Annotated in this window: 107 protein-coding genes and 1 pseudogene (1 of these 108 cut by a window edge); 53 read left to right on the plus strand and 55 right to left on the minus strand. The window is 67.1% G+C overall.

Translation table 11 applies throughout. The features are described 5' to 3' along the window. On the plus strand, positions 1-161 hold the 3' portion of the coding sequence (locus H6G16_RS07445; protein ID WP_190389633.1) for an HAD family phosphatase. Its footprint begins 496 nt before the window's first position; only the last 161 of its 657 coding nucleotides appear in the window; the start codon falls outside the window, past its left edge; the stop codon is at positions 159-161. Between the two features lie 53 nt (positions 162-214). Here H6G16_RS07445 and sds read toward each other — a convergent pair whose 3' ends face one another. From sds to H6G16_RS07470, 5 genes are all read right to left on the minus strand, one after another. Then, complete coding sequence (sds, locus tag H6G16_RS07450; protein WP_190389634.1) at positions 215-1,186, minus strand: solanesyl diphosphate synthase; 972 nt, start codon at positions 1,184-1,186, stop codon at positions 215-217. A 32-nt stretch (positions 1,187-1,218) separates the two neighbouring features. Further along, complete coding sequence (murI, locus tag H6G16_RS07455) at positions 1,219-2,034, minus strand: glutamate racemase (RefSeq protein ID WP_190389635.1); 816 nt, start codon at positions 2,032-2,034, stop codon at positions 1,219-1,221. Next, the gene (locus tag H6G16_RS07460; protein WP_190389636.1) at positions 2,031-3,134 is read right to left on the minus strand and encodes an N-acetylmuramoyl-L-alanine amidase; all 1,104 of its coding nucleotides are present in this window, start codon (positions 3,132-3,134) and stop codon (positions 2,031-2,033) included. Before H6G16_RS07460 ends, murI begins: the two co-directional genes overlap by 4 nt. 8 nt (positions 3,135-3,142) lie before the next feature. Further along, positions 3,143-3,961 (minus strand): carbon-nitrogen hydrolase family protein, encoded by an 819-nt coding sequence (locus H6G16_RS07465; protein ID WP_190389637.1) that lies wholly within the window; start codon positions 3,959-3,961, stop codon positions 3,143-3,145. 71 nt (positions 3,962-4,032) lie between these two features. Next, positions 4,033-4,788 (minus strand): 2-phosphosulfolactate phosphatase family protein, encoded by a 756-nt coding sequence (locus H6G16_RS07470; RefSeq protein WP_190389638.1) that lies wholly within the window; start codon positions 4,786-4,788, stop codon positions 4,033-4,035. A 53-nt stretch (positions 4,789-4,841) separates the two neighbouring features. Between H6G16_RS07470 and H6G16_RS07475 the strand changes: the two genes are divergently transcribed. Genes H6G16_RS07475 through H6G16_RS07495 form a run of 5 tightly spaced genes read left to right on the plus strand, consistent with a single transcriptional unit; the run spans position 4,842 to position 9,886 of the window. Further along, positions 4,842-6,407, plus strand: coding sequence for a UbiD family decarboxylase (locus H6G16_RS07475; RefSeq protein WP_190389639.1), 1,566 nt, complete (start codon positions 4,842-4,844; stop codon positions 6,405-6,407). After that, a complete protein-coding gene (locus H6G16_RS07480; RefSeq protein WP_190389640.1) occupies positions 6,407-6,850 on the plus strand; it encodes an Rrf2 family transcriptional regulator in 444 nt (147 codons plus the stop codon). The genes H6G16_RS07475 and H6G16_RS07480 overlap by 1 nt, the downstream gene beginning before the upstream one ends. A 45-nt stretch (positions 6,851-6,895) precedes the next feature. Further along, positions 6,896-8,227 (plus strand): 3-phosphoshikimate 1-carboxyvinyltransferase, encoded by a 1,332-nt coding sequence (gene aroA / locus H6G16_RS07485; RefSeq protein WP_190389641.1) that lies wholly within the window; start codon positions 6,896-6,898, stop codon positions 8,225-8,227. A 28-nt stretch (positions 8,228-8,255) separates the two neighbouring features. Beyond that, on the plus strand, positions 8,256-9,614 hold the full coding sequence (gene glmU / locus H6G16_RS07490) for a bifunctional UDP-N-acetylglucosamine diphosphorylase/glucosamine-1-phosphate N-acetyltransferase GlmU (protein WP_190389642.1): 1,359 nt from the start codon (positions 8,256-8,258) through the stop codon (positions 9,612-9,614). A 26-nt stretch (positions 9,615-9,640) separates the two neighbouring features. Further along, positions 9,641-9,886, plus strand: a complete 246-nt coding sequence (locus tag H6G16_RS07495) for a chlorophyll a/b-binding protein (RefSeq protein WP_190389643.1) — start codon at positions 9,641-9,643, stop codon at positions 9,884-9,886. Positions 9,887-9,987: 101 nt separating this feature from the next. Here the strand turns inward: H6G16_RS07495 and murF are convergent, their stop codons facing one another. From murF to menD, 6 genes are read right to left on the minus strand one after another with little or no spacing between them, the layout of a single operon-like run. Further along, positions 9,988-11,415: a UDP-N-acetylmuramoyl-tripeptide--D-alanyl-D-alanine ligase gene (gene murF, locus H6G16_RS07500; protein ID WP_190389644.1), complete on the minus strand. Its 1,428-nt coding sequence runs from the start codon at positions 11,413-11,415 to the stop codon at positions 9,988-9,990. A 28-nt stretch (positions 11,416-11,443) separates the two neighbouring features. Continuing rightward, positions 11,444-12,214 carry a hypothetical protein gene (locus H6G16_RS07505; RefSeq protein WP_190389645.1) on the minus strand — a complete coding sequence of 257 codons (771 nt, stop codon included), beginning with the start codon at positions 12,212-12,214 and terminating at the stop codon, positions 11,444-11,446. A 10-nt stretch (positions 12,215-12,224) separates the two neighbouring features. Continuing rightward, positions 12,225-13,697, minus strand: coding sequence for a glycogen synthase GlgA (gene glgA / locus H6G16_RS07510; protein ID WP_190389646.1), 1,473 nt, complete (start codon positions 13,695-13,697; stop codon positions 12,225-12,227). 39 nt (positions 13,698-13,736) lie between these two features. Next, positions 13,737-14,291 (minus strand): L,D-transpeptidase, encoded by a 555-nt coding sequence (locus tag H6G16_RS07515; RefSeq protein WP_190389647.1) that lies wholly within the window; start codon positions 14,289-14,291, stop codon positions 13,737-13,739. A gap of 51 nt (positions 14,292-14,342) precedes the next feature. Continuing rightward, the gene (menB, locus tag H6G16_RS07520) at positions 14,343-15,218 is read right to left on the minus strand and encodes a 1,4-dihydroxy-2-naphthoyl-CoA synthase (RefSeq protein ID WP_190389648.1); all 876 of its coding nucleotides are present in this window, start codon (positions 15,216-15,218) and stop codon (positions 14,343-14,345) included. Further along, a complete protein-coding gene (gene menD / locus H6G16_RS07525) occupies positions 15,215-16,948 on the minus strand; it encodes a 2-succinyl-5-enolpyruvyl-6-hydroxy-3-cyclohexene-1-carboxylic-acid synthase (RefSeq protein ID WP_277874987.1) in 1,734 nt (577 codons plus the stop codon). The genes menB and menD overlap by 4 nt, the downstream gene beginning before the upstream one ends. A 156-nt stretch (positions 16,949-17,104) precedes the next feature. On the opposite strand from menD, the gene lepB reads away from it, so the two are divergent. Further along, positions 17,105-17,677 carry a signal peptidase I gene (gene lepB / locus H6G16_RS07530; protein ID WP_242036289.1) on the plus strand — a complete coding sequence of 191 codons (573 nt, stop codon included), beginning with the start codon at positions 17,105-17,107 and terminating at the stop codon, positions 17,675-17,677. 30 nt (positions 17,678-17,707) lie between these two features. Next, positions 17,708-18,067 carry a DUF760 domain-containing protein gene (locus H6G16_RS07535; RefSeq protein ID WP_190389650.1) on the plus strand — a complete coding sequence of 120 codons (360 nt, stop codon included), beginning with the start codon at positions 17,708-17,710 and terminating at the stop codon, positions 18,065-18,067. 24 nt (positions 18,068-18,091) lie between these two features. Here the strand turns inward: H6G16_RS07535 and H6G16_RS07540 are convergent, their stop codons facing one another. The 3 genes from H6G16_RS07540 to H6G16_RS07550 are packed head-to-tail and all read right to left on the minus strand — an operon-like array spanning position 18,092 to position 21,548. Further along, positions 18,092-19,264 carry a DUF4336 domain-containing protein gene (locus tag H6G16_RS07540; protein WP_190389651.1) on the minus strand — a complete coding sequence of 391 codons (1,173 nt, stop codon included), beginning with the start codon at positions 19,262-19,264 and terminating at the stop codon, positions 18,092-18,094. Between the two features lies 1 nt (position 19,265). After that, positions 19,266-20,066 (minus strand): zinc transporter ZupT, encoded by an 801-nt coding sequence (gene zupT / locus H6G16_RS07545; protein WP_199289252.1) that lies wholly within the window; start codon positions 20,064-20,066, stop codon positions 19,266-19,268. A gap of 27 nt (positions 20,067-20,093) precedes the next feature. After that, entirely contained in the window at positions 20,094-21,548 is a 1,455-nt protein-coding gene (locus H6G16_RS07550; RefSeq protein WP_242036246.1) for a YcjF family protein, read from the minus strand. 132 nt (positions 21,549-21,680) lie between these two features. On the opposite strand from H6G16_RS07550, the gene H6G16_RS07555 reads away from it, so the two are divergent. The 5 genes from H6G16_RS07555 to H6G16_RS07575 all read left to right on the plus strand — a co-directional run bounded on the left by H6G16_RS07555 (position 21,681) and on the right by H6G16_RS07575 (position 25,572). Then, entirely contained in the window at positions 21,681-22,595 is a 915-nt protein-coding gene (locus H6G16_RS07555; protein WP_242036290.1) for a cation diffusion facilitator family transporter, read from the plus strand. Further along, a complete protein-coding gene (locus H6G16_RS07560; RefSeq protein WP_190389653.1) occupies positions 22,588-23,100 on the plus strand; it encodes a hypothetical protein in 513 nt (170 codons plus the stop codon). The genes H6G16_RS07555 and H6G16_RS07560 overlap by 8 nt, the downstream gene beginning before the upstream one ends. Before the next feature lie 17 nt (positions 23,101-23,117). Next, positions 23,118-23,627: a hypothetical protein gene (locus tag H6G16_RS07565; protein WP_242036291.1), complete on the plus strand. Its 510-nt coding sequence runs from the start codon at positions 23,118-23,120 to the stop codon at positions 23,625-23,627. A gap of 5 nt (positions 23,628-23,632) precedes the next feature. Next, on the plus strand, positions 23,633-24,673 hold the full coding sequence (gene trpS, locus H6G16_RS07570) for a tryptophan--tRNA ligase (RefSeq protein ID WP_190389654.1): 1,041 nt from the start codon (positions 23,633-23,635) through the stop codon (positions 24,671-24,673). Positions 24,674-25,035: 362 nt separating this feature from the next. Next, positions 25,036-25,572 (plus strand): glycoside hydrolase family 104 protein, encoded by a 537-nt coding sequence (locus H6G16_RS07575; protein WP_347238834.1) that lies wholly within the window; start codon positions 25,036-25,038, stop codon positions 25,570-25,572. A gap of 18 nt (positions 25,573-25,590) precedes the next feature. Here the strand turns inward: H6G16_RS07575 and H6G16_RS07580 are convergent, their stop codons facing one another. The 3 genes from H6G16_RS07580 to H6G16_RS07590 are packed head-to-tail and all read right to left on the minus strand — an operon-like array spanning position 25,591 to position 26,797. After that, complete coding sequence (locus H6G16_RS07580) at positions 25,591-25,917, minus strand: DUF2752 domain-containing protein (protein WP_347238827.1); 327 nt, start codon at positions 25,915-25,917, stop codon at positions 25,591-25,593. A 53-nt stretch (positions 25,918-25,970) separates the two neighbouring features. Next, on the minus strand, positions 25,971-26,417 hold the full coding sequence (locus tag H6G16_RS07585) for a TM2 domain-containing protein (RefSeq protein ID WP_190389655.1): 447 nt from the start codon (positions 26,415-26,417) through the stop codon (positions 25,971-25,973). Positions 26,418-26,419: 2 nt separating this feature from the next. Further along, positions 26,420-26,797 (minus strand): DUF2605 family protein, encoded by a 378-nt coding sequence (locus H6G16_RS07590; protein ID WP_190389656.1) that lies wholly within the window; start codon positions 26,795-26,797, stop codon positions 26,420-26,422. Between the two features lie 149 nt (positions 26,798-26,946). Here H6G16_RS07590 and thrS point away from each other — a divergent pair, with 149 nt between their 5' ends. From thrS to H6G16_RS07625, 7 genes are all read left to right on the plus strand, one after another. Beyond that, positions 26,947-28,662, plus strand: coding sequence for a threonine--tRNA ligase (gene thrS / locus H6G16_RS07595; RefSeq protein ID WP_242036292.1), 1,716 nt, complete (start codon positions 26,947-26,949; stop codon positions 28,660-28,662). 13 nt (positions 28,663-28,675) lie between these two features. Then, positions 28,676-29,668 (plus strand): glucokinase, encoded by a 993-nt coding sequence (gene glk, locus H6G16_RS07600; RefSeq protein ID WP_190389657.1) that lies wholly within the window; start codon positions 28,676-28,678, stop codon positions 29,666-29,668. 27 nt (positions 29,669-29,695) lie between these two features. Beyond that, complete coding sequence (gene thrB, locus H6G16_RS07605; protein WP_190389658.1) at positions 29,696-30,667, plus strand: homoserine kinase; 972 nt, start codon at positions 29,696-29,698, stop codon at positions 30,665-30,667. Positions 30,668-30,783: 116 nt separating this feature from the next. Further along, complete coding sequence (locus H6G16_RS07610) at positions 30,784-32,376, plus strand: NAD(P)H-quinone oxidoreductase subunit 4 (RefSeq protein WP_190389659.1); 1,593 nt, start codon at positions 30,784-30,786, stop codon at positions 32,374-32,376. Between the two features lie 28 nt (positions 32,377-32,404). Then, positions 32,405-34,519 carry a M3 family metallopeptidase gene (locus H6G16_RS07615; protein WP_190389660.1) on the plus strand — a complete coding sequence of 705 codons (2,115 nt, stop codon included), beginning with the start codon at positions 32,405-32,407 and terminating at the stop codon, positions 34,517-34,519. Continuing rightward, positions 34,519-35,607, plus strand: a complete 1,089-nt coding sequence (locus H6G16_RS07620; protein WP_190389661.1) for an aminoglycoside phosphotransferase family protein — start codon at positions 34,519-34,521, stop codon at positions 35,605-35,607. The genes H6G16_RS07615 and H6G16_RS07620 overlap by 1 nt, the downstream gene beginning before the upstream one ends. After that, positions 35,604-36,206 carry a DOMON-like domain-containing protein gene (locus H6G16_RS07625; RefSeq protein ID WP_190389662.1) on the plus strand — a complete coding sequence of 201 codons (603 nt, stop codon included), beginning with the start codon at positions 35,604-35,606 and terminating at the stop codon, positions 36,204-36,206. Before H6G16_RS07620 ends, H6G16_RS07625 begins: the two co-directional genes overlap by 4 nt. A 5-nt stretch (positions 36,207-36,211) precedes the next feature. On the opposite strand, the gene H6G16_RS07630 is transcribed toward H6G16_RS07625, so the two are convergent. The 4 genes from H6G16_RS07630 to H6G16_RS13295 are packed head-to-tail and all read right to left on the minus strand — an operon-like array spanning position 36,212 to position 42,742. Beyond that, the gene (locus H6G16_RS07630; protein ID WP_190389663.1) at positions 36,212-36,577 is read right to left on the minus strand and encodes a dihydroneopterin aldolase; all 366 of its coding nucleotides are present in this window, start codon (positions 36,575-36,577) and stop codon (positions 36,212-36,214) included. Further along, positions 36,574-37,884, minus strand: a complete 1,311-nt coding sequence (locus tag H6G16_RS07635; RefSeq protein WP_242036248.1) for a glutamate-5-semialdehyde dehydrogenase — start codon at positions 37,882-37,884, stop codon at positions 36,574-36,576. Before H6G16_RS07635 ends, H6G16_RS07630 begins: the two co-directional genes overlap by 4 nt. Continuing rightward, positions 37,884-38,780 carry an ROK family protein gene (locus H6G16_RS07640; protein ID WP_190389665.1) on the minus strand — a complete coding sequence of 299 codons (897 nt, stop codon included), beginning with the start codon at positions 38,778-38,780 and terminating at the stop codon, positions 37,884-37,886. Before H6G16_RS07640 ends, H6G16_RS07635 begins: the two co-directional genes overlap by 1 nt. After that, complete coding sequence (locus tag H6G16_RS13295; protein ID WP_190389666.1) at positions 38,780-42,742, minus strand: translocation/assembly module TamB domain-containing protein; 3,963 nt, start codon at positions 42,740-42,742, stop codon at positions 38,780-38,782. Before H6G16_RS13295 ends, H6G16_RS07640 begins: the two co-directional genes overlap by 1 nt. Positions 42,743-43,126: 384 nt before the next feature. Here H6G16_RS13295 and H6G16_RS07650 point away from each other — a divergent pair, with 384 nt between their 5' ends. The 6 genes from H6G16_RS07650 (at position 43,127) to glgB (ending at position 49,142) form a co-directional block, all read left to right on the plus strand. After that, entirely contained in the window at positions 43,127-43,594 is a 468-nt protein-coding gene (locus tag H6G16_RS07650) for a DUF2518 family protein (protein ID WP_190389667.1), read from the plus strand. Positions 43,595-43,596: 2 nt separating this feature from the next. Beyond that, complete coding sequence (locus H6G16_RS07655) at positions 43,597-43,980, plus strand: DUF4332 domain-containing protein (protein ID WP_190389668.1); 384 nt, start codon at positions 43,597-43,599, stop codon at positions 43,978-43,980. A gap of 61 nt (positions 43,981-44,041) precedes the next feature. After that, positions 44,042-44,362: a hypothetical protein gene (locus tag H6G16_RS07660; protein WP_347238828.1), complete on the plus strand. Its 321-nt coding sequence runs from the start codon at positions 44,042-44,044 to the stop codon at positions 44,360-44,362. Next, positions 44,363-45,967, plus strand: coding sequence for a CocE/NonD family hydrolase (locus tag H6G16_RS07665; RefSeq protein ID WP_242036249.1), 1,605 nt, complete (start codon positions 44,363-44,365; stop codon positions 45,965-45,967). It abuts the gene before it with no gap. A 22-nt stretch (positions 45,968-45,989) separates the two neighbouring features. After that, complete coding sequence (locus H6G16_RS07670) at positions 45,990-46,802, plus strand: DUF3887 domain-containing protein (protein ID WP_242036250.1); 813 nt, start codon at positions 45,990-45,992, stop codon at positions 46,800-46,802. A gap of 42 nt (positions 46,803-46,844) precedes the next feature. Then, positions 46,845-49,142 carry a 1,4-alpha-glucan branching protein GlgB gene (gene glgB, locus H6G16_RS07675; RefSeq protein WP_190389669.1) on the plus strand — a complete coding sequence of 766 codons (2,298 nt, stop codon included), beginning with the start codon at positions 46,845-46,847 and terminating at the stop codon, positions 49,140-49,142. 24 nt (positions 49,143-49,166) lie between these two features. Here the strand turns inward: glgB and H6G16_RS07680 are convergent, their stop codons facing one another. Together H6G16_RS07680 and H6G16_RS13105 are read right to left on the minus strand one after the other, a co-directional pair. Next, the gene (locus H6G16_RS07680) at positions 49,167-50,363 is read right to left on the minus strand and encodes a mechanosensitive ion channel domain-containing protein (RefSeq protein WP_190389670.1); all 1,197 of its coding nucleotides are present in this window, start codon (positions 50,361-50,363) and stop codon (positions 49,167-49,169) included. Positions 50,364-50,365: 2 nt separating this feature from the next. Beyond that, complete coding sequence (locus H6G16_RS13105; protein WP_242036251.1) at positions 50,366-50,716, minus strand: hypothetical protein; 351 nt, start codon at positions 50,714-50,716, stop codon at positions 50,366-50,368. Positions 50,717-51,846: 1,130 nt separating this feature from the next. Between H6G16_RS13105 and hemE the strand changes: the two genes are divergently transcribed. The 4 genes from hemE to H6G16_RS07705 all read left to right on the plus strand — a co-directional run bounded on the left by hemE (position 51,847) and on the right by H6G16_RS07705 (position 54,750). Then, positions 51,847-52,905, plus strand: coding sequence for a uroporphyrinogen decarboxylase (gene hemE, locus H6G16_RS07690; RefSeq protein ID WP_190389672.1), 1,059 nt, complete (start codon positions 51,847-51,849; stop codon positions 52,903-52,905). Then, positions 52,902-53,918: an NAD(P)-dependent oxidoreductase gene (locus tag H6G16_RS07695; protein WP_190389673.1), complete on the plus strand. Its 1,017-nt coding sequence runs from the start codon at positions 52,902-52,904 to the stop codon at positions 53,916-53,918. Before hemE ends, H6G16_RS07695 begins: the two co-directional genes overlap by 4 nt. Further along, positions 53,915-54,301 carry a plastocyanin/azurin family copper-binding protein gene (locus tag H6G16_RS07700; protein WP_190389674.1) on the plus strand — a complete coding sequence of 129 codons (387 nt, stop codon included), beginning with the start codon at positions 53,915-53,917 and terminating at the stop codon, positions 54,299-54,301. Before H6G16_RS07695 ends, H6G16_RS07700 begins: the two co-directional genes overlap by 4 nt. Before the next feature lie 107 nt (positions 54,302-54,408). Further along, on the plus strand, positions 54,409-54,750 hold the full coding sequence (locus H6G16_RS07705; protein ID WP_190389675.1) for a c-type cytochrome: 342 nt from the start codon (positions 54,409-54,411) through the stop codon (positions 54,748-54,750). Positions 54,751-54,868: 118 nt separating this feature from the next. Here the strand turns inward: H6G16_RS07705 and H6G16_RS07710 are convergent, their stop codons facing one another. Further along, a complete protein-coding gene (locus H6G16_RS07710; RefSeq protein WP_190389676.1) occupies positions 54,869-55,072 on the minus strand; it encodes a hypothetical protein in 204 nt (67 codons plus the stop codon). Between the two features lie 74 nt (positions 55,073-55,146). Between H6G16_RS07710 and H6G16_RS07715 the strand changes: the two genes are divergently transcribed. After that, positions 55,147-55,443, plus strand: coding sequence for a hypothetical protein (locus H6G16_RS07715; protein WP_190389677.1), 297 nt, complete (start codon positions 55,147-55,149; stop codon positions 55,441-55,443). Here H6G16_RS07715 and H6G16_RS07720 read toward each other — a convergent pair. Then, the gene (locus H6G16_RS07720) at positions 55,425-56,225 is read right to left on the minus strand and encodes a hypothetical protein (protein WP_190389678.1); all 801 of its coding nucleotides are present in this window, start codon (positions 56,223-56,225) and stop codon (positions 55,425-55,427) included. The genes H6G16_RS07715 and H6G16_RS07720 overlap by 19 nt on opposite strands. A gap of 61 nt (positions 56,226-56,286) precedes the next feature. Continuing rightward, complete coding sequence (locus H6G16_RS07725) at positions 56,287-57,399, minus strand: hypothetical protein (RefSeq protein ID WP_190389679.1); 1,113 nt, start codon at positions 57,397-57,399, stop codon at positions 56,287-56,289. Positions 57,400-57,636: 237 nt separating this feature from the next. On the opposite strand from H6G16_RS07725, the gene clpB reads away from it, so the two are divergent. Beyond that, positions 57,637-60,255, plus strand: a complete 2,619-nt coding sequence (clpB, locus tag H6G16_RS07730; RefSeq protein WP_190389680.1) for an ATP-dependent chaperone ClpB — start codon at positions 57,637-57,639, stop codon at positions 60,253-60,255. A 27-nt stretch (positions 60,256-60,282) separates the two neighbouring features. Here the strand turns inward: clpB and H6G16_RS07735 are convergent, their stop codons facing one another. After that, positions 60,283-60,786: a diadenosine tetraphosphate hydrolase gene (locus H6G16_RS07735; protein WP_190389792.1), complete on the minus strand. Its 504-nt coding sequence runs from the start codon at positions 60,784-60,786 to the stop codon at positions 60,283-60,285. A 39-nt stretch (positions 60,787-60,825) separates the two neighbouring features. Further along, on the minus strand, positions 60,826-61,044 hold the full coding sequence (locus tag H6G16_RS07740) for a hypothetical protein (RefSeq protein ID WP_190389681.1): 219 nt from the start codon (positions 61,042-61,044) through the stop codon (positions 60,826-60,828). Positions 61,045-61,648: 604 nt separating this feature from the next. Here H6G16_RS07740 and H6G16_RS07745 point away from each other — a divergent pair. The 3 genes from H6G16_RS07745 to H6G16_RS07755 are packed head-to-tail and all read left to right on the plus strand — an operon-like array spanning position 61,649 to position 63,837. Next, complete coding sequence (locus tag H6G16_RS07745; protein WP_190389793.1) at positions 61,649-61,849, plus strand: hypothetical protein; 201 nt, start codon at positions 61,649-61,651, stop codon at positions 61,847-61,849. An 18-nt stretch (positions 61,850-61,867) separates the two neighbouring features. Further along, a complete protein-coding gene (locus H6G16_RS07750; RefSeq protein WP_277874980.1) occupies positions 61,868-62,296 on the plus strand; it encodes a DUF393 domain-containing protein in 429 nt (142 codons plus the stop codon). Next, positions 62,296-63,837 carry an NAD(P)/FAD-dependent oxidoreductase gene (locus H6G16_RS07755; RefSeq protein WP_190389795.1) on the plus strand — a complete coding sequence of 514 codons (1,542 nt, stop codon included), beginning with the start codon at positions 62,296-62,298 and terminating at the stop codon, positions 63,835-63,837. The genes H6G16_RS07750 and H6G16_RS07755 overlap by 1 nt, the downstream gene beginning before the upstream one ends. A 69-nt stretch (positions 63,838-63,906) precedes the next feature. Here H6G16_RS07755 and H6G16_RS07760 read toward each other — a convergent pair whose 3' ends face one another. The 5 genes from H6G16_RS07760 to H6G16_RS07780 form a co-directional block, all read right to left on the minus strand. Beyond that, positions 63,907-65,673, minus strand: coding sequence for a GGDEF domain-containing phosphodiesterase (locus tag H6G16_RS07760; RefSeq protein ID WP_190389682.1), 1,767 nt, complete (start codon positions 65,671-65,673; stop codon positions 63,907-63,909). Positions 65,674-65,678: 5 nt separating this feature from the next. Then, complete coding sequence (locus tag H6G16_RS07765; protein WP_190389683.1) at positions 65,679-66,905, minus strand: GGDEF domain-containing protein; 1,227 nt, start codon at positions 66,903-66,905, stop codon at positions 65,679-65,681. Positions 66,906-66,994: 89 nt separating this feature from the next. Next, the gene (locus H6G16_RS07770) at positions 66,995-68,509 is read right to left on the minus strand and encodes a DUF3365 domain-containing protein (RefSeq protein ID WP_190389684.1); all 1,515 of its coding nucleotides are present in this window, start codon (positions 68,507-68,509) and stop codon (positions 66,995-66,997) included. Positions 68,510-68,574: 65 nt separating this feature from the next. After that, positions 68,575-69,000, minus strand: a complete 426-nt coding sequence (locus tag H6G16_RS07775; RefSeq protein WP_190389685.1) for a DUF2721 domain-containing protein — start codon at positions 68,998-69,000, stop codon at positions 68,575-68,577. A 41-nt stretch (positions 69,001-69,041) separates the two neighbouring features. Beyond that, the gene (locus tag H6G16_RS07780; protein ID WP_199289253.1) at positions 69,042-69,971 is read right to left on the minus strand and encodes a cation diffusion facilitator family transporter; all 930 of its coding nucleotides are present in this window, start codon (positions 69,969-69,971) and stop codon (positions 69,042-69,044) included. Between the two features lie 105 nt (positions 69,972-70,076). Between H6G16_RS07780 and H6G16_RS07785 the strand changes: the two genes are divergently transcribed. Together H6G16_RS07785 and H6G16_RS07790 are read left to right on the plus strand one after the other, a co-directional pair. Beyond that, positions 70,077-70,730: a peroxiredoxin-like family protein gene (locus H6G16_RS07785; RefSeq protein ID WP_190389686.1), complete on the plus strand. Its 654-nt coding sequence runs from the start codon at positions 70,077-70,079 to the stop codon at positions 70,728-70,730. Next, entirely contained in the window at positions 70,727-71,140 is a 414-nt protein-coding gene (locus H6G16_RS07790; RefSeq protein WP_190389687.1) for a DUF1499 domain-containing protein, read from the plus strand. The genes H6G16_RS07785 and H6G16_RS07790 overlap by 4 nt, the downstream gene beginning before the upstream one ends. A gap of 7 nt (positions 71,141-71,147) precedes the next feature. Here H6G16_RS07790 and H6G16_RS13225 read toward each other — a convergent pair whose 3' ends face one another. The 6 genes from H6G16_RS13225 to H6G16_RS07815 form a co-directional block, all read right to left on the minus strand. Beyond that, on the minus strand, positions 71,148-71,282 hold the full coding sequence (locus H6G16_RS13225) for a hypothetical protein (RefSeq protein ID WP_277874981.1): 135 nt from the start codon (positions 71,280-71,282) through the stop codon (positions 71,148-71,150). Positions 71,283-71,385: 103 nt separating this feature from the next. Further along, positions 71,386-71,859 (minus strand): nucleoside 2-deoxyribosyltransferase, encoded by a 474-nt coding sequence (locus tag H6G16_RS07795; protein ID WP_190389688.1) that lies wholly within the window; start codon positions 71,857-71,859, stop codon positions 71,386-71,388. Beyond that, complete coding sequence (locus H6G16_RS07800) at positions 71,853-72,266, minus strand: phosphoribosyltransferase (protein WP_242036252.1); 414 nt, start codon at positions 72,264-72,266, stop codon at positions 71,853-71,855. Before H6G16_RS07800 ends, H6G16_RS07795 begins: the two co-directional genes overlap by 7 nt. Then, positions 72,266-72,709: a nuclear transport factor 2 family protein gene (locus tag H6G16_RS07805; protein WP_190389689.1), complete on the minus strand. Its 444-nt coding sequence runs from the start codon at positions 72,707-72,709 to the stop codon at positions 72,266-72,268. The genes H6G16_RS07800 and H6G16_RS07805 overlap by 1 nt, the downstream gene beginning before the upstream one ends. 20 nt (positions 72,710-72,729) lie before the next feature. After that, positions 72,730-72,888 (minus strand): DUF2256 domain-containing protein, encoded by a 159-nt coding sequence (locus H6G16_RS07810; RefSeq protein ID WP_190389690.1) that lies wholly within the window; start codon positions 72,886-72,888, stop codon positions 72,730-72,732. 14 nt (positions 72,889-72,902) lie between these two features. After that, complete coding sequence (locus tag H6G16_RS07815; protein WP_190389691.1) at positions 72,903-73,475, minus strand: pyridoxamine 5'-phosphate oxidase family protein; 573 nt, start codon at positions 73,473-73,475, stop codon at positions 72,903-72,905. A 114-nt stretch (positions 73,476-73,589) separates the two neighbouring features. Here H6G16_RS07815 and H6G16_RS07820 point away from each other — a divergent pair, with 114 nt between their 5' ends. After that, positions 73,590-74,057: a DUF3574 domain-containing protein gene (locus tag H6G16_RS07820; protein WP_190389692.1), complete on the plus strand. Its 468-nt coding sequence runs from the start codon at positions 73,590-73,592 to the stop codon at positions 74,055-74,057. A 13-nt stretch (positions 74,058-74,070) separates the two neighbouring features. Here the strand turns inward: H6G16_RS07820 and H6G16_RS07825 are convergent, their stop codons facing one another. Next, positions 74,071-74,358, minus strand: coding sequence for a hypothetical protein (locus H6G16_RS07825; RefSeq protein ID WP_190389693.1), 288 nt, complete (start codon positions 74,356-74,358; stop codon positions 74,071-74,073). Between the two features lie 129 nt (positions 74,359-74,487). Between H6G16_RS07825 and H6G16_RS07830 the strand changes: the two genes are divergently transcribed. Then, positions 74,488-76,074, plus strand: coding sequence for a glycine betaine ABC transporter substrate-binding protein (locus H6G16_RS07830; protein WP_242036253.1), 1,587 nt, complete (start codon positions 74,488-74,490; stop codon positions 76,072-76,074). On the opposite strand, the gene H6G16_RS07835 is transcribed toward H6G16_RS07830, so the two are convergent. Then, positions 76,071-77,543, minus strand: coding sequence for a glycosyl hydrolase family 57 (locus tag H6G16_RS07835; protein WP_190389694.1), 1,473 nt, complete (start codon positions 77,541-77,543; stop codon positions 76,071-76,073). The genes H6G16_RS07830 and H6G16_RS07835 overlap by 4 nt on opposite strands. Positions 77,544-77,649: 106 nt before the next feature. Here H6G16_RS07835 and H6G16_RS07840 point away from each other — a divergent pair, with 106 nt between their 5' ends. From H6G16_RS07840 to H6G16_RS07860, 5 genes are all read left to right on the plus strand, one after another. After that, positions 77,650-77,877 (plus strand): Nif11-like leader peptide family RiPP precursor, encoded by a 228-nt coding sequence (locus tag H6G16_RS07840; RefSeq protein ID WP_190389695.1) that lies wholly within the window; start codon positions 77,650-77,652, stop codon positions 77,875-77,877. Between the two features lie 29 nt (positions 77,878-77,906). Further along, positions 77,907-78,083, plus strand: a complete 177-nt coding sequence (locus H6G16_RS07845; protein ID WP_190389696.1) for a hypothetical protein — start codon at positions 77,907-77,909, stop codon at positions 78,081-78,083. Positions 78,084-78,272: 189 nt separating this feature from the next. After that, entirely contained in the window at positions 78,273-78,455 is a 183-nt protein-coding gene (locus H6G16_RS07850; protein ID WP_190389697.1) for a hypothetical protein, read from the plus strand. A 105-nt stretch (positions 78,456-78,560) separates the two neighbouring features. After that, positions 78,561-79,037 carry a cupin domain-containing protein gene (locus H6G16_RS07855; RefSeq protein WP_190389698.1) on the plus strand — a complete coding sequence of 159 codons (477 nt, stop codon included), beginning with the start codon at positions 78,561-78,563 and terminating at the stop codon, positions 79,035-79,037. A gap of 20 nt (positions 79,038-79,057) precedes the next feature. Then, a complete protein-coding gene (locus H6G16_RS07860; RefSeq protein ID WP_190389699.1) occupies positions 79,058-80,602 on the plus strand; it encodes a deoxyribodipyrimidine photo-lyase in 1,545 nt (514 codons plus the stop codon). A 35-nt stretch (positions 80,603-80,637) separates the two neighbouring features. On the opposite strand, the gene H6G16_RS07865 is transcribed toward H6G16_RS07860, so the two are convergent. The 5 genes from H6G16_RS07865 to H6G16_RS07885 all read right to left on the minus strand — a co-directional run bounded on the left by H6G16_RS07865 (position 80,638) and on the right by H6G16_RS07885 (position 85,222). After that, positions 80,638-82,386, minus strand: coding sequence for a protein adenylyltransferase SelO family protein (locus tag H6G16_RS07865; protein ID WP_190389700.1), 1,749 nt, complete (start codon positions 82,384-82,386; stop codon positions 80,638-80,640). A 51-nt stretch (positions 82,387-82,437) separates the two neighbouring features. Continuing rightward, on the minus strand, positions 82,438-83,304 hold the full coding sequence (locus H6G16_RS07870; RefSeq protein WP_190389701.1) for an ion transporter: 867 nt from the start codon (positions 83,302-83,304) through the stop codon (positions 82,438-82,440). Between the two features lie 107 nt (positions 83,305-83,411). After that, entirely contained in the window at positions 83,412-84,140 is a 729-nt protein-coding gene (locus tag H6G16_RS07875; protein WP_190389702.1) for a hypothetical protein, read from the minus strand. Continuing rightward, positions 84,140-84,859, minus strand: coding sequence for a 16S rRNA (uracil(1498)-N(3))-methyltransferase (locus H6G16_RS07880; RefSeq protein WP_190389703.1), 720 nt, complete (start codon positions 84,857-84,859; stop codon positions 84,140-84,142). Before H6G16_RS07880 ends, H6G16_RS07875 begins: the two co-directional genes overlap by 1 nt. Before the next feature lie 9 nt (positions 84,860-84,868). Next, the gene (locus H6G16_RS07885) at positions 84,869-85,222 is read right to left on the minus strand and encodes a PAS domain-containing protein (protein ID WP_190389704.1); all 354 of its coding nucleotides are present in this window, start codon (positions 85,220-85,222) and stop codon (positions 84,869-84,871) included. Positions 85,223-85,297: 75 nt separating this feature from the next. Between H6G16_RS07885 and H6G16_RS07890 the strand changes: the two genes are divergently transcribed. Then, a complete protein-coding gene (locus H6G16_RS07890) occupies positions 85,298-85,960 on the plus strand; it encodes a PAP/fibrillin family protein (protein WP_190389705.1) in 663 nt (220 codons plus the stop codon). Here the strand turns inward: H6G16_RS07890 and H6G16_RS07895 are convergent. Both H6G16_RS07895 and H6G16_RS07900 read right to left on the minus strand, forming a co-directional pair. Next, positions 85,932-86,675 (minus strand): ZIP family zinc transporter, encoded by a 744-nt coding sequence (locus H6G16_RS07895; RefSeq protein WP_190389706.1) that lies wholly within the window; start codon positions 86,673-86,675, stop codon positions 85,932-85,934. The two genes, H6G16_RS07890 and H6G16_RS07895, sit on opposite strands and share 29 nt — an antisense overlap. A gap of 69 nt (positions 86,676-86,744) precedes the next feature. After that, on the minus strand, positions 86,745-87,260 hold the full coding sequence (locus tag H6G16_RS07900) for a thermonuclease family protein (RefSeq protein ID WP_190389707.1): 516 nt from the start codon (positions 87,258-87,260) through the stop codon (positions 86,745-86,747). A gap of 429 nt (positions 87,261-87,689) precedes the next feature. Between H6G16_RS07900 and H6G16_RS07910 the strand changes: the two genes are divergently transcribed. Continuing rightward, positions 87,690-88,343 carry an alpha/beta fold hydrolase gene (locus H6G16_RS07910; RefSeq protein WP_190389708.1) on the plus strand — a complete coding sequence of 218 codons (654 nt, stop codon included), beginning with the start codon at positions 87,690-87,692 and terminating at the stop codon, positions 88,341-88,343. Here the strand turns inward: H6G16_RS07910 and H6G16_RS07915 are convergent. Then, complete coding sequence (locus tag H6G16_RS07915; protein ID WP_190389709.1) at positions 88,310-88,795, minus strand: hypothetical protein; 486 nt, start codon at positions 88,793-88,795, stop codon at positions 88,310-88,312. The genes H6G16_RS07910 and H6G16_RS07915 overlap by 34 nt on opposite strands. A 56-nt stretch (positions 88,796-88,851) precedes the next feature. Between H6G16_RS07915 and H6G16_RS07920 the strand changes: the two genes are divergently transcribed. Further along, on the plus strand, positions 88,852-89,232 hold the full coding sequence (locus tag H6G16_RS07920) for a VOC family protein (protein ID WP_347238829.1): 381 nt from the start codon (positions 88,852-88,854) through the stop codon (positions 89,230-89,232). Positions 89,233-89,251: 19 nt separating this feature from the next. On the opposite strand, the gene H6G16_RS07925 is transcribed toward H6G16_RS07920, so the two are convergent. Next, a complete protein-coding gene (locus tag H6G16_RS07925; RefSeq protein WP_190389710.1) occupies positions 89,252-89,653 on the minus strand; it encodes an OsmC family protein in 402 nt (133 codons plus the stop codon). Positions 89,654-89,742: 89 nt separating this feature from the next. Here H6G16_RS07925 and H6G16_RS07930 point away from each other — a divergent pair, with 89 nt between their 5' ends. Both H6G16_RS07930 and H6G16_RS07935 read left to right on the plus strand, forming a co-directional pair. After that, positions 89,743-89,919, plus strand: coding sequence for a hypothetical protein (locus H6G16_RS07930; RefSeq protein WP_190389711.1), 177 nt, complete (start codon positions 89,743-89,745; stop codon positions 89,917-89,919). Between the two features lie 51 nt (positions 89,920-89,970). Continuing rightward, positions 89,971-90,627: a L,D-transpeptidase gene (locus H6G16_RS07935; RefSeq protein ID WP_190389712.1), complete on the plus strand. Its 657-nt coding sequence runs from the start codon at positions 89,971-89,973 to the stop codon at positions 90,625-90,627. Here H6G16_RS07935 and H6G16_RS07940 read toward each other — a convergent pair. From H6G16_RS07940 to H6G16_RS07950, 3 genes are read right to left on the minus strand one after another with little or no spacing between them, the layout of a single operon-like run. Beyond that, positions 90,599-90,877: a hypothetical protein gene (locus tag H6G16_RS07940; RefSeq protein ID WP_190389713.1), complete on the minus strand. Its 279-nt coding sequence runs from the start codon at positions 90,875-90,877 to the stop codon at positions 90,599-90,601. The two genes, H6G16_RS07935 and H6G16_RS07940, sit on opposite strands and share 29 nt — an antisense overlap. Positions 90,878-90,898: 21 nt before the next feature. Continuing rightward, positions 90,899-91,105 carry a DUF3721 domain-containing protein gene (locus tag H6G16_RS07945; protein WP_347238830.1) on the minus strand — a complete coding sequence of 69 codons (207 nt, stop codon included), beginning with the start codon at positions 91,103-91,105 and terminating at the stop codon, positions 90,899-90,901. 32 nt (positions 91,106-91,137) lie between these two features. Continuing rightward, on the minus strand, positions 91,138-91,797 hold the full coding sequence (locus tag H6G16_RS07950) for a DUF305 domain-containing protein (protein ID WP_190389715.1): 660 nt from the start codon (positions 91,795-91,797) through the stop codon (positions 91,138-91,140). Between the two features lie 55 nt (positions 91,798-91,852). Between H6G16_RS07950 and H6G16_RS07955 the strand changes: the two genes are divergently transcribed. Next, positions 91,853-92,242, plus strand: coding sequence for a MerR family DNA-binding transcriptional regulator (locus H6G16_RS07955; RefSeq protein WP_347238831.1), 390 nt, complete (start codon positions 91,853-91,855; stop codon positions 92,240-92,242). An 8-nt stretch (positions 92,243-92,250) separates the two neighbouring features. Here H6G16_RS07955 and H6G16_RS07960 read toward each other — a convergent pair whose 3' ends face one another. After that, the gene (locus H6G16_RS07960) at positions 92,251-92,700 is read right to left on the minus strand and encodes a CopD family protein (protein WP_190389716.1); all 450 of its coding nucleotides are present in this window, start codon (positions 92,698-92,700) and stop codon (positions 92,251-92,253) included. Positions 92,701-92,829: 129 nt separating this feature from the next. Between H6G16_RS07960 and H6G16_RS07965 the strand changes: the two genes are divergently transcribed. From H6G16_RS07965 to H6G16_RS07975, 3 genes are all read left to right on the plus strand, one after another. Then, positions 92,830-93,906: a linear amide C-N hydrolase gene (locus H6G16_RS07965; RefSeq protein WP_190389717.1), complete on the plus strand. Its 1,077-nt coding sequence runs from the start codon at positions 92,830-92,832 to the stop codon at positions 93,904-93,906. 82 nt (positions 93,907-93,988) lie between these two features. Further along, positions 93,989-94,291 (plus strand): AP2 domain-containing protein, encoded by a 303-nt coding sequence (locus H6G16_RS07970; protein WP_190389718.1) that lies wholly within the window; start codon positions 93,989-93,991, stop codon positions 94,289-94,291. Between the two features lie 465 nt (positions 94,292-94,756). Beyond that, positions 94,757-95,056 carry a 2Fe-2S iron-sulfur cluster-binding protein gene (locus H6G16_RS07975; RefSeq protein ID WP_190389719.1) on the plus strand — a complete coding sequence of 100 codons (300 nt, stop codon included), beginning with the start codon at positions 94,757-94,759 and terminating at the stop codon, positions 95,054-95,056. Between the two features lie 93 nt (positions 95,057-95,149). Here H6G16_RS07975 and H6G16_RS07980 read toward each other — a convergent pair. Beyond that, positions 95,150-95,362, minus strand: a pseudogene (locus H6G16_RS07980) (photosystem II q(b) protein); the annotation flags it as partial.

A 95,362-nucleotide genomic window follows, 5' to 3' on the forward strand; every position in this document is an offset into this window, starting at 1 on the left:
CGGACTGCTGGGCCTTTGAGGATTCCCAGGCGGGGATCCAGGCCGCGGTGACGGCCGGCTGCCGGGTCTTTGCCCTGGTGCCGGAGGAGGGGACGGGTACTGACTGGAGCGTTCCCGAGGGCGTGACCGTGCTGAGATCCCTGGAGGAGGTAACGCTGTGAGCGAGGCGGCAGACGCAAAAAAGCGGCCGCACATGAGGCCGACGTTCAGCCCCTCAATACAGCCGGCTGAGCACGAAATCGGGTAGGCCCCGCAGGGCCCGGCTGGGCTCGGATGGAGCCAGCCAGTCGAGGGCGGCGGAAGCCTCCTTGGCAAAGCCTTCGGCCAGGGCACGGGAGCGGGGAATGGCCTCACAGCCCCGCACCAGCTCCAACGCCTGCTCCAGGTCTCCCTCCTGGCTGAACTCCCGTTCGATCAGACCGGCCAAGGCCGGGCGCTCCTGGAGGGCGTAAAGGGCCGGGGCCGTGAGATAGCCCGAAGCCAGGTCGCTGGCGGCCGGTTTACCCAGCTGCTGATCGCTGCCGGTGAAATCGAGGATGTCATCCACCACCTGGAAGGCCAGTCCCAACTGGCGCCCAAAGCGGTAGAGGTCATCGAGCTGCTGGGGCGCCAGACCGGTGAGCACGCCGGCGGCCCGGGCGCTGTTGGCGATCAGGGAGGCGGTTTTGCAGTAGCTCTTCTCGAGGTAGGTCTCGAAACTCTGGCCGGTGTCGTAGCGGAACAGGCCCTGCTTCACCTCGCCATCGGCCAGGTCCATGATCACGCGGCTGAGCAGCTTCACCACCTCGAGATCATCGAGGTTGGCCAGGTGCCAACTGGCCTGGGCAAAGAGGAAGTCACCAGCCAGGACGGCCACCCGGTGGTTGAAGCGGCTGTGCACCGTGTCGACACCGCGGCGAGTGGCGGCCTCGTCCACCACGTCGTCATGGACCAGCGACGCCGTATGGATCATCTCGGTGATCTCGGCCAGGCGCCGGTGGCGCGGACCCAGTTCGCCGTCGGCATCCACCGCCCGGGACAGCAGCAACACGATGCCGGGGCGGAGGCGCTTGCCGCCTGCGGCAAACAAATGTTCAGCGGCGGCTTGGAGGATCGGGTGCCCGGCTCCGATCAAGCTGCGCAGGTCGGCCAGCAGGGCATCCAGGTCAGCCTCCACGGGCTGGAGCAGCTCTGCAACCGTTGCCACATCACCTCCGCCGTTGGGTGATCCTAGAAGGCTCAACCCACCGACCGCAGGTCCACCCGCTCCACCGCGGGGCGGTATCCCAGCCAACGGCTGGCCCCATCAGCGAAGGCCTCCGCACAGCCACTCACGCAGACGCGGGTCCGATCAGCCGGGGGCACCACCGCCACCTCAGAGAGCTCCCCCTCCGGCATCCCCCCCATGCTGGCGAGCAGGGGACCCAGCCGTTTCACCGCCGATTCAGCCGGATCCACCAGCCGCACATGGGGGGGGAGCAGCTCCGTGAGCAGGGGGCGCAACATCGGGTAGTGGGTGCAGCCCAACACCACCGTGTCGACCCCGGCCGCCACCAAGGGGGCCAGATAGCCCCGGGCAGCCTCCTCCAGCTGCACGCTCTGCAGGTCGCCGGCCTCAATCAGGGGCACAAAGGCCGGACAGCCGATTTCCAGCACCTGGGCGTGGGGATGGCAGGCATGGATGGCCCGTCGGTAGGCACCACTGGCCGCCGTAGCGCTGGTCGCGAGCACCCCGACGCGATCACTGCCGAGGTCGGCCGCCACACTGTCAATCAGCCCCACCACCGGCACCCCGGCTTCCGCCACCGCCACATCCAGGGCCAGGGCGTTGGAGGTGTTGCAGGCCATCACCAGCACGCCCACCTGCTGATGACGCAGCCAAGCCACCACCTCGGCGGCGATGGCGCGAATGTCGGCCACGCTGCGCTGGCCATAGGGCACCCGCGCGGTGTCACCCAGATACAGGCAGGAGGAGTGGGGATAGCGCTCCTGAAGCCGGCGCAACACCGTGAGGCCGCCTAGACCGCTGTCAAACAGGCCCACCAAGGCGCTCATGGGCCCTCCTGCAGAAAATTGAGAATCCCAGCCGACAGGGCCAGGGCCATGCGGCGGCGGAAATTCGGATCGGCCAGGCGACGGGAGTCGAGCTCCCCGGTGAGGAATCCCATCTCCACCAAGGCTGAGGGCATCACCGTGCGGCGGATGACGAAAAAGCGCCCCGTGCGCACCCCCCGGTCGGGACTGCCCGGGGAAATGGCCAGCTTCTGCTGATGCAGCGCGGCAGCAAGCCGGCGGGAACGGCTGCTGCCGCCCTCGAAATAGAAGGTCTCAATGCCGTTCACATCCGGGCGGGCCATGCTCAGGGCATTGGCGTGAACGCTGACAAACAGATCGGCCCCGCTGCTGTTGGCCAGGGACACCCGGGGCGGCAGGTCCACATCCACCTCGGAGGTGCGGGTCATCAGCACCTGCACGCCGCGGGCCTGCAGCAGCTGGGCCATCTGCAGGCAGACATCCAGCACCACATCCGTTTCCCGCAGTCCGCCGATGCCGACGGCCCCGGGATCGGGACCGCCATGGCCGGGATCGATCACCACCTTGAACCGTCCCCGGGGCACCACCGGCAAGCCATCGGCCGACAGGGGTGCGGTGGCGGTGGGGAAGCTGGTCTGACGGTCGGGCAGGTCCCGGCTGACCGCATCGAGATCCCCCTCCCCGATACCCGCACCGGCCTGGATGGCCAACCCGGGCAGCTCCATGCGCCAACGGTCGCGGGCGGTGCCCACCAGCTTCAGGCCGGCGGGATCCAGCTGGGTGCCCGGGGCAAACTCGAGCACCAGCCGGGTGGTGAAGCCATCGGGCCGGCCGATGCGCACCTCGCGCAGGGCACCGCTGCCAGGCACGCTGCGGGTCCGGGACGGGGCTCCCGGCAGATCCACCCAGACCCGCGGGCCTCGCAGGGCCGTCCCAGCTTCAAAAAAGGCCTGCGGACGGATATCCAGGCTGGTGCGCAGCTCGAGCTGGCCGGCCCGGGTGATCCGCCAGGCCGCCAGGGACGAAGCCCACGTTGGCAGTGCGGCGAACACCACGGTGAGGGCCGCCAGCACGGAGGTCCACGGCAGGCGACCCAGCCTGATTCCGACAGCCCAGCGCATCGGGAGGGTCAGAACAGGGCCGGCCGGCGGTGCTGCAGGCTGGGCATCTGGGCTCGGACCCGCTTGGCATGGCCAGGATCCACCGGAGCCACTGCCAAACCCACCCCCACACCGGCATCGGCCAGAACCGTGCCCCACGGGTCGATCACCAGGGCATGGCCATGGCTTTGGCGACGCCCGTAGTGCAGGCCCGTCTGGGCAGGAGCCACCACATAGGCCGTGTTTTCAATGGCCCGGGCCTGAAGCAGGACCTGCCAGTGATCCTTGCCCGTGAAGGCGGTGAAGGCCGCAGGCACCATCAGCACATCCACGCCAGCTTCAGCGAGATGGCGGTAGAGCTCCGGGAAGCGCACGTCGTAGCAAATGGAGAGGCCGATCCGCCCCAGGCCAGGCACCTCGACCACCGGGGGCAACTGGTCGCCGGGCTTGACGGTGGCCGATTCCCGGTAGGTGTTGCCGTCCGGCAGGTCGACATCGAACAGGTGGATTTTGTCGTACTGGGCCAGAAGCTGACCCTCCGTACTCACCAGCTCGGCGCGGTTGAAGGTCTGGCCAGGACCAGCGGGAACCGGGAACCCCCCACCCAGCAGGGTGACCTGGTAACGCCGCGCCATGGTGACCAGGAAGCGGCTGCAGCGCTCCGCCAGGGACGGGGCCAGCTCCAGCCGCCGCTCGTCATCACCCATGAAGGCGAAGTTCTCCGGCAGACCCACCAACTCGGCACCGCGGCGGGCGGCGAGCTCAATCTGCTCCTCAGCAGCGGCGAAGTTCCGATCCGGATCCGGCGTGCTGGTGAGTTGCACAGCTGCCGCCAGAAAACTCCCCACCGACTGCCCAAAGCGAACCGGCGAACTGTAGGGGAGCTGCCAAGGAACGCCAGAGGGCAGCCACAAAGCCCTCAGCTGGCCTTGAGCACGCCGGGCTCGGCCTGGAAAGGCACGATCTGCAGGCTGTCGACGGCGGCGCAGCAGGCGAAATCAGCGTCGTGGTTGCCCAGCCCGATCAGGCGCTGACCATGGCTGGCGGCCCGCAGACAGGTTTCGGTGTCAAGGTGCCACTGTTGCCAGAGGGCCAGGGCGGCCAGCATCTCGTCGTTGCCAAAACGGACACCGATGTGGGGGGCGACCGCCATCTCCATGGCAGCGGATGCGACCGCCCCAGCCGCCAGGCTGTCTTCCAGGGAGTAATCGCCTTCCCAGCCACTGCCGACAATCCACACCCGCTTGCAGTCCTGATCCAGCAGGCGCCTGGCCACGGCGCTGCGGTTGGGCAGGCAGGCGGTGAGCAGCAGGGGGACCGATCGCACCGCCGCGAGGGAGCGGGTGCCGTTGGTGGTGCTCATGAAGATGCGCTTGGCCCCCACCACCTCTGGGGTAACGGCCAAGGGGGAATTGCCCAGGTCGTAGCCCTCCACCCGCTGGCCGCCCCGCTCACCGGCCCGCAGCCGCCGCTCGGCGGGCCAGGCCGCTGCCGCTGCCTCGAGTTCATCGAGGGTCGCGAAGGCCTCAACCGCCTCGGCACCGTTGTGCAGCGACCAGGCGATGGTGGTGGTGGCACGCAGCACATCGATCACCACGGCGGCATCGGGGCCGCCCTCGGCCACGGACACCACCGGGGGAACCGCCTCAGAGGTGTGGAAGTAGGAAAGTTGCACGGCCGCGGCTGGCTGTTGGGGTGCGTCACAGTAGGCACCGCAGGGCTGGACAGATGGGCGGCAAGGGAATCAGCAACGCTTCGCGCCGGGATCTGCGGGGATTTCTGGAGGTGCTGGAACAGCGGGGGCGGCTGCGACGGATCACAGCCCCGGTCGACCCGGACCTCGAGCTGGCGGCCATCGCCGATCGCGTGCTGAGCCTGGGGGGACCGGCCCTGCTGTTCGAAAACGTGATCGGCAGCACCATGCCCTTGGCGGTGAATCTGCTGGGCACCCAGGAGCGGGTGCTGTGGAGCATGGGCATGGAGCGGGCCGAGGAGCTCGAAGCCCTGGGCGAGCGGCTGGCCCTGCTGCAGCAGCCCCGCCCGCCCAAGGGGGCCCGCGAGGCCGTGCGCTTTGGCTCGGTGCTGCTGGATGTGCTCAAGGCCCGCCCCGATCTCGACCTCATGCCCCCCTGCCACCAGCAGGTGTTCAAGGGGGATCAGGTGAACCTGGATGCCCTACCCCTCCTGCGTCCCTGGCCCGGGGATGGGGGCCGGATCATCACCCTGGGGCTGGTGATCACCAAAGACCCGGAAACCGGCACCCCGAACGTGGGTGTCTACCGGCTGCAGCAGCAATCGGTGAACACCATGACCGTGCACTGGTTGAGCGTGCGCGGCGGTGCCCGGCACCTGCGCAAGGCGGCGGCCATGGGCAAAAAGCTGGAGATCGCCATTGCCATCGGGGTGCATCCCCTGCTGGTGATGGCCGCTGCCACCCCGATCCCCGTGCAGCTCAGCGAGTGGTTGTTTGCCGGTCTCTATGCCGGCGAAGGGGTGCGCCTGGCCAAGTGCAAGACCGTGAACCTCGAGGTGCCCAGCCACAGCGAGGTGGTGCTGGAGGGCACCATCACCCCGGGAGAGGAGCTCGCCGATGGCCCCTTCGGCGATCACATGGGCTTTTACGGCGGCGTCGAAGACTCCCCGCTGGTGCACATCCAGTGCGTCACCCAGCGCCGGAACCCAATTTACTTCACCACCTTCAGCGGGCGGCCGCCGAAGGAGGACGCGATGCTCGCCATCGCCCTAAACCGCATCTACACGCCGATCCTGCGCCAGCAGATCCCCGAAATCGTCGACTTTTTCCTGCCGATGGAGGGGCTCAGCTACAAGCTGGCCGTGATCGCCATCGACAAGGCCTACCCCGGCCAGGCCAAGCGCGCCGCCATGGCCTTCTGGAGCGCCCTGCCCCAATTCACTTACACCAAATTCGTGGTGGTGGTTGATCAGACCATCAACATCCGCGATCCCCGCCAGGTGATCTGGGCCATCAGTGCCCAAGTGGATCCGCAGCGCGATCTCTTCGTCCTGGAGGACACCCCCTTCGACAGCCTCGACTTCGCCAGCGAACGCCTTGGGCTGGGGGGCCGGTTGGCGATCGATGCCACCACCAAAGTGGGACCGGAGAAGCGCCACGAATGGGGGGAACCGCTGCGTCGCCCCGCCGAGCTGGAGGCACGCATCGATGGCCGCTGGGCCGAACTGGGCCTGGCCGACCTCGGGGGCCAGGCCCCCGATCCGGCCTTGTTTGGCTACACCCTCGAGTATGTGCTGGAGCGGCTGGCGGCGCGGGCCTGATGCTGCGTAAAAGTGGAATCCAGGCCCTCAAGGCCCTGCTCGAACTGGCCCAGGACCCGGCCCAGTGGCGGTCCGCCCAGGAGCTGGCCGAGGCCCAGCAACTTCCCGCCGCCATGGTGGAACAGTTGCTGCTGCGTCTGCGCCGTGCCCAGCTGGTGGAGGCCCGGCGGGGGCGCCACGGCGGCTACCGGCTGGCTCGGGCCGCGCGCCAGATCGTCCTGACGGAGGTGCTGGCTGCGGCCGCGGTGGCGCCAGCCGCTGAACCCGCTGGCCTGAACGAGGCCGACAACCGGCCCATTGACCAGGTCACCGCAGCCCTGGAACAGCGGCTGGCCAGAAGCATCACCCAGATGCTGGCCGAACTCACCCTGGAGGATCTGCTCTTCGATCTGCGCAGTGCTGAGGCCAGCCTGGAGGAGGACGGCGGGCTGATGCTGGGGTGATCCAACGGCCTCCATAGGATCGGGGCCACCCATTCCCCCTTCGTCTTGAGCCAGCCCAACCCCTCCACCAAACCCTTGCCGCTTGCGGCGGGGGGAACGCTGCGGGGAACCGTGCAGGTGCCCGGCGACAAATCCATTTCCCACCGCGCCCTGCTGTTCGGCGCCATCTCCGAAGGGGTGACGCGGATTGAGGGGCTTTTGCCCGCTGAAGACCCGCTCAGCACCGCCGCCTGCCTGCGGGCGATGGGCGTCGGGGTGTCGGAGATCCGGGCCGGTGAACCGGTCACGGTGGAGGGGGTGGGGCTCGATGGCTTCCAGGAGCCTGCTGACGTGCTCGACTGCGGCAACTCCGGCACCACCATGCGGTTGATGTTGGGCCTGCTCGCCGGACGGGTGGACCGCCACTTTGTGCTCACGGGCGACGGCTCCCTGCGGGGCCGCCCGATGCGGCGGGTGGGGGGACCCCTGGCCGAAATGGGAGCGGTGATCCATGGCCGCAAAGGTGGCAACTTCGCCCCGCTGGCCGTGCTGGGCCAGCCCCTGCGGGGCACCACCATCCACACGCCGGTGGCCTCGGCCCAGGTGAAGAGCGCCATCCTGCTGGCGGCCCTCACCGCCGCAGGACCCACCACGGTGATCGAGCCGGCCCAGAGCCGCGACCACAGCGAACGGATGCTGCGGGCCTTCGGCGCCCAGCTGGAGGTGGGAGGACCGGGCCTCACCCAGGTGACCCTGACCCCCGGCGCCAGCCTGCGCGGCCAGGACGTCGTCGTGCCCGGCGACATCAGTTCCGCCGCCTTCTGGTTGGTGGCGGCGGCCATCACCCCAGGCGCCCAACTGACGGTTCAGAACGTGGGCCTCAACCCGAGCCGCACCGGCATCTTGGAGGTGCTGGAGCAGATGGGGGCCCGGATCACGGTGCTGAACAGCCGGGACGTGGCCGGCGAGCCGGTGGGTGATCTGCAGGTGAGCCATGGCCCCCTGCAGGCCTTCGAGATCGGAGGTGACCTCATTCCCCGGTTGGTGGATGAGATTCCCGTGCTGGCCGTGGCGGCCTGCTGTGCGGAAGGCACCAGCCGCATCCGCGATGCCGAAGAGCTGCGGGTGAAGGAAACCGACCGGCTGGCCGTGATGGCCCGTCAGCTGGGGGCGATGGGCGCCCGGATCGAGGAATTCGAGGATGGTCTAGCCATCACCGGCTCCAGCCCCCTGCACGGAGCCGTGGTGGACAGTGAAACCGACCACCGGGTGGCCATGAGCCTGGCGGTGGCTGCCGGCATCGCCACGGGCGACAGCCTGTTGCATCGCCCGGAGGCGGCGGCGGTGTCCTACCCCGGCTTCTGGGACGACCTGGCCCGCCTCAGGCAGCCCACGTAGATTCCGCCCCAGCCGCTTGTCGCCGTCCATGCTCGCCGTCGCCGTGTTGGCTGCAGGGAAGGGCACGCGCATGAAGAGCGCCCTGCCCAAGGTGCTGCAACCCCTGGCCGGAGCCACCCTGGTGGAGCGGGTGCTCAACAGCTGCGACGCCCTCCAGCCTGAGCGGCGCATCCTGATCGTGGGGCACCAGGCGGAGCGCGTGGAACGGGAGCTGCAGGGCCACAGCGGCCTGGAGTACGTGTTGCAACAACCCCAGAACGGCACCGGTCATGCGGTCCAGCAATTGCTGGAGCCCCTGGCCGACTTCCAGGGCGACCTGCTCGTGCTCAACGGCGACGTCCCCCTGCTGCGGCCGGAGACCCTCGCCTCCCTGGTGGACCAGCACCGCGCCAGCGGCGCCGCCGTGACCCTGCTCACCGCCCGGCTGGCCGATCCCACGGGATACGGGCGGGTGTTTGCCGATGCCGCCGGGGCGGTCAGCGCCATCGTGGAGCACCGCGACTGCAACGACGAGCAACGCCGCAACACCCTCACCAACGCTGGCATCTACTGCTTCAACTGGCAGCAGCTGGCCGCCGTGCTGCCCCAACTCACCACCGACAACGACCAGGGCGAGCTCTACCTCACCGACACCGTGGCCCTGCTTGAGCCCGCCATGCATCGGGAGGTGGCCGATGCCGACGAAATCACCGGCATCAACGACCGCCTGCAGCTCAGCCAGTGCGAAGCGGTGCTGCAGGACCGCCTGAGGCGCCACTGGATGGCCGAGGGGGTGACCTTCACCGACCCCACCAGTTGCACCTTGAGCGAGGGCAGCCGCTTTGGCCGGGATGTGGTGGTGGAGCCCCAGTGCCATTTCCGGGGCAGCACCACCATCGGCGATGGCTGTCGCATCGGTCCCGGCTGCCTGATTGAGGACAGTCGGCTGGGTGAGGGTGTGACCGTGCTGTACTCCGTTCTGCGGCAGACCCATGTGGCCGGCGGCTGCGCCATTGGTCCGTTTGCCCAGTTGCGTCCAGGCAGCGAGGTGGGCGAGCACTGCCACATCGGCAACTTTGTGGAGGTGAAGAACAGCACCCTGGCCGCGGGTGTGAAGGTGAACCACCTGAGCTATATCGGCGACGCTGACCTGGGCGCCGGCGTGAATGTGGGGGCCGGCACGATCACCGCCAACTACGACGGAGTGCGCAAGCACCGCACGGTGGTGGGCGCCGGCAGCAAGACCGGCGCCAATTCGGTGCTGGTGGCACCAATCCGCCTGGGCGACAACGTGACCGTTGGGGCCGGTTCCACCCTCACCCGGGATGTGCCCGCCGGCGCCCTGGCCCTGGGCCGAGCCCGCCAGCTGGTCAAAGAGAACTGGTCAGGTCCGGCGCCCACCCCATAGGCTGCGCCCATACCAAGGCTGCGGGCATGGATCGCGACACGCTGAACGTCTCACAGAGGAAAGACGACGGCTTTGCCTACGAGCCTGTGGAGCGCTTCGGCGCGAGCATGACCAGTCCCAGACCCTGGAACACCCAGGCCCTGGCTGGGGTGGAACGGCTGAACGGCCGGGTGGCCATGCTGGGCTTCACGGCCGCCATCGCCGGTGAACTGCTCACCGGCAAGGGGATGGTGGGGCAGCTCGGTGCCCTCCTGCAGTGGTACCTGGGCTGAAGCCACCCGGCAGAGCGGTTCCAACGGAAAGGCCCCGGGTGAACCACCACCCAGGGCCTCTGCCCGAAGGCACAACATCGTGAAATGCTGCTCCGCCTGCATCATGGCCGATCCACGGGATCGACGCGCTGCCGCTCCAGCAAGGGAATCAGGCGCTCCAAGGCCACCCCGCGGCTGCCTTTGAGCAGCAGCACGTCCCCGGGCTCGAGCCACTGGGCCAGGGGATCGGCGGCCGCCTCCGGTGAGGCAACGCACTCCAGCCGGGCCAACCCGTTGGCGGCCGCCAGCATGGCTCCACCTTCCGCACCGCCATCCACAATCACGAGCCCATCGAGGTTGAGCTGGCGGGCCCGCTCTGCCACCTGGCGATGCAAGGCGAGGCTCTGATCGCCCAGCTCAAGCATGGTGCCCAACACGGCGAAATGGCGCCCGGGCTGGCGAGCCAACAGATCCAGGGACGCCAGCACGGCCTCGGGAGATGCGTTGTAGGTCTCATCCAGCACCCGCACCCCGCCGATCTCTAAGCGGCGGCTCCGCCCCCCGGGCAGGGCCACCTCCAGGGGCTGCCAGCGGGCCGGATCCAGCCCCAGCTCCTCGGCCACGGCCAGGGCCAGCAACAGGTTGCGGGCGTGATGGGCCCCCTCCAGGGGAACGGGCAGGGTCACACCCGCCAGTTCCAGGGAGTCTCCGCGGGGATCCAGCCGCCCCACCCGGTCGGCCTGGGACTCAAAGCCTTCCCCAGCCAAGGCCACCCGCACCACCCGGCCCGACCAAACCCGGGCCAGGGCCCGATCCAGCAGGGGGTCACCAGCCGGAATCACCACCACCCCATCGGCGGGCAAGCCCGTGGTGATCTCGCACTTGGCCGTGGCGATCGCCTCGCGGCTGCCCAGGCGACCGATGTGGGCCGTGCCGATGTTGGTGATCACAGCCACATCCGGTCGGGCGCAGCGGCTGAGCCGCTCGATTTCCCCCAGGCCCCGCATGCCCATCTCCACCACCACCGCCGCCTGGCCAGGGGTTGCACCCAGCAGGGTGAGGGGAACACCGATGTCGTTGTTCTCGTTGCCGCTGGAGGCCCACACGGGCCCAAGGGGAGCCAGGGCCGCGCGGATCAGTTCTCGGGTGGTGGTTTTGCCCGCCGAGCCGGTGACGGCGACCACCGGAGCCCCCAGCTGCTGCCGCCAGAGACCGGCCAGCTCCTGGTAGGCCTGAAGGGTGTCCGGCACCCACCACAGCGGCACCTGGGAGCGTTTCGCGGTGGCCACCAGCGCCGCCGCTGCCCCGGGGGGCAGGCGATCCGCCTGGGCCAGCAGGCCAGCGGCACCGGCCTCCAGGGCGGTGGCCAGGAAGGCATGGCCATCGAAGCGCTCCCCCACCAGGGGGAGGTACAGCTGGCCGGCGCTGAGCCGGCGACTGTCGGTGCAGATCTCCTGGGGAGCCAGGGATGCCTCGGCCTGGGCTGGGGACAGGGGTCCGTTGGCGGGCAGCCCCCAGAGCTCCTGCAACTGGGCCAGGCGCAAGGTCATCGGCGGCGGAGAGCGGAGTTGGCCAGGATCATGGCCCAGCTGGCCCAGGGGGATCCAGCAACACCATGCCCCCGCCGACGCGGGCAGCCTGACCCACCACAACGCCCTCCCCATCCAGCAGTCGGAGGTGCTCGTAGCCGAGATCACGGCTGCGCTGCAGCCAGGCATCTGCCTGCTGCTGGCGTTGCGGTTCCGGCAAGGCCTGGAACAGCAACGAGAGCTCGAGGTCCAGCCGACCCTCCGCCGGGACGGGGCGGGCGGAGGCGATCAGGTGGCCGGAGTCATCCTGGATCAACAGGCCCAGCAGGGGGTCAAGCTCGAGGGTGGGTGGCGGCGCCGGCACCGAGGCCCCCGCCCCAGCCGTCTCAGGCTCCGGACCAGCCTCGCGTTCCAGACCAGCTTCGCGGGCCAAAACAGGGGCGGGACCAGGCCGATCGTCAACCTGTGGGGATGGCGCTGGGGCCGTAAGGGACGGGGAGACCGATGGAGGCGGCAGGGAATCCAGGCCCCGTACCACGCCCAGGCCCAGAGCCACCAGGCTGGCCAGGCCCAGGAGCAACAGCAGCGGCCAGAACAGGGCAGCCCAGGCGGCGGGCCAAAAGCCGGGTACGGACAGATCCCCCTCGCCGTTGCGCCGCCAGAGCTCCCTCACTTTGAGGCCAGTGCTGGCGACCACGGCCCGCAGGTCCCGAGCCAGACGCCCCCAGGGATCCTCGTAGGGGGCCGGATAGGGCACCAAATCCCCGGAGGGATCCCCTGCGGGGCCACCGGTGGCGGGCGGCGGGCTGGGAGAGGTCACCGCAGGGGGGTCATCGGCGTTTCAGCAGGGAGGCCAGTCCGCGGCGGCTGGGATCGGCGTCCTGCCCCTGGGAAAAGCGCTCCACCTCCGCCGCCTCCGGCGTGGGTTCCTTGACGCCGCACACATCGCGGTACATGGCGTCGTATTCGAGGGCGGAGCGGGCCCAGCTGAAGTCCACCGCCATGGCCCGGCGCTGCAGCTCCTGCCAGCTGGCCTGGTTGCGGTAGGCCTCCCAGGACCGCACGATGGCGGTGTAGAAGTCGATCGGCTCATAGCGATCGAAGCCGTAGCCAGTGCCCACCCCGGCCAACGGGTCGTTGGGGGGAACGGTGTCCACCAAGCCGCCCACCATGCGCACCACGGGGATGGAGCCGTAGCGCATCGCCAGCATCTGGCTGATGCCACAGGGCTCAAAGCGACTGGGCATGAGGAAGGCGTCGCTGCCCCCGTAGATCAGGCGGGAGAGGGCATCGTCGTAGGTGAGAAACACGGCGAAACGCCCCGGATGGCGAGACGCCATCTGCCACAGGCCACTTTCATAGGTGCGATCACCGGTGCCCAGCACCACGATCTGGCTGTCGGTGTAGGCCAGCACCCGATCGGCCACTTGCAACAGCAGATCGACGCCCTTCTGATCCACCAGGCGACTCACCATGCCCATCAGGTAGGAGCGGGGATTCACCGCGAGACCGAAACGCTCCTGAAGGGCCTGCTTGTTGACGGCTCGGGGTGCCAGGTCGGCGGCGGAGAATGGGGCCGGCAGCGTGGAGTCCGTAGCCGGATCCCAGTCTTCTGTGTCAATGCCATTGAGGATGCCGCGCAACTTGCCGCTGATGAAATTCAGCAGGCCATCGAGATGCTCGCCGTACTGGGGCGTGCGGATCTCCATCGCATAGGTGGGCGACACCGCATTGACCCGGTCGGCATAGAGCAGCGCCGCCGCCATGGTGTGATCTCCTTGCATGTACCAGGGGCACCAGGTCATGCGGTCGAGCTTCCAGCGCCAGGGGCCCTGGTATTTGAGGTTGTGGATCGTGAAGACGGTGCTGATCTCCGGGTCCTGATGCATCCACACGGGCAGCATGCCGGTGTGCCAGTCGTGGCAATGGAGCACCTGGGGCTTCCAGTGGTGCCAGCAGAATTCAGCCGTGGCACTGGCAAAGAAGGTGAAGCGCCAATCTTCATCCTCTCCGCCGTAGATGCGCTCGGGATCGAACACCGGATGGCCCACCAGATAGAGGGTGAGGCCATTGGTGGGATGGCGCGCCTCGAACACGGCAAAGTCGTTGCCCATGGTGTGGCCCCGCCACACCGGCTCGGCCGACACCTGCAACTTCGACCAGAGCTTGCCGTAGCCCGGCAGGATGATGCGCACGTCATGGCCCAGGGAGGCAAGGGCTGGCGGCAGGGATCCCACGACATCGCCCATGCCGCCGACCTTGATCATCGGGGCGCATTCGGCCGCCGCAAACAGGATCCGCATGCCTAGTCCACCGAGGTGGGCGCAACTCTACGGGCGCCCTTAGGGCAGCACGGTCACGGGTGTGCCGAGTACCACCAGGTCGAACAGCTCGCGCACATGTTCATCGAGCAGGCGCACGCAGCCGTGGGAGACGGCTCGGCCCACGCTGTCGCGCTGGGGTGTGCCGTGGAAGCCCGAACTGACGCAACCCTTCACCACGAGGTGCTCCTTGCCGTTGAAGCCCGCCCGGCCCCGGCAATCGCGATGGAAACCGATCCAGCGACTGCCCAGGGGGTTGCCGGGCCCGGGGGGAATGCGGCGACCGGTGGCCGGATGCTCCCAGGTGGGATCCACCGCCAGCTCGATCACCTCAAACCGCCCAACCGGCGTCTCCCAGCCGGGCCGGCCCACCCCGACCGGGAACCGGCGGAGCTCGCGCCCGTCCTCGATCACGGAGAGCCTCCGCAAACGTCGATCCAACACCAGATGGCGTTCGGGGGTGGGAAAGACGACGGGCTCGCTAGCTGGGGAATCCGCCGCTGCAGGCTGACCGGTGAAGCCCGGGAGAAGCACAGCCCAAAGGGCAGCAGCTCCACACCGAACAGCCCCACCCATCACCCCTGCCGCCACCTGTGTCCCTTGGCCTGGCAGGCCCCAGATCTCTTCTCAAGGTAACCAGGGAGCGTCGGAAAAGTCGGGTGAGCGCTTTTCCAGAAAGGCATTGCGGCCCTCCTGGCCCTCCTCCGTTCGGTAAAAGAGATGGGTGGCCTGGCCAGCCAGCTCCTGGATACCCGCCAGACCGTCGGTTTCGGCATTGAAGGCGGCCTTGAGGCAACGGATCGCCGTGGGGCTGTGCTGTAACACCTCCCGGGCCCAGCGCACGCCCTCGGCCTCGAGCTCCGCCAGGGGCACCACCGCATTCACCAGGCCCATGGCCAGGGCCTGCTCGGCGCCGTACTGGCGGCAGAGAAACCAGATTTCCCGGGCTTTGCGTTGACCCACCAGCCGGGCCAGATAGCCCGCGCCAAAGCCCCCGTCGAAGCTGCCCACCCGGGGGCCGGTCTGGCCAAACACGGCATTTTCGGCCGCCAGGCTCAGATCGCAGAGCAGATGCAGCACCTGGCCGCCCCCAATGGCATAGCCCGCCACCAGGGCAATCACCACCTTGGGCAGGCTGCGGATCAGGCGCTGCAGGTCCAGCACATTGAGCCGGGGCAGCCCGGTCTCATCGACGTAGCCGCCCTCCCCGCGCACGCTCTGGTCGCCGCCGGAGCAGAAGGCCCAGCCACCATCGGCCGCAGGGCCTGCCCCGGTGAACAGCACCACCCCGACCTTGGGGTTGTCGCGCACGCGGGAAAAGGCATCACACAGCTCCTGCACGGTGCGCGGCCGAAAGGCGTTGCGCTTGTGCGGTCGGTTGATCGTGATCCGGGCAATTCCCGCATCACAGAGATCGAACAGGATGTCTTCGTAGGAGCCGGCGGGCTGCCAGGTGACCGATCCCGGGGACGACGGTGCCGGGGAGGGGGAAGGGGCCGTCACGACTGAGACCAGGAGGAGCTGGCCATTCTGCGCAGCTCCTGCCGCCGGGCCGCATCGGCCCGGCGATCGGTCACCACTTCCAGCAGGGCCATCGGCTGCTCCAGGGCCCAGCTGAGCTGGGACGCCAGATCAGCCCCCCCCTCCACGCGGCGGCCGGGCACGCCGTGGGCGGCCGCCAGCGCCAGATGGTCAACCGGCTGGGGCATGGCAAACAGACGATCGAAATCGAGGGCCTGCTCGGGCGTTGTGCGGATCGGCAGTTGCTCAAAGATGCCGCCACCGCCGTTGTTGAGCAGGATCACCGTGAGCCGGCCGCCCAGCTGCCCCTGCCAGAGCCAGCCATGGCTGTCGTGGAGCAGGGCCAGATCGCCGGTCAGCAGCACGGCCTGGCCCAGGGCTGCCGCCACCCCACAGGCGATGGACAGGGTGCCGTCGATGCCGGAGGCGCCACGGAAAGCGAACACGGGGCGGCCCGGGGCGGCGGGGTCGCCGAAGCTCTCCCAGTCCCGCACGGGGCTGCTGTTGGCGATCACCAACGGCAGATCGGCCGGCAGGAGGCGGCCGAGGGCCCGGGCCAGGCCGGGCTCGCCACCATCGCCGCCGGGCAGGGAATGGTCCAACCAACCCTGCAGAGCTCCCTCCCGTTGCGACCAGGCCGCTGCCAGCTCCAGGGCGGCCTGGCTGGGCTGCCCCTCCCAGCAGCGCTCGGGCCAGCTGGCCAGCCAACCGGCCAGACCTGATGGGATCGAAGGGCAGGCGGAGCCCAGGGGGTCTAGGCAGCGGGGATCCCCCTCACTCACGAGCCACTGACGGGGCCCGGGGTGGGCGAGCCAGCGCTGCAGGCGTCGACTGGCGGGCAGCGGTCCCAGGCGCAGCACCTGCGGGGGAGGCTGCAGGGCCCCATCAGGATGGTCCAACAACAGGTCGTAGCCAGCGACCATTTGCAACTGGGGCAGACCCCGCAGCCCGCTGAGACCATCGGCGAGCACCGGCCAGCCCGTGCGCCGTTGCAACCGAACCAGGGCGGCCACGTGGGCCTCCCGGTGCTGGGGGAGTCCCCGCCAGGGGCCGGCCACCACCACACCAGCCTGGTCCAGGTCCGGCATCGGGCTGGAATTCAAGCTGGGGATGGCTGCAGGGGACAGGAAACTCCCCTGAACCATGGACACCCCCACCTGGGGCACCGCCACCGCCAGCAGAGCCGGACCATCGGCGTGCAGCGGTTCGTCAAAGGGAAGATTGAGGTGGACGGGCCCCGGCGCCTGCCCCGGTGCCTGCGTGGCCGCCAGGGCCCTGCAGGCCAACTGCACAATCTCCTCCTCACCCATCTCACCCAGGCCGGCGCCATCGGCCTGGCCGCGCCAACGCACACTGGCGGCCAGGAAGCACTCCTGGTTCACGGTCTGGTTGGCACCACAGCCCTTGAGGCGATCGGGCCGATCGGCGCTGATCAGCAGCAGGGGAATGGCGCCGTAATCGGCCTCCACCGCTGCGGGCAGCAGGTTGGCCACGGCCGTGCCGGAGGTGGTGACCACCGCGACGGCGCGGCCCCGGGCCCGGGCCAGTCCCAGGGCGAAAAAAGCGGCTGAGCGTTCATCCACCGCGGTGCGGAGGACCAGTCCCCGCGTCTCCAGCACGCCGGCCGCCTCGGCCAGGGCACCCGAGCGACTGCCGGGACACAGCACCAAATCGGTCAGGCCACCACGCATCAAGGCGGCCAGCAGCACCAGGGACGCCTGGAGATTGGCGGTGGAGAGGTCAGAACCGATGGGAGGGGAAGGCGAGGGGGGGCGAGGGACCGGGGCCACGCCGGCGCGTTCAGGATGGGCCGATCATCCTCGCCCCTGCCCTTGGAGCCCCCATCCCCCCGTCCCGCCGAAAGTCCGCTGGTGCTGCTGCGCCGCCAGATCCTGCCGGTGCTGGCCTGGGTGGCCCTGGCCCTGGTGCTGCGCTGGGCGGTGGTGGAACCGCGCTGGATTCCTTCCGGCTCCATGTTGCCCAGCCTCCAGCTCCAGGATCGGGTGCTGGTGGAGAAGCTGCGGGCGCGCCTGCATCGCCCCCTGCCGGTGGGAACCGTGGTGGTATTCCGCCCACCCCCTGCCCTACTTGAGGCGGGCTACGACCCGAACGCCGCCCTGATCAAGCGGGTGGTGGCCCAGGCGGGGGATCGGATCGAAGTGCGCCAAGGGGTGCTCTGGCGCAACGGGTCGCCGGCCCCGATCGACTGGTCGGCCGAACCGATGGACTACAGCCTGGCGCCGCTCACCGTTCCCCCAGACCACCTGATGGTGCTGGGGGACAACCGCAATGCCAGCCTGGATTCCCACCTCTGGGGCCCCCTGCCCCGGGACGCGGTGATCGGCACGGCCGTGCTGCGCTACTGGCCGGCGAACCGCATGGGCTGGTTACGGTTGTCCGCCATGGGGCACCCCCCTGGTGGGCCGGAAGAGCTGGGGTAGGGTGCAGCCCGGACGCAGCGCACACCGGCGATGTTTAACCCGGAGTTCCTGACCACCGACAACGAGGCGATCAGCGGCAACACGCTGATTCAGTACCTCCAGGAGCAGTCTCCAGAGGTGCTGCAGCGGGTGGCGCGCTCGGCCAGCGGCGACATTCAGGACATCATTCGCCACAACGTGCAGGGCCTGCTGGGCATGCTCCCCGGCGAGCAGTTTGAGGTGAAGATTCAGACCAACCGCGACAACCTCGCCGGGCTGCTGGCCTCCGCCATGATGACGGGGTACTTCCTGCGCCAGATGGAACAGCGCATGGAGTTGGATAGCAGCCTGCTCGGCAGCGGCGAATTGGATGCGGACCTGGACGCCGATCCTGGCGAACTTCGGCTCTGACGGGGGCGGGCCCGCCGATCGGGTTCAGGACTGGGAACTGGGATTTTCGGGAACCAAACCCAACCGCAGCAGGGCCCTGTCGATCCCAGCCAGGTAGGCCCAACTCCCCCCGTCTGGCGCCCAGGGGCGCGCTTCCAGCCCGGTAGCCAGCGCCTCGAGCTGCTCCCCACTACAGGCCACGGGGGCCTCGTAATGGGCTGGCACCAGCCAGCGCAGCTCAGGCTCCGCCGCCAGGGTCCGAATCCAGGCCAGCAGGGCGGCCTGGCAGCGCGGAAACACCAACCGCTCCAGCACCGGGGCCACCTGAAGGGCTGGCCCATCCGCGGGCACCAGGCGGCGAAAGTCGGCGGACCAGTCGTCATGCCAGCGGAAGGGGTACAGGCCGAAATAGGCCTGGGGAGAACGGACCCCCCGGGCCAGCACGCCCCCCAGCAGCTCCCCCCATCCCGGCACCACCAGAGGATCCGGACGCAGATAGGAGGCAAACAGCACCAGCCGCTGCCAACCGCGCCGGCGCCGCTCCGGCGAGTCGGAGAGGGGTTCATCCCCCCGGTCCCGGGCATGGAACAACAGGGGGGTGGGATCGGCGCGGAACAACTCCGGTGGCTCCGGACCAATCGCCACCAGGGCGTCGGTGACCAGCAGGCAGCCACTGGCCCGATGCAGACAGGCGGCCTCCATGAAGGTGCCCAGGCCGAGATCGAGGGGACCCAGCGGAATCCAGCTGAGTTCATCGGCATGGGGCAAGCCCTGCTCAAACAACACCCGGGTGAGGGACGCCGGAAAGCCAAGCCAGGCCAGGGGCAGGGGCAGGGGAAAACTCCACTGCCGTGGGGTCACCCACACCTGGGCTGTCGGGAAGGCCCGGGCCATGGCCGGCACCGGCAGCTTGTGCTCCAGGCCGGAGCTGGTGGGGAGCACGATGGTGCACACCGGCCCGTAGCGACCCTCCAGTTCGGCCAGGGCAGCGCGCACCTCACCGGTGGGCGGCACGGGGGCGTAGAGCAGCAGGCCCCGGCGCAGCCGCAGCACCGTCATCCGGATCGGCACGGCCACATAGAACACCCCCTGCAGCTGCTCCAGGCTCCAGACCTGGCCTGGAATCAACTCCCGCACCAGGGTGCGACGCCGGCCATAGGGGTAAAGCGGCAGCAGGGGCCACCAGGGCCAGCGCTGATCGGCGGACACGGCAGACACCTCAGGCCAGCAACACCAGACTGATGCTCATCACCACCATCCCCGCCGTAACCCCGGCAATCATCAGGTGGTGATGGGCTCCCGTGCGCTGGGCAGCCGGCAGTAGCTCATCGAGGCAGATGTACACCATCAGGCCGGCCACACTGGCAAACACCACCCCCATCACCGTGTCGTTGAGGAACGAGCGCAGGAAGCCGTAGCCCACCACGGCGCCGATCGGCTCCGCCAGACCTGAGGCAAAGGACACCCAGAACGCCTTGCTGCGACTGCCGGTGGCGAAATACACCGGGGCCGAAATGGCCAGGCCTTCCGGGATGTTGTGGATGGCGATCGCGATGGCAATGCCGATGCCCAGCCGGGGGCTGGAGAGGGCTCCCACAAAGGTGGCGAGTCCCTCCGGAAAGTTGTGAATCCCGATCGCCAGGGCCGAAAACAATCCCGTGCGCAGCAGGGTGCGCGAGCGGGCCCCGGTTGGATCGGTCTCCGGCAGGGCCAGGCTATGGCTGGGCAGGGAATGGTCGATCAGGGCGATCAGCAGCATGCCGGCGAAAAAAGCCAACACGGTGGCGGCATAGCCGGTGGCGGGTCCAAGGCCGAGCGACAGGGCCTGGCGAGCCTTGGGAAAGATCTCCACGAAGGAGACGTAAATCATCACCCCGGCCGAAAAGCTGAGCGACAGGGTCAGCACCCGGGGGCTGAAGCGCCGGGACAGTAAGCCCAGCAGGCTGCCTAACCCCGTGCAGAGTCCGGCTGCCAGGGTGAGCAGAAAGGCAAACAGCACCCGCTGATCCAGCTCAAACAAGGGCCCTGCTCCGCAGATGCGGCATCCTCAGAACGCATGTTCGCAGGCCGTTGATCCGCCGTCCGCCGCTGGGACAGGCTGGCTGCGCAGCCACTGGCGCCCCTGCTCCAGAAAAGCGGACCAATCCAGCTTCTCCGCCTCGGCCGCCTGGGCCACCAGAAGTGGGGCCTGGCGCTTGATCGCCGCGAGGTCGGGCTCACTCACCCCAGCGGAGAGGGCCAACATGTCGGCCATGGCGTGGGCGACCACCCGGGTGAGGTAGGCGGCGCTGAGGGCCTGCATGGCCCCCCCCACCAACCAGGTTGCCCCGTGCCACTTGACCAGACCGGCCAGGGCTTGGCTGCTCCACTCCACCACCCCCAGGGCCAGCGAAGCCTTGGCCAATTCAGCAGCGGCGGCCTGCAGTTGCTCCAGGGTCCAGGGACAATCCCAGAGCCGGGCCATCTCCTGCAGCATCAGCCCATTGGCCACCGCCAACACGAGCAGGTCGAGGCTGGGCAAGGGGGCCGCCACCACACCGGCTGCCACGATCCACTGGGTGCGGCGCTGCAGCGGTCGGAACAGCTCCCGGCGCTGCTGCTCGAGATCGCGCTGCCAGCGGCCGTGCAGCTGCTGCAAGCGGCGCAGCTGGCGGGCCTGGCGCAGGCTGGCGGCGGCGGGGCCCAGGTCCCGGGCCAGGGGGGCCAGGCTGCTGGCCAGGGTCTGGGGCTGTCCATCCCAGAACAGAAGACGGGCCGAAAGTTCCGCACCGAGCTGGGCCTGGAGTTCGGCAGCCAGCTGGTCGGGGCCCGGTCCCTCGCCGTTGTGGTGCACCAACAGCCAGGCGGGTTGGCCCTGGGGGAGGGCTTCCAACCAACGCAGCTCAGCCGCGGACAGGGGCATGCGCAGGTGGTGAATCAGGCCATCACAGGCTTCGAACACCGGTGGCCAGCACCAGTCCGCACTCCAGGGCGGCAAGGGGTGGGCCCAGTGGAGCTGGATGGGCTCCGGGCCTCGCAGGGCCTCCAGCAGGGTGCCCTGCAGCTCGCCCGACGGAGGATTGGTGCCCACCAGGGCGAGCGTCAAGCCCGCCCGTCCCAACTCCTGGCGCAGGCAAGCCAGCTGGTTGGCGCGCTCGAGGCGGGCGGCCTCCAGCACGGCTCCAGCGGGGCTGCTGGCATCCACCTGGGCACCGGCGAGCTTGCCAAACTGGGCTTCGAGCCGCTCCAGCCGCTCCAGCCAACCCGGCACATCCGTTGCGGATGGCCCCAGCGGCCGCGGGCGCCGCCACCACCAGGCCCCAAGCGCCAATCCCGCCAAGGTGATGCCGGGCGAGAGAGGCAGATGGCTGAGGCGCAGCAGGCCATCGGTGACCAGCCAGCCAGCCAGGCCCAAGCCCAGGGGGGGGAGCCAGGGTCTGAGCGCAGGCGGCACGGCCTGACGGGCCGCAGCCAGCCCAGCGAGCTCGGAGGGGATCACCGGCGGCGTCAACGGCGCGGACAACGATGCAGCATCTTTAGCTCAGCTTGGAACAGTGCGCCGGCGTGGAATGCCAATAGCGTGGGGTGCAGTTGGGGGCCTGCCAGGCCAGATCAGGGTTTGGGAGACAAGCACCTGCACCACCACCAGCGCGACCTGGGGGACAACCCCCGGGACAACCGCCAACAGGTCAAGCGGGTGCTGTTGGTGGCGCTCGCCGTCAACGTCAGCATGACGCTGTTGAAATTGCTGGTGGGCCTGCTGAGTGGCTCCCTGGCCGTGCTGGCTGACGCCATGCACAGCGCCACCGACGGCTTGTCGAGCCTGTTGGGCCTGCTCACCAATGGGCTCTCCGATCCCGAACCCGACCGGGATCACCCCTATGGCCATCACAAGTACGAGGCCCTGGGGGCACTGGCCATCGCCGCCTTCATCCTGTTCACCGCCTTTGAAATCCTCCAGACCGCGGTGCATCGGCTCCGGGGTGGACTGCAGCCCCTGCGGCTGGACAGTCAGGAGCTGTTGTTGCTTCTGGTGGTGCTGGGCTTCAACATCCTGCTCGCCAGCTACGAAAGGGCCGAGGGGCGGCGGCTGGGCAGCCCCCTGCTCACGGCCGATGCCACCCACACCAGCAGTGACATCTGGACCACAGCCGTGGTGCTGGTGGGACTCAGCGGAGCCGTCTGGCTGAATCTCTCCTGGCTAGACGTGGCCCTGGCCATTCCGCTCTGCCTGCTGCTGGTGCGGGTGTGCTGGACCGTGCTGCGCTCCAACCTGCCCTTGCTGGTGGACCAGATCGCCATCGCGCCGGAGGCGATTCACCAGGTGGCCATGGGGGTTCCCGGGGTGCTCAACTGCCACGACATCGCCAGCAGGGGCGTGCTCGGACGGCAGGTGTTCATTGACATGCATATGGTGGTGGATGCCAACGACCTGCCCACGGCCCACCGGATCACGGAGCTGGTGGAGGAACACCTGGAAAGCCGCTTTGGCAAGGTGCGCTGCACGATCCACCTGGAACCGCGGGAATACGCCAGCCCGGCGATCACCTTTAAGGGGGCCCATGGCTGAGCTCCTGGAGGCCCTGACGGCGCGGCAGCGACGCCTGCTCCAGGACTGGGCGGGGGAGCTGGAGGCCGCTCCGGCTTGGTGCGGATCCCTGCCGGTGGCCATCCTCGAGCGCTGCTGGCTGCGGCTGCGACGGGTGCCCATCGAGCAACTGGCCCTGGTGCTGCCCCCCGATGCCAGTGCCGATGCCCCGGAGCTGGTGCGCTACCGCGCCTGGATCGCCGCTGGAGAGCCGGCCTGGTCGGCCCAGTTGCGCTGCTGGCAGGAATTTGGCCAGCCGGCCTGCCAGGAAGCCCAACGCCATTTCTGGAACCACCAGGACCGGGGCAACCACGGCTGGACCCTGGAGGCCTATCTCGACCTAGTGGACACCTACCGCCGCCAGGTGGAGCCCGGTGCCCAGCGGTGCCTTCCCCTCCTGGTGCTGGCCCGCGCCGGCCAACGGGAACCCCACACCCTGCACTGGCTCACCCCCCTGGGCCGGCCGATGCGGCACACTTGCGCCTGACTGCAAAGGCTGCGGCCATGGCCGACGACACGACCACCTCCCATCCCCGCGACGACCGGGGGGAACGGCCCAGTGGCGGCCGCCCTCCAGGCAACCGTGAACCCGGCGGATTCCGCATTCGTCTGAGCGACAACGAGATGCGCGCCGCCCGCGCCATCCAGGAGAGCTTTGGTCTGCGCTCCACCGTGGCCGCCCTGGGATTTGCGATCCGCACCGTCGCCCAGTTGCTGGAGGACGGCCAACTCGACGCCCTCGTCGCCCAGCAGCGGGCCCAGGGTGGCAACCGTGGCGGCGATAGACCCCGTGGGGATGGCCCCCGCGGCGGCGGTGAAGGTCGGGGCAGCCGCCCGGAGCGTGGCCCCCGCATTGATCCCTTTGCCAGGCCCAGCAAGCCGGCCCCGCCTGCCCCCGCGGTTGAGGAGGAGCCCACCCCCGCCATGGCCGAACCGGCCCCTGCCGAACCCGCCGAAGCGGTGAGCCCGGAGACAGCCACCGAGCCGTCCGGCTCGGACAGCGTCGAGAGCTGAGTCCCATGCCACGGCCGAGGGTTCTGTCCGGGGTCCAACCCACCGGGGCTTTACACCTCGGCAACTGGCTCGGGGCCATCCGCAACTGGGTTGCGCTTCAAGACAGCCACGACCCCTATTTCTGCGTGGTGGACCTGCATGCCATCACCGTTCCCCACGATCCGGCACGCCTGGCGGAGGACACCCTCACCACTGCAGCCCTCTATCTGGCCTGTGGCATCGATCCCCAGCGATCCACGGTGTTCGTGCAGAGCCACGTCAGCGCCCACAGCGAGCTGGCCTGGTTGCTGAATTGTGTGACGCCGCTCAACTGGCTGGAACGCATGATCCAGTTCAAGGAAAAGGCGATCAAGCAGGGCGACCAGGTGTCGGTGGGCCTGCTCGATTACCCGGTGCTGATGGCCGCCGACATCCTTCTGTATGACGCTGACCTGGTGCCGGTGGGCGAAGACCAGAAACAGCACCTGGAACTGGCCCGAGATATTGCCCAGCAGCGCATCAACGCCCGATTCGCCCCCCGCGACGGGGCCGGCGAGCCAATCCCGGTGCTCAAGGTGCCGGAGCCGCTGATCCTCAGGGAAGGAGCCCGGGTGATGAGCCTCACCGACGGCAGCAGCAAGATGAGCAAGAGCGATCCCAATGAGGGCTCGCGCATCAGCCTGCTCGATCCCCCCGAGCTGATCACGAAAAAGATCAAGCGCGCCAAAACCGACCCCACCATGGGTCTGGAATTCGGCAATCCCGAGCGCCCCGAGGCCGACAACCTGCTCGGCCTGTATGCCCTGCTGACGGGCAAGGGCCGGGAGCAGGCCTCCCAGGAGTGCGGCGCGATGGGCTGGGGCACCTTCAAGCCCCTGCTGGCGGATGCTGCCGTGGAAGCCCTGCGCCCTGTCCAGGAGCGCTACCAGCAATGGCGCCAGGATCCCGGGGCTGTGGAGGCGGTGCTGCGGGATGGAGAGGCCAAAGCGGCCGCCGTGGCTGAGGACACCCTGGATCGGGTGCGCCAGGCCCTCGGATTCCTGCCGCGCAGCCGGGCTGGGTCCTGAACCTTCGGGCCAGCAATGATCAGCCAAACTAATCATTGGCGACGCGCTGCGGACGGGTGCAGGACGCCAAAGCCGGAAGCCACGAGTCCCGAACAAGACCAGTGACTCCCAGGGATCGCGACTGAGACACAGCACGACAGGGGCGCCCTGTGCACACCGTGTCCCAGTTGTCTACCCCCGGGTCTGGGGGGGTGGCCGGGCCACCGGGCTGGCCGCCAGGGTTGCCCCAACCGCGATGCCACCGCCTGTCCCGTCCAACGACCAGGATCAGCCCCCAGCGCCAAGCGCCCCGTTCGCTGGAGCGGCTCCTGGGGTCAGGGCCCCTCTGTGGAGCCGCCCTGCTGCTGACCCTGCCACCGGCGATCCAGCCAACCCCAAGCGCACCCCTCCAGCGGGCAGCCACCCCCGCAGCAGGGGGACCGGCGTATGCCATCACCCCCGAGCGCCGCGCCCTGCTGGACACGATCCGCTTTGCCGAAGGCACCTGGAAGGGCGGCAGTGTGACGGGCTATCGGGTGCTCTACGGCGGTGGATTGTTCGCCAGCCTGGAGCGCCATCCGGAGGTCACCGTGCACCGGCGCTACAGCAGTGCCGCCGCCGGCGCCTACCAATTCCTGCCCACCACCTGGCGGGAAGCCTCCCGCAAGCTCGCCCTGAGGGATTTCAGCCCGGCCAACCAGGACCAGGCGGCCCTGTATCTGGTGGATCGGCGGGGCGCCCTCGAGGCCGTCGACCGCGCAGGCCTGGGCAGTGCCGTGCTGGCTCGCCTGTCGCGCGAGTGGGCCTCCCTGCCCGCCAGCCATGGCGGCAGCCACTACGGCCAACCGGTGAAGAACCGCCAGGAGCTGATCAGCTTCTATGGCAATGCCCTGCAGCGGGCCCGGCAGGCGCAAGGCTGAGCGCCGGCCCGCCCCCACTCAGCCCGGCAACGGCACCCCGTGCCCCCAACCCCAGAGGCGCCACAGCCAGTAGGCCAACCCCAGCAGAGCCACACCACAGCCGCCCAGCATCAGCGGTCGCCCTGAGGTGCGCCCTCCCAGCAGGGTCCAGACCCCGAGACCCAGGGCCAGGACCACGAGCACCGGTCCCAGGGCATGCCATGTCACCGCCTGAGCCCAATCGCCCCGCAGCGTCGCCAGCACGGAGCGGGTGAGAAAGCAGGTGGGGCAGGGGATCCCCGTGAGCTGGCGCAGCGGGCAACGCCACAGCCCCAGGGGTAAGCCCTGCCGAACCGCTCCGGCCACGGCGACCCCCGCCCCTAGGAGCAGCCCCGCGGCCAGCCTGGCGCCCGTTCGGCTCACGGTTCCCGGTACACCACCCGCCCCCGGTCGTCATTGCCCACATCCAGCAGGTCGGCATGCAACAGCCGCTCAATTTCCTGCCGCACCTCCCGACTGTCCATGCCATCGGGCAGGTCCATCTCGAGCAGGGCGTCATTGAGGGTGAAGCCCGCCTGACCGCTGCGCCGGGCCAGTTGCACCAGCTGCAGTTCCACCGACAGGGCCGGACCGGGCAACAGCAGCCTCCCGTTGGCCTGATCCACCAGTTCGGGCATCAACCACAGATCCACCAGCTGGCCCAGAAAGCAAAAGCCGAAGGTGACCAGCCAGAGGGTGCCACTGAGGGGCTTGCGGTTGTAAAAGCGATGCAGGCCGCAAACCCCCACCAGCCCCAGAGCCCACAGGCCATAGGCGAAGGCCAGGTTGCGGCGCTCCGGAGCCAGGGGGCGACGAGAGGGGGGCATGGCTAGCGGTGATCTGCCTCTGGCCCATCCGAGCTGGGGGGCGCCGGCAGGATCACACCGCTGAGCCGCAAGCTGGCGGATAGGTTCCACACCGTGAGCACCAGCTGGTGCCAGGGGGCCAGGGTCTCCATCTCGAGGGCCATGGGGCTGGGCACGGCCTGGCGCAGGCTGCTGGCGGCGGAGAGTTCCTTGCGGGCCTGCTCGAGCCGCTGGCGCAGGGCCTGCTGCTGATCCAGCGGCATCACCGCCTCTGGGCAGTGGTCGAGCAACACCAGCCCCCGCTCAAACCAGCTGCTGAAATCCCCCAGCAGGGAACCCAGCAGCTGGTCGAGCAGCTCTCCGGAGGATTCCGGGACTGGCGATGGTGAAGAAAGACCCATCAACCCAGCCTAGGAGCGCTGCGTAGGATTCCTCTTCGCCCTGTTCAGACGCGCGATTCGTGCCCGTGACCCCCACCAGCCTCGAGCCCGCACGAATCAACCTGCCCAAGACCAGCGAAAGCCCCCAGCTGCTGCGCATCCGCCACTCGATGAGCCATGTGATGGCCATGGCGGTGCAGAAGCTGTTTCCCAAGGCCCAGGTGACCATCGGCCCCTGGACCGAGTCCGGCTTCTACTACGACTTCGACAATCCCGATCCCTTCACCGAGGCCGACCTCAAGGCCATCAAAAAGGAGATGGGAAAAATCATCGGCCGCCGGTTGCCGCTCGAACGGATCGAGGTGAGCCGCGCCGAAGCCGAGGCCCGGATCCAGGCCCAGAACGAGCCCTACAAGCTGGAGATCCTGGCGGGTATCCAGGAACCCATCAGCCTGTACACCTTGGGGGAGGAGTGGTGGGACCTCTGCGCCGGTCCCCACGTGGCCAACACCAGCGAGCTCAACCCCAAGGCCTTCGAGCTCGAAAGCGTGGCCGGCGCCTACTGGCGGGGCGACGAAACCAAGGCCCAGCTGCAGCGGATCTACGGCACGGCCTGGGAGACCCCCGAACAACTGGCGGAACACAAGCGCCGCAAGGAAGAGGCCCTGCGCCGCGACCATCGCCGTCTGGGCACCGACCTCGACCTGTTCTCGATCGAAGATGAGGCTGGCGCCGGCCTGGTGTTCTGGCACCCCCGGGGCGCCCGCATGCGCCTGCTGATCGAGGACTTCTGGCGCCAGGCCCATTTCGATGCGGGCTACGAGCTGCTGTACACCCCCCACGTGGCCGACATCAGTCTCTGGAAAACGTCAGGCCACCTGGACTTTTACGCCGAGAGCATGTTCGGCCCGATGCAGGTGGATGAGCGGCAGTACCAGCTCAAGCCGATGAACTGCCCCTTCCACGTGCTCACCTACGCCAGCACCCTGCGCAGCTATCGGGAGCTGCCGATTCGCTGGGCCGAGCTGGGCACCGTGTACCGCTACGAACGCCCCGGCGTGATGCACGGGCTGATGCGGGTTCGCGGCTTCACCCAGGACGACGCCCACGTGTTCTGCCTGCCGGACCAGATCGGTGATGAGATTCTGCGCATCCTGGATCTCACCGAACAGATCCTCTCCACCTTCGACTTCCGCAACTACGAGATCAACCTCTCCACCAGGCCAGAGAAATCCATTGGCGAAGACGCCGTGTGGGAGCTCGCCACCAACGGCCTGATCGAGGCGCTGGATCGCAAGGGCTGGGCCTACAAGATCGATGCGGGCGGCGGCGCCTTCTATGGGCCGAAGATCGACCTCAAGATCGAAGATGCCATCGGCCGGATGTGGCAGTGCTCCACCATCCAGCTCGACTTCAACCTGCCGGAACGCTTCGCCCTGGAGTACGTGGCCGCCGACGGCACCCGCCAGAGGCCGATCATGATCCACCGGGCCATCTTCGGCTCGCTGGAGCGGTTCTTCGGAATCATGACCGAGAACTACGCCGGCGATTTCCCCTTCTGGCTGGCCCCCGAGCAGATCCGGCTGCTGCCCGTCACCGATGAGGTGATGGGCTACGCCGAGCAACTGCTCGGCCAGCTCAAGGCCGCCGGCATCCGGGCCAGCCTCGACCACTCCGGTGAACGGCTGGGCAAACTGATTCGCAATGGCGAGCAGATGAAGGTGCCGGTGCTGGGGGTGATCGGTGCCAAGGAGGCCGAAACCCAGAGCGTGAGCCTGCGCAGCCGCCGCGACGGCGACCTGGGCAGCGTGGCGGTGGCAGCCCTGCTGAGCGCCGCCAGCCGGGCCAACGGCCATCGGGCTGCAGGTCTGGACCTGACCCCTTGAGCCGCTCCCAGCCATGACCACCCTGTTGGCCGGCGATATCGGCGGCACCAAGACCCTGCTCGCCCTTTACGAGCTCGACGGCAGCGCAGGACTGTCGCTGCTGCGCAGTGAACGCTTCCCCTCCGCCGACTGGGACGATCTGGCACCGATGGTGGGCCATTTCCTCGGCCACAGCGGCCCCCCGCCGTCAGCGGCCTGCCTGGCCGTGGCCGGCCCCGTAGCCGGCGGCCAGGCCCGGCTCACGAACCTCACCTGGCAGCTCGACGAGGGTCGCCTGCAGGCGGCCACCGGAATCCCCCGGGTCGAACTGGTGAATGACTTCGCCGTGCTGATCTATGGCCTGCCCCAGCTGGGGCCCGGGCAGCAGGCGCTGATCCGCGCCGGCATCGCCCAGCCTGACGCCCCCCTGCTGGTGCTGGGAGCCGGCACGGGGCTTGGGGTGGCCTACGGCGTTCCCAGCCCGACCGGCCTGGTGGCGGTGGCCAGCGAGGGAGCCCATGGTGAATTCGCACCCCGCAGCAGCGCGGAGTGGGAGCTCAAGCAATGGCTGCTCCGCGAGCGGGGCCTGGAGCGGGTGTCGATCGAACGGGTGGTGAGTGGCACCGGGCTCGGGGAGGTGGCCCGCTGGCTGCTGCACACCCGCCATCCCAACGGCGACCACCTCCTGTCAGACCTCGCCCAAGGAGATGACCTGCCCGCCGCGGTGGCTGGGGCCGCCGCCCAGGGAGAGCCGCTGGCCAGGGAAGCCCTGGACCTGTGGATCAGCTGTTACGGCAGCGTCTGCGGGGATCTGGCCCTGGCCGGGCTCAGCCGCGGCGGCATCTGGCTGGCGGGGGGAACGGCCGGAAAACTGTTGGCGGATCTGCGCTCACCCCACTTCGAGCAGGCCTTCCTGAACAAGGGTCGATTGGGGGCCGTGCTGGCTGACATGCCCATCACCGCCGTGGTCGATCCAGCCATCGGCCAGTTCAGTGCGGCCTGCCGGGCGCGCATGCTCGTTGCCTGAGACACTGGGCCCAGCAGAAGTTGTCGCATGGTGCGCCCCCGGGTCGGCCAAGGGGTTGTGGTTCACGTTCCAGCCACCACGGCCAATCTCGGCCCAGGCTTCGATTGCCTTGGGGCCGCTCTGGAGCTGGACAACGTCTTCCAGATGCGCTGCATCGAGGGCGGCAGTGAACGCTTCGACCTGATCATCGAAGGACCGGAAGGGGCCCATCTGCGCGGGGGGCCCGACAACCTGGTGTACCGCTCGGCCCAACGGGTGTGGAAGGAAGCTGGCGAGGAGCCCGTGGCCCTCGAGGCCCGGGTGCGCCTCGCCGTACCGCCGGCCCGGGGGCTGGGCAGCAGCGCCACGGCGATTGTGGCCGGCCTGATCGGTGCCAATGCCCTGGTGGGGGAGCCCCTCAGTCGCGAGAAGTTGCTGGAGCTGGCGATCGACATCGAAGGCCATCCCGACAACGTGGTGCCCTCCCTGGTGGGGGGCCTCTGCATGACCGCCAAGGCCGCCTCCCACCGCTGGCGGGTGGTGCGCTGCGAATGGTCCCCGGAGGTGCAGGCCGTTGTGGCGATCCCGGCCATCCGCCTCACCACCAGCGAGGCACGCCGGGCCATGCCCAAGTCGATTCCGGTGGGCGATGCGGTGATCAACCTGGGCTCGCTCACCCTGCTGCTCCAGGGCCTGCGCACCGGCAACGGCGACCTGATCACCGATGGCATGCACGACCGCCTGCATGAGCCCTACCGCTGGGGTCTGATCCATGGCGGCAGGGCCGTGCGCGAAGCGGCCCTGGCGGCGGGAGCCTGGGGCTGTGTGATCAGTGGGGCCGGACCCAGCCTGCTGGCCCTCTGCCCCAAGCCCGTGGCCGAGGCCGTGAGCAAGGCGATGGTGCGGGCCTGGCACCAGGCCGGCGTGGAATCCCGCGCTGAGGTGCTGGCCGTGCAACAGCACGGCAGCCGCTGGGAAGCCCTGCCGGACCAGCCCCAGATCCACCCCGATGGCGCCTAAACCTCTAGGTAGTTCTACTCAACGTCAATGGGGCGACTGATAGGTTGGTTGGAGATTCCGGCGGTGCCTGAACCCGGCCCTGCCCAGGACATCCCCAGATCTGCAATCGGGCTGTGATGGACGCCAACCTGCCCTTCCTCCTCGCGTCCAGCCTTGCCCTGCCAGCCGACGCTGGCACCCCCTTCCCCTGGCTCAGCCTGATCGTGCTGCTGCCCGCGGCGGTGGCCCTGGTGATGCCCCTGCTGCCTGGGGACGGCAACGATCCCAAATGGCCGCGGACGCTGGCCCTGGCCACCCTCGGGCTGGATCTGGCCTTGATGCTGGTGTGCTTCAGCCAGCACTACGACGGCTCGGTGAGCGGCCTGCAGTTGGTGGAGCGGGTGAGCTGGGTGCCGGCCCTCGGGCTGGAGTGGTCCCTGGCTGCCGATGGCCTCTCCACACCTTTGGTGCTGCTCTCCGGCCTGGTGACCCTGCTGTCGGTGGCCGCCAGCTGGAACATCAACCGCAAAACCCGGCTCTATTTCGCCCTGATGTTGGTGCAGGCCTCAGCCCAGGGCCTGGTCTTCCTCTCCCAGGACTTCCTGCTCTTCTTCCTGGCCTGGGAATTGGAGCTGGTGCCGGTCTACCTCCTGATTGCCATCTGGGGCGGCAAGCAGCGCCAGTACGCCGCCACCAAATTCATCCTCTACACCGCCACCGCGTCGCTGCTGATCCTGGTGAGCGGCTTGGCCCTGGCCTTCTCCGGCGACAGCTTCAGCTTCAACCTCTCGGAACTGGCCAGCCGCTCCCCCGGCGGCACCTTTGGCCTGCTCTGTTACCTCGGCTTCCTGGTGGGTTTCGGCGTGAAGCTGCCGATGTTCCCGCTGCACACCTGGCTGCCCGATGCCCACGGCGAAGCCAATGCGCCGGTGTCGATGCTGCTGGCGGGGGTGCTGCTGAAGATGGGGGGCTACGCCCTGCTGCGCTTCAACGTGCAGATGCTGCCAGAGATCCACCTGCAGCTGGCCCCGGCCCTGATCGTGCTGGGCATCGTCAACATCATCTACGGGGCCCTCAACGCCTTCGCCCAGGACAACGTCAAGCGCCGCATCGCTTGCAGCTCCGTGAGCCACATGGGCTTCGTGCTGCTCGGCATCGGCGCCATTGACGCCCTGGGCATCAGCGGAGCAATGCTGCAAATGATCAGTCACGGCCTGATCGCCGCGGCCATGTTCTTCGTCACCGGCGTGTTCTACGAGCGCACCGAAACCCTCTCGATCCCCAACATGGGGGGCCTGGCCAAGGCCTTGCCGATCACCTTCGCCTTCTTTCTGGCCAGTTCCCTGGCCTCCCTGGCCCTGCCGGGCATGAGCGGCTTTGTCAGCGAGATCACGGTGTTTCTGGGGATCACGGCCAACGACGGCTTCACCGTTGGCTTCCGTGTGATCACGATCGTGCTGGCCGCCATTGGCCTGGTGCTCACCCCGGTGTATCTGCTGAGCCTCTGCCGCCGGGTGTTCTTCGGTCCCAGGATTCCGGCCCTGGCCGTGGTTGGCGACATGCGCCCCCGGGAACTGCTGATCGGACTCACCCTGCTGGTGCCAACCCTGGCCATCGGCTTCTGGCCCCGGCTGGCCATTGATGTGTACGAGGCGTCCACCCATGCCCTGGCCGAACAACTGAGCTCCACCGCCCTGGTGGCCATGGGCCGGTTGACCGCCCTGGGCTGAACCACAGACCCGCCGGCGATCGGGTGAAATGGGGGCAACCATCTCGCCAGCGATCACCGTGAGCGCTCCGATGCCGCTTCTGGCCGGCCAGGGTCTGCCCCAGTTCACCGCCATCACCCCGGAGCAGGTGGACCAGGGCATCCCAGCCCTGCTGGAGGCCCTCAACGGCGAGCTGACGGCCCTGGAGGCCACCCTCGAGCATCGGCTGGCCCATGGGGACGCGGCACCCCTCAGCTGGACTGAGGTGATGGAGCCGCTCCAGCATCTCGGCGAACGGCTGCGCTGGAGCTGGGGGGTGGTGAGCCATCTCAATGGCGTCTGCAACACCCCCGAGCTGCGGGCAGCCCATCAGCAGCAGCAGGGGGCTGTGGTGCAGTTCGGCAATCGCGCTGGCCAGTCCCGCCCCATTTACCGGGCCATCGAAGCGCTGCAGCGGAACGCTGAAAACCTTGATCCCACCCAGCACCGCATCCTCGCCACCGAGCTGCGGGACATGCAGTTGCGGGGCGTGGGCCTCGAGGGGCCAGACCAGGACGCCTTCAACACCGCCAGCGAACGCCTGGCCGAGCTGGCCACCGCGTTCAGCAACCACGTGCTCGATGCCACCAACGGCTGGAGCCTCACCCTCACCCAAGAGGATGAGCTCGATGGCCTTCCCACCAGCCTGCGGGATCTGCTGGCCCAGGCCGCCCGGGACGCCGGAGAAGAGGGGTGGCGATTGGGACTGGACATGCCACGCGTGGTGCCCTTTCTCAAATACAGCCGCCGCCGGGACCTGCGCGAGCAGGTGTACCGCGCCCAGGTGAGCCGGGCCTCCAGCGGCGAGCTGGACAACCACCCCCTGATCGAGCAGATCCTGGCGTTGAAGCAGGAGCAGGCCCAGCGTCTGGGCTACCCCAACTGGGCCGAGGTGAGTTTGGCCTCAAAAATGGCCGGATCGGTGCAGGAGGTCGAATCGCTGCTGGAAGACCTGCGCGCTGCCGCCTATCCAGTGGCCCAGCGGGAATTGGCCGATCTTTCGGCCTGCGCCGCCCGCCACGGTGCCCCCGAAGCCGCCGATCTCCGCCCCTGGGATGTGAGCTACTGGGCCGAGGTGCTGCGGCAAGAGAGCTTTGACCTCGACAGCGAAGCGCTACGGCCCTGGTTCTCCCTCGAGCAGGTGCTGGAGGGCCTGTTCGGGCTGTGCCAGCGCCTCTTCGACATCCGCATCCAGGCGGGCGATGGGTCTGCCCCCACCTGGCACGCCGATGTGCGCCACTTCCGGGTGCTCGACGGGGCCACTGGCGAGCCCTTGGCGGGGTTTTACCTCGATCCCTACAGCCGGCCCGGCAGCAAACGGGGCGGCGCCTGGATGGATGAGTGCCTCGGTCGCTCCCGTGACCTGGAGGGCAAGCCGGTGCTGCCTGTGGCCTATCTGATCTGCAACCAGAGCCCACCGGTGGGAGACACCCCCAGCCTGATGACGTTTGAGGAGGTGGAAACCCTCTTCCACGAGTTCGGTCATGGCCTGCAGCACATGCTCACCACCGTGGAGCGGCCCCAGGCCGCCGGCATCAACAACGTGGAATGGGATGCGGTGGAGCTACCCAGCCAGTTCATGGAGAACTGGTGCTACGACCGGGCCACCCTGATGGGCATGGCGCGCCATTGGCAAAGCGGCGAGCCGCTGCCGGAGGCGGAGTACCAAAAGCTGCTGGCGGCCCGGACCTTCATGGGCGGCAGTGCCACCCTGCGCCAGGTGCACTTTGCCCTCACCGACCTGCGCCTGCACAGCCACTGGACCCCGGGCTGCGGCCAGAGTCCGGAGCAGCTGCGGCGGGAGATTGCCCGCAACACCACCGTGTTGGAGCCCATTGCCGAGGACGCCTTCCTCTGCGCCTTCAGCCACATTTTCGCCGGTGGCTACTCAGCCGGCTACTACTCCTACAAGTGGGCCGAGGTGCTCAGCGCCGATGCCTTCAGTGCCTTCGAGGAAGTGGGGCTGGATCAGGAAGAGGAGATCGTCGCCACCGGCCGCCGCTTCCGGGACACGGTGCTGAGCCTGGGCGGCAGCCGATCGCCGGCGGAGGTGTTCGAAGCCTTCCGGGGGCGCCAGCCCAGCAGCGAAGCCCTGATTCGCCACTCCGGGCTGGTTCCCGCCTGATGGGCGACTCCACCCCCGATCTGGAAGCCATCGCCAGCCGCTTTGAGCTGCCCGCGGCGGTGACCTCGGTCACGCCCCTGGGCAACGGCAACGTCAACGACACCTACCGGGTGGAGACCGCCAGCGGCGACCGTTTCGTGCTGCAACGGCTCAACACCCTGGTGTTCCCAGAACCGGAACTGGTGATGCGCAATCTGCAGGTGCTCAGCGCCCACGCCCTGCGGCGCCCTGTGCCAGCCCAGCGCTGGGAAGTGCCCCGGGTGATCAACCAGCGCCACACCAACCAGCCCTGGGTGAGGGCCGACGGCCAGTTCTGGCGGCTGATCAGCTTCATCGACGACGCCGTGACCCTGGAGGCGATCACCCACCCACACCAGGCGCGCGAGGTGGGTCGGGGCTTGGGGCTGTTTCACCAGCTGCTCAGCGATCTCCCGGCGGACCAGCTGGCCGACACCCTGCCGGGCTTTCACATCACGCCAACCTATCTAGCCAGCTACGAGCAGGCCTTGCAATCCACCCAATTGAAACTGTGCGGCCAGGGCAGCTGGTGTGCGGCCTTCGTGGAACAACGCCGCAACCTGGCCAAGGTGCTGGAAACCGCCAAAGCCGAAGGTCGGCTGGGCCTCAGGCCGATCCACGGAGACCCCAAGGTGAACAACGTGATGCTCTGCGCCAGCAGCGGCACGGCGGTGAGCCTGGTGGATCTCGACACGGTCAAGCCCGGCCTGGTGCACTACGACATCGGCGACTGCCTGCGCTCAGCCTGCAATCCCCTCGGGGAGGAGGCCCAGTCCCAGGAGGCCATCCACTTCGACCTCGACCTCTGCCGTGCCGTGCTGGAGGGCTACCTGGGGGCCGCCCGGGACAGCCTCAGCGACACCGATCTCGACCACATCTTTGACGCCGCCCGGGTGATCAGTTTTGAGCTGGGTCTGCGCTTCTTCAGTGACCATCTGGCCGGAGACGTCTACTTCCGCACCCAGCGGCCTGGCCACAACCTCGACCGGGCCGTGGTGCAGTTCAAGCTCACCGAAAGCATCGAGGCCCAGGAGCAGGACATTCGCGCGATCGTGGAGAGCCTGCGATGAGCCCCCAGCCGATCTGCTTTGCGCTGGTGCCTTTTGCCCACCCGTCCCAGCACTCCACAGAGCAGGGCACGAAGGTTGATCCGCCCGAACTCAGCATCGGCGGCCATCTCGGCCTCGAGGCGGGACTGCTGGAGCTGACCTACATCCTGGAGGGGGACCTGGAGCAGCTCCAGATCGCCCCGGCAGTGGCAACTCCAGAGCGGCGGGATTTGCTCTGGCAAACCACCTGCCTGGAGCTGTTCCTGGCCCGCCAGGGAGCCCAGGACTACTGGGAATTCAACCTGTCACCCTCCGGTCACTGGAACGTCTACCACTTGGAGGGGTATCGCCAAGGTCTGCGGCCCGAGCTGGCCTATCAGGAGTTGCCCGTTCAACTCACCCGATCGGAGCACCAGCTGCTCCTCACCCTGCGCTGCCCCCTGCCACCGGCCCTGCTCCCGCCGAACTCCCCACCAGCGGATGGCCCAGGTGCCTTGGAGATCGGCATCACCGCGGTGCTGGAACACCGTGATGGTGCCATCGGCTACTGGGCCCTACAGCATCCAGGCGCGGAAGCCGATTTTCACCACCGGGGCGGCTTCTGCATCACCCTCCCCTAAGGGCATCAGCAGGGCCCATGGCGCTGACGTTCCACCGCCACCACCCCATCGAATCCTGAAACGGGAGCCTGGCATTTGCGCAATTCCAACCACACGGGCACCGGCCCGTAGAGCTGCTCCACCAGATCCAGCATGGAGTCGCTGTAGTGCTCCAGGGTGTGGCAGCGGATGCTGCGGGCCTGCCGCTGCAGGGCGGTGATCAGCTGGCTGTAGTCCAGGGTGTCGGCGAGGGCATCACTGCGGCCCGCGACTGAAAGATCAACGGCGAGGCGCAGGTCGAGCTCAAACCACTGCCCCTCGGCCCGCTCGAAGTCGAGCACGCCCACGTGGGCCCAGAGCCGCAGACCCCGCACATGAATGCCGTCGCTCACAGCGGCAGGCTGCGATGGCTGAACTGGCGGACGCCGCTGGCGTAGTCAGCGGCGATGTGGCCCTCACCCCGCAGCCGGTAGCGATAGGTGACCAACCCCTCAAGGCCCACAGGGCCGCGGGGCGGCAGGGTTTGGGTGGAGATCCCCACCTCGGCGCCGAAGCCGTAGCGGAATCCATCGGCGAAGCGGGTGGAGCAATTGAGGTACACCCCGGCGCTGTTGACCGCCGCCAGGAAGCGATCGGCCGCAACCGGATCGGTGGTGCAAATGGCATCGGTGTGGCGAGAGCCGTAGCGGCCGATGTGGTCGAGGGCCGCCTCCAAGTCGGGCACCACCTTCACGCTCAGGATCAGGTCGGAATACTCCGTGCTCCAGTCGTCGTCACTGGCGGCATGGCGAACCCCCAGAGCCATGGCGGCGGCATCACCACGCAATTCGACCCCGGCCTGGGTCAAAGCCGCAATAGCCCTGGGCAGGAACAGCGGCGCGATCGCCCCATCCACCAGCAGGGTTTCAATCGCGTTGCAGGCAGCCGGGTACTGGGTTTTGGAATCCAGCGCCACCCGCAGGGCCAGATCCAGATCGGCAGCCCGATCCACAAACAGGTGGCAGATGCCGTCGGCATGGCCCAGCACCGGGATACGGGTGTTGTCCTGAATGAAGCGCACCAGGGCGTTGGAGCCCCGCGGAATGATCAGATCAACCAGGCCATCGAGCTTGAGCAGCCCCAGGCTCTCCTCCCGACTGGTCAGCAGCTCGAGGGCGTCGGGATCCACCGCACTGGCGGCCAACCCTCGGCGCAGGGCCGTGAGGATGGCGCTGCAGCTGTGGCTGGCCTCCCGGCCCCCCTTGAGCAGGGCCCCGTTGCCGGAGCGGATGGCCAGGGAGGCGATCTGCATCACCGCATCCGGGCGGGCCTCAAAAATCACCCCCAGCACCCCCAGGGGCACCGTCACCCGCTCCAGCACAAGGCCGGCGTCGAGCTCGGTGTGGAGCTGGCGCCGGCCGACCGGATCGGCCAGGTCGGCCACCTGGCGGACACCGGCGATGGCGCCATCGAGCTTGGGGCCATCGAGCTTCAGCCGGGCCACCAGGGCAGAAGCCAGCGCCTCGGCCGCCGCGGCCTCCAGATCGGCCTGGTTGGCCGCCAGGATGGCGTCCCGGCTCTGCTCGAGGGCATCCGCCATCGCCAGCACGGCCTGCCGGCGCAGCTGATCGGTCAGCTGGCCAAGGGCCATGGCGCTGCGGCGCACCTGGCCCGCCCGGGCGAGGAGATCGGGGGAGGGATCGGGAATCATGCGATCCATCATCCCAAGCCAGGCCCCAGCCGCTGCAGGGCGAGACGGGCCGCACCCAGGCGACCGGCCCCATTGCCAAGGCTGCAGCGCTGGATCGTCAGCCCCTCCCGGCTGGCCGGCTGAACCCGCTGCTCCACCTCGGCCCAGACCGCTGGCAGGAAATGGGCACTGGCGCCACTCAACCCACCGCCGATCAGCACCCGCTCCGGCGTGAACACGTAGAGCAGGGAGGTGACGCCCAACCCCAACAGGCGGCCGTACGCCTGCCACACCGCCAGGGCCTCGCCATCGCCGGCATCGGCACGCCGGCACAGCTCCACGGGCTCCACCGGAGAGAGCCGATCGAAGCCGCGGCGGCTGCAGAACGACTCAAGGGAGCCGCGGTTGCCGCTGTTGCAGGGGGGACCCTCCGGGTCGATGCCGATCAGACCCGGCTCCGCCGCAGCCCCCCGGTGCCCCGTAAACAGCTGGCCATCCAGCAGCACCGCACCGCCGACGCCGGTGCCGAGGGTGAGCAGCACCACATCGCGGGCGTCATGGGCGGCCCCGCGCCAGTGCTCGCCGATCAGGGCACAGTTGGCGTCGTTGGCCAGGGTGACCCGACGCTCCAGCAGCGGCTCGAGCCAGTCGGCCAGGGGCACGTCCTGCCAACCCGGCAGGTTGATGGCGATACGCGCCACCCGGCAGGCCCGGTCGCTGGGGCCCGGATGGCCCACCCCCACCCGGTCGGCCAGTCGGTCGGGATCGAGCTGCTGCACGGCCTCCACGATCGCCGTGGTGACCGCCCCGGGCACGGCGGGTTGGGGCGTGGGCACCTGGAGCTCCGCCAGCAGGGTGCCGTCCTCACTGAAGCGCCCGAGCTTGATGGCGCTGCCCCCCAAATCCACCCCGATCAGCTGGGCCATCAGAACCGGAAGAACACCTGGAGCTGGGTCTGCCAAGTCCCCTGGCTGTCGATCGATCCTTGCAGGTTGAGCAGTTCCGAGGCCTTGTAGTTGAGGTTGAGCTGGGGAGGCACGTCGGAGCGGTTCGGGGCCGCGAGCACGGATGCATTGAAGCGCTCGCTGATATCGAGGCCGATCTCCGAACCCAGCACCAGCTGGGGTGGAACCCGGCCCGAGCGCCGTTCGGCACCACTGCTGACCTCCTGGTTCACGTAGGTGGGATAGAGGGCAAAACTGAGGCGTTGGCCAAAGGCGTCACCGAGGGTGCCCAGCAAGGGAGACAGCAGGGTCTGGCCCAGGGCCGTGGCGAGCACCGTACCCCCGGCGGAGCCGGCCAGCCCCGCCAGGGTGTTGCCGCCGATCAGGGCCAGAAGACGGTCTTCCGAAAGGGGCGGGGAACTGCGCAAAAGGAGATTCTCAGCAAGGCGATCGGCCGGACCACTCACACTGAGGTACACCCGCACCAGGTTGAGCTGGTCGAGGGAGTTGATGGCACCGTCGGCTTGGTAATCCTGCAGGGACAGGCTGCCGGCGGGGCCAAGGCCGCTGGTGAGTGGCAGGTTGTCGGACACCCGGGTGCGCAGGGCGATGTCGAGGTAGGGGATGAGCCCCATGGAGGGGGTGAACACCGCCACGTTGGGGGCATCGGGATCGAGGCTGAAGGTGGTGGTGAACAGGTTGAGGCGACCCCGCAGCAGGCGCACCACGCCCTGCAGCCGCAGACTCGGATCGAGCCGGCCATTGACGCGCAACAGGCCACGGGTGCCGAAGCTGGCGAGGTTGGGCACGCCCACATTCAGATCGGGGCCCAGGCTGAGCCGGAGGTCGTCAAAACCCACGGCCTGGACGTTAGGAACGGCCGCACGCAGCGCCCCACTGGCATCGCTCTCCACATCCGGACCGAGCAACACCAAGGGGGCCTGGTAATCCCAGCGGGCATCCAGCAGGTCCGCAGGGGAGGCCGCACGCTCCGTGGGACGGGACTCACTGGCCAGGCGGGCGGGCTGCACATTCACGCTGCCCCGGCTGATCGCCAGGGCACCGCCGATGTCGAGGGCCGGAAGACTGCCCCCGATGCGCAGTTCGCCATCGGCAACGGCCTTGATCCGCGGCAGGGCAAAGGGCACCGTCTTGAGCACCAGGGCGAGGCTGGATGGCTGACCTTCAGCGCTGCGTCCGGGACGCAGCAGGCCCAGGCCGCCCTGGCCGCTGAGCGATCCCCTCTCACCCACCTTGGCGTTGAACTCCTGGAGCAACAGCTGCTCAAAGTCGAAGAGCACGGTGGCCTCGACGGCATGAACCCGCTGGCCGATGAACTGGAGCTCGCCGTCGCGGAGCCGCAGGAAGCCATTGGCAATCGGGTTGGCCAGGCTGCCTCGCACCAACAGCTGCAGGTCCCCGCTGCCCTTGGTCCACTGCAGGGCCGGCTGGGCCAGACCGGCCAGGAAACGCAGGCCGTCGTCCCGACTGGCCAGACGCAGTTCCACACCCTCCTGAGCGGGATCGAGGGGCACCACCCCGGCTAAATCGACGCTGCTGGAGGCGCCGGCAGCGCGCAGGGAGAGGTCGAGCTGCAGACGTCCGTCCTGGAGCTGGATCAGGCCCCGGTCAAGGGCGAGGCCGGTCTGGCGCAGGCTGGCTTGATGCAACGCGAGGTTGAGGCTGAGTTCCGGCTCGGCGCCGCCAAGGCTGTAGCGACCGCGGCTCGAGAGCGTGCCCGAGAGCCCTGGGGGCACGGGCGTCAGCAGGGCGAGCAACTCCAGCGGCAAGTGGGCCAGGCTGAACTCGCCGGCGCCCTGGCGCAGGGGGCCCTGGAAACGGGCGACCAGCGGCACGTTGGTGAGGGGCCTGTCCAGATCCTGCTCTGGCAGCCAGAGCTGGGCCCGGGCCTCCAGATCGGCGCGGGCCGAGGGCAGGGAAGGACCGGACAGGTTGAGATCCAGGTCAACGCTGCCAGCGAGCTGCTGCAGACGCTCCTGGGGGGTAAGCCGGCTGTCGCGCTCCGCCCGGGCACGTCCGACGCGCTGGCGGGCCAGGTCGAGGGCCCGCAGCTGGTCCTGTACGCTCCCCCCAAAGGTGTCGATCAGCAGGGTGCCAATATCGCTGGCCCGTCCCACGATCGGCTCGCCCCCACCCCGCCACTGGGGCCAGGCCCGCACCAGTTGCTGCAGGAACCGCGTCGAGAGTTGCCGACCCTCCAGACGGGAGCGAAAAGCCCCGTTCCAGAGGCCGCTCCAATCCATCGCCAGCTCCCCGCCCCCGAGGGGTGAGAAGCTGCCCCTGGCCTGATAGCGACGACCGCCATAGCGGAAGGTGGCTTGGGCGGACTGCCCCCAGACCCCGAGGAACACCGGGCGATCCAACTGGGCGGTGCCGCTGAAGGCCAGCGGCTGGAGCTCGAGCAGACCCTGGCCACTGAGGCGCCCCTGGAGCGGCTGGCGGCGCCCCTTGGGCCCGAGGGCCAGTTGCAGGCCATCGAGGGGCAGTCGATTCGCCTGCCAGCGGTACCCCCTGGGGCGACCGACGAGGGCCAGGGTGCCGGCGTCCCGCCGGATCTCCAACTGGCGGGGCACCCAGCGGGAATCGAAACGGGCCTCCAGCAGGCCCAGCGGGGCAGGGGCCAGGGCCTCCATGCGCAGGCGGCCGCCGCCGACCGATTCCCCAAGCCACTGCCCCTGCCAGGTTTCCCGCAAGCTGATCGGACCGGCACCGGGTTGGTCGATCCAGAGGTCCAGCTCCGGGGTGAGGGCCGACAGGGGCCCCCACACCCGACCCGAGGCCTGCAACACCCCCTGCAGGGGGGCTCCCACCAGGAGATCCAGCCGGCTCAAGGGATAGCGATCGAGCTCAAGACGCAGATCCAAAGGGCCGGGCACCAGGCCCCGTCCGGATCGCACCGCCAGGGGCAACACGCCACGGGCGCGGAGATGGCTGCTGCTCAGACGCTCCAGTTCCAGCTGCTGATCGCGCCAGTGCAGCACCGCATCCCAGCGGCCCAGCAGGGGGTTGCTGGACTGGCCAAAACGGGCCTGCAACTGGGGCTGGCGCCAGGAACCCCGGGCATCGAGGGAACCGGTCAGCCGCTGGTCAAGCAGCCAGGGGGGACTGCCCGGCTGCAGGGGTAGGTCCCGCGGCCGCAGTTGCCAGCTGCCGCTGAGCGCCAGTCGCTGGCCCAACCGCCCCTGAAGCCGAAGCCAGGATGCCCCACGGCCCAGCACCAGCTGCTTGAGCTGCAGGTGTTGGGGGGTCCAACGGCCGGCCAATTGGAGCGTGCCCTGCAGCTCCCTGGAGCCCGGCTGCAGCCAACGCCAGGTGGACCTGGCCAGCTCCAGGGTCTGGTCCTGGCAGCGCAGGAGGCCCTGCGGAAGTTCGAGGCGCGCCTGGGTCGCGCGGGGGCGCCAGCCCAGCTGCTGCAGCTGAAGTTCGCCCCGGCAGGAGGGGCGCCGGTTCAGCCAACCCAATTGGAGGCTGCCATCGACACGGCCGGAGAGCTGGCCGGGCAAGCGCACCACGCTCTGGAGGGAGCTGAGGGGAAAACGCTCACTGCGCAGGCGAGCCAACCACTGCTGGCTCCTCCAATTGCCATCCAGTCGCACGGCCATCCCACCGGGCCCGTGGAGGGGCCGGAGGCGGCCATCCAGCTCGAGCTGGCCGCGGTGGATGCGCAGGCCGAGACGAGCGGCAAGCCGAAAGGATTGGCCCGAAGGAGCCAGGTTCACCAGGGCGGGGTCGGCCAGCCGCAGCCGCACATCCAACCGCGGTGGCTTCATGCCGGCGGGCAGGCGACCCAGCACCCAGTACTGCCCCTGGGCATTGGGTTTCAGCTCAGCCCGAACCCCCGCCAGGCTCACCTGCAGAACGGGTAACCGTTGGCGCAGGCTGGCCAGGGGGTCCAGGCTCACCGCCACGGTCCGGATGGACACCCTGGAAGCCTCGGCGGGGCCAGGGTCAATGTGGGTGATGCCCAGTTGGAGGCCACCCCACCCCAAACCCTGGTAAGGCCCCAGGCGAACGGGATGGCCCAACGCACGGGTCAGGGGGCGCTCCAGCCGAGGCTTCCACTCCTGGTAGGCACGCCGCAGGCCCTGATCGGCGGCCCACACAGCTCCAACAACGGTGCCCCCGGCGAGCGCCAGAGCGCCAAACAGCCTGACCACTGCTGTAGCCGACGGGCGGATCAGGGGGGGATGGCGCTGCGGAGGGAGGGGCGGCCCGGGTTCCTGCTCTGGCAACACCGCCATTCCCTGGGCTGCCACCGCCTGCGTCCGGCGCAATATAAAGGCCCTGACGCGACGACTCCAGACCCCATGGCCGCTGATCCGATCCTGCTGATAGCGGGCCAATGGCTGGGGGCCGCGAGCGGGGTGCTTGCCCTGGCCACCGTGGTGGGCTATTTGAGCCGCTGGGGAATCCGCTTCCGTCTGGTGGGCGTCACCAGCTTCACCGCTTTGCTGGCCGTCTCCTGTCTGGCCTTTGCCGTGAGCTACACCCCCCGGGTGCAGCTGGATGGGGCCGTGAGCGTGCCGATCGTCTACGACAACGGCAGTGATCTGGTGGTGGCGGCCGCCCCCGCCGATCTGGCCGAGGCGGCAGCGGCACCCACGGTGCAACAGGTGGCCGCCAACCTGCGGGGAGGAGGGCGCAGCAGCGCCGATGGCCTGGTGCACGTGCGCCTGCGCCGGGTGGAGCCGGTGGGGCCCGGCCTGAGCCAACCGGTGGTACTGGCGGAAGCCACCCGCAGCCTGGCCAGCGGTGCCGTCGCGCTGCAACCCTGACCATGTGGCAGCTTCCGGCCCACTTTCAGCGGGAGCAACGCCAACTCGAGCGCGCCGGCATTGCCAGCTGGGCCGAGCTGGCCCGCGTCGACGACGGGCACCTGCGTCGGCTGGGAGCTGACGGCGGCGCCAGTGAAGCCCGACTGATCAAGCTCAGGGGACAGGCTCGCCTGGTGGTGGACGTGGGGCTGGAACCAGCGGAAGCAGCCCTGCTGCTCTACGCGGGCATCGCCACCCGGGCAGGGCTGGCCGACGCCGATCCCCACCGGCTGCTCGTACAGATGGGACGGCTGCAGCGCAGTCTCACCGGCATGGCGGCACCGTTGCTGGATCTCACGACCCTGCAGAGCTGGATCCGGCGGGCCCAACGCCGCCCCACGAACTGATCCAGGGGGCCCGCCACCCCGCCCAACCGGTGACTGAAATGGAAGCAGTCGGGGACTCCCCATGGCGATCCTCCACCCCTCGCCACCGTCGGTACCCAAAGGGTTGCTGGCCCTACTGGCCTGCGGCAGCGGTCTGCTGATCGGCCTCGGCTCCACCCCATTGCCGGTTGGGGCCCAATCCCAGCTGCTGGAATCCGTCAAACAGAATCCGGCCCGCGCCCAGGCTCTCTGCACCCAGCTGCGCAGCTTCAACGCCCAGGGGCTCTCGGCCACCTCTCCGCAGGCGGTCGCCCAGATCGCTCGGCAGGAAAACCTGAGCCCGATGGATGCGGAAGTGCTGACCACCTATGTGGTCGGCCTCCACTGCCCTGACGTGCGCTGAATGCACCCCACCCCCGCGGGGCCCGAGCCCGTGCACTGGCGCGATGCGGTGATGCCCTGCCGCGACGGCATCGGCCTGGCCTGCCGCATCTGGTCGCCAGAAGGCCAAGGGCCCTGGCCCGTGCTGTTGATGCGCCAGCCCTACGGCAGGGCGATCGCCTCCACCGTCACCTACGCCCATCCCAGCTGGTACGCCTCCCACGGCTTCCTCGTGGTGGTGCAGGACGTGCGCGGTCGGGGCGACTCCGAAGGGGAGTTCAGGGGCTTTGAGCAGGAGGCCGCCGACGGCGCCGACACCATCCGCTGGGCCCGCCAACTTGAGGGCAGCACGGGAGCTGTGGGCTGCTACGGCTTCTCCTACCAAGGCCTGACCCAGCTGCTCAGCGACGACCCACAGGCCATCCCCGACTGCCTGGCCCCGGCCATGGCCGGACTGGATGAGCGGCAGCACTGGGCCAGCGAGGGGGGAGCCCACTGGTGGGCCCTGGGGGTGGGCTGGGGCCTGCAACTGGCGGCCCAGCGCTGCCAACGGCTGGGCGATGCGGCGGGGTGGCAGACCATCCGCCGCAGCCTCGAGAGCGGCAGCTGCCTCCACGACGGGCTGGACCTGCTGGAACGGTTTGATCCCCAGGGCATGGCCTACCGCTGGCTGCAGCGCCCCTGCCAGGCCAGCGACGGCTGGATGGTGCATCAACCAGCGGCATCCCTGCTGCGTCGCCCCATGCTGTTGATTGGCGGGTGGTATGACCCCCACCTGCGCGGCATCCTGGACCTGTGGCACCAGGGCCGGGCCGCGGGTGGCCAGCCCCTGCTGAGGATCGGAGCCTGGACCCACCTGGATTGGCAAGGGGGCGTCGATCGCCTGCAACTGGCCTTTTTTCAGCACCACCTGCAGGGCCACTCCGCCCCGATGGAACTCCGCACGCCCGTGCTGCTGGAAGACGGGATCAGCCGGCGTTGGCAGGCCCCCGCAGACCCGGGCCTGCGGATGGGATGGGGACTGACCAGTGGCGGGTTGGCCGCGGTCGATGCTGCGGAGGGTGCCCTGCAGGCCAACCGCACTGGATCGGGCGGGGTGACCCTGGTGCACGATCCCTGGCGGCCCGTTCCTGCCCGGGGGGGACACCTGGGACTGGACCCGGGACCCTGCGATCGGCAGGCCACGGATCGCCGCACGGATGTGGCCTGTTTCAGCGGGCCCGCGCTCGACAGCCCCTTGACCCTGGAGGGCCTGCCGCGGCTGCGGATCCGCGTGAGGGCCGACCAGCCCAGCTTCGACCTCTGCGCCGCCCTGTCGCGGGTGCGGCCGAGCGGTGTGGTGGACCAGCTGGCCAGTGGCGTGGGGCGATTCCAGGGCGCAGCCGGAGAGCCCACTCCCGTGAGCCTGGAGCTCCAGCCCCTGCGGGCCAGCCTGGAAGAGGGCGACCGGCTGCGGCTTTCCCTGGCGGGATCGGCCTGGCCCCAGATCGCCGTGAACCCAGGGGATGGCAGCCTTCCCGCCGGACCGGCCGGGCCCCGTCACCGGGTGATCACCCTGGAGCTGGATTTGACGGAAGCCGAATTGGAGCTGCTGCCCTTCCTGCCCGGGGAACTTGGGGCAAACTGAGCCGACATCCCCAGTCTCCCTGATGCCGATGCGGCACCTGCGCTCCGCCCTCCTGCCTGCCGTTCCCCGCCGAGCAGTTCGGAGCCTGGGCCTCCTGGCTCTGGCCACCGGACTCAGCATCGGCCTGGGGGCCACCCCTGGAGCCCTGGGAACGGCGACCTGGGCCCAGGCCACCAAGGGCACCGAGAGCCTGCCGGCCCTCAGTGTGGACCAGGCCCGTGCGGCGGCCAACCGCATTCTGGAGGCGGTGAAAAACGGGGACGCCAACCTGCGCTACAGCCAGTTCTCCGAGGAACTGAAGGCGGTGAGCAGCCCCTCGATGGTGGCCACCACCATGAAGACCCAGCCCAAGCTCCTGTCGTGGACCCTGTTGAGCGTCCAGAGCGGGCTGCGCAACACCACCGTGGAAGCCAGCCTCAGCACCAGCAGGGGCCAGCAGGACCTCTTCCTGGTGCTCAACCCCGAGGGCAAGCTCAGTGGCTACCACCTGGATCTCAACGACGAGGCCCCCAGCCTCGTGGCCAGGCGATTCGTCGACGCCCTGAGCTCAGGGCACTTCATTTCCGCCCGCAGCTACCTGAGCCTGCCGCTGCAGAAGGAGATCGGAGCGTCCGCCCTGCAGGCGCGCTGGCAACAACTGCAACGGCAGACGGGCGCATTCGTGCGGATCCGCCGCGCGGTGGAGGCCGGGAGCGACGGCGACCAGAGGCTCGTGCTGGTGTACACGGAGTTCAATCGGTTGAGCGACTCCCTGTTTGTGATCCTCAACGCCAGCAACGACATCATCGGTGTGGATTTCCCCAGCGATCCAATCACTCCCAAGCCGGTTCGCTGAGGGAAAAGCCGCCTAAGCTCGCGGCGCGACTTCTGGTGGTTCATGTCCTTGCTCAGCCTTGATTGGATGGTGCAGGACGCCCAGCGGCTGGCCGAGTGCAGCCACGACCATCCCTTCGCCGTGCTGGGCCCCCAGCCCCTGGACAACGGCAGCTGGGTGGTGCGGATCTGGATGCCGGAGGCCGAGCGCGTCGAACTGTTGGTCGACGGGCGCAGCCTGGCGATGGCCACCCCCAACCATCCCTGGATCTTCGAGGCAGAACTTGGCCATGACCCCGGCACGGGGTATCAGGTGCGGGTGCTTCGCGGCGGCATTGAGCACGTGCAGCACGATCCCTGGTCGTTCCGCCATGAGTGGATGGGCGAGCTCGACCGGCTCCTCTTCGCCGAGGGCAACCACCACCACATCTGGCGCCGCATGGGCGCCCACGTGGTGGAACACAACGGCATCCGTGGGGTGCAGTTCTGCCTGTGGGCTCCGAACGCCCGCAGCGTGGCCGTGCTCGGCAACTTCAACAGCTGGGATGGGCGCCATCACCCGATGCAGTCGCGGATGGGGGGCTCCTGGGAGCTGTTCATCCCGGGGTTGAAGCCCGGCGAGATCTACAAGTACGAAGTGCGGGCCCAGAACGGCCACTGCTACCAAAAGGCCGATCCCTACGGCTTCCGCCACGAGGTGCGGCCCAACAACGGCTCGATCGTGGAAGCCCCATCCGCCCACGGGTGGGCAGATGGGGCCTGGATGGCGGAACGGGACAGCCGCAACCCCCTGGAGCAACCGGTGGCGGTGTACGAGATGCACCTGGGCAGCTGGATGCACGCCGCTGCCGACCAGCCCTACATCGAAGCCGACGGCACGCCGCGCGCCCCGGTGCCCGCCGCCGATCTGAAGCCTGGGGCCCGCCTGCTCACCTATCCGGAGCTGGCCGATCGGGTGATTCCCTACGTGAAGGCCCGGGGGTTCACCCACATCGAGCTGATGCCGATCTCGGAGCATCCCTTCGATGGCTCCTGGGGCTACCAGGTGACCGGTTGGTACGCCCCCACCAGTCGCTTTGGCAGCCCGGATGAATTCCGCGCCTTTGTGGACCGCTGCCATGCCGAGGGCATCGGCGTGATCCTCGACTGGGTGCCCGGCCACTTCCCCAAGGATGCCCACGGCCTGGCCTTCTTCGACGGCGCCCATCTCTACGAGCACGCCGATCCGCGCATCGGCGAGCACAAGGAGTGGGGCACGCTGATTTTCAACTACAGCCGCAATGAAGTTCGCAACTTCCTGGTGGCCAACCTGGTGTTCTGGTTTGAGCAGTTCCACATCGATGGCATCCGCGTGGACGCGGTGGCCTCCATGCTTTACCGCGACTACCTGCGCCCCGACGGGGAATGGCTGCCCAACGAACACGGCGGCCGCGAAAACACTGAGGCGGTGCGTTTTCTCCAACAGGCCAACCACGTTCTGTTTGAGCACTTCCCCGGCGCCCTCTCGATTGCGGAGGAATCCACCACTTGGCCGATGGTCACCCAGCCCACCAACATCGGCGGCCTCGGCTTCAACCTGAAGTGGAACATGGGTTGGATGCACGACATGCTCGATTACTTCGAGCTGGATCCGTGGTTCCGCCAGTTCCACCAGAACAACGTCACCTTCTCGATCTGGTACGCCTTCACCGAGAACTTCATGCTGGCCCTCAGCCACGACGAAGTGGTGCACGGCAAGAGCAACCTGCTGCACAAGATGCCAGGGGACGACTGGCAGAAATTCGCCAACGTGCGCGCCCTGCTGGCCTACATGTGGACCCACCCGGGCAAGAAAACCATCTTTATGGGGATGGAGTTCGGCCAACGGGCCGAATGGAATGTGTGGGGGGATCTGCAGTGGGACCTGCTGCAATACGACGCCCACCAGGGACTGCAGCGCCTCGTGGACGACCTCAACGTCTTCTACAAATCCGAGCGTGCCCTGTGGGGCGACGACTTCAGTGAGTTTGGCTTCCAGTGGATCGATTGCAACGACAACCGGCACTCGATCATCAGCTTCATGCGCCGCGAAAGTGCCACCGGCCGCTGGCTGGTGGTGGTGGCCAACTTCACGCCCCAGAGCCATTCCCACTACCGGGTGGGCGTGCCCCTCGAGGGCTTCTACGAGGAAGCGTTCAACACCGACGCCGAGCGCTACGGCGGCAGCAACCTGGGCAACCTGGGGGGCAAGTTCACCGATGAATGGGGCATCCACGGCTACGAGCACTCGCTCGACCTGTGCCTGCCGCCCCTGTCGGTGCTGGTGTTCCGACGCGATGAAAAGCGCAGCCAGGAACTGGAAGCCGCGCTGCCAGTGGGCTGATGCCCCCTTCCCCTGCAGCGTCGGCTACTCCGGTGGTTCGATGCCCAGGCTGCTGAAGCGATCCACGATCGCCAGCCGCAGCTCTGCCGTCACACCACCGGCGATTAGGGGATCCGGCACCGAGTAGCTGAGGCTGTAGCTGTAGAGCTCGCCGCCAAACGCCATCAGCTTGGCGCTCACACCGGGCTCGGCCATCACCTGAGGATGCTCCTGCGCGATCTCCTTGAGCAGCGCGATGATCTGCTGCGGGGGCCAGCGGCGGCTCACCGAGAGGTTGATGCTGGCCCGCCGCATCCGGTCACTGCGGGTGTAGGTGGTGGTGGAGGTGGTGAAGAAGGTCTGGTTGGGCACCACCAGCTCGGCGTTGTCGCTGCTGCGCAGCAGCACCGTGGCCCGGGGGCCGAGCCGTCTCACCTGGGTCAGCTCTCCGTCGAGCAGCAGCACCTCCCCGGGCCGCACCGAGCCCTCCATCAGCAGCCACACACCACTGACCATGTTGGAGAACACCTCCTTGATGCCGAAACCCAGCCCCACCGACAGACCGCCGGCCACGGCCAGCACACCGGTCTGATTGATGCCCAGGTTGGCCATAGCCCAGATCACACCCACGGCCATCAGCACGTAGCGCAGGATCTGCTCGATCGCTCCACGGCTTCCCTCTTCGAGATTGAGCAGATGTTTGACCAGGTGGCTCACCCAGGTGGCCGGAACCGAAATCCCCACCAGCAGCAGATAGAGCACCATCAGCACCCGGCACAGCTGGCCGAGGTTGATGGCACTGCCGAACCAGACCCCCAGTGGTGCCAGGGCGAAGTCGGTGAGGCTGCCAACGGCATCCAGCAGGCTCAGCACCACATACGTGAGCAGCAGCGGGCGCAACAGGCGACTGACCAGCTGCTGGCGGGCCTTCGGCTCCATCCAGCTCCGCAGCAGGCTGTGCTCCAGCAGCGAGATCAGCAGCCACAGGCCGGTGTATTGGATCGCCAGCAGCACCAGGCCATACCGCTGCCCCGTGGCTGCCAGCAGCAGGGCGAGCAACAGCTCTGCGATCAGGAGCACCAAGCGCAGAGGCAGATAGCGCTTCAGCCGGATCGCACCCCCGGGCCAGAGCCGTGGCAGGTTGAACAGGCCCAGCCCCAGCAGCAACAGCGGCAGCAGCTGCAGCTGCACAGGGCCCCTTTGCAGGTAAGCCCACCAGCCCAGGATCTCGGTGAGCAGCATGGTCAGGGCCTCCTCGGCTGCAGCCGCAGAATTTGCTCAGCCCCCTCATCCGGGCTGACGATCCCCTCCATCACCAGGTTCACGAGCGAATCCACCTTGGGCAGGGTCTGGTCCAGCTCCCCCTCGGAGTAGCTGGTGCGAATCCAGGCCGTCTGGAGGAACTGGCTGTAGGCGGTGCTCAGGGCGGCCAGTTGGCTGGAGCTGGCCACGGGAATCGACACGTAGCGGTTGGATGGAATGGTGTATCGGCTCGTGACCGTCGTTTTCCTCTGCAGCGCCGGATCCAGGGCCAGCTCCATCAGCTGGAGGGTCAGTTTCCGCTGATCCGGCGTGGAATCGGTGCCCAGAGCCATGATGCGGTTGGACAGGAAGGGACTTCGCGGGTCCCCACGGTCCATCGGGCAGCGGAGCGACTCCCAGATGACGGCCCATGGTGCGGTTCAGGCGCACCAGCAGGGGGCTGAAGCAGGGGATCCAGGCCAGCCGTCCCGATTCCAGGCCGGTGACCAGATCCTCCGGGCCGCTGCCCAAATACACCTTCCCCTGGAGGGCGCTCTGCCGGAGCCAAGCCAGCCAGCGTTGCAGGTCCTGGTTCTGACTGGTGAGCAGAGCCGCATCAGGCTTGCTGGTGTCAGGCAGCAGGATCGGTTTGAGCGCCTGGGCGGCTCCCAGAGCGCCAGCCGTCCAGTAGATCCCCGAAGGATCCACCGAAAGCCCCACCGGATTGCCTGCGGCTGCCACCGTTAGGAGGTTGTTCAGGGTGGTTGGCGGTTCGGTGATGCGGCGGCGGTCGAAACAGGCCACCGTCACCTCGGCGAACAGAGGTAACCCGGCCAGACCCCTGCTTCCCTGGGCATGGTTCAGCAGATCGGGTGCCACCTGGCTGAGCGCCCGCTGAAGCTGCGGATCCTTCCTGGGCAGAGGCTGCAGCAGGCCCTGCTCCAGCAGTGAGATCGCCCTGGGGCCCTGCAGGATCAGCAGGTCGGGCCCCAGTCCGCGGCTCTGGCTGAGCCGCAGACGTGTCTCCAGGTCGCTTTCGGAAACCGTGGAGATGTCGATGCTCACCCCCGGATTCAGCTTTCGGAACGCCTTGAGCAGATCGGTCTCCGGCAGAGCTTCTTGATAGAAGCTGCGGTACCACTCCAGGCTGCTGTTGGGCACGATCAGCACGTGCAGCGTCGTGGGTGTGCGGAGGTTGCCGCCGCAGCCCTGGAGCAGCAGGGTGGGTGCAAGGGCAAGCCCCAGAGACCGGAGCCACGCAGGTCGTCTCAGCCCTTGTCCTGGCGAGCGCCAGCCGCGTCTCTTGCGGCGGTGGCGGCACATGGTGCCGGATGGGTGCACGGTCGGATCAGGCTCTGACCCCATTCTGCGAGGCTGTCCACAGATGCCCAGGTGGCAGGAGAGGAAGCTTGTGCTTGATGAAGCAAAGGCCAGCCCCTGCAGGGCGCTCGGCTAGGTTTCCGCTTCTTTCCTGCCCTTCTTCATGGCCGACAATGCTCCCCTGCTGCTGCGCGCCGCCCGAGGTGAGCAGGTGGAGCGGCCCCCGGTGTGGATGATGCGCCAGGCCGGTCGCTACATGAAGGTGTACCGCGACCTGCGCGATCGCCATCCGGGCTTCCGGGAACGGTCGGAAAACCCCGATCTCTCCTATGAGATCTCGATGCAACCCTTCCACGCCTTCAAGCCCGACGGCGTGATCCTGTTCTCCGACATCCTCACGCCGTTGCCCGGGATGGGCATCAACTTCGACATCGTCGAGAGCCAGGGTCCCCTGATCCAGGACCCGATCCGCACCATGGCCCAGGTGGAGGCCCTGCGCCCCCTTCAACCGGCCGAGAGCATGCCCTTCGTGGGTGAGGTGCTCACCCGCCTGCGCCAGGCCGTGGGCAACGAGGCCGCCGTGCTCGGCTTCGTGGGCGCCCCCTGGACCCTGGCCGCCTACGTGGTGGAGGGCAAGAGCTCGAAGAACTACGCCGTGATCAAGGCGATGGCGTTCCGGGAGCCGACGCTGTTGCACCGGCTTCTGGATCACTTCGCCACATCGATTGCCGCCTACCTGCGCTACCAAATCGATTCCGGCGCCCAGGTGGTGCAGATGTTCGATTCCTGGGCCGGCCAGCTCAGCCCCATGGATTACGACACCTTCGCTGCGCCTTACCAGAAGAAGGTGGTGGATCTGGTCAAACAGACCCACCCCGACACCCCCTTCATCCTCTACATCTCTGGCAGTGCCGGGGTGTTGGAGCGGATGGCCCGCACCGGAGTGGACATCGTGTCGCTCGACTGGACCGTGGATATGGCCGAAGGCCTGGCCCGCCTTCCCGACCACGTGGGTGTGCAGGGCAACGTGGATCCCGGACTGCTGTTCGGCACCCCCGAAGCGATCCGGGACCGCATCGACGACACCGTGCGCAAGGCCCGCGGCCGCAAGCACATCCTCAACCTGGGCCACGGCATCCTGCCGGGCACGCCGGAAGAGAACGGCCGTGCCTTCTTTGAGGCCGGCAAGAGTGTGATGGAGCGCCTCGGAGCCGCGGTTTGAGCAGGGCGGCGCCGCCAGCCCGGATCCTGATCACCGGCGCCTCCGGCTGCGTGGGCCAGCACATCGCGGCCCAGCTTTACCAGGAGACCGACGCCGAGCTGCTGCTGCTGCTGCGCGATCCGGCCAAGCTCACCGCGGTTCCGGCCGACGACCCCCGGGTCACCCTGCTCGTGGCCGACCTGCGGGATCTCACCGCCCATGCCGGCGCGATTGCCACCGCCACCCGGGTGATCCACACGGCCACCGCTTGGGGGGACCCCGAGCGAGCCATGGCGGTGAACGTGGTGGCGGTGAAGCAGCTGCTGGCCTTCACCACGCCCGAGTGGCTGGAGCAGGTGATCGTGTTCTCCACCGCTTCGGTGCTCGACCGCCAGTTGCAGCTGCTGCCGGAAGCCCTCAGCGAGGGCACCGAATACATCCAGACCAAGGCCCTCTGCCTCCAGCAGCTCGAAACCCACCCCCTGGCCGCCAGGATTGTGGCCGTGTTTCCCACCCTGGTGTTCGGTGGCCGGGTGGATGGCCAAGGGCCCTTCCCCACCAGCTACCTCACCGCCGGACTCGGCGAAGCCTGTCGTTGGCTGTGGCTGGCCAAGTGGCTGCGGGCCGATGCCAGCTTCCATTTCATCCACGCCGCTGACATCGCCCGGGTGTGCGTGCACCTGGCCACCCAGCCCCATCAGCCCAATCCCGAACCCGGGCAAGGGGAGCTGCGCCGGCTGGTGTTGGGGCAACCGGTGATCAGCGTGAATGACACCGTGACCCAGCTCTGCCGCTGGCGCCGCAGCTGGCGCCCTCCCCTGGGCCTCAACCTGCGGGGCTGGCTGATCGAAGCCCTGATCAAGCTGCTGCGGATCGAGGTGAATGCCTGGGACCGCTTCTCGATCCGCCAGCGCCACTTCGTGCATGAGCCGGTGAGCCCACCGGAACGCTTCGGCCTGGTGAGCCACGCCCCCAACCTGACGGCGGTGTTCGAAACGGCCGGCTTACCCCACCGAGGCCTACCAAAACGATGATCCCCGCCAGGCTGGTGGGGGTGCTGACCGCCGTGCTGGTGGGCCTGGGGGTGTGGATGGGCGGCCTCCCCCCGGCCCACGCCCTTGCCGCTCCAGCCCAGATGCGGCTGGGCAGCAAGGAGGGATTTCTGGTGTTCCAGCCGGAGCGGCTGACGATCACCGCCGGTGAACGGGTCCGGTTCGAGGTGGGCGGCCTGGGGCCCCACAACCTGATCGTGGCGGGCCACCCGGAATGGAGTCACGAACCCCTCAGTTTCGAAGTGGGCGAGAGCTGGGAGCAGACCTTCGACAGCCCCGGCCGCTACGCGATCTGGTGTGAACCCCACCGGGCCGCGGGCATGACCGGTGAGATCCATGTCCTTGAGGCCGCACGCGAGCCCTGAGCACCCGCCTATGTGGCAAATGTTGCGAACCTGGCTGGCAGGGGTCACACCAGCACCGATCACGCCTTAATTTTGGCGGGTTGCCCGTGCTTTGAAAGCGCCCTCCCATGCGCCGACTCTTCTCCCTGATCGCTCTCTGCCTGGCGCTCGTGCTGGGTGCAGCTCCGAGTTTTGCCGCTGATGTGGCCCACGGTGGCCAGATCTTCTCCGCCAACTGCGCGGCCTGCCACATGGGTGGCGGCAACGTGGTGAACGCTGAGCGGACCCTCAAGCAGGACGCCCTCGAGGCCTACCTGGCTAACTACAGCAGCGGCCACGAAGCCGCCATTGCCTACCAGGTGACCAACGGCAAAAACGCCATGCCCGCCTTCGGTGGCAAGCTGAGCGAAGGTGACATTGCCGATGTCGCCGCCTACGTCGAAGACATGTCCTCCAAGGGCTGGGCCTGATCAGCCTGCAGGGCTGATCCACTCAACCCGCAACTTGTGTTGTAAACCCCGGCCCCGGCCGGGGTTTTTTGATGGCACAGGGATCACGTCGATCCCATCGGGGCCAGAGCCTGTTCGCCTACCCCTGGGAGCGGCGCTCCTCCAGAACGGCAAGGTAGAGCTCCTCAGGTACGTCGCGGATGTCGTATTCACTGGGCAGCATTCCGTGCACATGGCGGTGCACGGCCAGCCAGCAGTTGCGCTCCGGATCCTTGCCCGTGGCGTCGAACGCCCTGGATTCGGTGGCGAGCCGGGCAATCAAGGCCTGATCGGGTGCGTCCATCACGGCTGACAACAGGGCAGTCAAAACCTCCAGCCGAGGGCCAGAGTGGAGCCAGTTTGCCCCAGTCCTTCGGGATGCCAACTCGCCTGCCCCTGCCGATCCTCTCCGGAACGGGACTCAGCCTGACGGCCCTCGTCGTGGGGTTCTGGGCGACGCCCAGTCAGGCCCAATACACGCCCAAACCCAGCTGCCCGCTGGTGGTACCCGCAGGCCAACAGATCGTGCAGCCCAAACGGATCCAACCCGGCCAGGTGAAGGCCAAGAACGCCATGGGCTGCCTCTCACCGGCCGATGCGGTGTATGGGCCCGATGGCTGTCCGCTCAAGCTCTGCGGGCCCAATGCGGGCGTGATTCAGCTGCCGGCCCCGTAGGCCACCTGGCACACGGCATTGAGCAGCTGGGCCTGATCGGCATCCGTGGGGATCTGGCCGTTGAGCAGACCCTGCTGGCAATTGGCCGCCCCCAGCAACTGGGTGCCATTCACGGTGTAGAAGAAGCTGGCGCCGTAGCTGCCCACCGCTTCCACCGAGCCGTAGTTGAGCTGGTAACTGGTGTTCGGCACCACGATCACGGGCGACTGCTGGTTGGCCGCCGCATTCACCAGCCCGCCGATCACCGCCCCGGTGGCCAGGCCAGCGATCCCCCAGGCAGCGGCGTTGGCCCCCCACCAGCCCCAGCCGCCCCAACCGCCGTACCAGCCGGCATTCCAGGGGCGATTGCCCCAGTAACCGCCATCGCGCCAGTTGCTGTTCCAACCGTTGTAACCACGGTTGTAGAAGTTGTTGTTCACGTTCACCTGGCGGTTGAACGTGTCGTTGTTGAAGCGGTCGTTGTTGAAGCTGTCGTTGACGCGATTGCCATCGACGTTGCCGCTGCCCCAGCTGCTGCGGGTGTTGGGCCCGTACATCGGACTATGTCCCTGATAGCCCTGGCGCCAGGCGCCCCCGCCCGCACCCCCGCCACCGAAACTGCGATCACCGCCTCCGGACCAGTGGTACCCACCACCACCGAAACCGCCGCCGCCGCCACCAAAGCCTCGGCCACCACCACCACCGCCGCCGCCGCGGGCCTCTGCGGCCATCGGATGGAGGACGGAACCACACAGCAGCAAGGCCGTGGCAAGGGCAACCGAGAGAGAACGCCGACGGGTCATGGGAAGAACAGAAGAAAGGAACGGATGGATCGGTTCAGGAAGGATGGAGGGGATGGCCCCATCAGCCCGAGGTGATCGTTGGATGGTGGCCGCTGCCAGCACTGGAGGGAGGCTGCTGACGCTTCCGTTCCAGCACCTGCCAGATGCCAACGGCGATGCCAGCGCCCAGGGCCAGCACCAGCAGCTCTCGCAGCCAGCCAGGCAGGGCCCCCGTCAGGGTTTCGGGCAAGGGGGTGCCCTTGGGATCGGGGCCATAGGCCACCTGGCACGCCGCATTCAGCAACTGGGCCTGGGCTGCCGTGCTGGGCACCTGACCATCGAGCAAACCCTGCTGACAGTTGGCCGCCCCTTTCACCGGCGGACTGCCGGCCACGGCATAGCTGAAGTCAGCCCCTCCCGATCCCACCGAATCCACCGTGCCGTAGTTGAGCTGGTAATCGCTGTCCGGCACATCGATCACCGGCGACTGCTGCTCGGCTGCGGCGTTGACCAGGCTGGTGATCACCTCGGCCCCCGCCAGGGCCGCCAGACCCCAGCCCACGGAAGCGCCACCCCACCAGCCCCAGGTGTTCGGCTCCCAGTTGTACCAGCCATAGCCCCAGGGACGGCTGCCCCAATAACCACCATTGGCCCAGCCGTTGTTCCAACCGCCATAGCTGCGGTTGTAGAAGTTGTTCTGGAGGTTGATGTTGCGATTGAAGCGGTCGTTGTCGAAGCTTCCCCAGGAGCGGTTGCCGTTCCAGCTGCCGTCGTTCAGGCGACGGAACTGATCCGCTGAGATGTTGTGGCCGGTCCAGGCGCTACGGGTGCCGGATCCGTAGAGATGGCTGCTGCCCTGATACCCCTGCTCGAGGGAGCGGTCTGCGGGTTTGTCAGCCCAGCCACCGCCACCACCTGCACCGCCGCCGCCGCTGATGCGGGGAACCGCCGGTGCGCTGCGCTCGATTGGTGCCGCTTCGATGCGGGGAGCACTGAAGCGGTAAGCACCGCCACCACCGCCACCGCCTCCGCCAAAGCTGGCTCCGCTGAAGCCTCCGCCCCCACGGAAAGCAGCACCGCCACCACCGCCGCCATCAAAGCGGGCCTGGGCACTGCTCCCGGACAGGAGGATGACGGAGGCCAGGGCAAGACCTTTCGCCAGGGCAGGACCTTTGGCCAGGCTCGACTGTTTCATCAGGGTGGGTGAATTGCGTTTTTTGTAGGTCGCGTTTGAGGGGCTTGCAGCGGTTTGCAATGGAGCGATGCATGGCCCCTGGCCTGGGCTTGCCCATCCGGGTCGGTTGTCTCGCCAAATGGGTTCGGCCTGTCCACCATGGGGACGGCTCACCACACCATCTGGTTCGGTTGGCCGGGGTGCTGGTCCATCCCGTACCCCATACGGTCAGTTCAACTGAAACAACGGGAGCCCGTTATGCATCCCACTGCCGAACTCTTCACCGAAAAAGCCTGGGCCTCCGTGGTGGCCGCCCAGCAACTGGCCCAGCAACGGCGCCAGCAACAGATGGAAAGCGAGCACCTGCTGGCGGCCCTGCTGAGCCAGCAGGGCTTGGCAGGCCGGATCCTCGAGAAGGCGGGTGTGGATGTGGGCACCCTCAGCCAGAAGGTGGAGGCCTGGATCGCCGCCCAGCCGAGCCTGAGTGCGCCCCCCGACAACGTCTATCTGGGCAAGGGCCTCAACACCGTGCTCGACCAGGCCGACGCCCTGAAAAGCACCTATGGCGACAGCTACATCGCCATCGAACACCTGTTGTTGGCCCTGGCGATCGACGACCGCTGCGGCAAGCAGTTGCTGTCGCAGGCGGGCGCCAGCACCGACAAACTGAAGGACGCGGTGCAGGCCATCCGCGGCAGCCAGACCGTGACCGACCAGAACCCCGAAGGCACCTACGAATCCCTGGAGAAATACGGCCGCGATCTCACCAAGGCCGCCCGGGAGGGCAAGCTCGATCCGGTGATCGGCCGCGATGAGGAGATCCGCCGCACCATCCAGATCCTGAGCCGCCGCACGAAGAACAACCCGGTGCTGATCGGCGAGCCCGGCGTCGGCAAAACGGCGATTGTGGAGGGCCTGGCCCAGCGCATCGTGAATGGCGACGTGCCCCAGGCGTTGCAGAACCGCCAGCTCGTGTCGCTCGACATGGGCGCCCTGATCGCCGGTGCCAAATACCGCGGTGAATTCGAAGAGCGGCTCAAGGCCGTGCTCAAGGAGGTGACGGCCTCCGAGGGCCAGATCGTGCTGTTCATCGACGAGATCCACACGGTGGTGGGGGCCGGCGCCAGTGGCGGCGCCATGGATGCCAGCAACCTGCTCAAACCGATGCTGGCCCGCGGCGAACTGCGCTGCATCGGCGCCACCACCCTGGATGAGCACCGCCAACACATCGAGAAGGATCCGGCCCTGGAGCGCCGCTTCCAGCAGGTGTTTGTGGATCAGCCCACGGTGGAGGACACCATCTCGATCCTGCGGGGCCTGAAGGAGCGCTATGAGGTGCACCACGGCGTGCGCATCGCCGACAACGCCCTGGTGGCCGCGGCGGTGCTCTCCAGCCGCTACATCGCCGATCGCTTCCTGCCGGACAAGGCGATCGATCTGATGGATGAGTCGGCCGCGCGGCTGAAGATGGAGATCACCTCCAAACCGGAGCAGATCGACGAGCTCGATCGCCGCATCCTGCAGCTGGAGATGGAAAAGCTCTCCCTGGGCCGCGAATCCGATCCGGCCAGCCGCGATCGTCTCGAACGCCTCGAAAAGGAACTCGCTGATCTGAGCGAGCAACAAAGCGCCCTCAATGCCCAGTGGCAAAAGGAGAAGGGCTCAATCGATGCGCTCAGCGCCCTCAAGGAAGAGATCGAGCAGGTGCAGCTGCAGGTGGAGCAAGCCAAGCGCAGCTACGACCTCAACAAGGCCGCCGAGCTGGAGTACGGCACCTTGGCCGAACTGCACAAGAAGCTGGCGGCCAAGGAGGAGGAGCTCAACGCCAGCGGCAGCGACAAGACCCTGTTGCGCGAGGAGGTCACGGAGGACGACATCGCCGAGGTGATCGCCAAGTGGACTGGCATTCCGGTGGCCAAGCTGGTGCAGAGCGAGATGGAGAAACTGCTCCATCTCGAGGATGAGCTGCACACCCGGGTGATCGGCCAGAGCCAGGCTGTGACGGCGGTGGCGGATGCGATCCAGCGCTCCCGCGCCGGCCTCAGCGATCCCAATCGCCCGATTGCCAGCTTCCTCTTCCTCGGCCCCACGGGGGTGGGCAAGACCGAGCTCTCCAAGGCCCTGGCCAGCCAGTTGTTCGACTCCGAGGAGTCGATGGTGCGCATCGACATGAGCGAATACATGGAGAAGCACGCCGTGAGCCGGCTGATCGGAGCCCCCCCGGGCTACGTGGGCTACGAGGAGGGCGGCCAGCTCACCGAGGCGGTGCGACGCCGGCCCTATGCGGTGATCCTGTTCGACGAGGTGGAGAAGGCCCACCCCGATGTGTTCAACGTGATGCTGCAGATCCTCGATGACGGCCGCGTCACCGATGGCCAGGGCCGCACGGTGGACTTCACCAACACGGTGCTGATCCTGACCAGCAACATCGGCAGCGCCTCGATCCTGGATCTGGCTGGTGATCCAGCCCGCCACGGCGAGATGGAGGCCCGGGTGAACGAGGCCCTGCGGGGCCACTTCCGGCCCGAATTCCTCAACCGCCTCGACGAATCGATCATCTTCCACAGCCTCAAGCAGGACGAACTGCGCGAGATCGTGGAACTGCAGGTGCAGCGCCTGGCCCGCCGCCTGGAGGACAAGAAGCTGGATCTCCAGCTCAATGCCGATGCCCTCGACTGGCTGGCAGGGGTGGGCTACGACCCGGTGTACGGGGCCCGGCCGCTCAAGCGGGCGATTCAGAGGGAACTGGAAACGCCCATTGCCAAGGGCATCCTGGCTGGACAGTTCACCGGCGGCCACACGATCTCGGTGGATGTGGACCAGGAACGGCTGCGCTTCCAGCAAAGCGATCCGGCCAAGCTGCCAGTGCTGGTGTAAGGAGATCCGCGAGCTGGGCCACTCGGTTCAGGCGTGCGCGGGGCCATCCAGCACTCCTTGCCCCTGCTTGAGGTGATCACGGGCCCGGGCCACCAGGTCGGCCACCTGCTGGGAGGGGGCGGCAGCTCGCCCCCCTGCAGCCACGGCCCTGTAGTGATCGGCCACCGACCAGGCCGCCGTCTGGGGATCCTGGGCGAAGCGGGGGATCAGGTGCAGGTGCAAATGGGGTGCTCCTTCTCCAAAGGCGATGGCATACACCCGATCGCAGGCCGTGAGCTCACGCACCAGGGCACTGGCCCACCGCACGGCTGGCCCCCACGCCTGGGCCTCCAGGGGGGTGAAATCAGCGGGACCAGCGAGATGGCGGCAGCTATCCAGCAGCAACCATCCCGGCAGGGGCGCAGGGTCGGGGTGGTGACGGAGCAACCACAGTCGGCCCCGGGCAATCTCGTACTGCCCACGACTTGAAGCGTCGTGGTGGACGGCACAGATGGCGCAGGCTGGATGGGGGCCAGAGGGGAAACGGCTCAGGGTCAAGCAGCCACTGTTCCGGGGCCCACAACGCTAGGCCTAGCGACGCAGAGCGCTGGAGGCGTCAATGGCCTTGTAGAGGGAGCGGGCCAACCGGGCCAGGTGTTGACGCTGGGACGGGTCTTGGGACTCGACAATCAGCCCATCCAACACGTTGTAGGCGTCGTGGAGGTATCCCTCTAAACGCCCCATCACCCCATCCTCCGGAGCACCTGGGATCGTGATAAAGGCCTCAAAGCAATCGGAACAATCGTCCATCGAGGCCCTCACTGAAGAAAGGGATTGGGCACCATCAGTGGTCGCTTCATCCACGAAAGAAGAGCAGCCGTGAGCTAACCGAAGATCCGTCACGGGGTGAATTTTAATTATTTGCTCACAATAGCATCCATTCCCCCTAATCGGGGGCAAGGGCCTAAATGGACGCGGGAAATGCAGAAATTGCATAGTCTCGCCTCCGCCACTCGGTTATCCATGGGCCACGCACTCTTGGGCTAGTAAGCCACCTCAAGCTCGAAAATCTGTATCGCTCACTACAAAAAACGTCAGATCAGCTGCCCAGCAGATGCAGCGCCAGCTGCCGGCGGCTGCCCCTCCTGCGGTGCTCCCAAGGGTTCACCGCCTGAGCTGGCTTGTGGTGAGCGCCGGGAGGATAGGGGCGCAGCTCACCCCGGCCACAGACCAGTCGGATTCCCTCCTCCGGCACCGGCATCAGCGAGGGGCGTGCAACCCAAGGTGCTGCCTAACATCAGGACTATCCAGCACCCGTCCTTCGTTGCCGGCCCCGCCCATGCCCATCCCCCGGATTCCGTCGCTCCGCCAAGGGAGCGTGCTCGCCGCCGCCGTGGCCTCTGTGGCGGCGGGCATGGTCCTCCATGCCCTGCCGGCCCAGGCCCAGCGCCAGGTGCCCAAGATCGGCAGCATCTGTCCCATGGGCTACGTGGACATGCTGAACGGCAAGTGCAGCACCCTGGGCCTGATGACCTACACCGTGCAACCCACCAACGGCGAAGCCTGCCCGGAGGGCTGGATGAACGTGGGGGGCGGCTACTGCCGCAAGAAGTGAACAGGTTGAACTGAGCCCTTGGACTTGACCCTCCTCTATGACGGTGGCTGCCCCCTGTGTGTGCGGGAGGTGTCGATGCTGAAGCGGCGCGACCAGGCCCGCCACGGCGACCAGCCCAAACTGGCGTTTGTGGACATCGATCGCGCCGACTACGACCCGAAGGCCTTCGGCGGCATCAATTACCGGCAGGCCATGGGCCGGATCCACGCGATCACGGCAGAGGGTGAGGTGCTGCGCGATGTGGCCGTCTTCCAACGGGCCTATGCCCTGATCGGCCTGGGCTGGCTCTATGCCCCCACCCGCTGGCCCCTGGTGCGCCCCCTGGTCGATGCGGTCTATGGCCTTTGGGCCGCAGGTCGGTTGAGGATCACCGGCCGGCCCGATCTCGACACCCTTTGCCAAGGCCGCAGCGGCTGCAGCACACCGATCGCAAGCACCCCTCGCTGATGGCCGGGGATGTGGACTTGGTTGTGGTGGGCAGCGGCCTGGGTGGCCTCTGCGCCGCTGCCATGGCGGCCCGCTACGGGCTGGAGGTGGTGGTGCTCGAAGCCCACGGTGTGCCCGGTGGCGCCGCCCACGGCTTCAGCCGTCAGGGCTTCCACTTTGAATCCGGTCCGTCGTTGTGGTCGGGCCTGGGCCGCTGGCCCAGTGCCAATCCCCTGGCCCAGGTGCTGCGGGCCATTGGGGAATCCGTGCCCGTGGCCTCCTATCGCGACTGGGGCCTGCTGCTGCCGGAGGGAACGCTGAGGGTGGGGGTCGGTCTTGAACCCTTCCTGGAGGTGGTTCGGACCTTGCGGGGGGCAGGACCCAGCGATGAATGGGCCCGCTTCATGCAAGAGCTTGAGCCCACATGCAAGGCTGCCCGAGCCCTGCCCCTGCTCGCACTGAGGCCGGGGCTGGGGATGGCCACAACGCTCGGCAGCCAGGTGCTCGGCCTGGTGGCGCAGGCTGGCCGTCTGGCCCAGCTGGGGGGAGCCTTCGGGCCGATCGCCCGCCGCCACCTGCGGGATCCATTTCTGCTCCATTGGGTGGATCTGCTCTGCTTCCTGATCTCGGGCCTGCCGATGGATCAGACCAGCGCGGCCGCCATGGCGACCCTGTTTGGCGAGTGGTTTGAACCCGAGGCCACCCTGGACTATCCGATCGGCGGCAGTCCGGCGGTGGTGGCCGCCCTGCAGCGGGGTCTGGAGCGCCACGGGGGTGAACTGCGCACAGGCACCGCCGTGGAGAGCATCACCCTTGAGGGTCAGCGGGCCACGGGGGTGACCCTGCGGGATGGCACGGTGCTGCGCGCCCGCCGGGGCGTGATCAGCAACGCCAGCCCCTGGGACACCCTGGCCCTGCTGCCCGAGGGAGGGGTGGCAGAGCGCTGGGGACGCAAGCAGGCCGCCACTCCGGCTTGCGGGAGCTTTTTGCACTGGCATGTCGGGCTGCGGGGAGCCAACCTCGAAAGCTTGCCGATTCACCACGTCTGGGTGGGCGACTGGCAGCGGGGGATCGGGGCCGAACGCAACATGGTGGTGCTGTCGATGCCCTCGTTGCTGGATCCGAGCCTGGCCCCATCAGGCCACCAGGTGATGCACGGCTACACCCCGGCCAACGAACCCTGGGAGCTCTGGAAAGACCTGGAGCGGGGCAGCCCTGCCTACTGCGCCCTCAAGGCTGAGCGCTGCGCCATCTTTCACCGCGTGCTGGATCCGCTGATTCCCGATTGGCGAGACCGGCTGGTGATTGAGCTCCAGGGCACACCCCTCACCCATCGCCATTACCTGAAGGTGCATCAGGGCAGCTATGGACCGGCCTGGCCCGCCAATCACGGAGCTTTCCCAGGGGGCAGCACCCCTTGGCCCAACCTGGTGCTCTGCGGCGCTGGGGTGTTTCCGGGAATCGGTGTGCCTCCGGTGGCCGTGAGTGGCGCCATGGCGGCCCACCGGTTCGTGGACGCGCGCCAACAGAAGGAGCTGCTCGAAAGCCTGGGGCTGCGCTGAGACAGCTCAGAAACTCCGGTGCAACTCGCCCCTGGCCAGATCGATCGGGGCCAACACCCTGATCAGGGCTCAGGACAAGCGAGATCGCAAGCGCGTCAGCAGTCGCCGCCAGCGGGCGCCCCACCCTGGAGATGGGGATGGGGATGGCTGGGGGGGCTGAATCGCTGAACTGCGCAGATTCAAACCCTCGAGGTAGCGCATCGACTCCCGCAACGACATGGGGGGGGCGAACAGGAAGCCCTGGCTGAAGCGAAAACCGTGCTCTGACAACCAAGCGCGCTGGGGCTCGGTTTCGACACCCTCGGCGGTCGTACTGAGGTCCAGATCCGTTGCCAGGGTGCCCATGGTCGCGACAAGTTTGTTGCTGGGTCGTTGCGGATGATCGAGCATCTGGACAAAGCTCATGTCGATCTTGAAGCCATTGATTGGCAGACTCAACAATCTGGACAAAGAGGAATAACCCGTACCAAAATCGTCAATGGTGATTCGAATCCTGCGGTCGCTCAATTGCTTCAAAAATGCTTCAAATCCTGCGGTACTATCCTGCAGGGACTCCTCAAGGATTTCCATCTGAAGCTGCCAGCCCAAGGGCAAAGCATGGTTGTCAATCAATTGCAATAACTGCTGACGCATCAAATCATCCTCCAGCAGATTGGCGGAGAGATTCACACTCAGCACCATCTCCCGCCAGGGAACCACCCGAGCCAACGTGGCGGCATCTTCCAGGCCTCGCTGAATGATCTGAAGGTCCAGCTCCGCAGAGAGACCGATGGCCCGCGCCACGGGCACGAACACAGAGGGGGAGACGATATGGCCATTGCTTCGCCGCCAGCGGGCCAACACTTCAAAGCCAAGCGGTTCAGCGGTGATGAGGTCAACAATGGGTTGAAAAAATGGAACCATCTCTTTCTGAGCAATGGCCATCCGCACCTCAGCCTCCAGGGCGTAGCTCTCCTGCGCCAACCGACGGGTCTCTAGATCAAAAAAGCGGAATTGACTCTGGATCTGGCGACTGGCGATCCGCAGAGCCATGTTGGTGTCGGAGACAATCTCTTCTGAGTCCTTGTAGTCACCGGTCTGAAGGGCGATGCCCACCGCAAGCGCAAGAGGTACCCGATGTTCCGCAACCCGAAAGGGTTCACTGAAGAGGTCCAGCATCCGCTGCGCAATGGCAGAGAGCTGCTCAGGGTCACTGAAAGCCGGCAGTAACACGAGGAACTGGGAGTCAGAAAATCGGGCCAGCACGGCAGCCTTCGGCACGGCGTTGATCAAACGGCGTGCCGCCTCATCAATCAAGACCTCAGCGAGGCGGCCGCCCAGAGTGGCGCTGATACTGCCGTAATCCTTCAGTTCACAGCGCAACAGGGCGAAGGGAGGATGGCCGTCTTCCGCCAGCAGAGCTTCAATCTGCCCGATCAACTGATCGCGGCTGATCAGCAGGGTCAGAGCACCACGGGACTCACCAGACGGTTCCCGGCTCCCTGCTCCCGCAGGGGGCTGACCAGCCAGGACGGCCTCCAGACTGGCAACCAGCCAAGCCATCCCCGCCCTTTGGCGGGGGTCGAGGGTCAGGGGCCGGGGGGCATAGAGACAAAGGGCACCGACGCTGTGGCCAGCAGGAGCCAGCAAGGGATAACGGGCATAGAAGCGCACCCGCTGATCCGAATCTGGCATCCGCAGATCACTCAACCTGGGCTCAGCCGCAGCATCCTCAACGATCAGGACCCCATCCGCTGGCATTGGCTGACTGGCCAGAATGACCCTGGCAGCGGTGGCACCCGTCAGCGCTTCGGAGAGATCGCAGACCACCTCCATTTGATCATCGCTCAGGCCCATCAGGGTCAAGGGTCGGCTCCTGAATCCATGGACTCGGTCGCTGCAAAGGATGAACGCCAGACCCGGCCTGGGGACCAGGGGTCATACATCACGTCACCTTGACCCACTGACGACCAACAGATGCGGTTTCTACCTTGATCTTTTGCACGGTAAAGCGCCGCATCGGCCTGGGCATACAAGTGGTTGAAGTTGTATCCCAACTGCTCCGTGCTGGTCAGCCCAATACTCAAGGTCACGTTGAGCGCTCTCCCCTCCCAACGGGGCTTCAGCGATTCCACCTCAGTGCGGAGACGCTCCATCAGGAGCATGGCATGGGCAGATGAGCATTGGGCCATGACAATGAACTCCTCTCCACCCAACCGGGCCAAGAGGTCGGTGCCATGCAGCGATCGGGCCAGCGCCATGGCAACCTCCCGAAGGACTAAATCTCCGCATTGGTGGCCATAGGTGTCATTAATACTTTTAAAATGATCAAGGTCAAGGATCGCAAAGACATATGGCAAATCATCTTTTTCACCCTGGGCTAAGAGCTGAATGGCAACATCTACGCAAGACTTGCGATTCATTAAACCGGTCAGATCATCAACCTCGGCAAACGACTTAACCACGGGCAAAAGACTTCGATAAAGCAGCCGCGCCAACAACCCCAGCACGAACATCACATACAGAATACTGACCAAGAGCACGGCAAGAAGGTCCCATCCAAGCTGGCCAGAAGCGACCGATGGATCGAAATTGACAACCAATAGATTTGGGCTCCCTGCCTCACCACGATCACCAACATAGGACCTAGCAGCCAGACCGATGGTATAACTCTCAGCGGTAGGAAGATAAAAACCCGAGTAAGTTCTGAAGCAGGAAGAGGACGGACCCTGCCTTTCTGTCTCAGAAGCAAAGCAATCACGGATCTGATTAAATACCGAGTCGCGGTTCTCCGTTCTTGACAACAACGGATCCATCACCAAAAGCCCATCCCAGGCTTGGCGACTACTCATCACAATGCGCCCAGCTCGATTGACTACCAAAATATAGTTAACGCCATCCTGCATATCTTCATTGTGCTGAAGTCTATAGCGAGACAGCAAGCCATCAAATTGAGATTTTGATATCTGGCTAACTCCCAATACCGAGGTAACCATAGAGCGTATCTCGAGAGCATGTCCCCATATCTCTCGGTTGGATTCAACCAGGATTCGCCCGGCCAAGCCGGTAAACAAAAATGCCGAGGCCAAGCCAGCCACACTCAAAAATACTCTCGTGCAGCGAACTCGGATATCCCGAGCAAATGCAGAGCCTACAGAGGACGAATTAAATTGCACGATTATATGGATCGATCCTCACAGATCCGAGCAGATGATTGTTGCTCAACCGAGGCTTTGCGAATTAACTCCTGAATTTCAATGACCGAGGCCTGGAGATCCAGGAGGGATGAATGCTCTGCAGCCAGAAAACAATCTTCATCTGGCGTGAGTGATTCTTGGGCAAAAAGTTGATCCCGCAGCTTTTTGGCAAAAGAAATAGCCTCAGAGATTTGAATAGCGGCAGATTCGATGGAGGGGCGGAGTGCTACTAACTGACTCGCCGCCGAGTCGTTAAAGATGCGTATGTTTGTGATATCGACTTGATTGCCAACATAGAAATCAGGCTTGCCGGGCTTTCCTCCAAATGGATAAATCGTAAGGCGGTTCCAGAATTTTTCACCATTCAATCGATAATTTATGAGCTCGCACGAATAGGATTTGCCTTCTCGAATTGCTCGTGCAATTTCAGAAACAGTCACAGGATCGGTATCTGGCCCACGCAGAAACCGACAGTTGAAACCAGATGCTTTTTCCTTGGGATAGCCGGTGATCCTGCAAAAAGCCTCATTAACGTAAATCAACGGGTAATCATCTTGCCGCATGTCAGCGATAGAGACACCGAAAGTAGCATTTTCAACAACGGCGCCAAGCAGGGAAAGCTCCTGCACTTGTTGTCGCAACTTATCGGAAAGATTCACTTCCCTACGACTGCCTTCACGCAATCGATCGTTGGTAGTCAGCAACAAGCGATTTTGGCGCTGAAACGTGGCTGTAGCACCAACAGAGACAAGTCCGAGCAAACCAACATAGCCCACAAGATATCCGATCTGTCCAAACCCATCAACCTGAATCCCGCGAACGGTGACTTCCTGGATGCCGCGGACATCTCCAACTTTCCAATCTTTCCGCGGTGAATCCGGGTGCTGATTATGGCAAGTGACGCAGGCTGGGCGCATCAAAACTGGTGTTGCCAACCTGTAGGTTGAGCGTCCAAGCCATGGTCGCTCTAACTTCACATAACGGGGTAGCTCAGGATCTTGGCGAAAAGCCCGGAGAGCATCGGTCTCAAACCCATCCAAGGGTGGTACATCCCGCTTGGCGAATGGATAGTCCGACAGGAACGCATAATTAATGCGTCCATCGCTATGGGCGCTGTCAAACAGGGCACCTAATTCGATGGACAAGGTGGCTGGAATCGGAATACCACCATGCACATCGCGATAATTTTCCGTAAACACAGCCTGCCCATTTGCTTCCTGAAGACGGGCGACCACATTGTCAGCGTAATAACCCCGAATTCCAGTAGCCAGGGTGGAGATCTCATCGGCTTGGAGCTCCATCTGCTTAACCGTGGCGGCAGACAAGCTGCTCGCCATCACGAACGGCAAGCCAATCAAACAAACGATCAATAGGACCAGCACAAACGCAGGTTTGCTAACCAAACGCCAACCACGGGAAAACCAGCTGGACAGCCCAAGGTGGCTTTCCCGGCTTGCAGCCGATCTTGAAGGCTGGGCCCGAATCGGATCTACCATTGACCCAATCTAGTTTAGCGATGCTGCCGTGAGCTCGGCCCGTCGCAGCCCTCCCGCCAACCGACTCAGAAACTGCGGCGCAACTGGGCCGTAGCCAGCTGCACCTCCCGCAGAAAGAGCAGCACCGCCACCATCAGACACAGCATCGCCAGAACAAACAGGGGCACCACCACCAAGGCCAGATCGATCTGGGCCACCACACTGATGAACACAATGGCCACCACCAGGGCCACCAGCAGCATGGTGACGGTGCAGAAGCCGATGGCCTTGAGAATCAGGCCCATGCGCTGCTTCTGGCCCTGGAGCTCCAGGCGCCCAGAGCGGCCCGTGTCCTGCCCGGAATCACGACCCTGCTCCTGCAGCACCCGGGCCCGGTCGATCAGGCGGGTGAGCCGATTGGTGAGCACCATCAGCAGGCCACTCATGCTGGCCAGCAGAAACACCGGCGCCAGGGACAGCTGGATGGCCTGGGCCAGGGCATGGGATGGCATCAGCAGGAGCGCCGGAGAAGCCGAGCAAACCTAGCCGCGTCTCAGACCTCGTCCTCCTGCGGGGGTTCGAGCTGAATGGTGCTGTGGGCAATGCCCAGTTGGGCCAACTGTTGCTTGGCCAGGTGCAGCCAGTCGAGGTCGTTGCCCGTGCCCGGACGCCGCACCACATGGGCGGTTAAGGCACTTTGGGAGGTGCTCAATCCCCACACGTGCAGGTGGTGCACGTTCAAGACCCCCGGCAGGTCGCGCAGGGTGGCCTCCACGTCCGCCAGTTCAATGCCGGCCGGCACGGCATCGAGGGAGATGCCCATGGCCTGGCGCAGCAGCGCAAAGCCGCTCCAGGCCACCGCCAGGCCCACGCCGATGGCGGTGGCCGCATCGAGCCAGTTCCAGCCCGTGGCTGCAACAACGAGGGCGGCCACCAGGACGGCGGCGGAAACGGCCGCATCGGTGAGCAGGTGCACAACGGCCGCCTGACGGTTCAGGTCGTGGCGGCTGTCGGCTCCGAACAGGCGGGCCGACAGGAGGTTCACGGCCACGCCGATCGCAGCGGCCCAAAGCACCGGACCGGTGGTCACCGCCACCGGGTTGAACAGGCGCTGCAGGCCCTCCACCAGCACCACCGCCGACGCCATCAGAATCAACACCGCGTTGGCCAGCGACGCCAACTGGGTGCTGCGGCCAAAGCCGTAGGTGTACCGCGCCGAGGGGGCTCGGGCACTGAACCGTTCCGCAGCCCAGCCCAACAGCAGCCCGGCCACATCCCCCAGGTTGTGGATCGCATCGCTGATCAGGGCCAGGGAGCCGAAGGCCAGGCCGATCACCAACTGCAGAGCCGAGAGGCCGGTATTGAGGATCACGCTCCAGCGGAAGGCGGCGGCTGAACCGGGGCGGTGCTGGTGCTGCCGCCGGTGGGGCTGCCGTTGGGTCTCCACCGCCGGATGGCTGGAGATGGGGTGCGGAGGGGCCAAGGACAGTTCCAGAGGTCAGCGCAAGTCTGGGCAGGGCCAGGGACATCAGCCACAGGCCGGCGCCGATCCGGCCCCGCCCTGCCATCCCTGGGTACGGTGTGGTCCATGCAGGCCCCTGAACCTCTGTTGCAACGCCTGGCCTCCGTGCCGGGTATGGAAGCGGGCCGGCGACGGCTGGTGCTGCTGCTCCCCCAACTTGGGGATTTCGACAGCCTGGAATACGCCCAGGCCCTGGTGCCCGCCCTGCCCCAACTGGCGGCGGCCCAGGTGGAGCTGCTGGCCATCGGCATCGGCAACCCGGCCGGAGCCGACCGCTTCTGCCGGTTCACCGGGTTCCCCCGCGAGCGGCTGCTGGTGGATGGCGAGCCCAGCCTGCACCGGGCCCTGGGCCTGTATGCCGGCTTGCAGGTGCCGGGAGGAGCCTGGCCCGGACTGCTGCTGATGTGCGCCGGCATCGGCTCGCCCGGCACCCTGGCCGAGGTGCTGCGCGGCTACAGCGGCGACCGCACGGCGGCACTGCGGCCCTTCGAGCTGGCCACGGTGCGGCTGCGCAACATGGTGGAGGTGCTGGGCGCCTGGCGCACCTACGTGCCCACGGACGACCACATCACCCAACGGGGCGGCACCTACCTGCTGGAGAGCGACGACAGCCTGCTCTACAGCTACCGCGACCCGGGCATTCTGGGATTTTCGGCCACGATGGCCGAGCCCCTGAGCTTTCTGACCCCCTACCTCAGCCCATCGCCTGGCCAACCATGAACGCCCTTTTGCAGCCCCTGTTGTTGGTGATCAGCCTGGCCCTGTTTCAGCTGGTGGGGCCGGTTCCAACGGAGCTGGGGGTGCACGACGGCAGCCTGGCCGCCTGCCCTTCTCCGGCCCACTGCGCCCGGAGCAACTGGGCGGTGGCCGATCCGGAGGCTGCGCTGGCAACCCTTGTGCCCGTGATTGAGGGCATGCCCCGCACCGAGGTGGTGGAGCAGGGGGCTGGCTACCTCCACGCCACCGCGAGCAGCGCCCTGTTCGGGTTCGTCGACGACCTGGAGCTCTACGCCGACACCGCCCATGGCCAACTGCAGGCGCGCTCCGTGTCGCGTCTTGGTGATTCCGATCTCGGGGTGAACGGCCGGCGGCTGGCCGCCCTGGAAGCGGCGCTCCGCCCAGGGGCTTAAGGGGCGATCAGTCGGGGGGAGCTTGGGTGGTCTCCCGCAGTCCATCGAACAGCTCGCAAAGGAGGGTGGCCATCTCGGGGGGCAGGGAGGCCTGGGGAACCGATTCGGCAGCGATCACGAGCAGGGCACAGGCGTCCACCATGCGCGAGGCCTCTGAGGCTGTCAGGGCCACCAGGCATTGGTCCTCGCAATGCGTGATCCGCATTTTTGGCACCCCGTACCCACAAAACGGTACACAGGGAACATCAGCGTGTGTGCAGCCAGCACATCAGGGCCTTGCTGGGATGGGCCAGTTCGGCAATCGAGCCGTAGAGGTGGTCGCGCCAGCCCGTGCGGGGCAGGCCGCTGAACACCATCAGGTTGAGGGGATAGTCCTCCGAATCGCTGCAGCGGCGGAAGTCGTCGCGGAACAGGAAGGTGGGCTTGCCCAGGGCGATGGCGGCCCCCAGCTCCAGCATCACCCCCTCATCGGGAGGCGTGCCGTTGACAATGGCGAGAAAGGCATCGGCATCGCGCACGTCCTGGAGATCGGCCTGGGCCACCCTCCAGGCCCAACCCTCCTGGGCCAGATCCACCTGGCCGTTGCGGGCGAAGGGCTCCCACACCTCCAGTCCCAGGCCCTCGAGGGCCTCGATGAAATCGGGCAGCAAGCGCGAGCGCCAATGGGCAGAGAAGCCGTAGGGGGAGGCCAGATAGAGGGTGGGGCGTGGCGTCAGCATGGGGAGCCTCCACGGGACTCCCGATAGAGCTGTTCATCGCGGGCGGCCGCCTCCGGGTCTTCCCAAGGGAAGACGATCCAATCCGCCGCGCTGGTGACCTCCAACGCAAGCCACCACTGCGGCTCAGCCTTGCTGATCCACACCACGGCCTGGGCGTCGGGCAGCTGCCGATGGGCCTCCAGGGTGAGGCCGGTCTCGTAGACATCGTCAACCAGCAGGCAACCGGGGCGGGCATCGGCCAGCAGGGGCAGCCCAAGCCGGTGGCTCAGGGCCACCGCCAGACACAGCCCCCCGCGGGGAATGCCATGGATCCCGCTGAAACGGCGCCCGACGCAGTGGGCGGCGATGGCCTGCACGGCCCGGTCGAAGTCGTCCCAGCTGAGCTGGCGCAGGGTGCTGGTGCCCATCAGGCCACGAAGCGCTTGTAGAGCCAGCGCACGAAGCCGCCCAGCAGGGGCACTGGCCCAAAGGTGGGGCCCACGAAATCGAAGTAGTCGCGGTGGTCCACGATGCGGCCGTCGGCCCCGAAGCGCAGCCGGCTGGTGCCGGGGTAGAGAAATTCGATCCCCTTGATCTTCAGGCCCATGCGCCATTCCACGAAGGCGGTGTCGCCGTCGATCGCCACCGCATCGGCCTCCAGAAACACGTCGTCGCAGCGTTGCATCAGGCCCTGCTGGGCCAGGATGTAGGCCTCGATGCCCTCCCGGCTCTGGGTGGGGTCTTTGAAGTGCACATCGTTGGCATACGCCTGGCGCCACTGCTCCGCCGTGGGCGCCGGGGCCCCATAGGGCTTGGTGAACAGCTGCCGCAGGCTGTCCTGGCTGAAGGGCGGGGTGGGGGCGGCGGACATCGCAGGGGCGGAGTGGTTGCTCACGATTGTGCTGCCCCTGGCTCAGAAGGGCGCCGACGGCGGCAGCGCTCCGAGCAATACCGCACCTCGTCCCAGACGTCCTTCCACTTTTTGCGCCACTGGAAGGGGCGCTGGCACACGGGGCAGATCTTGGTGGGGCGCTCGGCGTGGTGGGGCATCAGGCCAGGGAAGATCAGGGATTGAGACGCTGCTCCGCCCAGCCATCCTCACGGCACCAGCGGCGGCGGCGATGGGGGTGGTTGGTGAGCTCCAGGAGCTCCACCTGCTCCAGGCCGATGCGCAGCAGCCGGAAGCAGGTAGGGATCGGCAGCTCCTCGCCGAGTTCGGCGGGGAAACAGGCCACCTCCTCGAGGGGATCCCCCGGTGCAGGCCAGCCCCAAAGGGCCCGACCCTCCGGGGTGAGGCCCTGCCAGTGCCGCTGCCGCTCGCTGGCCTCCTGCTCTGCAGGCAGGCTCAGCAGCCTGCCGCGCAGGCGGAACTGGCAGCGGGCCCGGGGCAGGAGCCAACCCAGCTCCACCGCCGGCTGGTGGTGCAACTCAGCCACCTTGGCACTGCGGCCATCGGTGAGCAGATCGAGCTCCGAGGCCGCGGCCCAGCCCCGGAACACCAGCGTGCGCAGGCGCGGCGTGCCATCAACCGCGACGCTGGCCAGCTGCAGCCAGCGGGCCTGGGGCGAGCGGCCCTCCCGCTCCCGGGCCCCCCGCAGCAGGGGCCGCCAGGGGGGTAGTGGCTCAGCGCTGCCCATGGCCGGCAGGTTAGGGAGGTGAACCGGGCCGATGGCGACCGCGCTGCGGGCCTCTGGGGTGGTGTTCCACCGCTCCTAGGCTCATTTCCTTCAGTTCCTTGGGCTTCGCCTGCCATGTCCCAACGCGTGGCCCGCGTGGCCCTGCCCCTGCTGCTCGGCCTGGCCTGGGTTCCTGAGATGGGACGGGCCGACAGTCAAGCCCCAGGCTCCACCGGCAGCAGCGCCTCCAGGCCCACGGCAGCTCCTACGCGCGGCTGGCACAAATCCGAGCTGTATTTCGGAGCCAGGCTCGCCAACGGAACCCTGATCAGCCCGGTCGCCTGGGAGGCCTTCCTGGCCGAAGTGATCACTCCGGCCTTCCCCGATGGGCTCACGGTGGTTCAAGCCAACGGCCAGATGCGGGGGGGCGATGGCGTCATTCGCCGCCAACCCACCTGGGTTGTGGTGATCCTGCGCCCGGTGGGGCCCCTTGAAGACCAGCGCATTCAAGCGGTGATCAGCAGCTTCAGAGGGCGTTTCCAAGGCGCCGAGCTGATGCACGTTGAGAGTCCTGTGGCCCAGCCCCAGTTCTTCGGCAACTGAAGCGGCTGGGCGCCTAGCCGTGGGCGACCACCGGGCCGACCTCGATGTTGATCAGTTGGAGCTGGAACTGGGGGTGGGCCGCCAGCCAGGCAGCTGCAACAGCATTGGAAGCTTCCGCACGCTCCTCCGTATCGAAGACAGTCACCGAGAGCATGCGACCTCCCTCCGCGCTGGGATCGATCCACATGTAGGAGACGTAGCCCGGCAAACCCTGGAGCTGGGGGATGAACGTGGCCTGAATCGCCTCACTGACGGCGTGGGGATCACCGCTCACCTCGTATTGACGGATGGTGGCGTGCATGGGGGACCAGATGGATTGGCGAAGGTCTAGGTGTTTTCAGGGCAACCCCAACGCCCTGGCTCGGATCTCTTCCAAATCAGGTGGCAGGACGCGCTGTCGCAGCGGCGGTGAACGTAGGGAGGATGGGACATGACCACTGCCGGTGCCAACCCGCCGACCATGACGGCAGCCCTCGGTCAAGACATCCTGCAGCGCAGCGGCGAGCACCTGCTGCTGGTGTTTCTCAGCGTGGGCCTGGCCCTGCTGATCGCCCTGCCCCTTGGGCTGGCCGTCCATGGCAGGCCCCACTGGAAGCGGCTGGTGTTGGGGGGCGCCAGCATCGTGCAGACCATTCCGAGCCTGGCGATCTTCGGCCTGCTGCTCACCGTGCCGCTGCTGGGGGGCATTGGTCCCACGCCGGCCGTGGTGGCGCTCACGCTCTATGCCCTGTTGCCCCTACTGCGCGGGCTGGTGAGCGGTCTGCAGCAGGTGCCAGCCGAACTGGTGCAGGCCGCCAGGGCCCTGGGGTTGAACTCCAACCAGGTGTTGCGGCACGTGACGCTGCCCCTGGCCCTGCCCAGCCTGATGAACGGCCTGCGGGTGGCCACCGTGATCAGTGTGGGGGTAGCCACGATTGCCGCCGCCATCGGCGCCGGCGGGCTGGGGGTGTTCATCTTCCGGGGCATCGCCACGGTGAACAACGGACTCCTGCTGGCCGGAGCCCTGCCGGCGGCCGCCATCGCCCTGGCAGCGGATCTCGCCCTCGCGGCACTGGAGCGGCACCTGTCCAAAGCGCAGCGGCCGCGATGGCAACCACCGCGCCCCCGTCGCCTACTGGCGACGGCCCTGCTGGGTAGTGCCCTGATCGCCATCGCCCTAGCGGTGCAGCCGCGGATGGAGCCACGGCTGGCCAGCCCGGTGGTGATTGGCTCCAAGGGCTTCACCGAACAGCTGATCCTGGGCGAGCTGCTCGCCCAGGAGATTGAGGCCCACACGGCACTGCGGGTGAAACGGGAGTTCAGCCTTGGCAGCACCTTCCTTTGCCATGAAGCCGTTCGGCAGGGAAAGATCGATGGCTACGTGGAGTACACGGGCACCGCCTGGTCGGCGATTCTCAAGCAACCAGCAGGGTCAGAGGCGGGCGGCCGTGACCGGATCTGGAGGCAGGCGGCCCGGCTCTACGACAGGCAATTCAACCTACGCATGTTTCCATCGCTGGGCTTTGAGAACACCTTCGCCCTGTTGATCCGCAGGGCCGACGGGCAACGCCTGGGGCTGCGCAGCATCAGCCAGGCCGTTGCACCGGCACGGCGCTGGCGGGCGGCCTTTGGCTATGAGTTTCTGAACCGTTCCGATGGATACCCCGGGCTCAGCCAGCGCTATGGCTTGGAGCTCGCCGCACCACCGATGGCCATGGATCTGGGCCTGACCTACCGGGCCCTCGCCGAAGGCCAGGTGGATCTGATTGCCGGGGACAGCACCAACGGACTGATCCCGGCACTGCAGCTGCAGGCACTGGAGGACGACCGCCACTATTTCCCCCCCTATGACGCCGTTCCGGTCTTCAACGGCGCCAGCCTGCGGCGCCACCCGGAGCTGGTGCCGGTGTTGGAAAACCTGGCGGACCGGATTTCAGCCACGACCATGCAACAGCTCAACGCCGCTGTGGATCTGGAGCATCAGAGCCCGGAGGCGGTGGTGCGGGCGTGGCGACGGAAGGCCGATGCCTCCCATTAGGTCTCCAGCAGGGCCACCCCCCGCCGATGGATCTCGGCGGCGTAATCCGTCCAAGTGCCCTGGCCCCAATAGCGGAAGCAGCTGGTTTCCAGCAGGAGCAGGTGGAGCAGGGCCTGCTGGTAGGGCTCGCTGCGGGTCACGGCGGGGTCAGCGGCCACCGGGCCATCGAAGCGCTGGTGAAACGCCGCGCTGAGACGGGTCATCGGCTCGAGCACGTTGGCGTAGCCCTCCACCCAGCTGAGGTTGTTGGTCCAGGAGGCGCCGGCCATCGAGAAGGAGGGATCGCTGGCCTGGAGCGTCCCGATGGCGGCCTGCACGGCATCGGGGGTGGGGGCAGCGCCGCTGCTCTGCTGGGCAACCTGCTGCCACAGCCGCTGCTGCTGCACCGCCTGAATCTGGGGATAGGCCCCAGGAGCCACACCGGCCGCTTCGAGCAGGTCGAGGTACTCGGTGCCGTTGAGGGCCACGGTTCCACCCCCATCGCATCCCCCTTCACCGGCCAGCTTGCGGTGGGCCTGGAGAAAGGCCTGGGGGAATTCATTCATCATCACGCCGCCGTTTTCGCCGTCGGCGATCTGGGACACCAGGGCGGGAACCGTGGTGTCGCCCAGGGCCATCCGGCCCAGGCTGAGGGCCTCGTAGCAGGGCTGCATCTGGCCCACCAGCTTGGTGTCGGAGCCCTGGGTCTTGATCAGGGCGGTGATGGTGGCCACCTCACCCGTGGAGCTGCGTGCCACCAGTTGATTGGGGGTGTACTTCTGCGTCTGGCTGAGGCCGGAGCCATCGAGGTTTTCGACGCTGTGTTCCTGCACCAACAGCCAGCGGTAGCCACACTCCCGCAGGGCCTTGACGAATTCGTAGAGGGTGTCGGGATGGTTGGGCAGGTGCATCTCCGGCGGCGAAAAGCCCTTCACCCGCTGCAGCGCCGCCTCGCCAAACAGGGCCGCGAAGTGATGCTGCCAAGCCAGGATCTGCAGCTTCAGATCGGGGATCGGCGTGGAGGGGGCCACGGCGTGGCTCCAGAACGTGCCCAACCACTCCACGTGGGCTTGCATGGCGGGATCGCAGGCCAGAAACCGCAGCGCCTCGACGATGTCGGCGCGGCCCATCTGCTCGACACCCCAGAGCAGATTGCCGGAGTAATCCAGCATGATCCGCGGATCACAGCCCTCGCTGATCAGCTGGGGAATCAACTCGGCCAGGCGCCGGTAGCACTGGGCGAAGGGTTCGGCGTTGTGGTTATCGCCCTCGCCGGGGTGCTCCACCATGTATTGGAGATGGGAGATCAGCTCCCCGTTCGCACCGGCCGGAATGGTGGGCTGGTGCATGTGCAACGCACAGGCAAAGGCCGAGTGAATCTGCGCCAAATCGCGCCCGCCGGCGGGCCGAGCCACGGGCCGGTTCTGCTGCACCAGGGCCAGGATCTCGGCTTCACGGCCGGCGATCGGCGGCAGGGCGGGGGAACTCATCCGCAATAAACAGACCGGCAGCCGCAGTATGGGGGCTGGAGCTGGCCCAGGCCTGGAACGGCCTGGGTTTTCGGGCAGTAGGGTTTCGTATCAACAGGAGCTGGCGGTGACCCTCGAGCAACTGAGGCACTTCCTGGCCCGTGTGCAGCGGGATCCGGCCCTGAAACGGCAGGTGGAGGAGGCGATCACCGCCGATGCGGTGGCCCTACTCGCCCAGGATCTCGGCTACTCGGTGTCGGGCAGCGACATCCTGCGCTTTTCCGGCCAGTCGGCCTCCGGGGTGCGGGTGCGTCGGATCGAGCATCCGGGTGAATACCCCGGCCGCTACTACTGAATTCCCAACCGCCAGCCGCGCATCACGCCATGGGCAGATACCAGATCCGCCGCGACGACGGCATCAGCGACGGCATCGCCGGCCAGGTGTTCGCCAGCTACGACGCGGCCCATGCGGTGCTGGAGCGGTACTACGCCGATCTCTGCTGCTCCGACGATCGTGAGTACTACCGGATCGTGGCCGCGGGCGAGGAGCCAGGTGGTTGAGCCGCACCCTGGCCAAGCCCGGCCCCGGCATCCAGCAGACGGGTCTGCAACAAAACAAGAAGTCATTGGCCGGATCCCGTTGTAACAACCGCTACCAAACGCTTGAATGCATGCACGTTGATCCACCCCTTGGTGGACGCAGATCGCTCCGCGCCAGGCAACGGGGACGCGGACACTGTGGAGACCGTGATGAACGTGCTCGATTTGATCCGCACCCGGATCCTCAAGGAGCAGCGCCTTGACGACGCCCAATACCTGATGGCCAAGGCCTATCGCGGCGTGGCCTACGTGGACGCCCACCACGATGAGCCCAAGCCCGGCGAGGTAACCAAGCAACTCACCTACCGCGGCCGCCACTACGCCCACCAATGACGGAATCAGGGGGCCACTGGCCCCCTTTTTTTGCCTCGATTCGCGGCGGAGAGCAGAGTTCTGGCAAGGGGACTAGCATCCGCCGAACAATCTGAGGCAAGCGCCATGGCCACTCCCCTGACGCGAGGTCTGAGGCCGGCGCTGGGTGCTACATCCAGGTTGCTCGCCGCTTCGGCCTTGGTGGGTGCCATGGGGGTCCCAGCCCTCGCGATCGAACCGGCGCTCCACATTCGCGTGGCCGACAAGGCATTGGCCTGGGGCCCCTGCCCGGCCTTCATGCCGAAGGGCTGTGAACTGGCCGTGCTGCACGGCAATCCGGCCCAAGCGAATGCGGACATCTTTTTCCGCATTCCGGCCAAGGCGGAAATCCCCAAGCACTGGCACAGCTCGGCCGAGCGCATGATTCTGGTGGAGGGGGTGCTGGAGGTGAGCTACACGGGTCAGGCTCCGGTGACCCTGCGCCCCGGCTCCTATGCCTACGGGCCGCCAAAGGCCCCCCACAGTGCCGTCTGCCGCAGTGCCACGCCCTGCGTGCTGTTCATCGCCTTTGAGGGTCCCATCGACGCCCATCAAAATCACTAAAGGTGGTGGCGTAGCTGCCGATGGGCCCCCTGCACGTGGTGTGGTTCAAACGGGATCTGCGCTGCGCAGATCACCACCCCCTGCTGGAAGCCAGCCGGCACGGACCGGTGCTGCCCCTGTATGTGGTGGAGCCCGAGTACTGGCAGCAACCCGATAGCTCGGCGCGCCAATGGCAGTTCTGCCGCGAAAGCCTGCTAGAGCTGCGCGCGTGCCTGGAGCGGCTGGGCCAACCGCTGGTGGTGCGCTGCGGCAGGGTTGAGCAGGTGCTGGAGCGGGCGCACCGCCAGTTCGGCATTGCGGCCCTCTGGAGCCACGAGGAAACCGGCAATGGCTGGACCTACGCCCGCGACCTGCGGCTGGCGGCGTGGGCACGGCAGCACGCCATTGCGTGGCATGAGATTCCCCAGTTCGGAGTCACCCGTCGTTTGGCGCAACGCCAGGGCTGGGCCCGTCGCTGGGAAGGCCGCATGGCCGAAACCCAGGCACCGGAGCCCATGGGGCTCGTCCCCCTCGCCGGCCTGGATCCCGGGCCCATTCCCAGCGCCGAGGACCTGAAGCTGGAGCCAGATCCCTGCCCAGGACGGCAACGGGGCGGGCGCAGCGAGGGGCTGGCGCTGCTGCAGAGCTTCCTGGCCGAGCGCAGCCGCCGCTACCAAGCGGAGTTGTCCAGCCCCAGCACGGCGGCCCTCAGCTGCTCGCGCCTATCGCCCCATCTGAGCTGGGGCACCCTGTCGCTGCGGGAGGTGGTGCAGCACAGCCGGCAACGGCGCGCTGGCTTGTCAGACGCGCCGGGGGATCGCCGCTGGCACCGCTCCCTGCAACGCTTTGATGAGCGCCTGCACTGGCACTGCCATTTCATCCAGAAGCTCGAAAGCCAACCCAGCCTGGAATTTCGCGAGCTCCATCCCCTCACGGCCGAGCTGCGCCACAGCGATCCGGAGCGGCTGGCCGCCTGGGCCACCGGTCACACGGGACTGCCGTTTGTGGATGCCTGCATGCGCTCCCTGCTGGCCACCGGCTGGCTCAACTTCCGCATGCGAGCCATGCTCATGTCGGTGGCCAGCTATCAGCTCTGGCTTCCCTGGCGGGAGAGCGGCCTGCACCTGGCCCGGTTGTTTGTGGATTACGAGCCGGGGATCCACTGGAGCCAGTGCCAGATGCAATCGGGCACCACCGGCATCAACACAATCCGGATTTACAACCCGCTCAAGCAGGGCCTGGATCACGATGCTCAGGGGCAGTTCATTCGGCGCTGGCTGCCCGAACTGCGCCAGGTGCCGGCGGTGTATCTGCATCAACCCTGGACCATGGATCCCGCAACCCAGCAGCGCGTGGGCTGCGTACTGGGTGAGTCCTACCCGCTGCCAATCGTGGACTGGGCCGCGGTGGCCGCCAGCGCCCGCGAGCGGATCTGGGGGCTGCGCGAACAGGAGGGATTTGGCGCCATGGCCGACGCCATTCAGCACCGCCACGGCTCCAGACGGTCTGGCTTGAAACGCTCCAGCTCGCGGGCCAAGGCCACCCGGCAGGTGACGGCGGGGCAACTGAGCCTGGATCTGGCCTGAGGGGGAGCTGGGCCCTGCGCCACAGCCAATCATGGTCAAGAGGAACAGCTGTAGTGGGACACGCCACCGGCGTTGAAGAACTCCTGGGGCCGCAGCCGGTCGTAGGTGGCCGCCAGCTCCGCTGTGGGAGCGTCATAGGGATGGCTGAACACCGCCTGCAACTCCTGGATCAGGCCGGTGTCGCCCTGCTCCGCCTGCTGATAGGCCGGGGCAACCAGCCACTCGCGCCAGGTGATGGCGGGATTCACCCGTTGCATCGCCGCCGATGTCTCCTGCGGGTCGCCGTTGGCCGTGATCGCAGCGCGCCAGCGCTCCAACCAGCCGCTCCAGGCGGCGTCGAGACCGTCCGACGTCGGCGCATAGAAGCTCTCCTTGAGGGCGGAGAGGTGCTCAGGGGAGGTGGCCGGTATGTCCGACAGCCTTCGGAAGACGATCGTGTAATCGGCCTGGGAACGCAGCATCAACTCCAGCAGCTCGTTGGTCAGGCCGGCATCCGGGGTGGCCAGGCCCAGCTTGCGGGCCCACATCGCCTCGAGCTCCCCGTTCATCGCCTCGGCAAAACCGTCACGGATCTGATCGAGCTGGGCCAGAGCCTCGGTGTTGCCTTCGAGCAGGGGCCGCAGGGCCGACCAGAACATCTGGTAGTTGGCTCCGGCGGCCACGGGCTGGTTGAAGAAGCTGAAGTGCTCGCCGCCACCGGTCCAGGGCTGGAAGCCGGGATCGAACCGTTCGCAGAAGCCAAACGGGCCGTAGTCGAGGGTGTAGCCGCCTGCGGCGCAGTTGTCGCTGTTGAAATTGCCCTGGCAGTAGCCCACCCGCATCCAATGGGCCACCAGGGCGGTGAGGCGTCCCCGGAACAGGCGCGCAAGCTCCAGCACCTGGTCGCTGAAGGCCAGGCTCGGATCAATCTCCGGCCGGTAGTTGCGCTCAATCAGGTGGGCCACGATCAGGCGCAGCTCCTCCAGCGCCGCCGGATGGGCCTGGCGGCGAACGCGGCGGGCAAACAGCTCCAGCTGACCCACCCGCAGAAACGACGGCGCCACGCGGGTTGTGATCGCCGCTGGATTGTCAACCAGGATGTCGGGATCAAACGACGTGGAGTTCGGTGCATACCAGGGGCGGCGCACGGTTTCGGTGCCGGACCCATAGAGGGTCAGCGAGCGGGAGGTGGGAACGCCCAGGGCATGCATGAACTCCTGGGCCAAAAACTCACGCACGCTGGAGCGCAGCACGGCCCGGCCATCGGCGCCGCGGCAGTAGGGCGTGGGCCCGCCGCCCTTGAGCTGCAGCTCCCAACGCCGGCCCTCGAACACGCCCTCAAACACGGAGACGGCCCGGCCATCGCCGTAGCCGTTGCCGGTGCCAAACGGACACTGCTGGATGTATTCGCTGCCGTAGATCGAGAGGGCATAGCCGGTGGCCCAGCCATAGGGGCGCATCGGCTGCCGCGCCACGCTGATGTCGCCGGAAAACAGCCGCAGGAAGGCCTCGTCGTGGGCCAGGGCGTCACTCAGGCCCAGCTCCTGGAACAGGCCGGGGCTGTGGGCCACGTAGGCAGGCAGGGGCAGGGGCGTGGGGGTCACCGGCACGTAATGGCCCGAGAACACCTGGCGGGGGCGGTGGTCGTGGCCATCCACCGTGGCCTGGGGATCCGGCTTCAGCGACTCCAGCAGCGAATAATCGGCCCGTTGCGCGAACTCAGCAAAGGTTGTGATCGGAGTGGTGCTCACGGGGCTCGGGGATCTTGAGCTGCCAGGAGTCGGCCCTGACGCTGAGGTCACCATCCTGGCGAAGTGGACATGAGAAGCGGCGATCCTGCAGGGGGCCTGGTTGGGTCAATCGCCTTGCCCGCCGTCTGAGCTCTGCTCAGGCCTGCTGTCAGCGGTCAGAGGGCGTCCGCACGTTTTACAAATCCCCGCACCAGCCGGGACCCGCCTGGATTCCTCTTCGTAGCCAGCAGCAATGATGCCAGCCGGAAGCGCAAAAATGGCGATTCCGAGTAGCTGGATGATCCCACCCAGGAACTTACCAAGGGGTGTGACTGGAGCGATGTCCCCATATCCGACGGTGGTGAGTGCCGATATTCCCCACCACATCGCGGCAGGAATACTGGAAAATACGTCTGGCTGGGTATCAACCTCAACAAAGTAAATCGCACTCGAAGCCAAAATCAGCACCACCCCAACCGCTGCCAGGGCGACGCCAAGATCACCGCGCCTTGCACCGATCACCCGCTGCATGCGCCCGAAGGAATCCGAGTAGCGGCCCAACTTCAGCACCCGGGCAAATCGCAACAGCCGCAGCACCCGAAGGATCCGCAGATCGAGCGTGGCGGCAGGGAACGCGAGCGTGACGTAGAAGGGGAAAATTGCGATGAAATCTACCACGCCACCGAAGCTGCTCACGTAGCGCAGCCGTCCGAGGATCGGCTGCCGGTAGCGGGTATCAGCCGTACAGGACCAGATTCTCGCTGCGTACTCGATGGTGAAGACGCTGACCGTAAACACTTCAAATATCCAAAATGCCAGGCCAAAGCGCAGCTGAAGACTGTTCACAGTCTCGAGGATGACCGCAAGAACATTCAGAAGGATCAGCACGAGCAGAAACAGGTCGACCCAATCCCAATCGGCCCCACCGCTCTGCGGATCTTCGCTGAACTCGAGAAGCTCCCAAACGCGCTGGCGGAGCTCTGAGCCAGTCATTTCCCTCATGCCTTGACGTGGAGCTGAACATTAAGGCTCTCGGGGGTGCCCATAGCCTCACGGCCCAGCGATTCATTCCTGACCAAACCGAGTTGCGGCCCTGATGGTCAGGGTGTGGTGCTGGGCAACGCCTGGAAGGTGCCGTACTGGCCGATCAGCTCTCCCTTGGCGTTGTAGGTGACCACCTCGAGGGCGCTGGAGCCATCCAGCGGCATCGCCAACTGGATCACCGCATCCCCCTTGCTGCAGGGACCGGGCTGCAGGGTCAGCCGAACCACGCCAAACACCAGATCGCTGGGCGCCCTGGGCGGCACCAACTGATCGGGGTAGCGGCCGTTCCGGCCCCAGGGCAGCTGTTGGACGCTGTAATCGCTATCGCACATGCCGTTGATGGCATTGCCCCAGCGGATCCGATTCGGCTCCACCGTGAGCACATCGATCACCGCCCGGCCTGCCGTGCTCTGCCCCTGCCAGCGGCCAAGAAAAACATTGTCGTGCGCCCAGCCCTTGGGCTTGGCGATCGCCGCCGCGGCTGGGCGCCAGAGCACCTGCAGGGTGTAGTGCCCCTCGCGGTTGAAGCGGATGCCCTCGCTGCTGGCGCTGCGCTCGTAGCGGCGGCCCTGTTCGGTGGCCGGGAAGTCAAAGGCCCAGCGGCCGAAACGCACAGTGGCGTTGCCCTGGCGCTGGCTGAACGTGCACGGCCCCTTCTCCAGCGGAAGCGTGTGGTCGTGGCGGCTGAGGATGCAGGTGGCGGTGGTGGTGTCAGCCCGCGCTGGTGGGGCCGCCCCGCTGGAGCACAGCAGAACCAGCAGAGCCAGCAGCCGGGATGGAGCCATCAGCCCAGACCCGGCAGCGCCTGGGCAAGCACCGTGATCAGGGCCGTATCCACGCTCAGGATCCGCTCCCCCAAACCTACGCGCTGCGCCTGCACCGATTCGGCGAGCTGCACCTCAAACGGCACGAAACCGCCCTCCGGACCCACCATCACCACCGCCGGCCCCGGCGGGACTTCCGCAAGCGACATGGGGGCACCCATGTCTGCCAACCAGCAGGGACGCCCCGCACACAGCCCGGGCAACTGGTCTTCCATAAAGGGGCGAAAGCGGCGGTGCAGATGCACCCTGGGGGCGATCGTGTCGCGGGATCGCTCCAGGCCTGCCAGCAGCGCGTCGTGCACCCGGGCTGGTTGCAACAACGGGCTCTGCCAATAACTCTTGTCCACCCGGGCGCTCTGGATCAGGTGCAGATTGGCGACGCCGAACTCGGCGCACTGGCGCAGAATCCGCCGCAGCATTTTGGGCCGCGGTAACGCCAGCACGATGTCGAAGCGATGGCGGGGCGGCGGTGGTTCGCTGAGCTGAACGCGAAGCCGCACGCCGCTGGCATCCAGGGCCTCAATCACCCCCTGGCCGCCCAGCCCGCCCAGCAGCCCCACCCGCAGGGTGTCGCCCACCTGGGCGCGCAGCACCTCGCGCATGTGCTCGGCGCGGTGATCGCGCACCACGGCCATGCCGTCTGCGATCCAATCGGTCTGATGGAGCAGAACGATGTTCAAGGGACCTGGCTAGCTCCGATCGGTGATGTCGATCGAGAGCCCGCACAGGCCCACGATGGTGCCGGAGGCGTCGCGCAGGGGGCTCTTGATGGTGAAATACACCCGCTCCTCTCCGCTCTCTTTGATGATGTCGCGCTCCTCCCGCGCGACAGAGACGCCCTGGGCCATCACCTCGGCATCGTTCTCACGCAGGGCGTTTGATTGCTCGAGGTCGAAGAAGTGGCTGTCATCCTTGCCGATGATCCCTGCGAGGTCGGCACCGAAGATGCGCTGCACCGTCGCATTGGCATAGGTGTAGCGGCCATCGAGATCCTTGGCATAGGCCGCGGCGTCGATGGCGTTCAGAATGGAGTCGGCGTCCATGGGACTGGTTCAGGCCGAAGGAATCCAGCATCGCGCAACCTCCGACGTTGCACTCACCGGCATACCAACCCTCTGATGGATCCCTCCAGCCCCACTCCGGCATCCCCGCCCCCGCCGGTGGCGCAGCAGCGCCAGGCCCTGTTGACCCTGCTGCGCCAGGAGCCCCGCGCGGCGGCCAAGCGGGAGAGCCACCAGGTGCAGCAGCTGATCGAGGTGCTGGAACGGGCCATGCCCGCCGATCTCACGGCGCCGCAAGCCCTGGAGCAGCTCGAGGGGGTGTGGGAGCTGCGCTGGAGCAGCAGCAGCCAGCCCTATCTGGCCGTGGCGCCCTGGCTGGAAAACCTCCAGCTGCTGGCCCCGTCCCAAAGCCGGGGCATGAACCTGCTGCGGCTCACCGGGCCCCTGGCCCCCCTGGCCAGCATTGCCGTGGAGGCCGAGCTCAGGCTGAACCCCTCCAGCCAAGCCCAGCAGCGGGTGGAGGTGCGCTTTCGTCGGGGGGGCTGGCTGGGGCCTTCCCTGGGGGCGGGTCGCCTGCAGCTGCTGCGCAGCGTGCAGCAATCCTTCCCAGCCTGGCTGGACATCACCGTGCTCGACGACGAGCTGCGGGTGTGCCGCGGCAATGCCGGCACCCTGTTCGCCCTGCTGCGCCGCCCCGACCTCAACCTCGAGGAGTTGCTGCTGCCCCTCACCGACACGCCCAAGGACGAGCTCAGCTCTGGCTCGCTTCAAACACGATGATGCTCACCGACACCATGAAGCCCAGCACCGTCAGGAGACCCGCCAGTTTTCCCGCGTGTTCATAGGACTCGGGAATCATCGAATTGCTGAGCATCATCAAAATGGCTCCGCCCGCAAAGGCCTGAACCAACGACAACCAGGCTTGGGTAGTGGTGCTGAACAGGCTGTAGCCCGCGGCAGAGGCGACAGCGCAGACCCCGGCAATCACCAACCACAGCAGCATGATTCGCCGGCGACTCCAACCGCTCGCCTGCATGCCGATGGTGCCGGCCACCGCCTCCGGCAGGTTGGAGAGAAAGATGGCCACCAGCATCGCCAGGCTCACCACCTGATGGTCCAGGAGTCCCAGCCCGATCACCATGGATTCGGGAATGCCATCGAGGATGATGCCCAGCACCATTGGAATGGCCAGGTGGGCTGAACCACTGACACCACGGGCCCCGGTTGTGGGCGCCCCAAGGCCCGCAATCCACTGGTCTCCGAAATAAAAGCTGAGCGCCCCCAGGCAAAAGCCAATGGCGGGAAAACCGCTGCCCCTGGAACGTTGGACGGCCTCAAACACCAGCTCAAAGGACACCGCCGAGATCAGGGTGCCGGCACCAAAGGCCATCAGCAGCCCCAGGCTGCGCCGGCTCAGGCGCACGCTCGCCGCGAGCAGGCCCCCCAGCAGCAACGACGACGTGGCCAGGGCACCCCAGAGAAGAGCAGCGAGCAAGGGATCACCCCAGGGATCAAATCCTGATAGCCCCGGGCCCATCGCGCCACCGGCTGCAACCTCTGGCCTTCAGCTCCGGCGCTGGCGGCGCACCTCCCAGGGGCGGGGGATGCCGCCGGGCTCCTGCCACACCCCGAAGCGATGGCGGCTGGCCCTGAATTCGGCATCGAGATAGGCGCGGCCTTCGCAGGCCTCCAGGTAGCGGCGGTAGGCAAAGGCCTGGCCGTCTTCCACCAGGGCCAGGCCCAGGTTGATCTCGCCGATCACCTCGGCCACCAGGCGGCCGTAGCGATCGGTGCTGTGAACGTCGAGGGTCACTGGTGCGCCGAGGGGCAACCGCTGCCGCAGGTAGGTCCGAGCCGCGGCGCCGTAGGGGCTCTGGGCCAGTTCCGGCGCATCGATGCAGGCCAGGCGCACGGTCAGCGAGCGTCCGGCCTGGCGCACCCGGATCGTGTCGCCATCGCCGATCGAGAGCACCACGGCCTGGAGCGGTTGGCTCTGGCCCGCGCTGCAGCCCACCAGGTCCAGCCAGCCCACCAGAGCCAGACCAGCCCCACCCAGACCCAGACGGCAAGCGGCGGCCATCGGCGCACGGCGGCAGGGGTGTCGCAATTTAGGGGGAAGGAACTGGGCCATCGTGCAACGCCACATGCTCCTGCTCGTTGGCGTCGTTGCGGGCCACGATGGCAATGGCAGCTTCGCTGTTGCTGAGGTTCACCGGCATGTGGGGCAAGCCGGCGGGGATGAACAGAAAATCGCCGGCACGGTGCCGGCGAGCAGATAGATCGCCGATTCCGAGCCCACGTGGCGGTGGGCCGGCGGGCACCACTGTTGGCGCCGGAGATGCCCACGAACTGCTGCAGTCCCTGGCGGCTGGTGCTGCTGGCCAGCGGCCGCACGGTCACGATGGTGTCGGCGGAGGGGGTGCCGCCAGCAAGCCCATGCAGGGGTCTGGCCACGAAAGCGTTCACGTTACAGCGGCGGGAGCACCCGGGCGCATTGGAGGATCGAGGGATGACCACTGCCTCCCCAGACCTCCTGATCGACGGCCCCGCCGAGGCCGCAGCCACCCTGGTGCTGGCCCATGGGGCCGGTGCTCCGATGGACAGCCCCTTCATGGCCGCGATGGCCGGCGGACTGGCCCAGCGCGGGTGGCGGGTGGTGCGCTTCGAGTTTCCCTACATGGCCCAGAGCCGTCTCAGCGGACAGCGGCGTGCCCCCGATCGGTTGCCGCGGCTGCTGGAGTCGTTCCGCGCGCAGGTGGCCCAGCAGGCCGGGGCGGCCCCAGTAGTGATTGGGGGCAAGTCCCTGGGGGGACGGGTGGCCAGCCTGCTGGTGGATGAGCTGGCCAGCGCCCACGGCGTGCGCGGTTGCCTCTGCCTGGGCTACCCCTTCCATCCCCCCGGCAAACCCGACCAGCTGCGCACCGACCACCTGGCCGCGTTGGCCACCCCCACCCTGATCGTGCAGGGCGAGCGCGACAGTTTTGGCAAGCGCGGCGACGTGGAGGGTTACCGGCTCTCAGCCCAGATCCAACTGCAGTGGATCGCCAGCGGCGACCACAGCTTCAAGCCCACCCGCAGCTCCGGCCTCAGCGAAGCCGACACCTGGGCCGCGGCCGTGGGCCACGGCGATCAGTTCCTGAGGGCCGTGCTCCAATCGGGCTGAGCCAGGCCCTCCACCGCCTCCCCGAGCTGCTCGTAGGCCATGCCCTCCCCGTGGGCCCGGATCAGGGGCTGCAGTCCGATCGACTGCCGCTCCGCATGCAAGCTGCGGGTAGGCACCAGCCAGAACCGCCACTGGGCCAAGTCCTGGGGGTTCACCCGGGCGGGGTCCTGCTCCGCCAGCAGACAGAACACATAGGCCGTGGCCGTGCGCTGCTCCATCGGGAAGCTGATCGCCGTTGGAGCGGTCTGCTGCGCCGACTGCAGGTAGGCGGCGGAGCGCACCGCCAGGGTGATGGGGCCGCCGGGAAGCTCCAGATCGGCGCCCTCGCGGCGGTGCTCCCCGGGATCGAGGCCCAGGGCGCGGTGCACCAGCCACTCGGCCAGGGCGGTGCGGTTGGCGATCGCCACCAGGGGCCCGCACTGCCAGCGCAGGAAGGCATCGAGGTCGGTCATGGGGGGCACCGAGGGCGCAGCCGCCCGCAAGGTACTCAGCCCAGGAGGATGGAGCCGTGATCCACACCTCCCTCGTGCTGGCGGCGGACGATCCCGCGGCTCTCGCCAGCTTTTATGGCGCCTTGCTGGAGGTGGCCCCCCAGCCGGGTTTCAGCCCCAGCCATTGGCGGCTGCCCTGGCCAGCGGGCGGGCACCTGGAGATCTACGCCCCCTCGCGCCGCCGCCCCCAACCCCCACAGCAGGGCCGCCTGGCCCTGTGCCTGCAGCGCGAGGCCCAGGACGGCGAACCAAACGCCGCGCTGCTGGCGTGGTTGGAACGGGCCCAGGCCTTGGGAGCCACGGAGCTGGATCCCCCACGGCAGGAGTCGTTCGGGATGGAGGCCTGGCTGCTCGATCCCGAGGGCAACCGGGTGCTGCTGCTGATGCTGAAGGGGTGAACCCTCAGGTCGATGGCCGTCAGGACCAGTGGAGCTCCATCGGCACGCTGCCTTCAAGACTCAGCTTCACGGGGCAGGTTTCACCGGCCTGCTGCAGCACCGTGCACTGCTCGGCGTCGAGATGGGCTGGCAGCGTGATCCACACCGTGAGCATGGCGATCTTGCGCGGCAGGTCGGAAGTCATGGTTTTCTCCACGCGGGCGGTGCAGCCCTCCAGGGCCCAGCCGCGGCGCTTGGCCACGATTCCCATAATCGTGAGGATGCAGGTGCTCAGGGCTGTCGCCACCAGATCGGTGGGGGAAAAGCGCTCGCCTTGCCCCTGGTTATCGGTGGGGGCATCGGTTTCCAGCAGGGTGCCGGATGGTCCGTGGCTGGAGCGGCAGCGCAGGTCCCCTTCGTAGCGGCTCTCGATGCGGGTCACAGCGCAGATACGGCTTGGGGAAGCTTGGCAGTTGCGGATGCCCGCAGCGCCGAACCCCCAGTTCACTCCCTAGCGATGATGGGCAGGCCTTGGAAGAACGGCCCAGCGTGAAACTGCCGGAGGGATGGAGGGTCTGGCTGCTGGCCTTGGCGCTGAATGCCATGGCCGCCGGATTGTGGTTTGTGAATCGGGGCGTGGAACGTCCCGAGGCCGGAGGCAGCCTCTGGGCCCTGATCCGCTCCCTGGGCTCAGGGTCGGTGGGTTAGGAGCACACACCCTTGCCCGCCGGCATCATGCGCCCAACGCTCAAGCCCGCCATGTGCCGTCTCCCCTTGCTGGCCCTCGTGGGGGTCGCTCTGACACTCACGGGCTGCGCCCAGCGCCAGCATGGCCAGCCGGCCGAGACATCGGTCACGGGCCCCATCAAGGTCGACCTCGACCTGAAGGATCCGTCGATGAGCTTCGGCGTGTTGCCCCGCGGCGAGGATCGCCTGGTGTTCAAGGTTGGTTCCGGCCGCCATGGTGTCACCTGTGCTGGCAGCCGCTTTGAGGAGGGATACACCCCCCTGGGCACCTTCAAGGTGAATGCGATTCTCAGCAAGGGCCGCTTTGTGATGGACCCGAAGCTGATCGCCGCGTCAGGCAAATCCGAGGCCGAGCTGAAGCAGACCCTCTTCCCCTCGATGAACGCCATCGACTTCGATGGCGACGGGGAAACGGGCGAGTATGGACTCGGTTACATCAGCCTGGCCCCCGTCAACAGCGTCAAGCAGCCCTTCGGGTTCAACACCTATGACGGCAAATTTCGCTGGTACAGCTTTGCCATCCACGGCAGCAACAACGACAAACGCATTGGCCAGAAGGTCACCGGCGGCTGCCTGAACGTGGCGGAGCCGGAGCTGAAGACCTTGCTCAGTGCGGTGCGGCTCGGCGATGTGGTGCAGATCAAGGCCAACGGACCCTGCTCCGAGTGATGAGCATGGCGGCCCCGGAGACAACCACCACCAGGGTGAGCACCCCCAGCAAGGCGGAATAGAAGGGCTGCAGATTCAGCGGGCCAAAGCGGCCGGAATGGATCTTGAGCAGCCAGAAGGCATCGATGCCCCGCTCCAGCAGCAGGCTGTACAGCGAGCCAGTGACAGCCGTGAGCAACAGCGGTGCCGCTGCGATCGGCACCACCCAACGATGCAGCTTTCGCCAGCGGGATGGGGGCAACGGAGCCATGGCCAATGGGGAACGAAGGGATCAGTGGTGACGCAGGTGATGGTGCAGGGCAGCCTCATTGCTGCACGGCATCCACTGGCCTTGGTTTTGGTGGACGCCCTCACAGCCCAGCTCCTTGGCCCGTTGCTCGGCCTGCTGCTGGGTGTCGTAGAGGCCCTTGGGATGGGCCTGGGCGACGGGGGATGCCGCGACCAGGGCCAGGGCCAGGAGCGAGATCAGGGGAGGCACGGGCGGGTGAACTCGACCGGTGAGGTGCTGCATCAGAAGCGGAACAACGGGTCGTATTGGCTGTACTGAGGCTTGCGCAATCCATCGCGCTGCAGCATGCGGCGCAAGGCGATGATTTCACCGCGCTGGGCCACGATGATCTTGCGAGCGAGGCGCCGCACGGTGGGGTTGGTGGACTTGGCCAGGGCGTCATGGGCCATCTCCAGGGCCGCACCGTGGTGGGTGATCATCCCCTCGAGAAACCACACCACCCGGTTGGCCTTGCTGGGCCTGGCCCCCATCATCCGCATTGCCTGCATTTGGCCAGGGCCCATGGCTTCCAGGCCGGTGATGCTGTTGGGATCCCCACCCGCTTTGAGGACGACGGGACCCACCGGGGCTTGCGGATACCAGGCTTTGCGCCACTGCCCCATCGCCTTGATCTCCGCGGCCTGGTCACGCCAGATGCCATGGGCCAGGGCACCGACCCCGGGGGAGCCGATGTGGAACACCTCCTCGCTCATCCGCAGGGCACCGGTGTGGTGCTGCACCATCGCGTCAAGCCAGCGCAGGTCGTAGGTGGCACCGGCAGGACCCACCCCGTGCTGCTGGTGCTGATGATCGTGCTGGTGGTGCTGGTGGGGGTCCCCCTGGGCCAGGGCGGGGGCAGCCCACAACCCCACCAGCAACAGGGGAATCGCCAGCGAACGCATGGAGGAGAACTAGAGGGTTCCCCTACGATGCAGTCTCCCCCTACGGGAGAGTCAAGTGCTGGTCGCACCATCCCTGAAGATCGGCGATGTCGCCCAGCGCTCGGGCCTCAGCGTCAAAACGATCCGCTTCTACAGCGATGCAGGGTTGATTGAGCCGCTCAGCCGCAGCGAGGGGGGCTATCGCCTGTTCGGCGAGGAGGTGTTCGCGGAGCTGGTGCTGATCCGTACCCTCAAAGCCATGGACATCCCTCTCCAGGATGTGGGCCGCATCCTGGAATCACGGCGCTCAGGCCTGTGCACCTGTGCCACGCTGCAGGCCACGATCCGCCGCAAGGCCGGTGAAATCGAGCAGAAAATCACGGCGCTGCGCCACCTGCACCAGGAACTGAACGCCTTGCTGGGCAGCTGGGAAGACTGCGGCGGCCGCAAGCCTGCCGAGGCCTGAGGCCCCGCTCAGCCCAGCCCACCCAACCGGATCAGGGCGCCCACCACCACAAAGCCAATCGCCAGGGCTGTGATGCCCCGGATGTGCCAAGCCAGGCCACGCAGGTTGTCATCACGCAACGCGGGGATCAACCGCAGCCGGGCGTGCAGCGCCAGCGCGGCCGTCGCTGCCAGCAGCAGCAACTTGACGCCCACCAGCATCCCAATCGGATTCGCCGGGCTGAGCAGGCCCCGAAAGCCAGGCAAGAGGATCCAGCCCATGGCCAACCCCGTCAGCACCTGAATCGCGAGGGCGGTGAGCCCGAGCGGCTCAAACGTCTCCTCGAAGTCGCGGATGGCCGCCGCACTCTGTAGCCGTAGGGCCCGCGGCAGCACCCCCAGATCCAGCACAAGGTGGCCACCGGTCCAGACCGTGGCGGCCAGAGCATGCACGATCACCAGCAGGGCAAAGGGGGACACGGGGAGGGCGGGGCAGCAGCTCCCACGATGGGGCCATCCCGCTGAACTGACCGTGGCGAGCCTGCTCTCCGCGGCTGTGGCGGGGTTTGGAAACCACAGCCAAACTTTGGGGCAGAAATTTTTGGCCCCATGCCCAAGCGCCTCACGGCAGCTGCAGCTGTTGCCGCCCTCAGCCTCGCCGCTGCCGCCCCAGCAGCCCTGGCCTGCTCCCGCGTCACCTGGCTCGGCCCAGACCAACAGGTGATCACCGGCCGTTCCATGGACTGGCCCTATGGCTTCAACTCCCACTTTTATGTGATCCCCCGCGGTGAACGGCTGAACGGAGCCGGCGGCGTCAACTCCCTGAGCTGGACCAGCCGTTACGGCTCGGTGGTGGTGAGTGGCAGCACCGAACCCGGTGGCGCCATCGATGCGGTGTTTGATGGGGTGAACGAGCGGGGGCTGGCCGCCAACCTGCTCTATCTCGCCGAGAACGATTTCGGCCTGGCGACGGCCCCCGCTGGCCGCCCCCGCCTCTCCTTTGCCGCCTGGACGCAATATCTGCTCAGCCAATACGCCACGGTGAAGGAGCTGGTGCAGGCGGTGAAAGCCGATCAGATCCAGATCGTGCCGGTGCCGTTCGGACCCGGCGGCAAGGCCAAGGCCACCGTGCACATGGCCGTCTCCGATGCCAGTGGCGATTCCGCCGTGATCGAGTATCTCAAGGGCAAACCGGTGATTCACCACGGCCGCCAGTACCAGGTCATGACCAACAGCCCGGTGTACAGCGAGCAGCTCAAACTCAACGCCTTCTGGAGCACCAAGGACCGCACCCATGAGCTGCCGGGCTCGATCCAGTCACCGGATCGCTTCGTGCGGGGCTCTTACTACAACGAACAGCTGCCGCCCACCAGCGATCCCCGCCAGGCCCTGGCCGGGGTGATGAGCGTGATGCGCAACATCTCCGTGCCCTGGGGCACGCCGGATCCGGAGCACCCGAACATCTCGCCCACCTGGTGGCGCACCCTGATCGATCAGAAAAACCGGGTGTACTACTTCGACTCCGCCCTCTCGCCCCAAATGGTGTGGGTGAACCTCAACCAGATCGACCTCAAGCCCGGCAGTGGCGTGCGCGCCATCCAGATTGAGGGCAATGACGGGCTGCAGGGCAATGTGACCCGCCAGCTGCAACCGGCGGCCGCCATCAGCTTCCTCGCGCCGAAATAAGCACGGCCCGAGATTCCCCAAAAGGGGACTGGTCGATCGGGCGGCCGCTCCAACAAGTTGGTCACGGGTGTCCCAGCATGCTGTGTCCGTCCGTTCCCGTCGCAAGCCGGAAGAGGCCTACCTGGCCTATGCCCGCCGTCCCAAACGGCATGGTGCGAGCTCCAAATATCGGGGGGTTAGTTTCCGAAAACAAACCCAACTCTGGATTGCCCAGTTCTACTGGCGGGGCAAGCGCTACTTCCTGGGGTCGTTCCAGTCAGAGCTGGAAGCGGCCCTGGCCTACAACCTGCACGCCGAACGCATGATCGGCGAGCTGGCGCTCCTGAATGATCTCTCCGGCGATCCCGGCTGCCCCCAAGCCCAGGACGGCCCCAGGGAGGGGTGAGCCACCATCGCCAGCTGGCCCATTCCCCCCAGATGGGGACTGGCCCAGAACCTGGTCTGCCCTCCAGGATGACGGGGCGACGATGAGGGACGAGCTTCGCTGTCGCCAGCCCAGGGGAGACCGACCTGCATCCAGAACCTGGAGGCCGGGACTCCTTTTCCTGTCGAGCCCTTTTTCTGTCGAGCTCTGGGGGCCGGGAGCGGGGCAGCCCCGGGGCCCTCAAGTTTTGGCAGAGAGGAGCACGACCCCCAGCAGCAGGGCGGCCAGAACCAGTTCGCTCAGCATCGTGTCCACCGGCCGCCCTGATCCCAAGGAAGATCTGCACTCTCGCTGATCGGCCGACGATGGCGCGCCCCCCATGCGGGGGCAAACCACCCCCAGAAGGGGACTAGGCCTGGTTCGGGGTCTGCAGCCAGGGTGCAGCCATGCCGGCATGTTGTCGGTCCCCTTGCCCCACCCATTGCCATGGCCAGCTACAAGGTCACCCTCGTCAACGCCAATGAGGGACTCAACCAAACCATCGACTGCGCGGACGACCAATCGATTTTTGATGCAGCTGCCGATCAATCCATCGATCTACCAATCTCCTGCCGGGCTGGCTCCTGCTCCTCCTGCGCCGGCAAGCTGATCAGCGGCACGGTGAACCAGGACGATCAGGCCTTCCTCGACGAGGACCAGATCGCCGCCGGGTTTGTGCTCACCTGCGTGGCCATCCCCACCTCGGACTGCACGATCGAAACCCATGCCGAAGAAGCGCTGTATTGAATCCTTGGGGCAGCAGTTGGCCCCAACAAAAAGCCCCCTCTCGCGAGGGGGCCTGGGGGATTCCGTTTGGCTTGTTCAGCCGTAGCTGATCAATCAGCCGATGGCGGGGGCAGTCAGGGCCACGGGGGTGGCTTCTGCTGCGGCCAAGTCGAGCGGGAAGTTGTGAGCGTTACGCTCGTGCATCACTTCCATACCCAGGCCTGCACGGTTCAGCACGTCCGCCCAGGTGTTCACCACACGGCCTTGGCCGTCGAGGATCGACTGGTTGAAGTTGAAACCGTTCAGGTTGAAGGCCATCGTGCTCAC

Source organism: Cyanobium sp. FACHB-13342 (assembly GCF_014697415.1).
In the GTDB taxonomy this organism is placed as follows: domain Bacteria; phylum Cyanobacteriota; class Cyanobacteriia; order PCC-6307; family Cyanobiaceae; genus Cyanobium_A.

Bases quoted from the DNA above. Each gene is read 5' to 3' on its own strand.
- murI (WP_190389635.1), bottom strand. From the start codon at position 2,034: ATGAGCGCCTTGGTGGGCCTGTTTGACAGCGGTCTAGGCGGCCTCACG.
- H6G16_RS07460 (WP_190389636.1), bottom strand. From the start codon at position 3,134: ATGCGCTGGGCTGTCGGAATCAGGCTGGGTCGCCTGCCGTGGACCTCC.
- H6G16_RS07475 (WP_190389639.1), top strand. From the start codon at position 4,842: ATGGGCGGCAAGGGAATCAGCAACGCTTCGCGCCGGGATCTGCGGGGA.
- H6G16_RS07480 (WP_190389640.1), top strand. From the start codon at position 6,407: ATGCTGCGTAAAAGTGGAATCCAGGCCCTCAAGGCCCTGCTCGAACTG.
- glmU (WP_190389642.1), top strand. From the start codon at position 8,256: ATGCTCGCCGTCGCCGTGTTGGCTGCAGGGAAGGGCACGCGCATGAAG.
- H6G16_RS07495 (WP_190389643.1), top strand. From the start codon at position 9,641: ATGGATCGCGACACGCTGAACGTCTCACAGAGGAAAGACGACGGCTTT.
- murF (WP_190389644.1), bottom strand. From the start codon at position 11,415: ATGACCTTGCGCCTGGCCCAGTTGCAGGAGCTCTGGGGGCTGCCCGCC.
- glgA (WP_190389646.1), bottom strand. From the start codon at position 13,697: ATGCGGATCCTGTTTGCGGCGGCCGAATGCGCCCCGATGATCAAGGTC.
- H6G16_RS07515 (WP_190389647.1), bottom strand. From the start codon at position 14,291: ATGGGTGGGGCTGTTCGGTGTGGAGCTGCTGCCCTTTGGGCTGTGCTT.
- H6G16_RS07535 (WP_190389650.1), top strand. From the start codon at position 17,708: ATGTTTAACCCGGAGTTCCTGACCACCGACAACGAGGCGATCAGCGGC.
- H6G16_RS07560 (WP_190389653.1), top strand. From the start codon at position 22,588: ATGGCTGAGCTCCTGGAGGCCCTGACGGCGCGGCAGCGACGCCTGCTC.
- H6G16_RS07565 (WP_242036291.1), top strand. From the start codon at position 23,118: ATGGCCGACGACACGACCACCTCCCATCCCCGCGACGACCGGGGGGAA.
- trpS (WP_190389654.1), top strand. From the start codon at position 23,633: ATGCCACGGCCGAGGGTTCTGTCCGGGGTCCAACCCACCGGGGCTTTA.
- H6G16_RS07585 (WP_190389655.1), bottom strand. From the start codon at position 26,417: ATGCCCCCCTCTCGTCGCCCCCTGGCTCCGGAGCGCCGCAACCTGGCC.
- H6G16_RS07590 (WP_190389656.1), bottom strand. From the start codon at position 26,797: ATGGGTCTTTCTTCACCATCGCCAGTCCCGGAATCCTCCGGAGAGCTG.
- thrS (WP_242036292.1), top strand. From the start codon at position 26,947: ATGAGCCATGTGATGGCCATGGCGGTGCAGAAGCTGTTTCCCAAGGCC.
- glk (WP_190389657.1), top strand. From the start codon at position 28,676: ATGACCACCCTGTTGGCCGGCGATATCGGCGGCACCAAGACCCTGCTC.
- thrB (WP_190389658.1), top strand. From the start codon at position 29,696: ATGGTGCGCCCCCGGGTCGGCCAAGGGGTTGTGGTTCACGTTCCAGCC.
- H6G16_RS07610 (WP_190389659.1), top strand. From the start codon at position 30,784: ATGGACGCCAACCTGCCCTTCCTCCTCGCGTCCAGCCTTGCCCTGCCA.
- H6G16_RS07615 (WP_190389660.1), top strand. From the start codon at position 32,405: ATGGGGGCAACCATCTCGCCAGCGATCACCGTGAGCGCTCCGATGCCG.
- H6G16_RS07620 (WP_190389661.1), top strand. From the start codon at position 34,519: ATGGGCGACTCCACCCCCGATCTGGAAGCCATCGCCAGCCGCTTTGAG.
- H6G16_RS07625 (WP_190389662.1), top strand. From the start codon at position 35,604: ATGAGCCCCCAGCCGATCTGCTTTGCGCTGGTGCCTTTTGCCCACCCG.
- H6G16_RS07635 (WP_242036248.1), bottom strand. From the start codon at position 37,884: ATGGATCGCATGATTCCCGATCCCTCCCCCGATCTCCTCGCCCGGGCG.
- H6G16_RS07640 (WP_190389665.1), bottom strand. From the start codon at position 38,780: ATGGCCCAGCTGATCGGGGTGGATTTGGGGGGCAGCGCCATCAAGCTC.
- H6G16_RS07650 (WP_190389667.1), top strand. From the start codon at position 43,127: ATGGCCGCTGATCCGATCCTGCTGATAGCGGGCCAATGGCTGGGGGCC.
- H6G16_RS07655 (WP_190389668.1), top strand. From the start codon at position 43,597: ATGTGGCAGCTTCCGGCCCACTTTCAGCGGGAGCAACGCCAACTCGAG.
- H6G16_RS07660 (WP_347238828.1), top strand. From the start codon at position 44,042: ATGGCGATCCTCCACCCCTCGCCACCGTCGGTACCCAAAGGGTTGCTG.
- H6G16_RS07665 (WP_242036249.1), top strand. From the start codon at position 44,363: ATGCACCCCACCCCCGCGGGGCCCGAGCCCGTGCACTGGCGCGATGCG.
- H6G16_RS07670 (WP_242036250.1), top strand. From the start codon at position 45,990: ATGCCGATGCGGCACCTGCGCTCCGCCCTCCTGCCTGCCGTTCCCCGC.
- glgB (WP_190389669.1), top strand. From the start codon at position 46,845: ATGTCCTTGCTCAGCCTTGATTGGATGGTGCAGGACGCCCAGCGGCTG.
- H6G16_RS07680 (WP_190389670.1), bottom strand. From the start codon at position 50,363: ATGCTGCTCACCGAGATCCTGGGCTGGTGGGCTTACCTGCAAAGGGGC.
- H6G16_RS13105 (WP_242036251.1), bottom strand. From the start codon at position 50,716: ATGGCTCTGGGCACCGATTCCACGCCGGATCAGCGGAAACTGACCCTC.
- hemE (WP_190389672.1), top strand. From the start codon at position 51,847: ATGGCCGACAATGCTCCCCTGCTGCTGCGCGCCGCCCGAGGTGAGCAG.
- H6G16_RS07700 (WP_190389674.1), top strand. From the start codon at position 53,915: ATGATCCCCGCCAGGCTGGTGGGGGTGCTGACCGCCGTGCTGGTGGGC.
- H6G16_RS07705 (WP_190389675.1), top strand. From the start codon at position 54,409: ATGCGCCGACTCTTCTCCCTGATCGCTCTCTGCCTGGCGCTCGTGCTG.
- H6G16_RS07710 (WP_190389676.1), bottom strand. From the start codon at position 55,072: ATGGACGCACCCGATCAGGCCTTGATTGCCCGGCTCGCCACCGAATCC.
- H6G16_RS07715 (WP_190389677.1), top strand. From the start codon at position 55,147: ATGCCAACTCGCCTGCCCCTGCCGATCCTCTCCGGAACGGGACTCAGC.
- H6G16_RS07720 (WP_190389678.1), bottom strand. From the start codon at position 56,225: ATGACCCGTCGGCGTTCTCTCTCGGTTGCCCTTGCCACGGCCTTGCTG.
- H6G16_RS07725 (WP_190389679.1), bottom strand. From the start codon at position 57,399: ATGAAACAGTCGAGCCTGGCCAAAGGTCCTGCCCTGGCGAAAGGTCTT.
- clpB (WP_190389680.1), top strand. From the start codon at position 57,637: ATGCATCCCACTGCCGAACTCTTCACCGAAAAAGCCTGGGCCTCCGTG.
- H6G16_RS07740 (WP_190389681.1), bottom strand. From the start codon at position 61,044: ATGGACGATTGTTCCGATTGCTTTGAGGCCTTTATCACGATCCCAGGT.
- H6G16_RS07745 (WP_190389793.1), top strand. From the start codon at position 61,649: ATGGTCCTCCATGCCCTGCCGGCCCAGGCCCAGCGCCAGGTGCCCAAG.
- H6G16_RS07755 (WP_190389795.1), top strand. From the start codon at position 62,296: ATGGCCGGGGATGTGGACTTGGTTGTGGTGGGCAGCGGCCTGGGTGGC.
- H6G16_RS07760 (WP_190389682.1), bottom strand. From the start codon at position 65,673: ATGGGCCTGAGCGATGATCAAATGGAGGTGGTCTGCGATCTCTCCGAA.
- H6G16_RS07770 (WP_190389684.1), bottom strand. From the start codon at position 68,509: ATGGTAGATCCGATTCGGGCCCAGCCTTCAAGATCGGCTGCAAGCCGG.
- H6G16_RS07775 (WP_190389685.1), bottom strand. From the start codon at position 69,000: ATGCCATCCCATGCCCTGGCCCAGGCCATCCAGCTGTCCCTGGCGCCG.
- H6G16_RS07785 (WP_190389686.1), top strand. From the start codon at position 70,077: ATGCAGGCCCCTGAACCTCTGTTGCAACGCCTGGCCTCCGTGCCGGGT.
- H6G16_RS07790 (WP_190389687.1), top strand. From the start codon at position 70,727: ATGAACGCCCTTTTGCAGCCCCTGTTGTTGGTGATCAGCCTGGCCCTG.
- H6G16_RS13225 (WP_277874981.1), bottom strand. From the start codon at position 71,282: ATGGTGGACGCCTGTGCCCTGCTCGTGATCGCTGCCGAATCGGTTCCC.
- H6G16_RS07795 (WP_190389688.1), bottom strand. From the start codon at position 71,859: ATGCTGACGCCACGCCCCACCCTCTATCTGGCCTCCCCCTACGGCTTC.
- H6G16_RS07800 (WP_242036252.1), bottom strand. From the start codon at position 72,266: ATGGGCACCAGCACCCTGCGCCAGCTCAGCTGGGACGACTTCGACCGG.
- H6G16_RS07805 (WP_190389689.1), bottom strand. From the start codon at position 72,709: ATGTCCGCCGCCCCCACCCCGCCCTTCAGCCAGGACAGCCTGCGGCAG.
- H6G16_RS07810 (WP_190389690.1), bottom strand. From the start codon at position 72,888: ATGCCCCACCACGCCGAGCGCCCCACCAAGATCTGCCCCGTGTGCCAG.
- H6G16_RS07815 (WP_190389691.1), bottom strand. From the start codon at position 73,475: ATGGGCAGCGCTGAGCCACTACCCCCCTGGCGGCCCCTGCTGCGGGGG.
- H6G16_RS07820 (WP_190389692.1), top strand. From the start codon at position 73,590: ATGTCCCAACGCGTGGCCCGCGTGGCCCTGCCCCTGCTGCTCGGCCTG.
- H6G16_RS07825 (WP_190389693.1), bottom strand. From the start codon at position 74,358: ATGCACGCCACCATCCGTCAATACGAGGTGAGCGGTGATCCCCACGCC.
- H6G16_RS07830 (WP_242036253.1), top strand. From the start codon at position 74,488: ATGACCACTGCCGGTGCCAACCCGCCGACCATGACGGCAGCCCTCGGT.
- H6G16_RS07835 (WP_190389694.1), bottom strand. From the start codon at position 77,543: ATGAGTTCCCCCGCCCTGCCGCCGATCGCCGGCCGTGAAGCCGAGATC.
- H6G16_RS07845 (WP_190389696.1), top strand. From the start codon at position 77,907: ATGGGCAGATACCAGATCCGCCGCGACGACGGCATCAGCGACGGCATC.
- H6G16_RS07850 (WP_190389697.1), top strand. From the start codon at position 78,273: ATGAACGTGCTCGATTTGATCCGCACCCGGATCCTCAAGGAGCAGCGC.
- H6G16_RS07855 (WP_190389698.1), top strand. From the start codon at position 78,561: ATGGCCACTCCCCTGACGCGAGGTCTGAGGCCGGCGCTGGGTGCTACA.
- H6G16_RS07860 (WP_190389699.1), top strand. From the start codon at position 79,058: ATGGGCCCCCTGCACGTGGTGTGGTTCAAACGGGATCTGCGCTGCGCA.
- H6G16_RS07865 (WP_190389700.1), bottom strand. From the start codon at position 82,386: ATGGTGACCTCAGCGTCAGGGCCGACTCCTGGCAGCTCAAGATCCCCG.
- H6G16_RS07870 (WP_190389701.1), bottom strand. From the start codon at position 83,304: ATGACTGGCTCAGAGCTCCGCCAGCGCGTTTGGGAGCTTCTCGAGTTC.
- H6G16_RS07875 (WP_190389702.1), bottom strand. From the start codon at position 84,140: ATGGCTCCATCCCGGCTGCTGGCTCTGCTGGTTCTGCTGTGCTCCAGC.
- H6G16_RS07885 (WP_190389704.1), bottom strand. From the start codon at position 85,222: ATGGACGCCGACTCCATTCTGAACGCCATCGACGCCGCGGCCTATGCC.
- H6G16_RS07890 (WP_190389705.1), top strand. From the start codon at position 85,298: ATGGATCCCTCCAGCCCCACTCCGGCATCCCCGCCCCCGCCGGTGGCG.
- H6G16_RS07900 (WP_190389707.1), bottom strand. From the start codon at position 87,260: ATGGCCGCCGCTTGCCGTCTGGGTCTGGGTGGGGCTGGTCTGGCTCTG.
- H6G16_RS07910 (WP_190389708.1), top strand. From the start codon at position 87,690: ATGACCACTGCCTCCCCAGACCTCCTGATCGACGGCCCCGCCGAGGCC.
- H6G16_RS07915 (WP_190389709.1), bottom strand. From the start codon at position 88,795: ATGACCGACCTCGATGCCTTCCTGCGCTGGCAGTGCGGGCCCCTGGTG.
- H6G16_RS07935 (WP_190389712.1), top strand. From the start codon at position 89,971: ATGTGCCGTCTCCCCTTGCTGGCCCTCGTGGGGGTCGCTCTGACACTC.
- H6G16_RS07940 (WP_190389713.1), bottom strand. From the start codon at position 90,877: ATGGCTCCGTTGCCCCCATCCCGCTGGCGAAAGCTGCATCGTTGGGTG.
- H6G16_RS07950 (WP_190389715.1), bottom strand. From the start codon at position 91,797: ATGCGTTCGCTGGCGATTCCCCTGTTGCTGGTGGGGTTGTGGGCTGCC.
- H6G16_RS07965 (WP_190389717.1), top strand. From the start codon at position 92,830: ATGCCCAAGCGCCTCACGGCAGCTGCAGCTGTTGCCGCCCTCAGCCTC.
- H6G16_RS07975 (WP_190389719.1), top strand. From the start codon at position 94,757: ATGGCCAGCTACAAGGTCACCCTCGTCAACGCCAATGAGGGACTCAAC.